General features: G+C 68.8%; 115 protein-coding genes (1 of these 115 running past the window's edge). 75 read left to right on the top strand and 40 right to left on the bottom strand.

Translation table 11 applies throughout. The features are described from left to right. Positions 1 to 241: 241 nt before the first annotated feature. The 5 genes from QPR87_RS09280 to ilvD all read left to right on the top strand — a co-directional run bounded on the left by QPR87_RS09280 (position 242) and on the right by ilvD (position 4,708). Positions 242 to 418, top strand: a complete 177-nt coding sequence (locus QPR87_RS09280; protein ID WP_164901615.1) for a hypothetical protein — start codon at positions 242 to 244, stop codon at positions 416 to 418. Between the two features lie 126 nt (positions 419 to 544). Next, the gene (locus tag QPR87_RS09285) at positions 545 to 1,177 is read left to right on the top strand and encodes a lysophospholipid acyltransferase family protein (protein ID WP_011749210.1); all 633 of its coding nucleotides are present in this window, start codon (positions 545 to 547) and stop codon (positions 1,175 to 1,177) included. A 3-nt stretch (positions 1,178 to 1,180) separates the two neighbouring features. After that, positions 1,181 to 2,119, top strand: a complete 939-nt coding sequence (locus QPR87_RS09290; protein WP_011749209.1) for a phosphatidate cytidylyltransferase — start codon at positions 1,181 to 1,183, stop codon at positions 2,117 to 2,119. Beyond that, entirely contained in the window at positions 2,116 to 2,763 is a 648-nt protein-coding gene (locus tag QPR87_RS09295) for a CDP-alcohol phosphatidyltransferase family protein (protein WP_285049307.1), read from the top strand. The genes QPR87_RS09290 and QPR87_RS09295 overlap by 4 nt, the downstream gene beginning before the upstream one ends. Positions 2,764 to 2,869: 106 nt before the next feature. After that, complete coding sequence (ilvD, locus tag QPR87_RS09300) at positions 2,870 to 4,708, top strand: dihydroxy-acid dehydratase (protein ID WP_011749207.1); 1,839 nt, start codon at positions 2,870 to 2,872, stop codon at positions 4,706 to 4,708. Between the two features lie 158 nt (positions 4,709 to 4,866). Here ilvD and QPR87_RS09305 read toward each other — a convergent pair whose 3' ends face one another. The 4 genes from QPR87_RS09305 to QPR87_RS09320 all read right to left on the bottom strand — a co-directional run bounded on the left by QPR87_RS09305 (position 4,867) and on the right by QPR87_RS09320 (position 7,989). After that, positions 4,867 to 5,391 carry a gluconokinase gene (locus tag QPR87_RS09305; protein ID WP_285049310.1) on the bottom strand — a complete coding sequence of 175 codons (525 nt, stop codon included), beginning with the start codon at positions 5,389 to 5,391 and terminating at the stop codon, positions 4,867 to 4,869. Next, positions 5,379 to 6,755 carry a GntP family permease gene (locus QPR87_RS09310; RefSeq protein ID WP_011749205.1) on the bottom strand — a complete coding sequence of 459 codons (1,377 nt, stop codon included), beginning with the start codon at positions 6,753 to 6,755 and terminating at the stop codon, positions 5,379 to 5,381. The genes QPR87_RS09305 and QPR87_RS09310 overlap by 13 nt, the downstream gene beginning before the upstream one ends. 129 nt (positions 6,756 to 6,884) lie before the next feature. Next, positions 6,885 to 7,151: a hypothetical protein gene (locus tag QPR87_RS09315; RefSeq protein WP_285049313.1), complete on the bottom strand. Its 267-nt coding sequence runs from the start codon at positions 7,149 to 7,151 to the stop codon at positions 6,885 to 6,887. 64 nt (positions 7,152 to 7,215) lie between these two features. Then, a complete protein-coding gene (locus QPR87_RS09320) occupies positions 7,216 to 7,989 on the bottom strand; it encodes an FCD domain-containing protein (protein ID WP_011749203.1) in 774 nt (257 codons plus the stop codon). A 214-nt stretch (positions 7,990 to 8,203) separates the two neighbouring features. Here QPR87_RS09320 and dld point away from each other — a divergent pair, with 214 nt between their 5' ends. The 7 genes from dld to QPR87_RS09355 all read left to right on the top strand — a co-directional run bounded on the left by dld (position 8,204) and on the right by QPR87_RS09355 (position 15,945). Continuing rightward, positions 8,204 to 9,913, top strand: a complete 1,710-nt coding sequence (dld, locus tag QPR87_RS09325) for a D-lactate dehydrogenase (protein ID WP_285049314.1) — start codon at positions 8,204 to 8,206, stop codon at positions 9,911 to 9,913. A 77-nt stretch (positions 9,914 to 9,990) separates the two neighbouring features. Beyond that, positions 9,991 to 11,757, top strand: a complete 1,767-nt coding sequence (locus QPR87_RS09330; protein ID WP_285049316.1) for an L-lactate permease — start codon at positions 9,991 to 9,993, stop codon at positions 11,755 to 11,757. 9 nt (positions 11,758 to 11,766) lie between these two features. Beyond that, positions 11,767 to 12,537 (top strand): (Fe-S)-binding protein, encoded by a 771-nt coding sequence (locus tag QPR87_RS09335; RefSeq protein WP_285049318.1) that lies wholly within the window; start codon positions 11,767 to 11,769, stop codon positions 12,535 to 12,537. Further along, complete coding sequence (locus QPR87_RS09340; RefSeq protein ID WP_011749199.1) at positions 12,534 to 13,949, top strand: lactate utilization protein B; 1,416 nt, start codon at positions 12,534 to 12,536, stop codon at positions 13,947 to 13,949. Before QPR87_RS09335 ends, QPR87_RS09340 begins: the two co-directional genes overlap by 4 nt. After that, entirely contained in the window at positions 13,946 to 14,602 is a 657-nt protein-coding gene (locus tag QPR87_RS09345) for a LutC/YkgG family protein (protein WP_285049320.1), read from the top strand. Before QPR87_RS09340 ends, QPR87_RS09345 begins: the two co-directional genes overlap by 4 nt. Before the next feature lie 49 nt (positions 14,603 to 14,651). Then, on the top strand, positions 14,652 to 15,236 hold the full coding sequence (locus tag QPR87_RS09350) for a 2'-5' RNA ligase family protein (RefSeq protein ID WP_285049321.1): 585 nt from the start codon (positions 14,652 to 14,654) through the stop codon (positions 15,234 to 15,236). A gap of 43 nt (positions 15,237 to 15,279) precedes the next feature. Next, positions 15,280 to 15,945: a GntR family transcriptional regulator gene (locus tag QPR87_RS09355; protein WP_011749196.1), complete on the top strand. Its 666-nt coding sequence runs from the start codon at positions 15,280 to 15,282 to the stop codon at positions 15,943 to 15,945. On the opposite strand, the gene QPR87_RS09360 is transcribed toward QPR87_RS09355, so the two are convergent. From QPR87_RS09360 to QPR87_RS09395, 8 genes are all read right to left on the bottom strand, one after another. Further along, positions 15,942 to 16,685, bottom strand: a complete 744-nt coding sequence (locus tag QPR87_RS09360; RefSeq protein ID WP_285049322.1) for a methyltransferase domain-containing protein — start codon at positions 16,683 to 16,685, stop codon at positions 15,942 to 15,944. The two genes, QPR87_RS09355 and QPR87_RS09360, sit on opposite strands and share 4 nt — an antisense overlap. Next, positions 16,682 to 17,290 (bottom strand): DUF452 family protein, encoded by a 609-nt coding sequence (locus QPR87_RS09365; protein ID WP_285049324.1) that lies wholly within the window; start codon positions 17,288 to 17,290, stop codon positions 16,682 to 16,684. Before QPR87_RS09365 ends, QPR87_RS09360 begins: the two co-directional genes overlap by 4 nt. Further along, positions 17,287 to 18,570, bottom strand: coding sequence for an adenosylmethionine--8-amino-7-oxononanoate transaminase (gene bioA / locus QPR87_RS09370; RefSeq protein WP_285049326.1), 1,284 nt, complete (start codon positions 18,568 to 18,570; stop codon positions 17,287 to 17,289). The genes QPR87_RS09365 and bioA overlap by 4 nt, the downstream gene beginning before the upstream one ends. After that, complete coding sequence (gene bioD, locus QPR87_RS09375) at positions 18,570 to 19,187, bottom strand: dethiobiotin synthase (protein WP_285049328.1); 618 nt, start codon at positions 19,185 to 19,187, stop codon at positions 18,570 to 18,572. The genes bioA and bioD overlap by 1 nt, the downstream gene beginning before the upstream one ends. Next, positions 19,175 to 20,290: an aminotransferase class I/II-fold pyridoxal phosphate-dependent enzyme gene (locus QPR87_RS09380; RefSeq protein WP_285049330.1), complete on the bottom strand. Its 1,116-nt coding sequence runs from the start codon at positions 20,288 to 20,290 to the stop codon at positions 19,175 to 19,177. Before QPR87_RS09380 ends, bioD begins: the two co-directional genes overlap by 13 nt. Continuing rightward, positions 20,287 to 21,249 carry a biotin synthase BioB gene (gene bioB, locus QPR87_RS09385; protein WP_011749190.1) on the bottom strand — a complete coding sequence of 321 codons (963 nt, stop codon included), beginning with the start codon at positions 21,247 to 21,249 and terminating at the stop codon, positions 20,287 to 20,289. Before bioB ends, QPR87_RS09380 begins: the two co-directional genes overlap by 4 nt. Positions 21,250 to 21,384: 135 nt before the next feature. After that, complete coding sequence (locus QPR87_RS09390; RefSeq protein ID WP_158659285.1) at positions 21,385 to 21,642, bottom strand: PepSY domain-containing protein; 258 nt, start codon at positions 21,640 to 21,642, stop codon at positions 21,385 to 21,387. Between the two features lie 92 nt (positions 21,643 to 21,734). After that, the gene (locus tag QPR87_RS09395) at positions 21,735 to 22,409 is read right to left on the bottom strand and encodes a hypothetical protein (RefSeq protein ID WP_011749188.1); all 675 of its coding nucleotides are present in this window, start codon (positions 22,407 to 22,409) and stop codon (positions 21,735 to 21,737) included. 483 nt (positions 22,410 to 22,892) lie between these two features. Between QPR87_RS09395 and QPR87_RS09400 the strand changes: the two genes are divergently transcribed. The 3 genes from QPR87_RS09400 to QPR87_RS09410 all read left to right on the top strand — a co-directional run bounded on the left by QPR87_RS09400 (position 22,893) and on the right by QPR87_RS09410 (position 26,443). Further along, a complete protein-coding gene (locus QPR87_RS09400; protein WP_011749187.1) occupies positions 22,893 to 24,197 on the top strand; it encodes an AAA family ATPase in 1,305 nt (434 codons plus the stop codon). Beyond that, a complete protein-coding gene (locus tag QPR87_RS09405; RefSeq protein WP_011749186.1) occupies positions 24,194 to 25,303 on the top strand; it encodes a ParB/RepB/Spo0J family partition protein in 1,110 nt (369 codons plus the stop codon). The genes QPR87_RS09400 and QPR87_RS09405 overlap by 4 nt, the downstream gene beginning before the upstream one ends. A gap of 156 nt (positions 25,304 to 25,459) precedes the next feature. Then, entirely contained in the window at positions 25,460 to 26,443 is a 984-nt protein-coding gene (locus QPR87_RS09410; RefSeq protein ID WP_285049335.1) for a Fic family protein, read from the top strand. Here the strand turns inward: QPR87_RS09410 and QPR87_RS09415 are convergent. Next, positions 26,400 to 27,422 (bottom strand): AraC family transcriptional regulator, encoded by a 1,023-nt coding sequence (locus tag QPR87_RS09415; protein ID WP_011749184.1) that lies wholly within the window; start codon positions 27,420 to 27,422, stop codon positions 26,400 to 26,402. The genes QPR87_RS09410 and QPR87_RS09415 overlap by 44 nt on opposite strands. A gap of 129 nt (positions 27,423 to 27,551) precedes the next feature. Between QPR87_RS09415 and QPR87_RS09420 the strand changes: the two genes are divergently transcribed. The 26 genes from QPR87_RS09420 (at position 27,552) to cysE (ending at position 51,434) form a co-directional block, all read left to right on the top strand. After that, positions 27,552 to 29,216, top strand: coding sequence for an acyl-CoA synthetase (locus QPR87_RS09420; RefSeq protein WP_041530319.1), 1,665 nt, complete (start codon positions 27,552 to 27,554; stop codon positions 29,214 to 29,216). Between the two features lie 7 nt (positions 29,217 to 29,223). Further along, positions 29,224 to 29,991: an SDR family NAD(P)-dependent oxidoreductase gene (locus QPR87_RS09425; RefSeq protein WP_231000145.1), complete on the top strand. Its 768-nt coding sequence runs from the start codon at positions 29,224 to 29,226 to the stop codon at positions 29,989 to 29,991. A gap of 12 nt (positions 29,992 to 30,003) precedes the next feature. After that, positions 30,004 to 31,185 (top strand): acetyl-CoA C-acyltransferase, encoded by a 1,182-nt coding sequence (locus tag QPR87_RS09430; protein WP_285049339.1) that lies wholly within the window; start codon positions 30,004 to 30,006, stop codon positions 31,183 to 31,185. Further along, on the top strand, positions 31,182 to 32,309 hold the full coding sequence (locus QPR87_RS09435) for an acyl-CoA dehydrogenase family protein (RefSeq protein ID WP_231000144.1): 1,128 nt from the start codon (positions 31,182 to 31,184) through the stop codon (positions 32,307 to 32,309). The genes QPR87_RS09430 and QPR87_RS09435 overlap by 4 nt, the downstream gene beginning before the upstream one ends. Positions 32,310 to 32,318: 9 nt before the next feature. Beyond that, a complete protein-coding gene (locus QPR87_RS09440; RefSeq protein ID WP_011749179.1) occupies positions 32,319 to 33,089 on the top strand; it encodes an enoyl-CoA hydratase-related protein in 771 nt (256 codons plus the stop codon). Between the two features lie 120 nt (positions 33,090 to 33,209). Then, positions 33,210 to 34,472 carry a beta-ketoacyl-ACP synthase II gene (gene fabF / locus QPR87_RS09445; protein WP_285049341.1) on the top strand — a complete coding sequence of 421 codons (1,263 nt, stop codon included), beginning with the start codon at positions 33,210 to 33,212 and terminating at the stop codon, positions 34,470 to 34,472. Then, positions 34,469 to 35,647, top strand: coding sequence for an endolytic transglycosylase MltG (mltG, locus tag QPR87_RS09450; protein ID WP_104492671.1), 1,179 nt, complete (start codon positions 34,469 to 34,471; stop codon positions 35,645 to 35,647). Before fabF ends, mltG begins: the two co-directional genes overlap by 4 nt. 260 nt (positions 35,648 to 35,907) lie before the next feature. After that, positions 35,908 to 36,270, top strand: a complete 363-nt coding sequence (locus QPR87_RS09455; RefSeq protein WP_049792375.1) for a hypothetical protein — start codon at positions 35,908 to 35,910, stop codon at positions 36,268 to 36,270. Continuing rightward, entirely contained in the window at positions 36,170 to 37,561 is a 1,392-nt protein-coding gene (locus tag QPR87_RS09460) for a DNA-packaging protein (RefSeq protein WP_285049527.1), read from the top strand. The genes QPR87_RS09455 and QPR87_RS09460 overlap by 101 nt, the downstream gene beginning before the upstream one ends. 149 nt (positions 37,562 to 37,710) lie before the next feature. Beyond that, positions 37,711 to 38,913, top strand: a complete 1,203-nt coding sequence (locus QPR87_RS09465; protein WP_285049344.1) for a phage portal protein — start codon at positions 37,711 to 37,713, stop codon at positions 38,911 to 38,913. 1 nt (position 38,914) lies between these two features. Further along, positions 38,915 to 39,148 (top strand): GTA head formation protein, RCAP_rcc01685 family, encoded by a 234-nt coding sequence (locus QPR87_RS09470; RefSeq protein WP_011749174.1) that lies wholly within the window; start codon positions 38,915 to 38,917, stop codon positions 39,146 to 39,148. Next, a complete protein-coding gene (locus QPR87_RS09475; RefSeq protein WP_011749173.1) occupies positions 39,129 to 39,686 on the top strand; it encodes an HK97 family phage prohead protease in 558 nt (185 codons plus the stop codon). Before QPR87_RS09470 ends, QPR87_RS09475 begins: the two co-directional genes overlap by 20 nt. Positions 39,687 to 39,709: 23 nt before the next feature. Beyond that, positions 39,710 to 40,876, top strand: a complete 1,167-nt coding sequence (locus QPR87_RS09480) for a phage major capsid protein (RefSeq protein WP_011749172.1) — start codon at positions 39,710 to 39,712, stop codon at positions 40,874 to 40,876. 128 nt (positions 40,877 to 41,004) lie between these two features. Next, positions 41,005 to 41,622: a head-tail connector protein gene (locus QPR87_RS09485; RefSeq protein ID WP_011749171.1), complete on the top strand. Its 618-nt coding sequence runs from the start codon at positions 41,005 to 41,007 to the stop codon at positions 41,620 to 41,622. Next, entirely contained in the window at positions 41,619 to 41,969 is a 351-nt protein-coding gene (locus QPR87_RS09490) for a head-tail adaptor protein (RefSeq protein WP_285049347.1), read from the top strand. Before QPR87_RS09485 ends, QPR87_RS09490 begins: the two co-directional genes overlap by 4 nt. Then, entirely contained in the window at positions 41,966 to 42,385 is a 420-nt protein-coding gene (locus QPR87_RS09495; RefSeq protein ID WP_285049349.1) for a DUF3168 domain-containing protein, read from the top strand. Before QPR87_RS09490 ends, QPR87_RS09495 begins: the two co-directional genes overlap by 4 nt. A gap of 12 nt (positions 42,386 to 42,397) precedes the next feature. Continuing rightward, on the top strand, positions 42,398 to 42,811 hold the full coding sequence (locus tag QPR87_RS09500) for a phage major tail protein, TP901-1 family (protein WP_011749168.1): 414 nt from the start codon (positions 42,398 to 42,400) through the stop codon (positions 42,809 to 42,811). Between the two features lies 1 nt (position 42,812). Next, complete coding sequence (locus QPR87_RS09505) at positions 42,813 to 43,130, top strand: gene transfer agent family protein (protein WP_104492678.1); 318 nt, start codon at positions 42,813 to 42,815, stop codon at positions 43,128 to 43,130. Next, positions 43,127 to 43,339, top strand: a complete 213-nt coding sequence (locus tag QPR87_RS09510) for a phage tail assembly chaperone (RefSeq protein ID WP_011749166.1) — start codon at positions 43,127 to 43,129, stop codon at positions 43,337 to 43,339. Before QPR87_RS09505 ends, QPR87_RS09510 begins: the two co-directional genes overlap by 4 nt. A 24-nt stretch (positions 43,340 to 43,363) precedes the next feature. After that, positions 43,364 to 44,035 (top strand): RcGTA-type gene transfer agent tail tape measure protein, encoded by a 672-nt coding sequence (locus tag QPR87_RS09515; RefSeq protein ID WP_011749165.1) that lies wholly within the window; start codon positions 43,364 to 43,366, stop codon positions 44,033 to 44,035. 1 nt (position 44,036) lies between these two features. Further along, the gene (locus QPR87_RS09520; RefSeq protein ID WP_285049351.1) at positions 44,037 to 44,669 is read left to right on the top strand and encodes a DUF2460 domain-containing protein; all 633 of its coding nucleotides are present in this window, start codon (positions 44,037 to 44,039) and stop codon (positions 44,667 to 44,669) included. Then, positions 44,666 to 45,484, top strand: a complete 819-nt coding sequence (locus QPR87_RS09525; RefSeq protein ID WP_285049353.1) for a phage/gene transfer agent baseplate hub protein — start codon at positions 44,666 to 44,668, stop codon at positions 45,482 to 45,484. The genes QPR87_RS09520 and QPR87_RS09525 overlap by 4 nt, the downstream gene beginning before the upstream one ends. Continuing rightward, positions 45,481 to 45,906, top strand: coding sequence for an NlpC/P60 family protein (locus tag QPR87_RS09530; protein ID WP_285049355.1), 426 nt, complete (start codon positions 45,481 to 45,483; stop codon positions 45,904 to 45,906). Before QPR87_RS09525 ends, QPR87_RS09530 begins: the two co-directional genes overlap by 4 nt. Positions 45,907 to 45,924: 18 nt before the next feature. Further along, the gene (locus QPR87_RS09535; protein ID WP_285049357.1) at positions 45,925 to 49,815 is read left to right on the top strand and encodes a baseplate multidomain protein megatron; all 3,891 of its coding nucleotides are present in this window, start codon (positions 45,925 to 45,927) and stop codon (positions 49,813 to 49,815) included. Further along, a complete protein-coding gene (locus QPR87_RS09540; protein WP_104492683.1) occupies positions 49,808 to 50,530 on the top strand; it encodes a DUF2793 domain-containing protein in 723 nt (240 codons plus the stop codon). Before QPR87_RS09535 ends, QPR87_RS09540 begins: the two co-directional genes overlap by 8 nt. 64 nt (positions 50,531 to 50,594) lie before the next feature. Beyond that, positions 50,595 to 51,434: a serine O-acetyltransferase gene (gene cysE / locus QPR87_RS09545; protein ID WP_011749159.1), complete on the top strand. Its 840-nt coding sequence runs from the start codon at positions 50,595 to 50,597 to the stop codon at positions 51,432 to 51,434. On the opposite strand, the gene QPR87_RS09550 is transcribed toward cysE, so the two are convergent. Together QPR87_RS09550 and QPR87_RS09555 are read right to left on the bottom strand one after the other, a co-directional pair. Beyond that, positions 51,431 to 52,489: a quinone-dependent dihydroorotate dehydrogenase gene (locus tag QPR87_RS09550; RefSeq protein WP_285049358.1), complete on the bottom strand. Its 1,059-nt coding sequence runs from the start codon at positions 52,487 to 52,489 to the stop codon at positions 51,431 to 51,433. The genes cysE and QPR87_RS09550 overlap by 4 nt on opposite strands. Next, complete coding sequence (locus QPR87_RS09555; RefSeq protein WP_041530494.1) at positions 52,486 to 52,818, bottom strand: DUF952 domain-containing protein; 333 nt, start codon at positions 52,816 to 52,818, stop codon at positions 52,486 to 52,488. Before QPR87_RS09555 ends, QPR87_RS09550 begins: the two co-directional genes overlap by 4 nt. A 133-nt stretch (positions 52,819 to 52,951) precedes the next feature. On the opposite strand from QPR87_RS09555, the gene QPR87_RS09560 reads away from it, so the two are divergent. Then, positions 52,952 to 54,553, top strand: a complete 1,602-nt coding sequence (locus QPR87_RS09560; protein WP_011749156.1) for a bifunctional metallophosphatase/5'-nucleotidase — start codon at positions 52,952 to 52,954, stop codon at positions 54,551 to 54,553. Between the two features lie 66 nt (positions 54,554 to 54,619). Here QPR87_RS09560 and QPR87_RS09565 read toward each other — a convergent pair whose 3' ends face one another. After that, entirely contained in the window at positions 54,620 to 54,976 is a 357-nt protein-coding gene (locus tag QPR87_RS09565; RefSeq protein ID WP_011749155.1) for an ArsR/SmtB family transcription factor, read from the bottom strand. Between the two features lie 186 nt (positions 54,977 to 55,162). Here QPR87_RS09565 and QPR87_RS09570 point away from each other — a divergent pair, with 186 nt between their 5' ends. The 5 genes from QPR87_RS09570 to QPR87_RS09590 all read left to right on the top strand — a co-directional run bounded on the left by QPR87_RS09570 (position 55,163) and on the right by QPR87_RS09590 (position 57,824). Then, a complete protein-coding gene (locus QPR87_RS09570; RefSeq protein WP_011749154.1) occupies positions 55,163 to 55,504 on the top strand; it encodes an AtpZ/AtpI family protein in 342 nt (113 codons plus the stop codon). 2 nt (positions 55,505 to 55,506) lie between these two features. Next, entirely contained in the window at positions 55,507 to 56,253 is a 747-nt protein-coding gene (locus QPR87_RS09575) for a F0F1 ATP synthase subunit A (RefSeq protein WP_011749153.1), read from the top strand. A gap of 59 nt (positions 56,254 to 56,312) precedes the next feature. Next, positions 56,313 to 56,546 (top strand): F0F1 ATP synthase subunit C, encoded by a 234-nt coding sequence (locus QPR87_RS09580; RefSeq protein ID WP_010394077.1) that lies wholly within the window; start codon positions 56,313 to 56,315, stop codon positions 56,544 to 56,546. Between the two features lie 79 nt (positions 56,547 to 56,625). Next, a complete protein-coding gene (locus tag QPR87_RS09585; protein WP_285049371.1) occupies positions 56,626 to 57,273 on the top strand; it encodes a F0F1 ATP synthase subunit B' in 648 nt (215 codons plus the stop codon). Next, positions 57,270 to 57,824 (top strand): F0F1 ATP synthase subunit B, encoded by a 555-nt coding sequence (locus QPR87_RS09590; protein WP_011749151.1) that lies wholly within the window; start codon positions 57,270 to 57,272, stop codon positions 57,822 to 57,824. The genes QPR87_RS09585 and QPR87_RS09590 overlap by 4 nt, the downstream gene beginning before the upstream one ends. Before the next feature lie 170 nt (positions 57,825 to 57,994). Here QPR87_RS09590 and QPR87_RS09595 read toward each other — a convergent pair whose 3' ends face one another. Next, entirely contained in the window at positions 57,995 to 58,642 is a 648-nt protein-coding gene (locus QPR87_RS09595; protein ID WP_231000135.1) for a YiaD family glycine zipper/OmpA-like lipoprotein, read from the bottom strand. Between the two features lie 161 nt (positions 58,643 to 58,803). Beyond that, positions 58,804 to 59,400, bottom strand: a complete 597-nt coding sequence (locus QPR87_RS09600; protein ID WP_104492688.1) for a methylated-DNA--[protein]-cysteine S-methyltransferase — start codon at positions 59,398 to 59,400, stop codon at positions 58,804 to 58,806. A gap of 100 nt (positions 59,401 to 59,500) precedes the next feature. On the opposite strand from QPR87_RS09600, the gene nth reads away from it, so the two are divergent. Both nth and QPR87_RS09610 read left to right on the top strand, forming a co-directional pair. Continuing rightward, positions 59,501 to 60,169 carry an endonuclease III gene (nth, locus tag QPR87_RS09605; protein WP_011749148.1) on the top strand — a complete coding sequence of 223 codons (669 nt, stop codon included), beginning with the start codon at positions 59,501 to 59,503 and terminating at the stop codon, positions 60,167 to 60,169. Then, positions 60,166 to 61,173 carry an adenosine kinase gene (locus QPR87_RS09610; RefSeq protein ID WP_231000133.1) on the top strand — a complete coding sequence of 336 codons (1,008 nt, stop codon included), beginning with the start codon at positions 60,166 to 60,168 and terminating at the stop codon, positions 61,171 to 61,173. The genes nth and QPR87_RS09610 overlap by 4 nt, the downstream gene beginning before the upstream one ends. 139 nt (positions 61,174 to 61,312) lie before the next feature. On the opposite strand, the gene QPR87_RS09615 is transcribed toward QPR87_RS09610, so the two are convergent. From QPR87_RS09615 to QPR87_RS09640, 6 genes are all read right to left on the bottom strand, one after another. Next, positions 61,313 to 63,496 (bottom strand): 3-hydroxyacyl-CoA dehydrogenase NAD-binding domain-containing protein, encoded by a 2,184-nt coding sequence (locus QPR87_RS09615; protein ID WP_285049377.1) that lies wholly within the window; start codon positions 63,494 to 63,496, stop codon positions 61,313 to 61,315. Between the two features lie 11 nt (positions 63,497 to 63,507). Further along, positions 63,508 to 64,719 carry an acetyl-CoA C-acetyltransferase gene (locus QPR87_RS09620; RefSeq protein WP_285049379.1) on the bottom strand — a complete coding sequence of 404 codons (1,212 nt, stop codon included), beginning with the start codon at positions 64,717 to 64,719 and terminating at the stop codon, positions 63,508 to 63,510. Continuing rightward, the gene (locus QPR87_RS09625; RefSeq protein WP_285049381.1) at positions 64,716 to 65,357 is read right to left on the bottom strand and encodes a glutathione S-transferase family protein; all 642 of its coding nucleotides are present in this window, start codon (positions 65,355 to 65,357) and stop codon (positions 64,716 to 64,718) included. Before QPR87_RS09625 ends, QPR87_RS09620 begins: the two co-directional genes overlap by 4 nt. Before the next feature lie 276 nt (positions 65,358 to 65,633). Next, entirely contained in the window at positions 65,634 to 67,412 is a 1,779-nt protein-coding gene (locus QPR87_RS09630) for an acyl-CoA dehydrogenase C-terminal domain-containing protein (protein WP_285049383.1), read from the bottom strand. Between the two features lie 24 nt (positions 67,413 to 67,436). Beyond that, a complete protein-coding gene (locus QPR87_RS09635; protein WP_041530317.1) occupies positions 67,437 to 67,826 on the bottom strand; it encodes a MerR family transcriptional regulator in 390 nt (129 codons plus the stop codon). Between the two features lie 91 nt (positions 67,827 to 67,917). Next, positions 67,918 to 68,334 carry a MerR family transcriptional regulator gene (locus QPR87_RS09640; protein WP_104492692.1) on the bottom strand — a complete coding sequence of 139 codons (417 nt, stop codon included), beginning with the start codon at positions 68,332 to 68,334 and terminating at the stop codon, positions 67,918 to 67,920. A gap of 137 nt (positions 68,335 to 68,471) precedes the next feature. On the opposite strand from QPR87_RS09640, the gene QPR87_RS09645 reads away from it, so the two are divergent. The 3 genes from QPR87_RS09645 to QPR87_RS09655 are packed head-to-tail and all read left to right on the top strand — an operon-like array spanning position 68,472 to position 70,750. Then, positions 68,472 to 68,915, top strand: coding sequence for a PaaI family thioesterase (locus tag QPR87_RS09645; RefSeq protein ID WP_049792374.1), 444 nt, complete (start codon positions 68,472 to 68,474; stop codon positions 68,913 to 68,915). A gap of 1 nt (position 68,916) precedes the next feature. Further along, a complete protein-coding gene (locus QPR87_RS09650) occupies positions 68,917 to 69,420 on the top strand; it encodes a PaaI family thioesterase (RefSeq protein ID WP_011749139.1) in 504 nt (167 codons plus the stop codon). Continuing rightward, positions 69,413 to 70,750, top strand: a complete 1,338-nt coding sequence (locus QPR87_RS09655; RefSeq protein WP_104492693.1) for an MATE family efflux transporter — start codon at positions 69,413 to 69,415, stop codon at positions 70,748 to 70,750. Before QPR87_RS09650 ends, QPR87_RS09655 begins: the two co-directional genes overlap by 8 nt. A gap of 46 nt (positions 70,751 to 70,796) precedes the next feature. On the opposite strand, the gene QPR87_RS09660 is transcribed toward QPR87_RS09655, so the two are convergent. Next, positions 70,797 to 71,111 (bottom strand): DUF1476 domain-containing protein, encoded by a 315-nt coding sequence (locus QPR87_RS09660; protein ID WP_285049388.1) that lies wholly within the window; start codon positions 71,109 to 71,111, stop codon positions 70,797 to 70,799. Between the two features lie 147 nt (positions 71,112 to 71,258). On the opposite strand from QPR87_RS09660, the gene purC reads away from it, so the two are divergent. The 9 genes from purC (at position 71,259) to rnr (ending at position 81,567) form a co-directional block, all read left to right on the top strand. Then, positions 71,259 to 72,023 (top strand): phosphoribosylaminoimidazolesuccinocarboxamide synthase, encoded by a 765-nt coding sequence (gene purC / locus QPR87_RS09665; RefSeq protein ID WP_011749136.1) that lies wholly within the window; start codon positions 71,259 to 71,261, stop codon positions 72,021 to 72,023. A gap of 11 nt (positions 72,024 to 72,034) precedes the next feature. After that, positions 72,035 to 72,274, top strand: coding sequence for a phosphoribosylformylglycinamidine synthase subunit PurS (purS, locus tag QPR87_RS09670; protein ID WP_011749135.1), 240 nt, complete (start codon positions 72,035 to 72,037; stop codon positions 72,272 to 72,274). Positions 72,275 to 72,362: 88 nt separating this feature from the next. After that, the gene (locus tag QPR87_RS09675) at positions 72,363 to 73,235 is read left to right on the top strand and encodes a LysR family transcriptional regulator (protein WP_011749134.1); all 873 of its coding nucleotides are present in this window, start codon (positions 72,363 to 72,365) and stop codon (positions 73,233 to 73,235) included. A gap of 75 nt (positions 73,236 to 73,310) precedes the next feature. Next, on the top strand, positions 73,311 to 73,790 hold the full coding sequence (locus QPR87_RS09680) for a formate dehydrogenase subunit gamma (protein WP_011749133.1): 480 nt from the start codon (positions 73,311 to 73,313) through the stop codon (positions 73,788 to 73,790). Continuing rightward, on the top strand, positions 73,787 to 75,328 hold the full coding sequence (locus QPR87_RS09685; RefSeq protein ID WP_285049393.1) for a formate dehydrogenase beta subunit: 1,542 nt from the start codon (positions 73,787 to 73,789) through the stop codon (positions 75,326 to 75,328). The genes QPR87_RS09680 and QPR87_RS09685 overlap by 4 nt, the downstream gene beginning before the upstream one ends. After that, the gene (gene fdhF / locus QPR87_RS09690; RefSeq protein ID WP_285049394.1) at positions 75,325 to 78,204 is read left to right on the top strand and encodes a formate dehydrogenase subunit alpha; all 2,880 of its coding nucleotides are present in this window, start codon (positions 75,325 to 75,327) and stop codon (positions 78,202 to 78,204) included. The genes QPR87_RS09685 and fdhF overlap by 4 nt, the downstream gene beginning before the upstream one ends. A 4-nt stretch (positions 78,205 to 78,208) precedes the next feature. Continuing rightward, positions 78,209 to 79,030 (top strand): formate dehydrogenase accessory sulfurtransferase FdhD, encoded by an 822-nt coding sequence (fdhD, locus tag QPR87_RS09695; protein ID WP_285049396.1) that lies wholly within the window; start codon positions 78,209 to 78,211, stop codon positions 79,028 to 79,030. Positions 79,031 to 79,036: 6 nt separating this feature from the next. After that, positions 79,037 to 79,258: a formate dehydrogenase subunit delta gene (locus QPR87_RS09700; protein ID WP_285049398.1), complete on the top strand. Its 222-nt coding sequence runs from the start codon at positions 79,037 to 79,039 to the stop codon at positions 79,256 to 79,258. A 44-nt stretch (positions 79,259 to 79,302) separates the two neighbouring features. Beyond that, positions 79,303 to 81,567, top strand: a complete 2,265-nt coding sequence (rnr, locus tag QPR87_RS09705) for a ribonuclease R (RefSeq protein ID WP_011749128.1) — start codon at positions 79,303 to 79,305, stop codon at positions 81,565 to 81,567. A gap of 159 nt (positions 81,568 to 81,726) precedes the next feature. Here the strand turns inward: rnr and QPR87_RS09710 are convergent, their stop codons facing one another. Beyond that, complete coding sequence (locus QPR87_RS09710) at positions 81,727 to 83,325, bottom strand: phosphoenolpyruvate carboxykinase (protein ID WP_104492697.1); 1,599 nt, start codon at positions 83,323 to 83,325, stop codon at positions 81,727 to 81,729. Between the two features lie 226 nt (positions 83,326 to 83,551). Between QPR87_RS09710 and QPR87_RS09715 the strand changes: the two genes are divergently transcribed. The 6 genes from QPR87_RS09715 (at position 83,552) to QPR87_RS09740 (ending at position 86,832) form a co-directional block, all read left to right on the top strand. Beyond that, positions 83,552 to 83,980 carry an HPr kinase/phosphorylase gene (locus QPR87_RS09715; protein ID WP_104492698.1) on the top strand — a complete coding sequence of 143 codons (429 nt, stop codon included), beginning with the start codon at positions 83,552 to 83,554 and terminating at the stop codon, positions 83,978 to 83,980. A gap of 8 nt (positions 83,981 to 83,988) precedes the next feature. Further along, positions 83,989 to 84,948: an RNase adapter RapZ gene (gene rapZ / locus QPR87_RS09720; protein WP_285049402.1), complete on the top strand. Its 960-nt coding sequence runs from the start codon at positions 83,989 to 83,991 to the stop codon at positions 84,946 to 84,948. Between the two features lie 24 nt (positions 84,949 to 84,972). After that, entirely contained in the window at positions 84,973 to 85,398 is a 426-nt protein-coding gene (locus QPR87_RS09725; protein WP_011749124.1) for a PTS sugar transporter subunit IIA, read from the top strand. Then, the gene (locus QPR87_RS09730; protein ID WP_011749123.1) at positions 85,395 to 85,685 is read left to right on the top strand and encodes an HPr family phosphocarrier protein; all 291 of its coding nucleotides are present in this window, start codon (positions 85,395 to 85,397) and stop codon (positions 85,683 to 85,685) included. The genes QPR87_RS09725 and QPR87_RS09730 overlap by 4 nt, the downstream gene beginning before the upstream one ends. A 9-nt stretch (positions 85,686 to 85,694) precedes the next feature. Next, entirely contained in the window at positions 85,695 to 86,306 is a 612-nt protein-coding gene (locus QPR87_RS09735; RefSeq protein WP_011749122.1) for a TetR/AcrR family transcriptional regulator, read from the top strand. Between the two features lie 112 nt (positions 86,307 to 86,418). Beyond that, on the top strand, positions 86,419 to 86,832 hold the full coding sequence (locus tag QPR87_RS09740; protein WP_104492699.1) for a DUF2852 domain-containing protein: 414 nt from the start codon (positions 86,419 to 86,421) through the stop codon (positions 86,830 to 86,832). A gap of 52 nt (positions 86,833 to 86,884) precedes the next feature. Here QPR87_RS09740 and QPR87_RS09745 read toward each other — a convergent pair whose 3' ends face one another. From QPR87_RS09745 to QPR87_RS09765, 5 genes are read right to left on the bottom strand one after another with little or no spacing between them, the layout of a single operon-like run. Continuing rightward, the gene (locus tag QPR87_RS09745; protein ID WP_011749120.1) at positions 86,885 to 88,264 is read right to left on the bottom strand and encodes a glutamate--cysteine ligase; all 1,380 of its coding nucleotides are present in this window, start codon (positions 88,262 to 88,264) and stop codon (positions 86,885 to 86,887) included. Between the two features lie 49 nt (positions 88,265 to 88,313). Then, complete coding sequence (locus tag QPR87_RS09750) at positions 88,314 to 88,829, bottom strand: hypothetical protein (RefSeq protein ID WP_011749119.1); 516 nt, start codon at positions 88,827 to 88,829, stop codon at positions 88,314 to 88,316. After that, positions 88,826 to 89,245, bottom strand: coding sequence for a GNAT family N-acetyltransferase (locus tag QPR87_RS09755; RefSeq protein ID WP_285049405.1), 420 nt, complete (start codon positions 89,243 to 89,245; stop codon positions 88,826 to 88,828). The genes QPR87_RS09750 and QPR87_RS09755 overlap by 4 nt, the downstream gene beginning before the upstream one ends. Beyond that, positions 89,242 to 90,390: a succinyl-diaminopimelate desuccinylase gene (gene dapE / locus QPR87_RS09760; protein ID WP_285049406.1), complete on the bottom strand. Its 1,149-nt coding sequence runs from the start codon at positions 90,388 to 90,390 to the stop codon at positions 89,242 to 89,244. The genes QPR87_RS09755 and dapE overlap by 4 nt, the downstream gene beginning before the upstream one ends. A gap of 28 nt (positions 90,391 to 90,418) precedes the next feature. Continuing rightward, on the bottom strand, positions 90,419 to 91,252 hold the full coding sequence (locus QPR87_RS09765; protein WP_241663491.1) for a sulfite exporter TauE/SafE family protein: 834 nt from the start codon (positions 91,250 to 91,252) through the stop codon (positions 90,419 to 90,421). 97 nt (positions 91,253 to 91,349) lie between these two features. Between QPR87_RS09765 and QPR87_RS09770 the strand changes: the two genes are divergently transcribed. From QPR87_RS09770 to QPR87_RS09780, 3 genes are all read left to right on the top strand, one after another. After that, positions 91,350 to 93,005, top strand: a complete 1,656-nt coding sequence (locus QPR87_RS09770) for an acyl-CoA dehydrogenase family protein (RefSeq protein ID WP_104492701.1) — start codon at positions 91,350 to 91,352, stop codon at positions 93,003 to 93,005. Between the two features lie 77 nt (positions 93,006 to 93,082). After that, a complete protein-coding gene (locus QPR87_RS09775; protein WP_285049408.1) occupies positions 93,083 to 93,502 on the top strand; it encodes an META domain-containing protein in 420 nt (139 codons plus the stop codon). Between the two features lie 32 nt (positions 93,503 to 93,534). Continuing rightward, positions 93,535 to 93,918: an META domain-containing protein gene (locus tag QPR87_RS09780; RefSeq protein ID WP_285049409.1), complete on the top strand. Its 384-nt coding sequence runs from the start codon at positions 93,535 to 93,537 to the stop codon at positions 93,916 to 93,918. Here QPR87_RS09780 and recO read toward each other — a convergent pair. Then, positions 93,887 to 94,615, bottom strand: coding sequence for a DNA repair protein RecO (gene recO / locus QPR87_RS09785; protein ID WP_285049410.1), 729 nt, complete (start codon positions 94,613 to 94,615; stop codon positions 93,887 to 93,889). The genes QPR87_RS09780 and recO overlap by 32 nt on opposite strands. A 63-nt stretch (positions 94,616 to 94,678) precedes the next feature. Between recO and QPR87_RS09790 the strand changes: the two genes are divergently transcribed. Further along, positions 94,679 to 96,454 (top strand): adenine deaminase, encoded by a 1,776-nt coding sequence (locus tag QPR87_RS09790; RefSeq protein WP_285049412.1) that lies wholly within the window; start codon positions 94,679 to 94,681, stop codon positions 96,452 to 96,454. Between the two features lie 33 nt (positions 96,455 to 96,487). Here QPR87_RS09790 and recF read toward each other — a convergent pair whose 3' ends face one another. The 6 genes from recF to mutM all read right to left on the bottom strand — a co-directional run bounded on the left by recF (position 96,488) and on the right by mutM (position 102,783). Next, positions 96,488 to 97,564 carry a DNA replication/repair protein RecF gene (gene recF / locus QPR87_RS09795; RefSeq protein ID WP_285049414.1) on the bottom strand — a complete coding sequence of 359 codons (1,077 nt, stop codon included), beginning with the start codon at positions 97,562 to 97,564 and terminating at the stop codon, positions 96,488 to 96,490. Beyond that, positions 97,561 to 98,679 carry a DNA polymerase III subunit beta gene (gene dnaN / locus QPR87_RS09800; RefSeq protein ID WP_285049416.1) on the bottom strand — a complete coding sequence of 373 codons (1,119 nt, stop codon included), beginning with the start codon at positions 98,677 to 98,679 and terminating at the stop codon, positions 97,561 to 97,563. Before dnaN ends, recF begins: the two co-directional genes overlap by 4 nt. 91 nt (positions 98,680 to 98,770) lie before the next feature. Continuing rightward, positions 98,771 to 100,117 carry a chromosomal replication initiator protein DnaA gene (gene dnaA / locus QPR87_RS09805; protein ID WP_231000116.1) on the bottom strand — a complete coding sequence of 449 codons (1,347 nt, stop codon included), beginning with the start codon at positions 100,115 to 100,117 and terminating at the stop codon, positions 98,771 to 98,773. Between the two features lie 513 nt (positions 100,118 to 100,630). Then, positions 100,631 to 100,900, bottom strand: a complete 270-nt coding sequence (gene rpsT, locus QPR87_RS09810) for a 30S ribosomal protein S20 (protein WP_011750739.1) — start codon at positions 100,898 to 100,900, stop codon at positions 100,631 to 100,633. 153 nt (positions 100,901 to 101,053) lie between these two features. Beyond that, complete coding sequence (locus QPR87_RS09815) at positions 101,054 to 101,830, bottom strand: enoyl-CoA hydratase (RefSeq protein WP_011750738.1); 777 nt, start codon at positions 101,828 to 101,830, stop codon at positions 101,054 to 101,056. 107 nt (positions 101,831 to 101,937) lie between these two features. Further along, a complete protein-coding gene (gene mutM, locus QPR87_RS09820) occupies positions 101,938 to 102,783 on the bottom strand; it encodes a bifunctional DNA-formamidopyrimidine glycosylase/DNA-(apurinic or apyrimidinic site) lyase (RefSeq protein WP_285049418.1) in 846 nt (281 codons plus the stop codon). Between the two features lie 100 nt (positions 102,784 to 102,883). On the opposite strand from mutM, the gene ubiE reads away from it, so the two are divergent. The 4 genes from ubiE to QPR87_RS09840 all read left to right on the top strand — a co-directional run bounded on the left by ubiE (position 102,884) and on the right by QPR87_RS09840 (position 107,937). Then, positions 102,884 to 103,636, top strand: a complete 753-nt coding sequence (gene ubiE / locus QPR87_RS09825) for a bifunctional demethylmenaquinone methyltransferase/2-methoxy-6-polyprenyl-1,4-benzoquinol methylase UbiE (RefSeq protein ID WP_011750736.1) — start codon at positions 102,884 to 102,886, stop codon at positions 103,634 to 103,636. 1 nt (position 103,637) lies between these two features. Then, positions 103,638 to 105,173: a 2-polyprenylphenol 6-hydroxylase gene (gene ubiB / locus QPR87_RS09830; RefSeq protein ID WP_285049419.1), complete on the top strand. Its 1,536-nt coding sequence runs from the start codon at positions 103,638 to 103,640 to the stop codon at positions 105,171 to 105,173. A 65-nt stretch (positions 105,174 to 105,238) separates the two neighbouring features. Next, positions 105,239 to 106,057 carry a TIGR00282 family metallophosphoesterase gene (locus tag QPR87_RS09835; protein ID WP_231000112.1) on the top strand — a complete coding sequence of 273 codons (819 nt, stop codon included), beginning with the start codon at positions 105,239 to 105,241 and terminating at the stop codon, positions 106,055 to 106,057. A gap of 101 nt (positions 106,058 to 106,158) precedes the next feature. Further along, positions 106,159 to 107,937, top strand: coding sequence for an SLC13 family permease (locus QPR87_RS09840; RefSeq protein WP_011750733.1), 1,779 nt, complete (start codon positions 106,159 to 106,161; stop codon positions 107,935 to 107,937). A gap of 148 nt (positions 107,938 to 108,085) precedes the next feature. Here the strand turns inward: QPR87_RS09840 and olsA are convergent, their stop codons facing one another. Continuing rightward, on the bottom strand, positions 108,086 to 108,919 hold the full coding sequence (gene olsA, locus QPR87_RS09845) for a lyso-ornithine lipid O-acyltransferase (RefSeq protein ID WP_231000111.1): 834 nt from the start codon (positions 108,917 to 108,919) through the stop codon (positions 108,086 to 108,088). After that, on the bottom strand, positions 108,916 to 109,109 hold the 3' portion of the coding sequence (gene olsB / locus QPR87_RS09850; protein ID WP_285049420.1) for an L-ornithine N(alpha)-acyltransferase. It continues 586 nt past the right edge of the window; only the last 194 of its 780 coding nucleotides appear in the window; the start codon falls outside the window, past its right edge — the gene reads right to left on this strand; it ends in the stop codon at positions 108,916 to 108,918. The genes olsA and olsB overlap by 4 nt, the downstream gene beginning before the upstream one ends.

The raw sequence follows: 109,109 nt of genomic DNA on the forward strand, positions 1-109,109 counted from the left end.
GGTCTATTCCCCCCTCTCCATGCTCGCCGCACTCGCCAGCGCCTGCGCCATCGGCCTCGCATTCGGATACCTCCCGGCCGTCAACGCCGCAAAACTCGACCCCGTCAAAGCACTCCAAAAAGGGTGAATGGGGGGGTGTTGCCCCGGGCACACAGTCGGAAAACCTGTCCAAAAGTCGGACTTCCCAGACTCGGGTCCTGCGCCCAGACTGCTGGTATGGAAGGAGGAAGGAGCAGGGACAATGAAAGGCAAAGTCATCCTTACCGGCCGCAAGGGGGCGCTCGTTTCGGGCGAATACGAGGTCAGCGGCGACACCATCCGCGTATCCTATGCCGGCCACGAGCGCTGCGTGCGCATCGACGGCGGCTCGGTGGACCATCTGGCGCAATCGCTGCTGCGCGATCTCTGGCTGGAATGAGGCGGCCCGCCGCGCGACAGGGGGTGCCGCGGCCCCGCAGGACGGAAAAAAGCGCGCGCCGCGCCCTTCCGTCCGGTTGCGGTTTCGTGTCAGAACCTGCAAGGACAGGTTGAGCGAAGGCACCCGATGACGGCGACGATTCCGGCAAGACTGACCCGCGCGGGACTGGTTGCGACGGCGCGCATCCTCATCAGCCTGCGCGCCATCGACCTGCCGCCGCCGGGCGCCGCACCGCGCATCCTGGTCGCGAACCATGTCAGCCATGCCGATTTCGTCGCGCTGTGGTCGGCGCTGCCCAAGCCGCACCGGCTGCGCACCCGCCCGGTCGCCGGCGCCGATTACTGGGAACGCTCGGCCATACGCCGCTGGATCGCCCATCAGGTGTTTCGCGCCGTGCTGATCGACCGCGACCCGGCCAGCCGCCGCGCCGATCCCGTCGAGACCGTTGCCCAGGTGCTGCGCGGCGGCGAGGACGTGATCTTCTTTCCCGAGGGCACGCGCAACCTGACCGACGCCCGGCTCCTGCCGCTGAAATCCGGCATCTACCACCTGGCCCGCGCCGTCCCCGAGGCCGAGATCGTGCCGGCCTGGATCCTGAACCTCGACCGCATCCTGCCCAAGGGCGCCTTCCTGCCGGTGCCGCTGAACTGCGCCGTCCGCTTCGGCAACCCCATCCGGGTCGAGACCGGCGAGAGCCGCGAGGATTTCCTGCAACGCCTCGCCGCCGCGATGCTGGCGCTCTCCGACACGAAGGCATAGGCCATGGACCGCTTTTACTCTCCCTCGGCCTTCGTGTTCTACGGGCTCTTCGCCTTCCTGGTCCTGGCCTCGCTGGTGGCGCGGTTCCTGATCCGCTCGGGGCGCGTCGGCGGCCCCACGGCGCAGAACCTCGCCGACCGCATCCGCGCCTGGTGGGTGATGATCGGCGTGCTGGCGCTGATCTTCACGCTGGGCGCCGGGGCGATCACGCTGTTCTTCGCGCTGTGTTCCATGGCGGCGCTGCGCGAATTCGCCACCATCACCCATACGCGGCGCGACGACCACGACGGGCTGGCCATCGCCTTCTACCTGATACTGCCGCTGCAATACCTGCTGGTCTATTTCGAGGTGCCGGTCTTTGCCGCGCTGCTGATCCCGGTCTACAGCTTCCTGCTGCTGCCGGTCGTGACCGTGTTCAAGGGCGAGGTGCAGGGCTTCCTGACCCGCGTCTCGGAAACGCAATGGGGGCTGATGGTCTGCGTCTATTGCGTCTCGCATATCCCGGCGATCCTGACGCTGGACATTCCCTTCTATCGCTACAGCGCCTTCACGCTGGTGGCCTGGCTGATCCTGGTGGTGCAGGCATCCGACGTGCTGCAATATGTCTGGGGCAAGAGCATCGGCCGCCACCTGCTGGCGCCGCGCGTCTCGCCCTCCAAGACGGTCGAGGGGCTGGCCGGCGGCATGCTCAGCGCCACGGCGCTGGGGATGGCGCTGACGCCGATCACGCCGTTCCTGTGGTGGGAGGCGGGGCTGATCGCCCTGACCGTCACCGGCTTCGGCACGCTCGGCGGGCTCATCATGTCGGCGATCAAGCGCGACCGCGGCGTCAAGGACTGGGGCACCCTGGTCCAGGGCCATGGCGGCATCCTGGACCGGCTGGACAGCCTGGTCTTCTCGGCGCCGGTATTCCTGCATATCCTGGCATGGGGGTGGATGTGACCGAGGATTTCAGCCGGCGCCCGATCGCCAGCCGCAACACGAAATGGGCGGCCCATGTCACCCGGCGCCTTGTCGCGCGCGGGATCGCGCCGAACCGCATCTCGGCCGGATCGGTCGTGGCTGCCGCGCTTTCGGGCGGGGCCCTGGCGCTGTCCGCGCAGACCGGCGCGCTCTGGGCCTCGGGGGTGCTGCTCGTCCTCGGCGCGCTGTTCTGCCAGCTGCGGCTGCTCTGCAACCTCTTCGACGGGCTCGTCGCGGTCGAGGGCGGCATGGGCAGCCCCGACGGCGCCTTCTGGAACGAGGTGCCGGACCGGCTTTCCGACCTGATGATCCTTGCCGGACTGGGCGTGGCGGCGGGCCTGCCCGGGCTGGGGCTGCTGGCCGGGGCGCTGGCGATCCTGACCGCATACCTGCGCGAATTCGGCCGCGCCTCGGGCCTCGGCTCGGATTTCTCGGGACCGGGGGCCAAGTCGCACCGCATGGCCGCCGTGACGCTGGGCGTGCTGGCACAGGCCGGCGCCTGGATCGCCGGCGCGGGCTGGCCGGTGCTGGTCTGGACGCTGTGGCTGGTGCTGGCGCTGACGGTGGCGACGATCGTCCGCCGCAGCCGGCGCATCCTGCGCGGGCTGGCCGGCGGGGCGTGAAATCGGGGGTAGTCGCCGCTGCCCAGCGTGATATGGGGTAACTTCGCCAATTCCTTCGTGATACTGGCCGCTCAGCACGGACAATCAGACGACAGAGAACCCAGCCATGCCCGCATATCGTTCCCGCACCACCACCCACGGCCGCAACATGGCGGGGGCCCGCGGCCTCTGGCGCGCGACCGGGGTGAAGAACAGCGATTTCGGCAAGCCGATCATCGCCATCGTGAACAGCTTCACGCAGTTCGTGCCGGGCCATGTGCACCTGAAGGACCTGGGCCAGATGGTCGCGCGCGAGGTCGAGGCGGCGGGCGGCATCGCCAAGGAATTCAACACCATCGCGGTCGACGACGGCATCGCCATGGGCCATGACGGCATGCTTTATTCGCTGCCTTCGCGCGAACTGATCGCCGACTCGGTGGAATACATGGTCAATGCGCATTGCGCCGATGCCATGGTCTGCATCTCGAACTGCGACAAGATCACGCCGGGCATGCTGATGGCGGCGATGCGGCTGAACATCCCGGCGATCTTCGTCTCGGGCGGGCCGATGGAGGCGGGCAAGGTCACGCTGGGCGACGGCCGCAAGGTCTCGCTCGACCTGGTGGACGCCATGGTCGCGGCGGCCGACGACAAGATCTCGGACGCCGACCTTGCCGCCATCGAAGAGGCCGCCTGCCCGACCTGCGGCTCGTGCTCGGGCATGTTCACCGCCAATTCCATGAACTGCCTCAGCGAAGCCCTTGGCCTGTCGCTGCCCGGCAACGGCTCGACCCTGGCCACGCATGCCTTCCGCAAGAACCTGTTCCTCGAGGCCGGGCGCCGCATCGTCGAGGTGACGCGCCGCCATTACGAACAGGACGACGCCTCGGTCCTGCCGCGCGCCATCGCCAGCAAGGCGGCGTTCCTGAACGCCATGTCGCTGGACATCGCCATGGGCGGCTCGACCAATACCGTGCTGCACCTCTTGGCCATCGCGCAGGAAGGCGGGGTCGATTTCACCATGGACGACATCGACGCGCTGTCGCGCAAGGTGCCGTGCCTGTGCAAGGTCGCGCCGAATACCGCCAACGTCCATATGGAGGACGTGCATCGCGCCGGCGGCATCATGGCGATCCTCGGGGAACTGGACCGCGCCGGGCTGATCGACCGCGATTGCCCGACCGTCCATGCGCCCACCATCGGCGCCGCCATCGACCAATGGGACATCGCCCGCAGCAACGACCCGCAGGCACGCGAGCTTTTCCTGGCCGCGCCGGGCGGCGTGCCGACGCAGGTGGCGTTCAGCCAGGCGACGCTCTGGCCCGACCTGGACCTGGACCGCGAGCACGGCGTGATCCGCTCGGCCAAGGCGCCGTTCTCCAAGGATGGCGGGCTTGCGGTGCTGAAAGGCAACGTCGCGCTGGACGGCTGCATCGTCAAGACCGCCGGCGTGGACGAATCGATCCTGGTCTTTTCCGGCCGCGCCAAGGTCTATGAAAGCCAGGACGCCGCCGTCTCCGGCATCCTGACCGGCAAGGTCGAGGCCGGCGACGTGGTCGTCATCCGCTACGAAGGCCCCAAGGGCGGGCCGGGCATGCAGGAAATGCTGTATCCGACCAGCTACCTGAAATCGAAGGGGCTGGGCAAGGCCTGCGCGCTGATCACCGACGGGCGTTTCTCGGGCGGCACCTCGGGCCTTTCCATCGGCCATGTCAGCCCCGAGGCGGCGGCCGGCGGCACCATCGGCCTGGTGCGCGACGGCGACCGGATCGAGATCGACATCCCCAACCGCTCGATCCGCCTGGCCGTGCCCGAGGACGAGCTGGCCGCCCGCCGCGCCGAACAGGACGCCAAGGGCTGGAAACCCGCCCAGCCGCGCCAGCGCCAGGTCTCGGCCGCGCTCAAGGTCTATGCGCAGTTCGCCGCATCGGCCGACAAGGGCGCGGTGCGCATCCTGCCGGAATAAGGCCCGCCGAAACGGCCCCGGCGCGACGGTCCATGCCGTCCGTCCGCCACATCGGCCGAAGTCGGCTCACCTGCCCGCGACACGTCCCGCGGCTTTGCCGCGGCCGGCATTTCGGGCAACGCCGCCCCCCGCTTCGCGGGCACGGCGCTCGCTTCGTTTCAGCCCCCAAGCCCCAGCAGGCGCAGGGCCTGGCGCAACTGATCCTCGACCGACAGGGCCATGTCGACCACGACGCCGTCCTCGTCAGGTGCCAGCGGCTCCAGCGTCGCCAGCTGCGAATCCAGCAGCTTGGCCGGGAAGAAATGCCCCGCGCGATGCGACAGCCGGCTTTCCAGCAACGCGCGCGAGCCATGCACATGCACGAAGCGCACCACCGGCGCCCCCTGGCGCAGGATGTCGCGATAGGCCCGCTTCAGCGACGAACAGCCCATGACCGAGGACTGGCCCCGCGCCTCGTTCCGCCCAATCTCGGCGGCCAGCGCCCGCAGCCAGGGCTCGCGGTCGCCGTCGTCCAGCGGAATGCCGTCGCGCATCTTGGCGACATTGGCCTCGGGGTGAAAGCTGTCGCCCTCGACGAAGGGCCAGCCCAGGTGCCGGGCCAGCGCCTCGCCCGTGGTGCTTTTCCCGGCGCCCGAGACGCCCATCACCACGATATGCTGCACCACGCCCTTCACAGCAGCCACCAGCCAAGCAGCGCAAAGCCGAAGGCGATGGTGCCCAGCAGCGTCTCCATCACCGTCCAGGTCTTCAGCGTGGTCTTTTCATCCATCTCCAGGAACCGCCCGACCAGCCAGAAGCCGGAATCGTTGAAATGGCTCAGCACCGTGGCGCCGCCGGCGATGGCCACCACCAGGAAGCAGCGGTCGAATTCGCTCAGGCCCGTGGTCGCCGCCACCGTGGGCGCGATCAGCCCGGCCGTGGTGGTCAGGGCCACCGTGGCCGAGCCCTGCGCCACCCGCAGCGCCATCGAGATGACAAAGGCCGCGACGATCAGCGGCATGCCGATGGCGTCCAGGCTGCCGGCCAGCGCCTCGCCGATGCCGCTGGCGCGCAGCACGCCGCCGAACATGCCGCCCGCGCCGGTGACCAGGATGATGGCACAGATCGGCGCCAGCGCGCCGTCCATGATCTTTTCGATCTCGGCCGCGTTGCGGCCCCGGCCCAGCAGCGCCATGGCGACCAGCACGGTGATGAGCAGCGCGATGGGCGTCTGCCCGATCAGCCGCAGGACCGTGACCCAGCCCGCACCGCCGTCGACCACGCCCATGGTCGCCAGCGTGCCCAGCCCGGTATTCAGGAAGATCAGCGCCAGCGGCAGCAGCAGCACCAGCATCACGGTGCCAAAGCTCGGCGGGTTGCGGTCATGGCTGCCGGCGTCGACCGCGCCCAGGATCTGCGGGATCGGCAGCACGAAGCGCCGCCCGGCCCACAGCCCGAACAGATAGCTGCCGAAGAACCAGGTCGGCAGCGCCACGGCCAGCCCGACCAGCACCAGAAGCCCGATATCCGCGCCCAGCAGATCGCCCGCCGCCACCGGCCCCGGATGCGGCGGCAACAGCGCATGCATGGCCGCAAAGGCCCCCGCCGCCGGCAGCGCGTAAAGCAGCACCGAGCCGCCAAAGCGGTAGGCCACGCTGAAGATGATCGGCAGCATCACCACCAGCCCGGCATCGAAGAAGATCGGAAAGCCGAACAGCAGCGAGGCCACGCCCAGCGCGAAAGGCGCGCGCTCGGCGCCGAACTGGCCGATCAGCCGGTCCGCCAGCACCTGCGCGCCGCCGGTGATCTCCAACAGCCGCCCGATCATGGCGCCAAAGCCCACCAGCAGCGCCACCGTGGCCAGCGTCGAGCCAAAGCCCTGCAACAGCGTCGGGATCACGTCGCCCATGGGAATGCCGGCGACGATCGCGGTCAGCAGGCTGACCAGCACCAGCGAGACAAAGGCATGCAGCCGGAACCGCATGATGAACACCAGCAGCACCAGCACCGCTGCGGCGGCGATAAGCAAAAGCACCGGCGTGCTGTGGACGGGCTCGACAGGATTCATGAAAACTCCTCCGGCGGAATGGACTTGGGTCAGCCTGTGATCTGGTTTCGCCGCCCCTCCTCCCCGGATTCGCGGCGGACTTGGATGTTAGCGTTAACAAATCCTCCGTGAAAGGTTAAGAGGGGTTGGCTAGCGCCCCTTCGCGGCGGCCATGCGGTCGTGCAGCAGGCGCATCTCGTCCGACAGCGCCAGCTCCAGCGCGGCCTCGGGACCCGAGACGACGCCGGGGTCCTCCTGGCCGTCCAGCATCACCTCGCGGTCCTCCAGCCATGCCAGCATCTCGGCCCGCATCTCAGCAGACGAAAGGTCCAGCAGCTTTTCAAGCATGCGGCGATGCGCGATCAGCCGGCCCTCCAGACCGTCGATCCGGGCGGCCAGCCTGTCCATCATGTCCATGCGCCATCTCCCTGCGGTTGCTGGGGAATCATGATGGCACAGATGCCGGAACCCGCAAAGCCGTTCAGTTCCGCGCGGTCAGGCTGCCGCCCTCGATCCGCCGCAACGAGATTTCCAGCCGTGCCTCGGCGGCGATGATCTCGGCGCGCACGCGCTTGGTATAGGTCATGTGGTCCTGGGCGGCGCGGGCCGCCGCCTCGGGGTCGCGGACCATGATCGCGTCATAGATGGCGCGGTGCTGGGCGCGCAGCACGTCGCGCACCTCGGGCCGGGCATACAGCTTTTCGCGGTTGTGGAACACGCCCTTGCGCAGCATGCCCGACAGCGCCCGCATGATCTGCAGCAGCACGACGTTGTGGCTGGCCTCGTAGACCGCGACATGCAGGTCGACATCCGCCTCGGCCTCGTCGCGGAAATCCGCCTCGTCATGGGCCAGGTCGATGCGCTCCATGCAGCGGGTCAGCGTCGCGCGGTCCACGTCGCTCGCCCGCGTCGCGGCCAGGCTCGCCGCCATGCCCTCCAGCGTGCCGCGCAGTTCCAGATAGTCGTCCACCACCTCCCCGCGCGAGGCCATCAGCTCGATCAGCGGATCGGTGATGCTGGTGGCCAGCGGCGCCACCCGCCGCCCGCCGCCCGGATCGGCGACGATCAGCCCCCTCTCCTCCAGCATGCGGATGCCCTGCCGCAAGGTCGGGCGCGAGACGTTCAGCCGCAGCGCCATCTCGCGCTCGGGCAGCAAGGGGTCGCCGGGGCGCAGCGAGCCTTCGAGAATCAGGTCCTCGATGTGCCGGGCGGTGGTTTCCGCGGCAGGGGCTCCCTTGTTCACTTCGCTGGGCATGCTCGACTCCTTGCGGGGCTGCCGGAAATTCAGGGGGTTAGGCGGCGGCACCCGGTCCCAAAGATTACCCGCAGTCCCGGATCGGGCGCAATGGATTTTCCACTTGACCTTAATGGTCAAATTATTTTACCAAGAAAGCGGGGAAGGTAAAGCGTTATGCTCGAACCGTGCCGCATGGCGCGGAGCCTGCCCCGCATGACGGGAGGGGAAAGCCATGACGCGACCCGGCCAGGCCGAGGCAGCCGCAGACCGCACCGCATTGCTGGACCGGCTGCGCCGGATCGTGGGACCGGCGCATGTGCTGACCGCCGACCGCGCCACCCGCCGCTATACCCGCGGCTTCCGCTATGGCGAGGGGCCGGTGGCCGCGGTGGTCCGCCCCGGCTCTCTGGTCCAGATGTGGCGGGTCCTGAACGCCGCCGTCGCCTCGGGGCGCGCGGTGATCCTGCAGGCCGCGAATACCGGGCTGACCGGCGGCTCGACCCCCTGGGGTCAGGATTACGACCGCGAGATCGTGCTGGTCTCGGTCATGCGCCTGCGCGGCATCCACCTCATCGGCGCGGGCGAACAGGTGCTCTGCCTGCCCGGCGCCACGCTCGACGCGCTGGAAAAGCGCCTGCGCCCCCTGGGACGAGAGCCGCATTCGGTCATCGGCTCGTCCTGCATCGGCGCCTCGGTCCTGGGCGGCATCTGCAACAATTCCGGCGGCGCGCTGATCCAGCGCGGCCCGGCCTATACCGAGATGAGCCTTTACGCCAAGGTGCGCGAGGACGGCTCGGTGGCGCTGGTCAACCATCTGGGCCTTGATCTGGGCAACGACCCCGAGGAAATCCTGGCCCGCGTCGAGGCGGGCGAATTGCCCGCCCCCGCGCCCACCGACGCCTGGGCCTCGGACCGCGAATATGCCGACCATGTCCGCGACATCGAGGCCGAGACCCCGGCCCGCTTCAACGCCGATCCGCGCCGGCTGCACGAATCCTCGGGCTGCGCCGGCAAGCTCGCGGTCTTTGCCGTGCGGCTGGACACGTTCCAGGCCGAAAAGGACACGGCGGTCTTCTATGTCGGCAGCAACGACCCGGACGAGTTGACCGAGATCCGCCGCCATATCCTGGCGCATTTCCAGAGCCTGCCCATCGCCGGCGAATACATCCACCGCGAAGCCTATGACATCGCGGCGAAATACGGCAAGGACACCTTCCTGTTCATCCGCCACGCCGGCACCGACCGCATGCCGGCATTCTTCGCCGCCAAGGCGCGCATGGACGCGCTGACCGAGCGGCTGGGGCTGGGCGCCACCCTCTCGGACCGGCTGGCGCAGGGCGTCGCGGCGCTGATGCCCCAGCACCTGCCCAGGCGCATGAACGATTTCCGCGACCGCTACGAACACCACCTGCTGCTGCGCATGGGCGGCGCCGGCATCGCCGAGGCGCGCGACTATCTCGGCGCCATCTTCCCCTCGGCCAGCGGCGCCATGTTCGAATGCACCCCCGACGAGGGCAAGGCCGCATTCCTGCACCGTTTCGCCGTGGCGGGCGCCGCCGTGCGCTATCGCGCCATCCACGCCCGCGAGGTGCAGGACATCGTGGCGCTGGACATCGCGCTGCGCCGCAACGACCGCGACTGGGTCGAGCGCCTGCCGCCGGAACTGGACGCAAAACTCGAGAAAAAGCTCTATTACGGCCATTTCTTCTGCCACGTCTTCCATCAGGACTACGTGGTGAAAAAGGGCCAGGACTGCCTGGCCGTCGAGCATGAGATGTGGCGCCTCTTGGACCGGCGCGGCGCCGAATACCCGGCCGAGCACAATGTCGGCCACCTTTACCACGCCAAGCCGGAACTGGCCGGCTTCTACCGGCAGCTGGACCCGACCAACAGCCTGAACCCCGGCATCGGCCAGACCTCGAAATGCGCGCATTGGCACTAGGCCGCGCCATCCAAGACGACCGCGCAGGACTGCGCACCCGCAACGGCGGAACCGCCCGCCCCATCTGAGGAGGAAAGATGGCTGGACTAATCACATTCATCCTGGCCCTGCTGCCCATCGCCACGGTCTTCGTGCTGCTGGTGGTGCTGGCGAAATCGGCCAAGTTCTCGATGCTGGTGGCCTATCTCGTCACCGCCGCCACCGCGCTGCTGATCTGGGGCACGGAACTGAACAAGGTCCTGGGCGCGACGGTGAACGGCGCCGTGACCGCGATCAGCCTGCTTTACATCGTGTTCGGCGCCATCCTGATGCTCTACACGCTGGAAGAAAGCGGCGGCATCCGCTCGATCCGGGCCGGCTTCACCTCAATCTCGCCCGACCGGCGGGTGCAGGCGATCATCATCGCCTGGCTCTTCGGCTCGCTGATCGAGGGCGCCTCGGGCTTCGGCACGCCGGCGGCCATCGCCGCGCCGCTGCTGGTCGCCATCGGCTTTCCCGCCATGGCCGCCGTCATGGTCACGCTGATCATCCAGAGCACGCCGGTTTCCTTCGGCGCGGTCGGCACGCCGATCCTGGTCGGCGTGCGCACCGGCCTTGCCGACCAGCAGATCGTCGAGGCGACCATCGCGCCGATGGCCTTCGGCGACTACCTGCTGGAGATCGCGGTCAAGGTCGCCACCATCCACGGGCTGATCGGCTTCCTGATCCCGCTGATCCTGGTCGGCATGCTCACCCGCTTCTTCGGCGCCAACCGCTCCTTTGCCGAAGGCTTCCGCATCTGGAAGTTCGCGCTGTTCGCGGGCCTCGCCTTCACCGTGCCCTATTACCTCATCGCCGCGACGCTGGGGCCGGAATTCCCCTCGCTGCTCGGCGGCATCGTCGGGCTGCTGATCGTGGTCCCGGCGGCGAAACGCGGCTTCCTGATCCCCAGGGAGACCTTCGACTTCCCGCCGCGCCGCGACTGGAACGACAACTGGGTCGGCAAGCTCGACAATCTCGAGGACCACAACGCCCACAAGCCGGTGATGCCGCTGGTCAAGGCATGGGCGCCCTATGTCTTCGTCGTGGCCCTGCTGGTCATCACCCGCTCGATCGCGCCGATCAAGGCATGGCTCACCTCGCCCGAGATGACGATCGCCTTCCGCGACCTGTTCGGCTCGGGCATCAACGCCTCGGTGCAGGTGCTGTTCCTGCCCGGCACGATCCTGATCCTGGCATCGCTCTTCACCTTCGTGCTGCACGGCATGTCGGGACGCGACTACGGCCGGGCGCTCAAGGCCTCGGGCGTGACCATGATCGCCGCCGCCCCCGCGCTGCTGCTCGCGGTGCCGATGGTCCAGGTGTTCCTGAACTCGGCCTCGGACAGCTATGCCAGCATGCCCATCGTTCTGGCACAGGGCGTCTCGTCGGTGGTGGGCGATGCCTGGCCGATGTTCGCGCCGCTGATCGGGGCCATGGGCGCCTTCGTCGCCGGCTCGAACACCGTCAGCAACATGATGTTCTCGCTCTTCCAGTTCTCGACCGCCGAACAGATCGGCCTGGGGGCTGCGGGCGCGGGCACCGTGGTGGCGCTGCAAGCCATCGGCGGGGCCGCCGGCAACATGATCTGCGTGCATAACGTCGTCGCCGCCTCGGCCACCGTCGGGCTGACCGACCGCGAGGGCGCGATCATCCGCCAGACCCTGATCCCGATGGCCTATTACGTCGTGCAGGGCGGGCTGATCGGCTTTGCGCTGCTGACCGGCAACCTGATGTGGTGGGTCGCCGCCGCGATCTGGGCGGCCGCGGTGCTGTTCTTCATGTCGCGCAACCGCGGTCCCCGTCCCGTCACCATCGCCAACTAGGGGAAAACCATGCCCGGAGAGCCAAAACCGACGGTCGGTCTGTTCGTGACCTGCCTTGTCGACGCCATCCGCCCGCAGATCGGCTTCGCAGCCCTCCAGCTTCTCGAAGAGGCGGGCTGCACGGTCGAGGTCCCGCAGGCCCAGACCTGCTGCGGCCAGCCGGCGCTGAACAGCGGCGACGACCGCGACGCGGCGCATCTGGCCCGCCAGACCATCGCGGCATTCGAGGGCTACGACCATGTCGTCCTGCCCTCGGGCTCCTGCGCGGCGACCATGGTGCATGGCTACCCGGACCTTCTGGCGGGCGACCCGGAATGGGCCGCCCGCGCCAGGGCCATGGCCGCGAAAACCCATGAGATCACCAGCTTCCTGGCCGATGTCATGGGCTACGCGCCCTCGGGGCGGAGGTGCGACGCCTCCGCCACCTATCACGACAGCTGCTCGGGGCTGCGCGAACTCGGCATCGCCGACCAGCCGCGCGCGCTTCTGGCCCATGTCGAGGGGCTGGAAATGCGCGGCCTGCCCGGCAACGATGCCTGCTGCGGCTTCGGCGGCACCTTCTGCGTGAAATATTCCGAGATCTCGAACGCCATCGTCACCGAAAAGGCCGAGGCAATCGAGGAGACCGGCGCCGACATCCTGCTGGCCGGCGATCTGGGCTGCCTGATGAACATGGCCGGCAAACTGCACCGCCGGGGCGCAAAGACCCGCTGCTTCCACACCGTCGAGGTGCTGGCCGGCCGCGCCACCGGCCCCGCCATCGGCGAGGATGCGCCATGAACGCGCCCTCCAAGGCCCCATTCAAGGCCCGCGCCAAGGCGGCCTTGGCCGATCCGGTGCTGAAAACCGCCATCGACCGCACCACCGGCAATGCCGAGCGCAAGCGCGCCGCCGCCGTCGCCGCTTTCCCGGAGTTCGAGGCCGCCCGCGCCCGCGGCAAGGCGATCAAGGACCACGTCGTCGCCCATCTCGACCATTACCTGGAGATGTTCGAGCGAAACGCCGCCGCCCGGGGCGCGCAGGTCCACTGGGCCGCCGACGACGCCGAGGCGCGCGCCATCGTCACCCGCATCTGCCTGGCCGCCGACGCCAGGCTCGTGACCCGCGCCAAATCCATGCTGGGCGAGGAAATCGGCCTGCCCCACGCCCTTGCCGATGCCGGCATCGAGCGGGTCGAGACCGACCTGGCCGAGCACATCATCCAGCTTGCGGGCGAGGCCCCCTCGCATATCATCTGGCCCGCCATGCACCGCACCCGCGAACAGGTGGCCGAGCTTTTCAAGACCGGCCACCACCCGCCCCCCGCCGCCGAGGATCCGGCGACCATGGTGCAAAGCGCCCGCACCCAGTTGCGGACCAAGTTCCTGTCGGCCGATATCGGCATCTCGGGCGCGAATTTCCTGGTCGCCGACACCGGCGCCACCTGCACCGTCACCAACGAGGGCAATGCCGAACTGACCACCACGCCGCCGCGCATCCACATCGTGACCGCGGGGATCGAAAAGCTGGTGCCCTCGACCGCGCACGCCTTCGCGCTGCTGCGCCTGCTGGTGCGTTCGGCCACCGGCGGCGAGATGACGCAATACACCACCTTCCACGCCGGCCCCAAACGCCCCGGCGATGCCGACGGGCCCGAGGAAATGCATATCGTGCTGGTCGACAACGGCCGCACGAAGATGCTGGCCGACGAGTTCCGCGAGATGCTGCGCTGCATCCGCTGCGGCGCCTGCATGAACCATTGCGTCGTCTATCGCCAGATCGGCGGCCATGCCTATGGCGGGACATATCCCGGCCCGATGGGCTCGGTCCTGACGCCGGTGCTGGACGGGCTGGCAGCGTCCCGCGACCTGCCCAATGCCTGCACCATGAATGGCCGCTGCGCCGAGGTCTGCCCGGTCGGCATCCCGCTGCCCACCCTCTTGCGCGCCTGGCGCCGCCGCAGCTGGCGCGAGGGGTTGGAGCCCGGATCGATCCGCACCGGCATCGGCCTCTGGGCGCAACTGGCCCGCCGCCCTCGGCTCTATCGCCTCGCCACCCGCATCGGCTTGCCGCTTCTGCGGCTGTTCGGCAGGGGCGGCTGGATCTCGCGCCTGCCGCTGGCCGGGGGATGGACCGACCATCGCGACCTGCCGCGCCCGGCGGCGCAAAGCTTCATGGACCAATACCGCGCCCAGCAGAAAGGCCGCAAATGACCGCCCGCGACCGCATCCTCTCGGCGATCCGCACGGCCCTCGGCCCCGGCAAGCCGCCCGCGCAGATCGCGGCCGAGGCCGCAGCCCTGCTCGACCCCGCGGGCATCGCCCGCCCGCACCTTGTCGCCCCGGTGCTGCCCGACGCCTTTGCGCTGAAGGCCACCGCGCTCGGCACCACCATCGACCGCGTGGCCAGCATGGCCGAGGTGCCGCAGGCCATGGCCCGCTATCTCGACGCCCACGGCCTGCCTGCCCGCTTTGCCATGCAGCCGGCGCCGGAGCTGGCGGCGCTCGACTGGCAGGGCCTCGCCCCGCACCAGGGCACCGCCCCGGACGAGCCCACCGCCCTCGGCCTCGCGCTTTTCGGCATCGCCGAAAGCGGCTCGCTGGTCATCCATTCGGGGCCGGACAATCCGATCCTCATGTCCTTCCTGCCGCTGCATCACGTCGCGGTGCTGCGCGAAAGCACGCTCCTGCCCTACCTTGAAGACTATGCCGCCCGCCTTTCCGCCCAGGCCGTGCCGCGCAACGCCATCCTGATCACCGGCCCCAGCGGCACCACCGACATCGAGGGCAGCTATGTCCGCGGCGCCCACGGCCCCGGCTTCCTGCACGTCATCCTGATCGCCGACGCCGGGACCGAGCCGGGCTGACCGCCGCCGCGATTTGCCCTAGCATTGCGGCACCCGATGGGAGGCCGCGATGACCGACGCCCCGCAACCGCAGGATATGCCCCAGGAACTGCCGCGCGAACATTTCCTGCTTTTCGTCGCCATCCCGCCGCCCGGGGTGGCAGCGCGGATCGAGGACGCCTGGCGCCTCGCGAACCGCCGCGACCGCTTTCGCCGCGCCACGCTGCACATGACCATCCTGCCGGTGATCCGCACCCCGCAACTCGCGCCCGGCATGGCCGAGGCGCTTGGCCGCCCGCTGGACGGGCTGGACTTTCCCGCCTTCGACCTGATGCTGGACCACCTGACCACCTTCGGCCCGCCGCGCCGCCGCGACCGGCCGCTGGTGCTGGTCGGCCGACAGGAAAGCCCCGCCCCCGACGCGCTGTGCCAGACGCTCTGGCAGCGCCTTGCCGGTGCGGGGCTGGCCGTCGCCCGCCACCGCGTCACGCCGCATGTGACGCTGGCCTATGGCAAGCCCCTGCCGCCCCAGGGCATCCCGGTTCCGCCCGTGCATTGGCGCGTGGACGAGCTGGTGCTGATCGACAGCCTGCAGGGCCTGGGCCGGCATGTGCCGCTGGCGCGCTGGCCGCTGCCTTCAAGGTCCGGGCCGTGAAGCCTTATCGACAATCCCCGCCGCCCGCCTTATCCATGCCGCCATGAGCGCAGGATCCGAAGAAACCCTGGCGGTCCGCATCAGCCGCGTGCTGGCCGACCGGATCGTATCGGGCGAGATCGGCCCGGGCGAACGCCTGCGCCAGGACCGCATCGCCGAGGAATTCGGCGCCAGCCACGTCCCGGTGCGCGAGGCCTTCCGCCGGCTGGAGGCCCAGGGCCTGGCGATCAGCGAACCGCGCCGCGGCGTGCGCGTCGCCGCCTTCGACCTGCCCGAGGTCAAGGAAGTGGCCGAGATGCGCGCCGCGCTCGAGGAACTCGCGCTGCGCCATGCCGCGCCGCATCTGACCCCGGCGATCCTCAATGCCGCGGAAGAGGCGACCAAGGCCGGCGACGCCTCGCGCGACGTCCGCTCGTGGGAGGCGGCGAACCGCCGTTTCCACAAGCTGATCCTGACCCCCTGCGCCATGCCGCGCCTGCTCGCCGCCATCGACGACCTGCATGCCGCCAGCGCGCGTTTCCTCTTCGCCGCATGGCAATCGAACTGGGAAACGCGGACCGACCACGACCACCGCGCCATCCTGGCCGCATTGCGCAAGGGCGACGTGGACACCGCCTGCGCCACGCTGGCGCGCCATGTGCGCTGGATCGGCCGCCGCCCGGCGCCCTCGACCAGCGGCAAGCCCGACGCCTTCGCCATCCACGGCTAGGCGCGCCGCTCCGCCACCAGCCAGCTTGCGACATAGGTCAGCGCGACGCCCCCCGCCCCGCCATGCCGCGCCTCGTAGCGCGCCATGAAATCGCGCAGCGCGCCCGGCGAACGGAACTGCCCCGCGCAACCGTTGACCCCGGTGGCGCGCAGATGGCGCAGCACCTCCAGCGCGCCGGGGAAATGCAGCCTGACGCGCCATTCCCCCGCGCCACGGACCCGCCAGCCCGCCGGCAGCAGCGCCGCCATCCCTGCCCCGGCCAGATAGGACGGCGCCGCCGCCCGGCTGCCCAGGGCCCGCAATTCGGGAAAATGCCCCGGCGCAAAGCCCGAGATCGCCAGCCAGCCCCCCGGCGCCACCGCCCGGCACAGCCGGCCCAGGACCCGCGCCGGATCGGCAACCCATTGGATCGTCGAGGCCGAGGCCGCCAGGTCCACCGCCTCGGGCAACGCCACCTCGGCCACGTCGCCCGGCAGGTATTCCGCCGCGACCCCCGGCAATTCCGGCGCCGCCAGGTCGTTCAGCCACAGCCGCCGGGGCCGCAACTCCAGCAGGTGCCGGGTCAGGTGGCCCGAGCCATAACCCGCCTCCAGCACCCTTGCCGGGCGATGCCCCGCCACCGCGCCGCGATAGGCTGCGAACAGCCGCGCCGCGATCTGCCGCTGCGCCAGCGCCGCGCCGTCATAGGTTTTCATGCCGCGCGCGAATGACCGCGCCACCCGCCCGGCCAGCGCGTTCATGCCAGCACCTCGTCCCAGTCGCGCCACAGCGCAAAGGGGTTGTGCCCGCAATCCAGCACCCGGGTCTCGACCGGCCATGCCTGCCAGGCGCGGATCAGGTTCTTCAGCGGAAAGATGCGGTCCGAGGCGCCCAGCACGATGCGGTCGAAATCCGGCGCCTGCACGCCGCCCCAGCCCATCACCGCCCGCAGTTCCTCGCCCAGCGCGGCAGGATCGGCGCCCGGCTCCGTGGGGCATTCCGCCCGCCGCGCGAATTGCCGCAGCGAGAGTTCGGACAGGTTCGCCGCCGTGGCCCGCACCGTCTCGCACGGTATCCCCAGTTCGTTGTCGCAGGGCGCCCACGAGCCGCAGACCGCCACCTTGCGGCGAAACCCGTCCAGCGCGGGCAGCCGGCAGGCCGCCGCCACGCCGAAGGACCAGGCGACCAGATCCGTCGCCGCGTAGCCCTGGGGCCAGTCCGGCGCGGACAGGTCGCGGTAATCCGACAGCACCAGCACGTCGGCCGGCCCGGCCAGATGCCGGAACGGCCCCGCCCCGACCGCCCAGCCGGTCAGCACCACGATCAACTCCGGCGCTCCTTCCCGGCGCAGCCATTCCGCCCTCATGGCCAGCCCGCGATCTCGAACATCGCGGCGCAGATGCGCGCGACCTCGTCCGGCGCGGCGACAAAGGGCGGCATGCAGTAAAGCAGCCGCCCGAACGGTCGCAGCCAGACCCCGCTGTCGCGGCAAAAGCCATGCACGCGGCCCATGTCCACCGGCGCCTGCGTCTCGATCACCCCGATGGCGCCCAGCACCCGCACGCCGCGCACGCCGGGCAGGCCGCGCGCCGGGGCAAGGCCCTGCGCCAACCCCGCCTCGATCCCCGCGACCTGCGCCTGCCATGCGCCTTCCGCCAGCAGGTCCAGGCTCGCGCAAGCCACCGCGCAGGCCAGCGGATTGCCCATGAAGGTCGGCCCGTGCATCAGCACCGGCGCCGGCCCGTCCGAGATCGCCTCGGCCACCCGGCTTGATGCGACGGTGGCGGCAAAGCTCATCATGCCCCCGGTCAGCGCCTTGCCCAGGCACAGGATATCCGGCACCACCCCTGCCCGCTCCATGGCGAACAGCGTGCCGGTTCGGCCGAATCCGGTGGCGATCTCGTCGAAAATCAGCAACACGCCATGCCGGTCGCACAGCGTGCGCAGCCCGGCCAGCCAGCGCGGGTGATAGAACCACATGCCCCCTGCGCCCTGCACCACCGGCTCGACGATGAAACCCGCGATTTCATGCGCTTTCCCGGCAAACAGCGCCTCGACCGCGCCCAACCCGTTCCGCGCCGGATCCTCGTCCCATTCCGCGCCGAAAGGAATGGGCGGGCGCGGCACGAAATGCTGGACCTGCAAGGCGGCGCCGAAATGGGCATGCATTCCGGTCTGCGGATCGCACAGGCTCATCGCCTTCCAGGTATCGCCGTAATAGCCGCCGCGGGCCGAGGCGAAAGCCACCCGCCCCGCCTGCCCCAGCCCAAGCTGCGCCTGCACCGCCATCTTCAGCGCCACCTCGACCGCGACCGAGCCGCTGTCGCTGTAAAAGATGCGGTCCAGCCCCGCAGGCAGCATCGCGACCAGCCGCCGCGCCAGCCCCACGGCCGGGGCGTGCGTCAGCCCGCCAAACATCACATGCGGCAGGCGGCCAAGCTGCGCCTGCATCGCCTCGACCAGCCGCGGATGGCGATGCCCATGCGCCGCCGCCCACCACGAGGACATGGCGTCGATCATCCGCACCCCGTCCGCCAGTTCCAGCCAGACCCCCTCGGCCGCCGCGACCTCATGCACCGGCCCCGGCTCGCGCATCGAGCTGTAGGGATGCCACAGATGCCGCCGGTCGAACGCCAGATCCCGCATCACGACACCTCGCGGATCGCCGCCACGTCGATGCCGGCAAAGGCATCGTCCAGCGCCTCGGCCGTCACCCGCTCCAGCACCGGCAGCCGGCCCAGGTCGCGCACCGCGCCGATCTCGCAGATCACCCGCCGGCTGTCCGCCATCTCCTCGCCGATGAAGGCCACGCCCGCCACCCGGCAACCGGCCGCCCGCAGCGCCGTCAGCGACAGCAGCGAATGGTTGATCGTGCCCAGCGCGGTGCGGCAGCACAGCACCACCGGCGCCCCCCAGCCCGCGATCACCTGCAGATAGAGCAGGTGCCGGGTCAGCGGCACCATCAGCCCGCCCGCGCCCTCGACCACCAGCGGGGCCACCGGGGGCAAGGCCAGCCGCGCCGGATCGATCGCCACCCCCTCGCGCTCGGCCGCCAGATGCGGCGAGGCGGGCAGGCCCAGCCGATACGCTTCGGCCAGCACCGGCCGGCCCGAAAGCCGCGCCACGACCTCGCTGTCGGTCTCCTCCTCCAGCCCCGCCTGCACCGGCTTCCAATAGGTCGCGCCAAGCGCGCGGGCCAGCCCGGCGCTGAACACGGTCTTGCCGATGCCCGTATCGGTGCCCACGACGATCACCGCACCCATGCTGCCTCCAGCGCGGCAAACAGCGCCGCGATCTCGCCCGCCCCGACATTGCCGGTGACCGAGACCCGCAGCCGCGCCGTCCCCTTCGGCACCGTCGGCGGCCGGATGGCGCGGATGTCGAAACCCTGCGCCTGCAAGGCTCCGGCCATCTCCAGCGCCCGGAAATCCTCGCCGACGATCACCGGCACGATCTGGCTCTGCGCCACTATGCCGCAACGCCGCGCCGCCTCTGCCGCCTGCGCCATGCGCGCCCGCGCGCCCTCGACCAGCGCCGGCACCTCCTCCAGCGCCCGCAAGGCGCCGCGCAGCACCGCCGCCGACAGGGGCGACGGCGCCGTGGCATAGATGAACGGCCGCGCCTTGTTCACCAGCGTCTCGACCAGCACCCGGTCGGCGCAGACCAGCGCGCCCGAGGCGCCCAGCCCCTTGCCCCCGGTATGCAGGCTCACCAGCGGGCAGGCCAGCCGATGCGCCAGCCCCCTGCCCTGCGGGCCGAAAACGCCGGTCGCATGCGCCTCGTCCACCACCAGAACCCCGTCCTCGCGCGCGGCCAGCGCCGCCAGCGCCTCCAGCGGCGCGCGGTCGCCCTCCATGGAATAGACGCTCTCGACCGCGATCCAGATCCGGCCGCGCCCGCCCGAGTCGCGCCATTCCGCGATCACCCGCGCCGCGTCGCCGGCATCGTTATGGGCAAAGCCGCGGCATTCGGCCCGGCCCAGCCGCATCCCCTCATGCGCGCTGGCATGGACCAGCGCATCGTGGACCACCAGGTCGCCCTGCATCGGCAGCGCCGAAAAGATCGCCTGGTTGGCCTGGAACCCGCCGCCCATGTAAAGCGCCGCCTCGGCGCCGAAGAACGCCGCCGCCTCGGCCTCCAGCGCCTGATGCTCGGGATGGTTGCCGCGCAACAGCCGCGACCCCCCCGCCCCCACCGGCACGCCGCGCGCCAGCGCCTCCCGCGCCGCCCGGGCCAGCAATTCCGACCCCGCCAGCCCCAGATAGTCGTTCGAGGCGAAATCGGCACCCGCCGCCGGCGCCACCCGGCGCAGCCGTCCGCGCCGCGCCAGCGCCTCCAGCGCCGCCCCGTGCCGCGAAAAGCTCATGCCGCGCAGCCCTCCTGCGACGCCTCCGGCACCTCGGCCCGCAGCCCCAGCTTGGCGAACAGCAGCGCGTCCTTGTCCTCGTCCGGGTTCCCGGCGGTCAGCAGCGTGTCGCCGACAAAGATCGAATTGGCCCCGGCAAAAAAGCACATGGCCTGCATCTCGTCGCTCATCTCGGACCGCCCGGCCGACAACCGCACATAGGATGCCGGCATCAGGATGCGCGCCGTGGCGATGGTGCGCACCATCTCGATCGCGTCCAGCCTGGGCACATCGGCCAGCGGCGTGCCCGCCATCGGCATCAGCATGTTGATCGGCACCGATTGCGGCGGCACCTCCAGCCCGGCCAGCGTCTCCAGCATCGAGATGCGGTCCTCGGCCGTCTCGCCCATGCCGACGATGCCGCCGGCGCAGACATTGATGCCCGCCGCCTGCACCCGCTCCAGCGTCTCGATCCGGTCCTGGAAGGTCCGGGTGGTGATGATCTCGGAATAATAGCGCTCCGAGGTGTCGATATTGTGGTTGTAGTAATCCAGCCCCGCGTCCTTCAGCCGCAGCGCCTGGTCCGCGTCCAGCATGCCCAGCGTCATGCAGGTCTCCATCCCCATCGCCTTGACGCCGCGGATCATCGCCAGCACCGCCGGCATGTCGCGCTCCTTGGGCGAGCGCCAGGCGGCGCCCATGCAATAGCGCGTCGCCCCCGCCTCCTTGGCGCGCCTGGCCTCGGCCAGCACGCGCTGCACCTCCATCAGTTTCGAGGCCGACAGTTCCGAGCCGTTGCGCGCCGATTGCGAGCAATAGGCGCAATCCTCGGGGCAGCCGCCGGTCTTGATCGACAAGAGCTTCGAGCATTGCACGACATTCGGGTCGAAATGCGCCCGATGCACGGTCTGGGCCTGGAACAGCAGGTCCATCAGCGGCTGGTGATAGATCTCGGCGGCGCTGCGCGATTGCTGGGGCATGGATACCTCCCTGAGCCTCATGTGGAAGTATCTATAAAACGGCCAGCGCCGCTTTGTTAATCCGTATATATTATCTATTATTTCAGAAACGATCACGGGCTTGCGGCGCGCCTCTGCTGGGGCGCGCCGCCTGGCTCAATCATCCCGGCCGATTTCCTGAAAGCTGGCCGGATCGAACAGGACTTCGACCGACAGGCCGGTCTGGTCCTCTCCGCGAACCTCGTAGCAGCCTTCCTCCAGTTCGATCTTGCCGACGGTCCAGCCCTTGGCCGTCAGTTCGGCGCGCAACTCGTTGGCCGGACGGCGCTGATCCTGCGGCACGGTGCAGCGGTCATGGGCGACGGCCGGGCTCGCCAGGGCCGGAATGGCCAGCATCAAAGTGACAAGACGCATGATTTCATCTCCTGCATTTGCGTTCTGCAAGACCGGCATATCAGGGTCTGGCTTACAGCCCGCTTACAGCGCAAGGCGATCCGCGTCCCGGTTCAGGGACCGATGAGTCGCACCTTGCCGACGCGCCCGTCGCAGCGTTGCACGGCGATGCGCAGCCGTTCCAGCAGGTGCGTCTGCACATAGGCGGCGTGAAAGCGGCTGGGTGCGAACAGGGTCAGGCAAGTCTCATCGCGCTCGGCCTCGATCAGCCCGGCGAACCAGGCGTCGAACAGCGCCGGGTCTTCCTCGGCCAGCCGGGTCCGCGCCTCGGCCCACAGCCCCTCTGCCGGCATCGGCTCGGGACGGTGCAGCGGCACGACATTGCTCGTCGGCTCGGCCCGCTTGCCGCCGACGCGCTCGACGAAGTCCGGGCCGATATTCGGCCATTCCGCCTTTGTATCCAATAGGATACGATCAAGGTTCAGGCCCAGGACCGACACCCGGCCACGCGCGCCCTGCTGCTTGATCTCGATCCAGCCAAGCGCGCGCAGCTTGGCCATCTCGCGCTTGACGGTGCGCTCGTCCACGCACCACAATCGGGCGATCTCGCGCTGGCCGATGGTCAGTTCGTCGCGCTGCCAGTTATAGCGGGTGGTGATCAGCGCCATCAGCCGCAGCACCAGGCGCTGGCGATGCTTGTCGCCTGCCAGCCCATGCGCCATCATGGCCGAGAGCAAATCGTATTTCTTCGCCGCGGCCTCTCGGCCGACGGCACGAATCACCTGCATGTCTGCTCCTGCGCCCGGACTTGTCCGGCTGCCCTCATCTGCCCGATGGGCCCTGCCGATAAGGCAAAGACCCGGATGGCGGCGTCGGTCTCATGCCGTTTGAAACGCTTTTCGCCATCTGTTTCGTATTTGCGTCCTGAATTCCGATTCTGTCAAGCGATTCCCCGCCGGCCCGGATTTCCCGACCAAATCATCAAAGAAAATCGGTATCAAATGGTATAGGGGGACATTCAGGGCGTCACCCATTCGCGCCATTTTGTCCCCCATTCCGGCACGCAACGCGATCCGGCGTCCCCCATTTCCGGCATCTGCGTTCCGGCTGGGGCGCCCGGGGATTCGCTTGCCGATTCGCCGGGCGGTGCCGGGAAATACCTGAATTTCCATATCTTGGCCGTTCCATTAAAACGCCTTTTGCCAAATGTGCAAATCCGGCGTAAAAGCGGAACGGAAGAAAATCTGCGTCCTAAAAAATACAGGCATCCTATGTATACGCACGAAGACCTCGCGAAGTTGCAGGCGCAATCCCTGAAGATGCAGGGCTGGATCCGGCGCCAGACCTTCAGCCCGGCCAACGAGAAGACGCTGCGCCGCTTTTCCAGCTGGGAGGTGTCCGAGCTGATCTTTCGCATCAACCAGTCCACCTTCCGCGGCAAGCTCGCCGCCGAGCCGAACCTTCCCCCCGGGGAAGTCGAGGAGGACGGCCGCCAGCGCTGGTTCTCGCTCGACGAGATCAACGAGCTGCGTCGCCGCATCCGCATCAACCGCAAGACGCTGATGCCCTGGCGGCCGGAGGGCAAGCGCGCCTTCCGCGCCGCCATCGCCAATTTCAAGGGCGGTGCCGGCAAGTCGACCGTGGCACTGCATTTCGCCCATGCCGCGGCGCTGGACGGCTACCGGGTGCTGGTCGTCGACTTCGACCCGCAGGCGACGCTGAGCCATTCCATGGGCCTGACCGATGTCGGCGAGGACCACACCGTCTGGGGCATCATGGCCCGCGACCTGGAGCGCGAGACCGACCGCATGAACGCCGCCGCCCGCGGCGCGGAGAGCGGCACCGCCCTGCCCCAGCGCAAGCTGCCGGCCTCGATCCGCGACATGGGGCTGGGCATGCTGCGCCCGGCGGATTTCATCAAGCCGACCGCCTGGCCGACCATCGACATCATCCCGAGCTGCGCCAACGCCGCCTTCGTCGAGTTCGCCAGCGCCCAATACCGGCACCTGAACCCGGAATGGACCTTCTTCGGCGCGGTGTCGCGCTTTCTCGACAGCCTGGCGGACGATGCCTACGACCTGATCCTGTTCGATTGCCCGCCGGCCATCGGCTACCAGTCGATGAACGCGGTCTTTGCCGCAGACATGCTCTATATTCCCTCGGGCCCCGGTTATTGGGAATACGACTCGACCACCAGCTTCATCGGCCAGCTTTCCGAGGCGCTGGAGGATCTGTCGCATGGCTTCGAAAACTTCCCCACGGGGAAGATCAAGCTGCCCAAGGCCTTCGCCGACATCCGCTTCCTGATGACGCGCTACGAGCCGTCGAACGAGCTGCACCAGGCGATGTATGGCGCCTTCCAGCAGGTCTTCGGCCAGCACATGGCGCAGCATCCGATCGAGCTGACCCGTGCGGTCGAGCAATCGGGCCGCTTCCTCAGCTCGATCTACGAGATCGACTATCGCGAGATGACGCGCGGCACCTGGCGCCGGGCACGGGCGACCTTCGACCAGGCCTATGAGGAGTTCAAATCCCATGTCGTCGCGGCCTGGGACAAGCTGGAGGATGAGGCATGAGCCGCAAACGCCGCATGTTCGAGATCGATATGCCGGACGAGGCCGCCGGGGCTGCGCCGGAAACCTTCCCCGCGGGGAAGGAGGAAAAGGAGCATCGCCGCGGCCCGATGGCGACCGCCATCACCGAGACCGCGGAATCCACCCGCGACCGCGCCCGGCTGGAGGCGCAGATCCGTGCCGAGAACGACGCGCTGGCGCAGGAACATGTGCGGCTGAAGCGCGCCGGCCTGATCACCGACCTGATCCCGCTGGACGCCATCGATGCGCAGAAGCTGATCCGCGACCGCGCGCCGGGGCCGGATTACGAACTGACCGAACTGGTCGAGTCGATCCGCGACATCGGGCTGTCGAACCCGATCCGGGTCGAGCCGGCCGAGGATGGCCGCTATGAGCTGATCCAGGGCTGGCGCCGGCTTTCCGCCTATCGCCAGCTGCTGGAGGAGACGGGCGACGCCGAGAAATGGGGCCGCATCCCGGCCGGCATCGCGGCGCGCGGCGACGAGCTGGAGCGGCTTTACCGGCGCATGGTCGACGAGAACATGGTGCGCAAGGACATCTCTTTCGCCGAGATGGCGCAACTGGCGCTGCATTACGCCATGGACCCGGCGACCGAGGAAAACGACCCCGAAAAGGCGGTGGCGATCCTGTTCAAATCGGCCGGCTACCAGAAGCGCAGCTATATCCGCAGCTTCATCCGGCTGATCGAAGCCCTGGGCGATGCGTTGCTTTATGCGCCCGACATCCCGCGTGCGCTGGGGCTGGCGTTGGCGCAACGGCTGGACGAGGTGCCGGGCGCGGCGGCGGCGATCCGGGCCGAACTGAAGGACTGGGACTCGCGTTCGGTCAAGGACGAGCTGGACGTGCTGCGCCGCTATGCGGGGCAGGGGAGCGACACGGAATCCACCGCTGCCGCGCCGCGCAGCACCACGCCGGCCGTGCCTGCGGGCAAGGCGCGCATCAGCTTCCAGATCCAGCGGCCGCAGGGCAGCGCCAAATGCACCGCCTCGAACGGGCGGCTGGAGATCCGGTTGCCGCGCGACTTCTCGGCGGTGGACCGGCGCAAGCTGGAAGCGGCGGTACGGGTGATGCTGGAGAGCCTCGATTGACCTTCCCCGCGGGGAAGGTCCGGCCCCGGACGGGGGCTGCGGGGCGGGGTTTCGGGCCGGGAAACGGGGCTGTGGATGGGGGCGGGATAGCGCCTCTTCCAGTGATCCGCAAAATGGGGTTATTCTGCGGATAAGGTTGCTTGCAGGTCGGGAAACATGCCATCCGCTTCGGACACAGAATATCACGGAAAATCGGCTGCGCACCAGTTTTTTGATGCCTCGGAGTGGTTTTCCGCGCAGGCCGGCCTGACCGCCGATCTGGCGCGGGCCGCATTCGCGCTGGGGCGGCTGGAGGGCGCGGTGGCGGCGCTGGAGCCCGAGGCGCAGGCCGGCGCCAACCGGCGGCTGGCGCTGATCGAGGTCGAGGCGATGCTGTGGGCGCAGGGCACGCCGCTGCGGCGCGAGGATATCGGCCGCGACCTGATGGAAGCACGGGCCGGGGCCGATCTGGAGGCGATGCGGCTGGCGCGCTGGGGCATCCGGCGGCTGGAGGGGCAGGGCGATCCGCGCGACCTGCGCGGCTTTCTGGGGCTGCACCGGGCCGAGGTCTCGGGGCTGGACGAGTTGCTGGCGACGCGACCGACCGGGCGGGATTTCGACGCTGCGGTGGGCGAGTTCCGGGAACTGGCCGGGCAGGTCGCCGGGCTGGCGCCCCTGGTCCGGGCGGCGGCGCTGCGGGTCCTGTGGCGGCTGTGCGGGCTGTCGGCGCCCGAGGTGCTGGCCGAGCCGGCCACCTGGACGGCGCGGGACATGGCCGAGGGCTGCGAGGCGCTGCGCTTCGTGCCGCTGGGCCGGCACGGCCGCGGGGTCTGGGTCGACGGCGGTTCCCCGGCCGAGCGCATGGCGCGGCATCTTGCCGCAGTCACGGCGGCGATCATGGATGCGCGGCACGAATTGGCGCGGGTGGCCGAGTGGCAGGCCCGGGCGCTGGAGGCCATGGCGGGGGTCAAGGGCGAGAATGCGGGCCGGGTGATCCGGGCGCTGGCCGCGCATCCCCTGCTGAGCGCGGCGATGCTGGAGGACAGCGCCGGCATCAGCCGCGACACCGCCGAGCGGATGCTGTCGCGGATGAAGGCGCTGGGGCTGGCGCGCGAGATCACCGGCGGGCGGCGGTTCCGGCTGTGGATGGCGGCGGGCTGAGCGCCGCGCGGCGAAACGCGGCGGGCGTGGTGCCGGCGATCTTGAGAAAGGCGCGGTGGAAGGCGCTGGGTTCGCCATAGCCGAGGCGGGCGGCGATCTCGGCCACGCTGAGGTCGGTGTCGCGCAGAAGCTGGCGGGCGCGCATCAACCGGATCTCGGCACGGATGGCGGCGAAGCCCTGGCCCTCGGCCCGCAGGCGGCGGCGCAGCGTGGCGGGCGACAGGCGCAGGTCGGCGGCGAGGCGGTCGAAATCGGGCCAGTCCTCGGGCGGGGCGGCACGCAGCCGGGCGCGGATGCGCGCCGACAGCCCCTGGTCGTGGCGATAGCGCAGCAGGATGTTGGCGGGCGCGCCGCGCAGGAAGCCCTGAAGCGCCTTTTCGCTGCGGATGGTCGGCAGGGACAGGTAGCTGGCGGCAAAGGTCAGGCGGCTGGCCGGCTGGTCGAAATGCACCGGGGCGCCGAAGAACTGGTGGTAGTCGCGGCGGTTTTCCGGTGCGGGGCAGGCGAAATCGACCTGCATCAGCGGGATGCGGCGGCCGATCAGCCAGCACATCACCCCCAGCAGGACCAGCCAGTAGGTGCGATAGGCGAAGGCGCGGCGCGGCGGGCCGGCGTCGGCGAGCACGATCTCGGCCTGGCCGTCGCGCAGGCGCAGCTCTCCGGTCGGGTCGTCCAGGGTGACGGACAGGAACAGCAGCGCCCGGCGCAGGGCGCGCTCCAGCGTGCCGGCATGCAGGACCGCATGGCAGAGCAGCTGGAAGCTGCCGGGGCGCATGGGGCGGGCGGCCTCGTCGAAGAACTCGTCGCGGATCAGGTCGGCGATGGCGAGCCAGAGCTTGCCGTATTGCAGGTTCGAGACCGGCTCGCCCAGGGCCGCGATGCCGGCATGGGCCAGGAGCGGCGCCGGGTCGATGCCGCGGCGGTGAAGGCAGTCCAGCGCGTCCTCGACGAAGCCGGGGGAGATGGTGCGGCGTTCCATGGCGCCCGTTATTGCAAAACCGATCAGATATTCTGGCCGCGAATGTCATTGTTTGCAATGCGGTCGGCGCTAAGCTGCCGCCGAACTCATGGAGCCCGCGGGATGCGGGAGAGTTTGAGGAGGAGAGACATGTCTGCGACGACCCTGTCCCGGTCGCGGCCCGGCTATGAGCAGGCCGTGGCGCAATTCCGCATCGAGGACGCCATCGCCGGGCTGCGCGGCGACCTGGAGACCGGGCTGAACGCCTGCGTCGAATGCTGCGACCGCCATTGCGGCGCGGACCGGGTGGCGCTGCGTTGCCTGTCGGCGGACGAGGCGCTGGTGGAATACACATTCGAGGATCTGCGCGCGCTGTCGGCGCGGGCGGCGAACCTGATGCGCGACAAGGGCATCCGGCCGGGCGACGTGGTGGCGGGGCTGTTGCCGCGCACGGTCGAGCTGGTCGCGACGGTGCTGGGCGCCTGGCGGCTGGGCGCGGTCTATCAGCCGCTGTTCACCGCCTTTGGTCCCAAGGCCATCGAGCACCGGCTGAAGACCAGCGGCGCCAAGCTGGTGGTGACGAATGCCGCGCAGCGGCCCAAGCTGGACGAGGTCGAGGACTGCCCGCTGGTCGCCACCCTGCGCGGCGACGGGCCGCTGGCGCCGGGCGATGTCGATTTCCGCGAGGCGCTGGCCATGGCCTCGGACCAGTTCGAGCCGGTGATGCGGCGCGGCGAGGATCTGTTCATGATGATGTCCACCTCGGGCACCACCGGGCTGCCCAAGGGGGTGCCGGTGCCGTTGCGGGCGCTCTTGGCATTCGGCGCCTATATGCGCGACGCCATCGACCTGCGCGAGACGGACGTGTTCTGGAACATCGCCGATCCGGGCTGGGCTTACGGGCTTTACTATGCGCTGACCGGGCCCCTGCTGCTGGGCCAGCCGACGATCCTCTACGAGGGCGGCTTTACCGCCGAGACGACCTATCGCATCATCGAGCGCATGGGGGTGACGAGCCTTGCCGGCTCGCCCACCGCATACCGGCTGCTGATCGCGGCGGGGCCGGAGGCGGCCGGGGCGGTCAAGGGGCGGCTGCGGGTGGTCAGTTCCGCCGGCGAGCCCCTGAACCCCGAGATCATCCGCTGGTTCGGCGAGCATCTGGCGGTGCCGATCCACGACCATTACGGCCAGACCGAGATGGGCATGTGCGTGAACAACCATCACGGGCTGGAGCATCCGGTGCGTCCGGGCTCGGCCGGGCTGGCGATGCCGGGCTATCGCATCGTGGTGCTGGACGATGACGGCAACGAACTGGGACCGAACCAGCCGGGCGTGCTGGCCATCGACATGAAGCGCTCGCCGCTGATGTGGTTTTCCGGCTATCTGAACCAGGCGACGCCGGCGCTGGCGGGGGGCTATTACCGCACCGGCGACAGCGTGGAGTTCGAGCCGGACGGGTCGATCAGCTTTATCGGGCGGTCGGACGATGTGATCACGTCCTCGGGCTATCGCATCGGGCCCTTCGACGTGGAAAGCGCGCTGATCGAGCATCCTGCGGTGGTCGAGGCGGCGGTGGTCGGCGTGCCGGATCCCGAGCGGACCGAGATCGTGAAAGCCTTCGTCGTGCTGGCCAAGGGGGTCGAGGGAACCGAGGCGCTGCGCGAGGAACTGGCGCAGCATGTCAAGAAACGCTTGTCGGCCCATGCCTATCCCCGGATGATCGATTTCGTCGCCGACCTGCCCAAGACGCCGAGCGGCAAGATCCAGCGCTTTGTCCTGCGCAAGGCGGAAGTCGAAAAACTGGCCCGGGAGTAAGGACATCATGCAGATCGAGAACAGGGTTTTTGTGATCACAGGCGCCGGCTCCGGCCTTGGCGCGGCGGTGGCGCGCATGGCGGTCGGCGCGGGCGCGCGGGCGGTGCTGCTGGACGTGAACGCCGAGGCCGGCGCGGCGATGGCTGCGGAACTGGGCGAGGCGGCGCGTTTCGTCAGGACCGACGTGACCAGCGGCCCGGAGGGCGAGGCGGCGGTGGCCGCGGCGCTGGAGGCGTTCGGCCGGATCGACGTGGCGGTGAATTGCGCCGGCGTGGCTCCGGGCGAGAAGATCGTCGGGCGCGAGGGGCCGCACGGGCTGGAGAGTTTCGCCCGCGCCGTCCAGATCAACCTGATCGGCACCTTCAACATGCTGCGGCTGGCCGCCGATGCCATGGCGAAGAACGCGCCGGGCGAGGGCGGCGAGCGCGGGGTGATCGTCAACACCGCCTCGATCGCGGCCTATGACGGGCAGATCGGCCAGGCGGCCTATGCGGCCTCGAAGGGCGGCGTCGCGGCGCTGACCCTGCCGGCGGCGCGGGAACTGGCGCGGCACGGCATCCGGGTGGTGACCATCGCGCCGGGGATCTTTGCCACGCCGATGATGGCCGGGCTGCCGCAGGAGGTGCAGGACAGCCTGGGCGCCAACGTGCCGTTTCCGCCGCGGCTGGGCAATCCGGCGGAATATGCGGCGCTGGTGCGCCATATCGTCGAAAACCAGATGCTGAACGGCGAGGTCGTCCGGCTGGACGGCGCGCTGCGCATGGCACCGAAATAGGGGAGATCCATCATGAGCACCGATCCGATTGTCATCGTGGGCTCGGCCCGCACGCCGATGGGCGGCTTCCAGGGCGATTTCGCCGGGGTCGAGGCCGCCGCGCTGGGCGCGACCGCGATCAAGGCGGCGCTGGGGGGCCTGGACCCGCAGGCGGTGGACGAGATCATCATGGGCTGCGTGCTGCCCGCCGGCCAGGGCCAGGCCCCGGCGCGGCAGGCGGCGCTGGGCGCGGGCCTGCCCCTGGGCGCCGGCGCCACGACCGTCAACAAGATGTGCGGATCGGGCATGAAGGCGGCGATGCTGGGCCATGACCTGATCCTGGCCGGTTCCGCCGATGTGGTGGTGGCGGGCGGCATGGAGAGCATGTCGAACGCGCCCTATCTGCTGCCGAAGGCGCGGTCGGGCTATCGCATGGGGCATGGGCAGGTGATGGACCACATGTTCCTGGACGGGCTGGAGGACGCCTATGACAAGGGCCGGCTGATGGGCACATTCGCCGAGGATTGCGCCGAAGCCTATCAGTTCACGCGCGAGGCGCAGGACGAGTTCGCGATTTCCTCGCTGACCCGGGCGCAGAAGGCCATCGCCGCGGGGCATTTCGTGGGCGAGATCGCGCCGGTGACGGTCAGGGGGCGCGGCGGCGAGACGGTCGTGGACACCGACGAGCAGCCGGGCAAGGCGCGGCCGGACAAGATCCCGACCTTGAGGCCGGCCTTTCGCAAGGATGGCACGGTGACGGCGGCGAACAGCTCCTCGATCTCGGACGGGGCGGCGGCGCTGGTGCTGATGCGGGCCGCCGAGGCCGAGCGGCGCGGGCTGGTGCCGCGGGCGCGGATCCTTGGGCACGCGACCTTTGCCGACAAGCCGGGCCTGTTTCCGACCGCGCCCATCGGCTCGGTCCGGCGGTTGCTGGAGCGGACGGGGACGGCGATCGGCGACTACGACCTGTTCGAGGTCAACGAGGCTTTCGCGGTGGTCGCCATGGCGGCGATGCGCGACCTTGGCCTGTCGCATGATGCGGTGAACGTGCATGGCGGCGCCTGCGCGCTGGGCCATCCCATCGGCGCCTCGGGCGCGCGGGTGCTGGTGACGCTGCTGGCGGCGCTGGAGACGCATGGGGGCCAGCGCGGCATCGCGTCGCTGTGCATCGGCGGGGGCGAGGCGACGGCGGTGGCCATCGAGAGGATGCAATGATGCTGACCGAGGAACAGGAACAGATCCGCGACGCCGCCCGCGACTTTGCGCGGGAACGGCTGGCGCCGGGGGCGGCGCAGCGCGACCGCGAGCACGCCTTTCCGCGCGCCGAGCTGACCGAGATGGGCGAGCTGGGTTTCCTGGGCATGCTGGTGCCCGAGGAGCATGGCGGGTCGGAAACCGGCGCGGTCGCCTATGCGCTGGCGCTGGAAGAGATCGCGGCGGCGGACGGGGCGTGCTCGACCATCATGTCGGTGCACAGCTCGGTCGGCTGCGTGCCGATCCTGCGCTTTGGCACCGACGAGCAGAAGGCGCGCTTCCTGCCGAAGATGGCGAGCGGCGAGTGGATCGGGGGTTTCGCGCTGACCGAGCCGCATGCCGGCTCGGACGCGTCGAACCTGCGCACCAAGGCGCGGCGCGAGGGCGACCATTACGTCATCGACGGGGCCAAGCAGTTCATCACCTCGGGCAAGAACGGCAAGGTGGTGATCGTCTTTGCGGTGACGGATGCGGCGGCGGGCAAGAAGGGGATCTCCGCCTTCATCGTGCCGACGGATACGCCGGGCTACGAGGTGGTCTCGGTCGAGCACAAGCTGGGGCAGCACAGCTCGGACACCTGCGCGCTGGCATTCACCGGCATGCGGGTGCCGGTCGAGAACCGGCTGGGCGCCGAGGGCGAGGGCTACCGGATCGCGCTGTCGAACCTGGAGGGCGGGCGCATCGGCATCGCCGCGCAGGCGGTCGGCATGGCGCGCGGCGCCTATGAGGCGGCGCTGGCCTATGCGCGGGAACGCATCACCTTCGGCCGACCGATCATCGAGCATCAGGCGGTGGCCTTCAGGCTGGCGGACATGGCGACGCAGATCGACGCGGCGCGGCTGATGGTGCTGCGCGCGGCCATGCTGCGCGAGGCGGGCAAGCCCTGCCTGACCGAAGCCAGCATGGCCAAGCTTTTCGCCTCGGAAATGGCGGAAAGGGTCTGTTCGGCGGCGATCCAGCTGCATGGCGGCTATGGCTACCTGGCCGATTACCCGGTCGAGCGCATCTATCGCGACGTGCGCGTCTGCCAGATCTACGAGGGGACGAGCGAGGTGCAGCGCCTCGTCATCGCCCGCAACCTGTGAGGGGGGAGCATGGCTGAACTGATCGAGATCACGCGGGAGGGCCGCGTGGCGCTGATCCGGCTGAACCGGCCCGAGGCGCTGAACGCGCTGAACTCGGCGCTGGCCGAGGAACTGACGGCGGCGGCCGAGGCGCTGGATGCCGACAGGGGCGTGGGCGCCATCGTCGTCACCGGCTCGGATCGGGCTTTTGCGGCGGGGGCGGATATTTCGGAAATGGCCGAGAAGAGCGCCGAGGAGATGGTCGAGGCGGATTTCTTTGCCATCTGGGACCGTTTCGCGGCGACGCGCACGCCCAAGATCGCGGCGGTGAACGGCTATGCGCTGGGCGGCGGCTGCGAGCTGGTGATGATGTGCGATTTCGCCATCGCCGGCGAGGGCGCGAAATTCGGCCAGCCCGAGGTCAAGCTGGGCGTGATCGCCGGCATGGGCGGCACGCAGCGCATGACGAAACTGATCGGGCGGGCGCTGTCGATGGACCTGCACCTGACCGGCCGGATGATGGACGCGGCCGAGGCGTTGCGCGCCGGGCTGGTGGCGCGGGTGGTGCCCGACGATCAGGTCGTGGCCGAGGCGATGGCGGCGGCGCGGCAGATCGCCGGCTATTCGCGGCCGGCGACGCGGCTGGCGCGCGAGGCGGTGATGCGGGCCGAGGAGCTGTCGCTGGCCGAGGGCGTCGCCTGGGAGCGGCGGCTGTTCCACCGGCTGTTCGGCACCGAAGGCCAGCGCGAGGGCATGCGGGCCTTTCTGGAAAAGCGCAAGCCGGAGTTTCACCGCGACTGAGCCGGACCCGCCCGCCCCGGCGGGGGCGGCAGCCCGCCGGCCGGGCGGCGCTTTGCGTTGCGCGGCGGGCGGGCGGCGTGTAGAACCTGCCCGATTGAGCGTTGCGAAGGGAGCCCGTGCATGCGCAGAGTTGTCGTCACCGGACTGGGGATGGTCACGCCGCTGGCCTCGGGGGTCGAGGAGACCTGGTCGAGGCTTCTGGCCGGAGAATCCGGCGCCGGACCGATCACCCGGTTCGACACCAAGGACGTGGCGACGAAATATGCCTGCGAGATCCCCTTGGGCGACGGCTCGGACGGCACGTTCAACCCCGACGACTGGATGGAGCCCAAGGACCGGCGCAAGGTCGACGACTTCATCCTTTACGGCATGGCCGCCGCCGAGCAGGCGGTGAAGGATTCCGGCTGGGAGCCGGCGAACGAGGACGAGCGCGAGCGCACCGGGGTCATGATCGGCTCGGGCATCGGCGGGCTGCGCTCGATCGCCGAGACGGCGGTGCTGATCAAGGAACGCGGGCCTAAGCGGGTCAGCCCGTTCTTCATTCCGGGGGCGCTGATCAACCTGGTCTCGGGCCAGGTCTCGATCCGCTTCGGCTTCAAGGGGCCGAACCATGCGGTGGTCACCGCCTGCTCGACCGGGGCGCATGCCATCGGCGACGCGGCGCGGCTGATCGCGCTGGGCGACGCGGATGTCATGGTCGCCGGCGGCACCGAAAGCCCGATCTGCGAGATCGGCATCGCCGGCTTCAACGCCTGCAAGGCGCTGTCGACCAAGCGCGAGGACGACCCCAAGGCGGCGAGCCGCCCCTGGGACGAGGATCGCGACGGCTTCGTCATGGGCGAGGGCGCGGGCGTCGTGGTGCTGGAGGAATACGAGCACGCCAAGGCGCGCGGCGCCAGGATCTATGCCGAGATCCTGGGCTATGGCCTGTCGGGCGACGCCTATCACATCACCGCGCCCAGCGAGGACGGCGACGGCGGTTTCCGCAGCATGACCAATGCGCTGAAGCGCGCCAACCTGTCGCCGGGCGACCTGGACTATATCAACGCGCACGGCACCTCGACCATGGCCGACGTGATCGAGCTGGGCGCGGTCGAGCGGCTGCTGGGCGATGCGGCGGGCAATGTGGTGATGTCCTCGACCAAATCGAGCATCGGGCATCTGCTGGGCGCGGCGGGCGCGGTCGAGGCGATCTTCTGCATCCTTGCCATCCGCGACCAGATCTGCCCGCCGACCATCAACCTGGACAACCAGGCGCGCGAGACGGCCATCGACCTGGCCGCCAATGCCGCGGTGCGGCGCAAGGTGGATCATGTGCTGTCCAACAGCTTCGGCTTTGGCGGCACCAATGCCAGCCTGGTGATGGGACGGGTCAAGGAATGATCTGGCGCCACATCGCGTCGAATTTCCTGACGCTGCTGATCGTGATCCTGATCGCGGTCGCGGCGGCCATCGCCTGGGGCAAGCACGAATACACCCGGCCCGGCCCCAGCGCCGTGGCCGCCTGCGTGCGCGTCGCCCCCGGCGCCAGCCTGAACGCGGTGAGCCAGCAGCTTGCCGAGCAGGGCGTCGTCTCGAACGCCTATGTGTTCCGGGCCGGGGCGGATTACCAGGGCAAGTCGCGCGATCTGAAATTCGGCTCTTACCTGATGCCGCCGCAATCCAGCATGGAGGACGTGGTCAAGGTCATCACCGCCGGCGGCCCCAGCACCTGCGGCACCGAGGTCCTGTTCCGCATCGGCGTGCGGGAAAACTCGGTGATCCTGCGCGACATGGATGCCGAGACCGGGGTGTTCGCCGAACAGGCGAAATACAATCCCGCCAGCGAGCCCGCGCCCGAGGTGATCACCGCCGCGGAGGCGAAGCCGGATGCGCGGCTGCGCATCCTGGTCGCCGAGGGCGTGACGAGCTGGCAGGTGGCCGAGGGGCTGAAGCAGGCCGGGTTCCTGGACGGCGAGGTCTCGAAGCTGCCGGGGGAGGGGAGCCTGGCGCCCGACACCTATGACGTCGAGAAGGGCGCCGACCGCGCCGCGCTCTTGGCCGAGATGGAGCGGCGGCAGGCGGCGATCCTGGCCGCGGCCTGGGAGGCGCGCGAGCCCGACCTGCCCTATGCGACGCCCGAGGAGGCGCTGGTCATGGCCTCGATCATCGAGAAGGAGACGGGCGTTCCGAACGAGCGCCGGATGGTGGCCAGCGTATTCGTCAACCGGATGCGGCGCGGCATGCGGCTGGAGACCGACCCGACGGTGATCTATGGCGTCACCGAGGGCAAGGGGGTGCTGGACCGCGGCATCCGCGCCTCGGAACTGCGGCGGCGCACGCCCTACAACACCTATCAGATCGACGGGCTGCCGCCGACGCCGATCGCCAATCCGGGCCGGGCCGCCATCGCGGCGGCGATGGACCCGGAGGATACGGATTACGTCTTTTTCGTCGCCGACGGCTCGGGCGGGCACGCCTTTGCCCGCACGCTGGAGGAGCACAACCGCAACGTCGCCCGCTGGCGCGAGATCGAGCGCCAGCGCGGAGAGCCGCTGTCGCCGGTGCAGGGCGACTGACCAAGCCGGGCGCGGGGGCGGAAACCGCCCCCGTTGCGCGCGGCGTGCGGTTGGGTGTTGCGCGGGTTAGGTCGTTGTTCTACAATGGGAATTTCTGGTGCGAGCGCCTCAACCATGAGTTTTGCGTTGACTCGGCGCACGCCCTGAAGTAGAAATCACCCATGCTGGGAGAGATGGGCAAGCGGCCGGGGGCGACCCCGAGGCCGCTTTTTTCATGTCTCGCTCGTGCGGACAGGCACACGAGGGCAGGGCGATCAAGAATGACCAAGAGTTTCGATCCGGGGCCGACGGCGCCGGAAGGGCCTTTCGTGCCCGGCGCCGGCGCGGCGCCGGATACAAACGTGCTGGAGATCGCGGACGGGCTGTTCCGGTCCTATGCGGCGGAACTGAACCGGCTGCGCGAAAGGATCGAGGCCGGCGAGACCGGCGAGTTGAAGGAATCCGGCAAGCTGGTGCGCGAGCTGCGGGCCGCGACCCAGATGGTGCTGGAGGAAAGGAGCAAGGTTGACAAGCTTCGCAAGGATGCTGCCGGGCGGGTCGGTGCAGGCGCACTCGACCTTGACGCGGCACGAGACGAGATCGGGCGCCGCCTGGCTTGCCTGCGCCGCGCAGGAGGAGGTTGACGCGTTCCTGGGGGCCCTGGGCGAGAATGCGCTGGCCAGCCTGCCCTGGCTCTTCGAGTTCTGGGCGCTGCCGCATCAGCTGCCGCCCGAGGGCGACTGGAGGACCTGGGTGATCATGGGCGGGCGCGGTGCGGGCAAGACCCGCGCCGGCGCCGAATGGGTGCGCGCCCAGGTCGAGGGCGCGACCCCCGAGGCGCCGGGCCGGGCGCGGCGGGTGGCGCTGGTCAGCGAGACGCTGGACCAGGCGCGCGACGTGATGGTCTTTGGCGAGTCGGGCATCCTCGCCTCGTCGCCGCCCGACCGGCGGCCGGTCTGGGAGGCGGGGCGGCGGCGGCTGGTCTGGCCGAACGGGGCGGTGGCGCAGCTTTACTCGGCCCATGAGCCCGAGGCGCTGCGCGGGCCGCAATTCGACGCGGCCTGGGTCGACGAGCTGGCCAAGTGGAAGAAGGCCGAGGAATGCTGGGACATGCTGCAATTCGCGCTGCGGCTGGGGGAGCATCCGCAGCAGGTCGTCACCACCACGCCGAAGAACGTGGCGGTGCTGAAGCGGCTGTTGCGCCAGTCCTCGACCGTGACCACCCATGCGCCGACCGATGCCAACCGCGCCTATCTGGCGGAAAGCTTTCTGGCCGAGGTGCAGGCGCGCTATGGCGGCACGCGGCTGGGCCGGCAGGAGCTGGAGGGCTTGCTGCTGGAGGATGTCGAGGGGGCGCTGTGGAGCGCGGGCCTGCTGGAGCGCTGCCGTGTCGAGGCGGCGCCGGCGCTGTCGCGCATCGTCGTCGCGGTCGATCCGGCGGTGACGGGCGGCGCGGCTGCGGACGAATGCGGGATCGTGGTCGCGGGCGTGGTCAGCGAGGGGCCGGTGACGCAGTGGCGGGCCTATGTGCTGGAGGATGCCTCGGTCCGGGGCGGGCCGCTGGACTGGGCGCGGGCGGCGATCGCGGCGATGGGGCGGCACGGCGCCGAGCGGCTGGTGGCCGAGGTCAACCAGGGCGGCGACCTGGTCGAGAGCGTGATCCGGCAGGTCGATCCGCTGGTGCCGTTCCGCGCCCTGCGGGCCGGGCGCGGCAAGGGGCTGCGGGCCGAGCCGGTGGCGGCGCTTTCCGAGCAGGGGCGGGTGCATCACCTGCGCGGGCTGGGGCCGCTGGAGGAGCAGATGTGCCGCATGACGGTGGCGGGCTATGACGGCAAGGGCTCGCCCGACCGGCTGGATGCGCTGGTCTGGGCGATCCACGAGCTGGTGATCGAGCCGGCCGCGCATCACCTGCGCCCGGCGGTGCGGGGGCTTTAGGGGGCTTTGCCCCCCGCGTCTGCCACCCCCCTGGACGGGGGGCGGCAGGCGCTCCCCCCAGGGTATTTTCGAAACGGAAAAAGGGCCTTTCGGGGCTTGGGAAGGGTCGCGCTTGCGGCCCTTTTTCATTGGGATTTCAGGAGGAACCGATGGCATTTCCCTGGTTCGGGCGCCGGGCCGCGCCCGCGAGGCCGCCCGTCGCCGAGGTCGAGCAGAAGGCCAGCGCCGGCGGCAAGCTGGTGGCTCTGGCGGCGGGTTCGGGGCGCGTGGTCTGGTCGCCGCGCGATACGGTCAGCCTGACGCGCCTGGGTTTCGTCGGCAATCCGGTCGGGTTTCGCGCCGTTCGGCTGATCGCCGAGGCCGCCGCCGCCGTGCCGCTGATCTGCCAGGACCGCGAGCGGCGCTATGACGTGCATCCGGTGCTGGACCTGCTGCGCCGGCCCAATCCGGGGCAGGGCCGGGCCGAGCTGTTCGAGGCGCTGTTCGGGCAAATCCTGCTGAGCGGCGACGGCTATCTGGAGGCGGTGGGCGCGGATGCCCGCGGGCTGCCGGCCGAGCTGCATGTCCTGCGCGCCGACCGGATGGCGGTGGTGCCGGGGCCGGACGGCTGGCCCGTCGCCTATGAATACGGCGTGGGCGGGCGCAAGGTCCGCTTCGACATGGCCGGCAGTCCCGATCCGATCTGCCATATCCGCAGTTTCCATCCGCTGGACGACCATCACGGGCTGTCGCCGATGCAGGCGGCGGCGGTGGCGGTGGACGTGCATAACAGCGCGTCGAGCTGGTCCAAGGCGCTTTTGGACAATGCGGCGCGGCCCAGCGGCGCCATCGTCTACAGGGGTGCCGACGGGCAGGGCGGCCTGTCGCCGGACCAGTACGACCGGCTGGTGACCGAGATGGAGATGCATCACCAGGGCGCCCGGAATGCCGGGCGGCCGATGCTGCTGGAAGGCGGGCTAGACTGGAAGCCGATGGGGTTCTCGCCCTCGGACATGGAGTTTCACCAGACCAAGCTGGCGGCGGCGCGCGAGATCGCGCAGGCCTTCGGCGTGCCGCCGATGCTGATCGGCATTCCGGGCGAGGCGACCTATGCCAATTATGCCGAGGCGCATCGGGCCTTTTACCGGCTGACGGTGCTGCCGCTGGTGTCGCGCGTGGCCGGGGCCCTGGCCTGGTGGCTTTCCGAGCATCTGGGGGTCGAGATCGACCTGCGCGCCGATCCCGACCAGGTGCCGGCCCTGGCCGAGGAGCGCGACCAGCAATGGAAGCGCGTGGGCGAGGCAAGCTTTCTGACCGATGCCGAAAAGCGGGCGGTGCTGGGGCTGCCGCCCTTGCCGGAGGGGGAGGGGTGAGATGGAGGGCTCGCGTTTCGTCAAGGAGCCCTTCGACTGGCACGACCAGCGCCTTGAGACGCAGGAGCGGATCATGGCGCTGCAATTCGGCCAGGTGGAGCGCCGGCTGGAGCGCATCGAGGCGCTGATCGAGCGGCTGGAACGGCGGCTGTGGATGACGGTCTATGGCGTCGTCGCCGTGATCCTGACCCAGGCGGTGCAGTCGATCCTGGAATATGCGCCGAAAGGAGGCTGAGGTGAGTTTGAAGGATTACGGGCTGGAGCTGAAATATGCCGCCGGCGGGTCGCTGGTGGCCGAGGGCACGCGGATCGAGGGCTATGCCAGCCTGTTCGGAATGTCCGACCAGGGCGGCGACGTCGTGGTCCGGGGCGCCTATGCCGCCAGCCTGAAGCGGCTGGCGGCGCGGGGCGACCGGGTGCGGATGCTGTGGCAGCACGATCCCGCCCGGCCCATCGGCGTCTGGGAGGAAATCCGCGAGGACGGCAAGGGGCTGTGGGTCAGGGGGCGGCTGCTGCCCGAGATCGCCCAGGCCCGCGAGGCGGCGGCGCTGGTCGCCGCCGGCGCCATCGACGGGCTGTCCATCGGCTATCGCACCATCGCGGCCGAGCGCGACGGCAAGGGCCGGCGGCTCTTGTCCGAGGTCGAGCTGTGGGAGGTGTCGCTGGTGACGTTCCCGATGCTGGCCGAGGCCAGGGTCGGCACGAAATCCGATGCCGGCCACGAGATGGCGGCGGCCTTTCGGGCCGCGACGCTGGCGCTGCGCGCCAAGTGAGTTTCACCGAAACGGAGGGGATCATGACCGAGGTGAAAGCCGCGGCCGGGGCGGACGTGCCCGGCGACCTGGGGGCCGAGATGCTGGGCTTTGTCCAGGAGTTGAAGGCATTCCGCAGCGAGATTCAGAACCGATTGGAAGCACAGGAAGAACGCATGACCATGCTGGACCGCAAGACGATTTCCCGCCCCCGCGCGCCCCTGTCGGTCGAGGCCGACCAGGGCGCGCCGCATCAGAAGGCCTTTGACGCCTATATCCGCCACGGCGACGACGGCGCGCTGCGCGGGCTGCCGCTGGAGGGCAAGGCGATGACCTCGACCTCGGACGGGGGGTTCCTGGCGGCGCCGACGGTGGCGATGCAGGTGCAGGAGGCGCTGAACGTCACCGCCTCGCTGCGGCGCGTCGCCAATGTGGTGGCGGTGGAATCGGCGAGCTACGAGGTGCTGGTCGACATGGGCGACATCGCCCATGGCTGGGCCAGCGAGGCCGCGGCCCAGGCCGAGACCGGCACGCCCAGCGTGCAGCGGGTGGTGATCCCGGTGCACGAGCTTTCGGCCATGCCCAAGGCCAGCCAGCGCCTGCTGGACGACGCGGCCTTCGACGTCGAGACCTGGCTGGCCGGGCGCATCGCCGAGAAATTCGCCCGCGCCGAGGCCACGGCCTTTATCAGCGGCGACGGGGTGAACAAGCCGCGCGGCATCCTGACCCATGCCAAGGCGCCGAACGGCAGCGCGACCAATGTGCAGATCGGCACCATCCCGTCGGGCGGGACCGGCGATTTCGCCGCGACCAATCCGGCCAATGCGCTGATCGACCTGGTCTATGCGCTGGGCGCGCAATACCGCGCCAATGCGAGCTTCGTGATGAATTCCAAGACCGCCGCGGCGGTGCGCAAGATGCGCGATGCGGACGGCCGCTTCCTGTGGGCGGACAGCCTGGCCATGGGGCAGCCGGCGCAGCTGCTGGGCTATCCGGTGCTGGTCTGCGAGGACATGCCGGACATCGCGCAGGGCTCGCATTCCATCGCCTTCGGCGATTTCCGCTCGGCCTATACCATCGTCGAGCGGCCGGATCTGCGGGTGCTGCGCGACCCGTTCTCGGCCAAGCCGCATGTGCTGTTCTATGCCAGCAAGCGCGTCGGCGGCGGCGTCACCGATGCGCGCGCCGTCAAGCTGATGGTCTTTGGCTGATCCAGGGCCGAAGCGGGGGCCGCGCCGCGGGTCAGCGCCCTGCCGGCATGTCCGCGCGCGCCAGGGCAAGGCGGTGCGGCCCCTTTCGTCCAGAGAATGCGGCACCCCTGCGAGTGGGAGAGACGAAGATGATGCTTGTGGAAGTGACGGCGCCCGCGACCGAGGCGCTGCCCGTCGCCGGGTTGCGCGACCATCTGCGGCTGGGAACGGGGTTCGGGATGGCCGAGGACGCGGCCGAGACTGCGGCGCTGGCGGGGTTCCTGCGCGCCGCCATCGCCACCATCGAGGCGCGCACCGGCAAGGTGCTGCTGGCCCGGCAGTTCCGGCTGCGGCTGGCGGCATGGCGCGACCCCGAGGGGCAACCCCTGCCGCTGGCGCCGGTCGAGGCGGTCGAGCGGGTCGAGATCGCGGATGCGGCCGGCGCGGTAACGGTCGTCGATCCGGCGGGTTACCGGCTGGTGCCGGACATGCAGCGGCCGGTGCTGGAGCCGGCGGGCACGTTCCTGCCGGCGGTGCCCCTGGGCGGCTTTGCCGCGATCACCTTTCGCGCCGGATTCGGGGCGGCGTGGCCGCAGGTGCCGGCCGATCTGGCGCAGGCGGTGCTGCTGCTGGCGGCGCGCTATCACGAGGATCGCAGCTTCGAGGGGTCGGCGGGGGCGCTGCCCTTCGGCGTCAGCGCGCTGATCGAGCGCTGGCGGTCGGTCCGGGTGCTGGGAGGGCGCGGCGACCCGCGCGGCCGGGCATGAACGCGCCGCGGCCGACGGTGCCGCTGGTCGTGGAATCCCCGCTTCGCGAGCCCGACGGAATGGGCGGGTTCCGGCTGACCTGGCAGGAGGTCGGGCGGATCTGGGCCGAGATGCGGTCGGGTGCGGGGGCCGAGCGGCTGGCCGAGGTGGGCGCGCAGAGCGTCGTCACCTGGCGGATCACCGTCAGGGCTGCGCCTGCCGGCGACCCGCGCCGCCCGCGCCCCGAGCAGCGGCTGCGGCTGGGCGAGGGCGCGCAAGCCCGCCGCTTTCGCATCGAGGCGGTGGCCGAAAGCGATGCCGGCGGGCGCTGGCTGGTCTGCGTGGCGAAAGAGGAGGCCCCGGCATGAGCTATCGTGGAACGGCCGCGCTGCAGGCGGCGGTCTATCGCGCGCTGCGCGAGGACGGGGCGCTGGGGGCCTTGGTGGGCGACGCGATCCATGACGCCATGCCGGTGACGCCGCCGGCGGGGATCCATGTCTCGCTGGGCCCCGAGGAGGTGCGCGACGCGGGCGACATGACGGCGCCGGGCGCGGTGCACGACTTTGTCGTCTCGGTCCTGTCGGGTGCCGAGGTGGCGGGCGGCTTCGGCGCGGTCAAGGCGGCGGCGGTCGCGGTCAGCGAGGCGCTGGAGAACGCCGAGATGGCGCTGGACCGGGGCCGGCTGGCGGGGCTGTGGTTCCTGCGCGCCCGGGCGCGGCGGGCGGAAAACGGCGCGGGGCGGCGGGTCGACCTGACCTTTCGCGCGCGCATCGACCTGGGTTGAGGAGAGACGGTGATGGCGGTGCAGAACGGACGCGACCTGCTGATCAAGATGGACATGACCGGCGACGGCCATTTCGAGACCGTGGCGGGGCTGCGGGCGACCCGGCTGGGCTTCAACGCCGAGACGGTGGACGTGACGAGCCTGGAAAGCGAGGGGCGCTGGCGCGAATTGCTGGCGGGTGCGGGGGTCAGGTCGGCCAGCATCTCGGGCTCGGGCGTGTTCCGGGACGGGACCACGGACGAACGCGCGCGGCAGGTGTTCTTCGACGGCGAGGTGCCGCGCTTCCAGGTGGTGATCCCGGGTTTCGGCACCGTCGAGGGGCCGTTCCAGATCACCGCGCTGGAATATGCGGGCAGCTATAATGGCGAGGCGACCTATGAGATTTCCATGGCAAGCGCCGGGGCGATCAGCTTCGTCGCGTTCTGAGATGGCCAATCCGCTGGCGGGCGAGGTCGAGATTTTCCTCGATGGCCGGGCGCATGTGGCCAAGCTGACGCTGGGCGCTCTGGCCGGGCTGGAGGCCGAACTGGGCGCTGAAAGCATGATCGCGCTGGTCGAACGGTTCGAGGGCGGGCGGTTTTCCAGCCGCGACGTGATGGCGGTGCTGGTCGCCGGCCTGCGGGCGGGCGGCTGGCCGGGCGGCATGGCGGAACTGGCAGCGGCGGAGCTGCGCGGCGGGCCGGTGGCCGCGGCCCATGCGGCGGCGGCGCTGCTGGCGCGGGCCTTTCGCATCGAGGGGACATGAGCCGCGGGCTGGACTGGCCGGGGCTGATGCGTGCCGGTCTGGGGCCGGTGCGGCTGGGCGGGCTGGGGCTGCGGCCGGCCGAGTTCTGGGCGCTGACCCCGGCCGAACTGGCCTTGATGCTGGGGGTCGAGGCGCGGGGTGCGGCGGCGATGACGCGCGAAAGGCTGGCCGAGCTGGTCGCGCGCTATCCCGACCGGCCCGCCGCATGAACATCTGAAGAAGGAGGCGCCGTCGTGGCGAACAAGGACGGATTCGACCGGCTGGAGGGGGATCAGGACGGGCCGGCCGCGCTGGGCAAGGGGTTGGAGCAGAGCGCGCGGCTGGCGGCCGAGTTCGATGCCGAGCTGGCGCGGCTGCGCGGCTCGATGATCCATACCAACCGCGAGGTCGGCACGCTGACCCAGGGCATCGGCAGCGGGCTGCGCCGGGCGTTCTCGGGGCTGGTCTTCGACGGCATGAAGCTGTCGGACGCGCTGAAGGGCATCGCGCGCAGCATGGCCGACAGCGCATTCGCCGTGGCGATGAAGCCGGTCGAGCAGGCGCTGGCCGGGGCCATCGCGCAGGGGGTGAACGGCATGGTCTCGGCCGTGCTGCCCTTTGGCCAGGGCGCCGGTTTCGCGCAGGGGCGGGTGATGCCCTTTGCCCGGGGCGGCGTGGTGAGCCAGCCCACCTATTTCCCGATGCGCGGCGCGACCGGGCTGATGGGCGAGGCCGGGGCCGAGGCGATCATGCCGCTGCGCCGGGGTGCCGACGGGCGGCTGGGCGTGGCGGCGGCCGGCGGCGGCCGGCCGGTGAACGTGACCTTCAACGTCTCGACCCCGGATGTGGCGGGGTTCCAGCGCAGCCAGAGCCAGATCGCCGCGCAGATGGGCCGGCTGCTGGCGCGCGGGGAAAGGAATGGGTGAGATGGCGTTTCACGAGATCAGGTTCCCGGCGAACCTGTCCTTCGGCTCGGTCGGCGGGCCCGAGCGGCGCACCGAGATCGTCGCGCTGACCAACGGCCACGAGGAGCGGCGCACCCCCTGGGCGCATTCGCGGCGGCGCTACGACGCCGGGCTGGGGCTGCGCTCGCTGGACGACGTGGCGGCGCTGGTCGCCTTTTTCGAGGCGAGGGCCGGGCAGATGCACGGCTTTCGCTGGAAGGACTGGGCGGATTTCAAATCCTGCGCGCCAGGCGCGGCGGTGAGTTTCCAGGACCAGGAGATCGGCATGGGCGACGGGGTGCGGCGGGATTTCGCGCTGCGCAAGGCCTATGCCTCGGGGCCGGCGCGCTATTGGCGGCCGGTGGCGAAGCCGGTCGAGGGCACGGTGCTGGCCGGCGCGGGACATGTCGAATTGCGCGCGGGGGTGGATTTCGCGGTGGACATGGCGGCGGGGGTCTTGCGCTTTGCCGCGCCGCCCGAGGCGGGGGCCGTGGTCACGGCGGGGTTCGAGTTCGACGTGCCGGTGCGCTTCGACACGGACCGGATCGCGGTCTCGGTCGCCTCGTTCCAGGCGGGCGACCTGCCGCAGGTCCCGGTGGTGGAGGTGCGGCTATGAGCGGGACGATCGCGCGGGCCTGGGCGGTCCGGCGGCGCGACGGGCTGGTGCTGGGGTTCACAGACCACGACCGGGCGCTGTCCTTTGACGGCATCGCGTTCCGTCCCGACAGCGGGCTGAGCGCGCGGGCGGTGGTGCAGGGCCTGGGCCTGTCGGTGGACAACAGCGAGGCGGTGGGCGCGCTGTCGGACGCGGCGATTACCGAGCGCGACCTGATGGCCGGGCGCTGGGACGCGGCCGATGTGCGGCTGTGGGAGGTGGACTGGTCCGATACCGCGAACCGGCGGCTGATCTTTCGCGGCCACCTGGGCGAGGTGGTGCGCAGCGGCGCGGCCTTCCGGGCCGAGCTGCGCGGGCTGTCCGAGCCTTTGAACCGGGCGCAGGGGCGGGTCTATCACCCGCGCTGCGCGGCCGTGCTGGGGGACGGGCTGTGCCGGTTCGACCTGACGCGCGCCGGCTATTCGGCCGAGGGGGCGGTCGTCCTGGAAGAGGGGGATCGGCTGGAGCTGTCGGGCGTGGCCGGGCATGACGCAGGGTGGTTCGAGCATGGGCAGCTTGTGGTGCTGTCGGGCGCGGCCGGGGGGCTGTCGGGCATGGTCAAGGCGGATGCCGCCCTGCCCGGCGGCCGGCGCGAGGTCGGGCTTTGGACCGCGCTGGGCATCCGGCCTGCCCCGGGCGACCGGGTGCGGCTGCTGGCCGGATGCGACAAGCGGGCCGAGACCTGCCGGATGAAGTTCCTGAACCACCTGAACTTTCGTGGCTTTCCGCATCTGCCGCCCGAGGACTGGCTGATCGCGCCCAAGGTGAATCGATGAGCGCGGTCGTCGTTCAGGCGGCGCGGGCCTGGATCGGCACGCCCTATGTGCATCAGGGCTCGGTCCGGGGGGCGGGGACGGATTGCCTGGGGTTGGTGCGCGGCATCTGGCGCGAGCTTTGCGGCGCCGAGCCCGAGGGGATGCCGGCCTATACGCCGGACTGGGGCGAGGTCGGCGGGGCCGAACTGCTGCTGGGCGGTGCGGAGCGGCAGCTGCTGCCCGCGCCGGACGAGCGGCCGGGCGATGTGCTGGTCTTTCGCATGCGGGCCGGCGCGATCGCCAAGCATATGGGAATATTGGCGGAAACCGGCGAGCGGGCGAGCTTTGTCCATGCCTATGACCGGCATGGCGTGGTCGAAAGCCCGCTGTCGGCGCCCTGGCGGGCGCGGATCGCGGGGCGGTTCCGGTTTCCGGCGGCTTGAGGGAAAGGTGAGGGCGCAATGGCGACGATTCTGCTGGCGGCGGTGGGCGCATCGCTGGGTGCGGGCTTTGGCGGCACGGTTCTGGGGCTTTCGGGCGCCGTCATCGGCCGGGCCGTGGGCGCGACGCTGGGGCGCGTCATCGACCAGCGCCTGCTGGGCGGCGGCTCGAAGGCGGTCGAGACCGGGCGCGTGGACCGGATGCGCATCCAGACCGCGGGCGAGGGCACGCCGATCCCGCGACTTTGGGGGCAGATGCGGGTGCCGGGCCATGCGATCTGGGCCGGCCCGCTGGTCGAGACCCGGCGCAGCCATGGCGGCGGCAAGGGCTCGGGGCCGCGCGTGACCGAGATCGGCTATCGGCTGAGCTTTGCGCTGGCGCTGTGCGAGGGGCCGATCCTGGGCGTGGGCCGGATCTGGGCGGATGGCGAGGAGATCTTGGCCGACGATCTGGACATGCGGGTCTATCCGGGCGACGAGGCGCAACTGCCCGACCCGGCCATCGCCGCGCAGGAGGGCGATGCGGCCCCGGCCTATCGCGGCATCGCCTATGTCGTGTTCGAGGATCTGGCGCTGGAGAGATGGGGCAACCGGGTGCCGCAGCTGTCCTTCGAGGTGACGCGGGCGGCCAGGGACGGCCGGGGGCTGTCGCGCGAGGTGCAGGCGGTGGCGATGATCCCCGGCACCGGAGAGTATTCGCTGGCGACCACGGCGGTCAGCTATGACCTGCGCCTGGGCGAGATGCAGGTGGCCAATCGCAACACGGCGCTGGCGCCGACCGATTTCCTGGCCTCGATGCGGATCCTGGGGCGGGAATTGCCGAATGTCGGCTCGGTCTCGCTGGTGGTGTCCTGGTTCGGCGACGACCTGCGGGTCGGCGAATGCACGGTGCGGCCCAAGGTCGAGGACCTGTCGCGCGACGGGCAGGGGATGGCCTGGCGCGCGGGCGGCATCGGGCGCGACGGCGCGGCCGAGGTGGCGCGGGTGGACGGGCGGCCGATCTATGGCGGCACGCCGGCGGACGGCTCGGTGATCGAGGCGCTGCGGGCCATCGCCGGGAGCGGGCGCAAGGCGGTGTTCTATCCCTTCATCCTGATGGAGCAACTGGCGGGCAACGGCCGGCCCGATCCCTGGAGCGGGGCGGCGGACCAGCCGGTCATGCCCTGGCGCGGACGGATCACCACCAGCATCGCCCCGGGGCAGGCGGGCAGCCCGTCGGGCACCGCTGCGGCCGAGGCCGAGGTGGCGCGGTTCTTCGGCACCGCCGAGGCGGCGGATTTCTCGCGCGATGGCCTGACGATCCGCTATGACGGGCCGGACGAGTGGTCCTATCGCCGGTTCATCCTGCATTACGCGCATCTTTGCGCCGCGGCGGGCGGGATCGACGCCTTCCTGATCGGGTCCGAGATGGTCGGGCTGACGACGATCATGGCGGCCGGCCATTCCTTCCCGGCGGTCGCGCAGCTGCGGCGGCTGGCGGCGGATGTGCGCGCCATCCTGGGCGAGGGGGTCAGGATCGGCTATGCTGCGGACTGGTCGGAATATTTCGGCCATCACCCCGGCAACGGCGATGTGCATTTCCATCTGGACCCGCTGTGGGCGGATGAGAACATCGACCTGATCGGCATCGACAACTACATGCCGCTGTCGGACTGGCGCGAGGGCGAGGAGCATCTGGACGCCCATTGGGGGCGCATCGACGATCCGGCCTATCTGCGCGCCAATGTCGCGGGGGGCGAGGGCTACGACTGGTATTATGCCAGCGAGGCCGACCGGCAGGCGCAGCGCCGCACCGAGGTCCGCGACGGCGCGCATCACGAGCATTGGGTCTGGCGTTACAAGGACATCCGGGGCTGGTGGCGGAATGCGCATCACGACCGCATCGGCGGGGTGCGGCAGGCGCAGCCCACGGCCTGGGTGCCGCGCTCGAAACCCGTCTGGTTCACCGAGATGGGCTGCGCGGCGCTGGACAAGGGCACGAACCAGCCGAACAAGTTCCTGGACGCGATGAGTTCGGAATCGATGCTGCCCTATTTCTCGGACGGGCGGCGGGACGATGGGATCCAGGCGGCCTATGTGCGGGCGATGACCGGGTTCTGGTCGGACCCGGCGAACAATCCGGCGCGCGCGGCATTCGGCAGGACCGGGGCGGGGCGGATGATCGACATGGGCCGCGCGCATGTCTGGTGCTGGGACGCGCGGCCCTATCCGGCCTTCCCGGCGCGCACCGACCTGTGGTCGGACGGCCCGGCATGGGAGCGCGGGCATTGGCTGAACGGCCGGGCGGGCGCCGTGCCGCTGGCCGATGTGGTGGCCGAGATCTGCCGCGAGGCGGGGGTGCGCGCCTTTGACGCCGAGGGACTGCGCGGGCTGGTGCGCGGCTATGTGCTGTCGGGGGCCGAGACGGGGCGGGCGGCCCTGCAACCGCTGATGCTGGCCCATGGGTTCGACGCGGTCGAGCGCGACGGCGTTCTGCGCTTCGTCATGCGTGGCGCGCGCGTCGATGCGGAACTGGGGCCCGGTGACATGGCGCTGGCCGAGGAGGTCGATGCGGTCGAGGTCTCGCGCGCCGCCGATGCCGAGATGGTCGGGCGCATCCGGCTGACCCATGTCGAGGCGGGCGGCGACTATGCGGCGCGCACGGCCGAGACGGCGATGCCGGGAGCGGAGTTCCTGGCGGTTTCGGACAGCGAGCTGGCGATGGCGCTGACCCGCGGCGAGGGCCGGGCGCTGGCGGAACGCTGGCTGTCGGAAGCGGCGGTGGCGCGGGATGCGGTGCGCTTTGCCCTGCCGCCCTCGTTGGGGCATCTGGGGCCGGGGGACGTGGTGCGGCTGGTCGAGCCGGGTGTCGAGGCAAGGCGCTGGCGCATCGACCGCACCGAGCGGGCAGGCGCGATCACCGTGGATGCGGTGCGGGTCGAGCCGGGGGTCTATCGTCCGGCCCGCGTGGTCGAGGGCGAGGCGGCGTTGCGGCCCTTCGTGCCGCCGATCCCGGTCTGGCCGGTTTTCCTGGACCTGCCGCTTTTGCGCGGCGACGAGGTGGCGCATGCGCCGCATCTGGCGGTGACGGCGACGCCGTGGCCGGGGGCGGCGGCGGTCTGGGCCTCGACCGAGGAGGCGGGGGGATACGCGCTGAACACGACGCTGGCCGAGCCCTCGGCCATGGGGCGCACGGAAGGCCCGCTTGCGGCGGCGCGGCCGGGGGTCTGGGATCGCGGCCCGCCGCTGCGGCTGCGGGTCAAGGGCGGCAACCTGCGCTCGGCCGGGGTCGAGGCGCTGATGGCCGGGGCGAACCTGCTGGCGATCGGCGACGGTTCGGCCGAGGGCTGGGAGCTGCTGCAATTCGCCGAGGCGCGGCTGGTCTCGGCCGGGCTGTGGGAGATCTCGCTGCGGCTGCGCGGGCAGGCGGGGACGGACGCCTTCATGCCGGCGGTCTGGCCGGCGGGCAGCGTGGTGGTGCTGCTGGACGGGGTGGCGCAGCAGGTGGAGCTGGCGCCTTCGGCCCGCAACCAGTTGCGGCATTGGCGCATCGGGCCGGCCACGCGCAGCCCGGACGATGCCAGCCATCGCCATGTCGCCGCGGCGTTCCGCGGTGCCGGGCTGCGGCCGTTGTCGCCCTGTCATATCGCGGTCAGCGGCCGGGTCGTCACATGGATCAGGCGCACGCGGGTGCAGGGCGACGGCTGGGACGGGCCGGACGTGCCGCTGGGCGAGGCGCAGGAGCGTTACGCGGCCCGGCTGGTCCGGGACGGGCAGGTGCTGGCCGAGGCCGTGGTCGCTGAGCCGCGCTGGGCGGTGCCCGAGGGTGTGTGGTCCCAGGCCATCGCCGGGGGCGGGTTTGCCGTCGAGGTCGCCCAGCTTTCCGACACGTTCGGGCCGGGACCGTTTGCAAGGAGGATGATCGATGCCTGAGAACACGACCGCGAATTGCGCCCTGCCGCTGCTGATGCCGGCGCAGGCGCAGAAGCATGTCACGGTGAACGAGGCGCTGATGCGTCTGGACGGGCAGGTCGATCTGGTGTTGCAAAGCCTGACCCGCATCACCCCGCCCGAGACGGTGGTGGACGGGCTGTGCTGGGGCGTGCCGCAGGGCGCGGTCAACGCCTGGGAGGGGCAGGGCGGCAAGATCGCCATCGGGGCGAATGGCGGCTGGATCTTTGTCCAGCCGGGTTTCGGCCGGCGTGCCGTCGTTGCCGACCAGGGGGTGGTGGCGATCCATGGCGGCGCGGGATGGGTGCCGGGTGCGGTGACATTGGGCCAGCACGGATCGGGGTTGCTGGCGCGGCAGCTCTCCGAAGATGTGACGCTGGGCGCGGGCGCCTGGTTCGAGACGGCGATGGCCATTCCGCCCGGCGCGCTGGTCATCGGGGCTGCGGCGCGGGTGCAGGAGGCGATCACCGGCAGCGCCGCGTCGTGGTCGCTGGGCACGGTGGGCGATGCCGGCAGCCTTGCGCGCTTTGGGCAGGGGCTGGGCAAGGCCCAGGGATCCTGGGCGCGGGGCGTGCTGTCGCCGCCCATGGCGTTCTGGGAGCCGACGCCGCTGCGGCTGACGGCAGTGGGCGGGCAGTTCGCCGGCGGCAAGGTGCGGGTGGTGCTGCATTGGTGGGAATTGCGGCTGCCGGATTGAGCGGACTTTTCGCGCCCGCCGGTTTCCGCTAGACTCGGTGGATGAAACTGACGGGCGCGCCTGAATGAACCTGCAGAAAGACATGATCGAGCCGCTTTCCGACGCTCGGGACGCCCCGCGCGATTCGGTCTGGGGGCGCATCCAGCGCGAGGCGCGGGTCGCCGTGCGCGACGAGCCGCTGCTGGGCGCGCTGATCCATGCCGGGCTGCTGCATCATGCCACCTTCGAGGCGGCCTTGGCCTATCGCTTTTCGCTGAAGCTGGCCTCGCGCGAGATGAGCGAGCAGATCCTGCGCGAGATCGCCGACGACGCCTTTGCCCGCGCGCCGGAACTGTCGGCGGCGGCGCAGGCCGACCTGCTGGCGGTCTATGAGCGCGATCCGGCGACGCATCGGCTGATGCAGCCGATCCTGTTCTTCAAGGGCTACCAGGCGCTGCAAGCCTATCGCATCGGGCATTGGCTGTGGCAGCAGGGCCGCCGCGACATGGCCTATTTCGTGCAGATGCGCTGCTCGGAAGTGTTCGGCGTGGACATCCATCCGGCGGCGAAGATCGGCACGGGCGTGATGATCGACCATGCCCATTCCATCGTCATCGGCGAGACGGCGGTGGTGGGCAACGACGTGTCGATGCTGCATTCGGTGACACTGGGCGGCACCGGCAAGGAGGATGGCGACCGCCATCCCAAGATCGGCAACGGCGTGATGATCGGCGCCGGCGCCAAGGTGCTGGGCAATATCCGCGTGGGGCACCATTCGCGCATCGCCGCCGGCTCGGTCGTGCTGGCCGAGGTGCCGCCCTGCAAGACCGTGGCCGGGGTGCCGGCGCGGATCGTGGGCGATGCCGGCTGCTCGGATCCCTCGAACACCATGAACCAGCTTCTGGGTCACGAGGACCTGTTCTAGAGCCAGTCCGCGTTGCCGCTGCCGGTCAGCTCCGCCAGCGTGACGTTTTCGCGCGCGAGCCGTTCGTCGAGGTCGCGGGCGATCTGCGCGGCGAGCGAGAAGCCCTGGTAGACCAGCGCAGAGTAGATCTGGACGGCCGAGGCGCCGGCGCGCAGCTTTTGCCAGGCCTGCTCGGCCGAGCCGATGCCGCCGACGCCGATCAGCGGCACACGCCCCCCCGTCTCGCGGTAGAGACGGGCGAGGATGCGGGTGGCGCGGTCGAAAAGCGGTGCGCCGGAAAGGCCGCCGGCCTCGTTGGCGTGCGGCGAGGCGAGGCCGTCGCGGGACAGCGTGGTGTTGGTGGCGATGATCGCATCGACCGGGGCGGCCAGCGCCACGGCGGCGATGTCGGCGAGTGCGGCGTCGTCGAGGTCGGGGGCGATCTTGATGAACACGGGCGGGCGGTTCGGCAGCGCGTCGCGCGCGGCCAGCACGCCTTGCAGAAGGGCCGACAATGCCTCGGATCCCTGAAGGTCGCGCAGCTTCTCGGTATTCGGCGAGGAGACGTTGACGGTCAGGAAATCGGCATGGGCGCCGGCGATGCGCACGACCTGCGCGAAATCGGCGCTGCGGTCGGCGCTGTCCTTGTTCGCGCCGATGTTCAGCCCGACTGGGATGCCCGCGGGACGCTGCGCGAGGCGGTCGGCGATGGCCTGCGCGCCCTCGTTGTTGAAGCCGAAGCGGTTGATGATGGCGCGGTCCGGGGTCAGGCGGAACAGGCGCGGCCTTGGGTTGCCCGGCTGCGGGCGCGGGGTGGCGGCGCCGACCTCGACGAAGCCGAAGCCGGCGCGCATCAATGCGGGCAGGGCGCGGGCGTTCTTGTCGTAGCCGGCGGCAAGGCCGACAGGGTTCGGCAGGTCGAGCCCCGCGATGCGCATGCGCAGCCGGTCGGAGGTGACGGGCCGGCCGGGCAGGGGCACGAGGCCATGCCGCAGGGCGAGGATCGAGAGATCATGCGCGCGCTCGGGGTCGAGGCGATGCAATGCGGCAAGGCCCAGCCGCTCGATGGGGGTCATGCGATGTCTCCGATGTCGTGGCCGCCGGGGCCGAGGGGCAGGGCGCGGCTCCAAAGCACGTCGTCCATGCGCAATTCGCGGTAGAGATGCGGAAAGAGATCGCCGCCGCGCGAGGGTTCCCAGCGCAGCTCGGGCAGGGCGTCGCCGTCCAGCGCCAACAGGTGCAGCCCGTCCTCGGCCGCGAAATGGCGCGCGAGCGTGCCGGGCAGCTGCGCGGCTGTCGAGAGGTGGACATAGCCGTCCGCCAGGTCCACCGGCGCCCCGGCGCTGCGGCCTTGCCGTTGGAACGCCTGGAACTCGGCGGCGCGGAAGATCTTGTAAACCAGCATGGCGGGTTCATGCGTTGCGGGATGCGGTCCGTCAAGCGGCATCGCGCCATCCTACGGCTTCGTCAATTGACGCCGCGGCCGGCATCCCGCAATCTGCGCCTCATCCAGACATTCGAGGGTGAGGGGGATCGAGATGAAACGCTGGCTCATGGTTTCGGCGGCAATCGTCGCGCTGTCTTCGGGCGCGGCGCAGGCGGATTACACGCTGCATGTGCTGCATATCAACGATTTCCACAGCCGGATCGAGCCGATCAACGCCTTTGACAGCACCTGCGACGCCGAGACCGAGGCGAAGGGCGAATGCTTCGGCGGCGTGGCGCGTCTGGCGACGAAGATCCGCGAGTTGCGCGACGGGCTGAAGGCCGACGGCCAGAACGTTATCGTGCTGGATGCGGGCGACCAATACCAGGGCAGCCTGTTCTATACGACCTACAAGGGCAAGGACACGGTCGAGTTCATGAACGCCATCGGCTTCGACGCCATGGCGGTGGGCAACCACGAGTTCGACGACGGGCCGCAGGGGCTGCAAATCCTGGTCGAGGGCGTCACGTTTCCTGTCGTCTCGGGCAACCTGGACCTGTCGCAATCGCCCGAACTGAAGGACAAGGTCGGCGACGTGCTGGTGCTGGATGTCGGCGGCGAGAAGGTGGGGATCGTCTCGGCCCTGGCGATGGACACGCCCGAGACCGCCGCGCCCGGCGACAAGGTCATCTTCATGGACGACATGGACAGCCTGAAGGCCGATGTCCAGGAACTGACCGACCAGGGTGTGGACAAGATCATCGCCCTGACCCATTCCGGTTTCAAGCGCGACCAGGAATTCGCGGCCGAGGTGGCCGGGATCGACGCGGTCATCGGCGGCCACAGCCACACGCTGCTGGGCCAGGTCGAGGGCGCTGCCGGACCCTATCCGACCATGGTCAAGGGCGCGGATGGCGCCGAAGTGCCGGTGGCGACCGCCTATGCCTATGGCAAATACCTGGGCCATCTGGTGCTGACCTGGGACGACGAGGGCAAGCTGGTCAAGGCCGAGGGGCAGCCGATCCTGCTGGACGGCTCGGTCGTGCCGGACGAGAAGCTGGCCGCGCGGGTCAAGGAGATGGCCGCGCCCATCGAGCAGCTCAAGCAGAAGCGCGTGGCCGAGATCGCGGCGCCCATCGACGGCAGCCGGGAAACGTGCCGGGCACAGGAATGCGAGATGGGCAGCCTGGTGGCCGACGCCATGCTGGCGCGCGTCAAGGACCAGGGCATCACCATCGCGATCCAGAACGGCGGGGGCTTGCGCGCCTCGATCCCGGCGGGAGTGGTGACGATGGGCGACGTGCTGTCGGTGCTGCCCTTCCAGAACACGCTGTCGACGTTCCAGCTGAAGGGCGCGGATGTGGTCGAGGCGCTGGAAAACGGTGCAAGCCAGATCGAGGAGGGCGCCGGGCGCTTTGCCCAGGTCGCCGGGCTGAAATACACGCTGGACCCCTCGGCGCCCGCCGGCAGCCGGATCAGCGACGTGCAGGTGCGCGACGGTTCGGAATGGGTGCCGATCGACCGCGAGGCGGTCTATGGCGTGGTGTCGCAGAACTACATGCGCGCCGGCGGGGACGGCTACAAGGTCTTTGCCGAGCATGCGATGAACGCCTATGATTTCGGCCCGGACCTGGCGGATGTGCTGGCCGAACATCTGGCCAGGCAGGGGCCGGATTTCACGCCGAAGCTGGATGGCCGCATCACCGTGAAATGACAGGAACGCAAGGGGCCGGGCACATGCCCGGCCCTTTTTCGCGTTTCGGCGCCGCGTTGCGCGAATTCACGGCTGGGCGTCGTCGCCATCCGCCAGCGGCAGGGCTTCGCGCAGGAAGCGTTCGAAATCGTCCAGATCCACCGGCTCGAACTGGCCGAAGCCCTGCATCCAGACCGAAGCGTTGCGCAGCCCGTCCGGCTCCAGCTTGCACCAGATGATGCGGCCGCGCCGCTCTTGCCGGATCAGCCCGGCGGCCGCCAGCACGGCGAGGTGCTTGGAGATCGCCGCCAGGCTCATCTCGAACGGCGCCGCCACATCCGTCACCGCCATGTCGTCCTCGAGCAGCATGCCAAGGATCGCTCGCCGCGTCGGATCGGCGAGGGCGGAGAAAATGGCGTCCAGGCTGGGTTGCTGTGCGGGCATCGGCTTTGCTTAACTTGCCGGTTGAATATGGGACGGATGCCCGCCGGACCGCAAGGCCGGGTTTCCAACGGGACGCGGCTTTCAGGGAATCATTGTTTTTCAATGGATTGCAATTTCGTTCCCCTTGCTTGACTCGGGTGGCGCGAGTCCCTATCACCGCGCCAACCGATAACGGGGGTGTGAGCCGTGGCCGAGGACGACCATGACGCTACGCGGGCCCGGGATGCGGAGCGGCTGCGTGCGCTGGAGGCCCGGTTGGGCGAAAAGGCAGGCGAGAAGCCGCCCTCGCGCGGGGAAGAGCATTTCAGTCAGGCCAACATGGCCTGGCGCATGGTGACCGAACTGGTGGCGGGACTGGCCCTCGGTTTCGGGATCGGGTTCGGGCTGGATTATCTGACCGGCCTGCGGCCGGTCTTCATGGTGGTCTTTGTGCTGCTGGGCCTGGCGGCCGGCATCAGGACCATGATGCGGACCGCGAATGAGATAGGCAAGGCACCGGGGCGTCCCGGCGACGACAAGGGTGAATGACGATGGCAGAAGAAGAAGCAGGTGGTCTGGTTTTCCATCCGATGGACCAGTTCGTCATCAAGCCGCTGTTTGGCGAAGGGCCGGTGAACTGGTACACGCCGACCAACGCGACGCTGTGGATGGCACTGGCCGCGCTGGCGATCACCGCGCTTCTGGTCTTTGGCACCCGCGGCCGGGCCATCGTGCCGAACCGGGTCCAGTCCATCGCTGAACTTCTTTACGGCATGGTCCACAAGATGGTCGAGGACGTGACCGGCAAGGACGGGCTGAAATACTTTCCCTACGTGATGACGCTGTTCTGCTTCATCCTGTTCGCGAACTTCCTTGGCCTGCTGCCGAAAAGCTTTTCGCCGACCTCGCATATCGCCGTGACGGCCGTGCTGGCGGTGCTGGTCTTTGCCGGCGTCACCGTGCTGGGCTTCGTCAAGAACGGCGCGCATTTCCTGGGCCTGTTCTGGGTCAGCTCGGCGCCCCTGGCGCTGCGCCCCGTCCTGGCGGTGATCGAGCTGATCTCGTATTTCGTGCGTCCGGTCAGCCACTCCATCCGACTTGCGGGCAACATCATGGCCGGCCACGCGGTGATCAAGGTCTTTGCCGCCTTCGCCGCCGTTGCCGCCATCGCGCCGGTCTCGGTCGTCGCCATCACTGCCATGTATGGGCTGGAGGTGCTGGTGTGCCTCATCCAGGCCTATGTCTTCACCATCCTGACCTGCGTCTATCTGAAGGACGCGCTGCATCCGGCGCACTGAGCCCGGTTCGCAAGGTCTGAAAACGAAAACCCTTTCCAAAAGCCTCAAGGAGCATGAACATGGAAAATCTGGGTCAACTGGGACAGTATCTCGGCGCCGGTCTGGCTTGCGTCGGCATGGCGGGCGCCGCCATGGGTGTGGGCAACGTCGCCGGCAACTACCTGGCGGGCGCCCTGCGCAACCCGTCGGCCGCTGCCTCGCAGACCGCCACGCTGTTCATCGGCATGGCCTTCGCGGAAGCCCTGGGCATCTTCTCGTTCCTGGTCGCGCTGCTGCTGCTGTTCGCAGTCTGATCCTTTTGCCATCCTTGCGGTTGGGTGGGGGCTGTCCGGGCGCCCACCCGATTGTGAAACGACCGGCATGGGGTAGGATATGTTCAGCCTGTTGCAACAGACCGCGCCCGTCGTGGTCGAAGAATCTGAAACGGTGATCATCACCGAATCCGCCGAAGCGGCGGGTCATGGCGCCGATGCGGCCCATGCCGTGGCCGGCGCGGCGGATGCAGCCCATGGGGCAACCGCCCCCGGCATGCCGCAGCTGGATTTCACCACCTTCGGCAACCAGATCTTCTGGCTGCTGGTCATCCTGGCGGTGATCTACTGGGTTCTGTCGCGGATCGCGCTGCCGCGCATCGGCGGCGTCATCTCGGATCGCCAGGGCGCCATCACCGGCGACCTGATGGCTGCCGAGGAATTCAAGCAGAAGGCCAAGGAAGCCGAGGCCGCCTATGACAAGGCGCTGGCCGACGCCCGCGCCGAAGCCGGCAAGATCGTGGCAGCCAACAAGGCCGAGATCCAGAAGGAGCTCGACGCCGCCATCGCCCATGCCGATGCGGAAATCGCCGCCCGTGCGGCCGAATCCGAGACGCGCATCGGCGAGATCCGCGCCTCGGCCGTCGAGGATGCGCGCAGCGTCGCCCGCGATGTGACCGCCGCGCTGGTCGAGAATTTCGGCGGCAAGCTCGACCAATCCCTGGTCGATGCGGCGGTCGATCAGCGACTGAAGGGGGCGCTGCAATGAAACGTCTGAGCGTTCTCTTTGCCCTGGTGGCGAGCCCGGCGCTCGCGGCTTCGGGTCCGTTCTTCTCGCTGCGCAATACCGACTTCATCGTCACGCTGGCCTTCCTGCTGTTCGTCGGCATCCTGGTCTATTTCCGCGTGCCGCAGATCGTCGGCGGCCTGTTGGACAAGCGGGCCGAGGGCATCCGCAACGATCTGGCCGAGGCCCGCCGCCTGCGCGAGGAAGCGCAGGAGATCTATGCGAGCTATGAGCGCCGCCAGCGCGAGGTGAAGTCGCAGGCCGACGACATCGTCGCCAATGCCAAGCGCGAGGCGGTCGCGGAAGCCGAGAAGGCCAAGAAGGCGCTGCAACTGTCGATCGAGCGGCGCCTGAAGGCCGCCGAGGAGCAGATCGCCGGTGCCGAGGCCGAGGCGGTGCGCGCGGTGCGCGACCGCGCCATCCAGACCGCGATCGCCGCCGCGACCGAGATCCTGGGCAAGCAGGCCAGCCCGGCCGAGCGCAGCGCCGGCATCGACAAGGCCATCGACGAAGTGGCCCAGCGGCTGAACTGACGCGGACTTGAATGAGAAGGGTGCCGTCGAGCATCCTCATGGGACAGTGATTGGACCCCCGGGGCGGAGACGCTTCGGGGGTTTTCCTTATTCGCCCGACCAAGGCGGAAACGGAAAGGGCCGGCAACCTTGCGGCTGCCGGCCCCTGCGTCCTGCATGTCCTGCCGCGATCAGCGGGTCGGGGTGATCAGGATCTCCACCCGGCGGTTCTGCGCGCGGCCCGCGGCCGTGTCGTTCGAGGCGACCGGCTGGGTGGCGCCGCGGCCCAGGGTGGTGACGCGCGATTGCGCCACGCCGCCGGCGGTCAGGATGCCGGCGACCGAGCGCGCGCGGCGTTCGGACAGGTCCTGGTTATAGGCGGCCGAGCCGGTGCTGTCGGTATGGCCGACGATCTGGATGCGGCTGTTGGGATATTGGGTGAGGTTGCGCGCGATGGTGTAGAGGTCGTTTTGCCCCTGAGCGCCCACGGCGGCCGAATCGGTGGCGAACAGCGTGGATTCCGGCATGACGACCGACAGATGGGTGCCGTGGTTCACGATCTGGATGTTGGGGTTGTTCAGCGATTGCTGCAACGAACGCTGCTGCTGGTCGAGGATCGAGCCGCCGACGGCGCCCGCCGTTGCGCCGATGATCGCGCCTTTGACGGCGTTCGAGCGGCTTTCGCCTGCGCCGATCAGGCCGCCGACGACCGCGCCGGCGATGGCGCCCTGCTGGGTGCGGCTGGTCTGCTGGGGCTGGCCGTAGGGATCGGCCGGCGTGCAGGCGCTGATGGCGATCACGCCGGCAGAGGCGAGAAGCAGCGAAATACGGGTCTTCATTCTTTTACCTTTCTTTTCAGGGCGATCCTACGCCGCCTGTCCTTGCGACGCGGCCGGCCTGCTTGCTTCCGGGGCCGGCGGCTGATGCCCAAACGCGGTCACATTGGCATGGGTTCCGGGCCAACTCCACAGGAATAGACGGGAAATCGCCCCGGGGCGGCTCACAAAGCGGCGATGGTGCGGGGTGCGATGCTGGCGCCTTCGCGCACCAGCAAGGCGCGCTTCACGGCCTCGCCCCAATGATAGCCGCCGATGCGTCCGCCGGTGCGGGTCACGCGATGGCAGGGGATCGCCCACGAGACCGGGTTCTGCCCGACCGCGGTGCCCACCGCGCGCAGGGCGTTCGGGCGCCCGATGCGTTCGGCCAGCGTGGCATAGCTGATGACCTGGCCCGGCGGCACCGTGACCAGGGCACGCCAGACCTGCAACTGGAACTCGGTGCCGGTCAGGTGAACCGTGATGTCGCCCTCACCGGCCAGCAATGCCTGGATGGAGGGGGCCAGCGCCTCGGGCGCCTCGACCAGGCGGGCGCGGGGCCAGCGCGCGGCCAGATCGGCCTCGACCTGGTCCTCGGACATCGCGCCGGCGAAGCCCAGGCCCCAGAGCGCCCCGCCCGCACCCATGGCGACCACCGTGCCGAGCGGCGTGGCAAACCTGCCGCGACAAAGCACCGCGCCCAGATCCTGCGCCGGCTGCGTGGTGATCGAGACCCGCAGCCCGGGTTGGGGCTGGGCAAAGGTGAAGAACGTCTGTGTCATCCCGGCCTCGCGACTGTTGCCGTGGCAGAGTAGCGCAGCGGCCGGCCAAATCCATGTACGAAAGCTTGCGCATGGCAGCGGGGCAGGGCATCTGGAGCCCATGGCACGCAGCACCTTTTCCCGTCTTCCGCCCGCCTTGCCCTATGCGACCCAGGTCGCGATCTTTTCGCGTTTCCGCGAAGCCAATCCGCATCCGGTGACCGAGCTGGAATACACCAACGCCTTTACCCTGCTGGTGGCGGTGGCGCTGTCGGCGCAGGCGACCGATGTCGGCGTGAACAAGGCGACGAAATCGCTGTTCCAGCGCGTGAGCACGCCGCAAGAGATGCTGGAGCTGGGCGTCGAGGCGCTGACCGAGCAGATCAAGACCATCGGGCTGTACCGCCAGAAGGCAAAGAACGTCATCGCGCTGTCGCGCCGGCTGGTCGAGGAGTATGGCGGCGAGGTGCCGCAATCGCGCGCGGCGCTGATGACCCTGCCCGGTGTCGGGCGCAAGACCGCGAATGTGGTGCTGAACAGCGTGTTCGACTTTCCGGCGCAGGCGGTGGACACGCATATCTTTCGCGTCGGCAACCGCACCCGCATCGCTCCGGGCCGCGACGTCGAGGAGGTCGAGCGCGCCATCGAGGACAACGTCCCGGTGCCGTTCCAGCAGAACGCCCATCACTGGCTTATCCTGCACGGCCGCTATATCTGCCAGGCCCGGCGCCCGCGCTGCCGGATCTGCCCCATCGAAGATCTCTGCCCCTATGAGGAGAAGACCGAATGACCACCCCCTATGTGATCGGGATCGGCAATGCCGTCATGGACGTGATCGCGCCGACCTCGGATGCGAGCCTGGACCGGCTGGGCATCGAAAAGGGGATCATGCAGCTGATCGACCGCGAACGCTCGGAATTCCTGATGGCGGCGCAATCGGCCGATGCGGATGCGGCCAAGGCGCGGCTGGTGCCGGGCGGTTCGGTGGCAAACACGTTGGCGGGGCTGGGGATGCTGGGGCTGCGCACCGCCTTCATCGGCCGCGTGGCGGGCGATCCGCTGGGGCTGAGCTATGCCGAGCAGACCGAGCAGCAGGGAACGGTCTTCGTCAATCCGCCGGTGGCGGGCGAGGTGCTGCCGACCTCGCGCTCGATCATCTTCGTGACCCCGGATGGCGAGCGGTCGATGAACACCTATCTGGGCATTTCGGCCGAGCTGGGGGCCGAGGACGTGAACCCCGCGACCTTCAGCGGTGCGGACTGGCTGTTCCTGGAGGGTTATCTGTTCGACAAGGATGCCGGCAAGGCGGCGTTCCTCAAGGCGGCCGATGCCTGTCACAAGGCGGGCGGCCAGGCGGGGATCGCGCTGTCCGACCCGTTCTGCGTCGACCGCCACCGGGCGGATTTCCGGCGGCTGGTGGCCGGGCCGATGGATTACGTCATCGGCAATATCCATGAATGGCAGTCGCTTTATCAGGTCGAGGATCTGGAAGAGGCCCTGCGGCTGGCCAGCGCCGATTGCGGTACGGTGATCTGCACCCGCTCGGGCGAGGATGCGATCCTGATCCGCGGGGACGAGCGGGTGACGGCGCCGGTGCATCGCGTGGTGCCGGTGGACGCGACCGGGGCGGGCGACCAGTTCGCTGCCGGGCTGATCTATGGGCTGGCCATCGGCGCCGATCTGGCGGCGGCGGGGCGCATGGGCTGCATCGCGGCAGCCGAGGTGATCAGCCATGTCGGCGCCCGGCCCGAGAGCGACCTGCGCGCGGCCTTTCGGGCCGAGGGGCTGGTCTGATCGCGCCCTGGCGCGCGGTCCCTTGAGTATTTGGGGAACAGAGAAGCGCCGAAGGGACGGTCCCTCGGCGCTTCGTCTTTCTTGAGTATTTGGGAAACGGTGAGGGGCAGGGCGGAGTGGCCTTGCCCCCTGGTCGTTTTCAGGCGGCCTGTTTGCCGGCGCCGAAGCGGCCGTAGAAGCTTTCGCCTTTCGCAGCCATGTCCTTGAGCAGTTGCGGCGCGGCGAAGCGGGGGCCGAATTTTTCCGCCAGGCTGTCGGCGATTCCGGCGGCGCGGGGGGCGCCCAGCATGTCGAGCCAGCCGAAGGGGCCGCCGGACCAGGGCGCGAAGCCCCAGCCGAGGATGGCGCCGACATCGCCTTCGCGGATGTCCTCGAGCACGCCTTCTTCCAGCGCCCGGACCGCTTCCAGCGATTGCGCGAACATCAGCCGGTGCTGGATCTCGGTCAGGTCGGGCTGGGTGTCGGCCTCGGGCCATTCGGATGCGAGGCCGGACCAGAAGCCCTGGCGCTTGCCGGCATCGTCATAGTCGTAGAAGCCGGCCTTGGTCTTGCGGCCGAGCCGGCCCTGGTCGGCGAGCTTGAAGATCACCGCATCCACCGCGCCGTCCGGGTAGGCGTCGCCCATCGCCGCCTTGGTGGCCTTGGCGATCTTGACGCCGAGGTCGATCGAGGTCTCGTCCACCAGTTGCAGCGGTCCCAGCGGCATGCCCATCATCTTGGCGGCGTTTTCGATCAGCGTGGGGCTGACCCCTTCGGCCACCATACGGATGCCTTCGTTGATATAGGGGATGATGCAGCGGTTGGCGTAGAAGAAGCGTGCGTCGTTGACCACGATGGGCGTCTTGCGGATCTGGCGCACGAAGTCGAGCGCCTTGGCCACCGCGCGCGCGCCGGTCTCGCGGCCCTTGATGATCTCGACCAGCAGCATCTTGTCCACGGGGCTGAAGAAGTGGATGCCGATGAACTGGTCGGGGCGGGCGCTGGCCTTGGCCAGTTCGCTGATCGGCAGGGTCGAGGTGTTCGTGGCGAAGATCGCGTCCTGCGGGATCACCGCCTCAGCCCGTTTCGTGACCTCGGCCTTGACCTTCGGATCCTCGAACACCGCCTCGACGACCAGGTCGCAGCCGGCCAGTGCGGCGTAATCAGTCGTCGCGGTGATGCGGGAAAGCACCTCGGCCTTCTTCTCCTCGGTGGATTTGCGGCGGCTGATCGCCTTGTCCAGCAGGCCGGTCGAATAGGACTTGCCGCGCTCGGCCGCTTCTTGCGTCGAATCGATCAGCACCACCTCGATCCCGGCCATGGCCGAGACATAGGCGATGCCGGCGCCCATCATGCCGGCGCCGAGGATGCCGACCTTCCTCACGCTCTGGTCGGGAGCCTCGGGACGGTTCGCGCCCTTCTCCAGCGCCTCCTTGTTGATGAAGAGGCTGCGGATCATCGCGGTCGAGGAGGGGTTCATCAGCACATGGGTGAACCAGCGCGCTTCGATCTTCAGCGCCGTGTCGAAGGGCACCATGGCACCTTCATAGACGGCGCTCAGCAGCGCCTTCGCTGCCGGATAGACGCCCAGCGTCTTGCCATGCACCATGGCGCTGGCGCCGACGAAGGTCATGAAGCCGGCCGGGTGATAGGGCTCGCCGCCCGGCATCTTGTAGCCCTTGGCGTCCCAGGGCTTGACCAGGTCGGCATCGGCGGCCTTCAACACCCATTCGCGGGCCGCGGCAAGCGGATCGGCCACCACCTCGTCGATCAGGCCGGCGCTCTTGGCCTTGGCCGGGTCGCTGAGCTTGCCCTCCAGCAGGAAGGGGGCGGCGCCCATGGCGCCCAGCTTGCGCACCAGGCGGGTGGTGCCGCCGGCGCCGGGAAAGATGCCGACCATGATCTCGGGCAGGCCGACCTTGGCCTTGGGGTTCTCGGCGGCAAAGATGCGATGCGTGGCCAGCGGCAGCTCCAGCCCGATTCCCAGCGCGGTGCCGGGAAGGGCGGCCGCGATGGGCTTGCCGCCCTTCTTGGTCTTGGGGTCCATCCCGGCCAGCTCGATCTTGCGCAGCAGATGATGCAGCGTCATCACGCCGTCGAAGACCGCCTGCGCGCCGCCCTGCTTCATGCCGGCGATGACGTTCAGGTCCATGCCGGCGGCGAAATCCTTCTTGCCGCTGGTGATGACGATGCCCTTCACGGCCTCGTCGGCCAGGGCGTCGTCGATCAGCGCGTTCAACTCGGCGGCGCCGTCCAGCGACAGCACGTTCATCGACTTGCCCGGCACGTCCCAGGTGACGATCGCGACGCCGTCGGCGTCTTTCTGCATGGTGAAATCGGTCATGTTCCCCTCCCTCAGACGCGCTCGATGATGGTGGCCGCGCCCATGCCGGACGCGATGCAGAGCGTGGCGAGGCCCACGGTCTTGTCCTGGCGCTCCAGCTCGTCGAGCAGCGTGCCGATGATGATGGCGCCGGTCGCGCCCAGCGGGTGACCCAGCGCGATGGCGCCGCCATTGACGTTGACCACGCTGGGGTCGACCTGGAAGGCCTGCATGAAGCGCAACACGACCGAGGCGAAGGCCTCGTTCACCTCGAAGAGGTCGATGTCGGAGATCGCCATGCCGCTGTCCTTCAGGATCTTTTCGGTCACCGGCACCGGACCGGTCAGCATGATGGTCGGATCGGTGCCGATCTTGGCGGTGGCGCGGATGCGGGCGCGGGGTTTCAGCCCGTAAGCCTTGCCGAATTCCGCATTGCCGATCAGCACGGCGGCGGCGCCGTCCACGATGCCCGAGCTGTTGCCGGCATGATGGATGTGCTCGATGCGGCCGAGATGCGGGTATTTCAGCATCGCCACCTTGTCGAAGCCGGGCATGGTCTCGCCCATCTCCTTGAAGCTGGCCTTCAGCTTGGCCAGATCCTCCAGCGTGGTGCCGGGGCGCATGTATTCGTCGCGGTCGAGGATGGTCAGGCCGTTCTGGTCCCTGACCGGTACGATGGACCTGGCGAAGCGGTCCTCATCCCAGGCGATGGCGGCGCGGCGCTGGCTCTCGACGGCCAGGCTGTCGGCATCCTCGCGCGAAAAGCCGTATTCGGTGGCGATGATGTCGGCGCTGATGCCCTGCGGCACGAAATAGGTCTTGAAGGTCAGGCTGGGGTCCACGGCGATGGCGGCGCCGTCGCTGCCCATGGCGACGCGGCCCATCATCTCGACGCCGCCGGCGATATAGGCCTGGCCGGCGCCGCCCCTGACCTGGTTCGCGGCCAGGTTCACCGCCTCCATGCCGCTGGCGCAGAAGCGGTTGATGGCGAGGCCGGGGATGCTTTCGTCCAGGTCGGATTTCAGCACTGCCGAGCGGGCGAGGCAGCCGCCCTGTTCCTTGACCTGGGTGACATTGCCCCAGATCACGTCCTCGACGGCATGGCCTGTGAGCCCGTTGCGCTCCTTGACGGCGTTCAGCAGCCGGGCCGAAAGCGCAACCGAGGTGACTTCGTGCAGGCTGCCGTCGGGGCGGCCCTTGCCGCGCGGGGTGCGGGCGGCGTCATAGATATAGGCTTCGGTCATGCGTCCTCCTTCGCGGCCCGGTCCGCGGGATTGCCGGGCATCAGGTCATAGGGGTGTTTCCAGCCGGGCAGCGCCTGAATGCGGCTCAGCCAGGCATCGATATGGGGCCATTCGGCGCGGTCGAAGCCGAAGGGCTCGGGGTAATAGAGATAGCTGCAGCAGGACAGGTCGGCGATGGTCGCCTGGTCGCCCGCCAGCCAGTGGCGGGCCGCCAGGTGCCCCTCCAGCGTCTTCAGCGCCGCCTTGCACCGCCCCTGCAGCCAGGCGATGACCTCGACGGGGCGTTTCTCGGGCGGCAGGAAGTTCATCAGGAAGCGCAACGCGCCGAGTTGCGACGAGCCCTTGTGGTTGTCCCAGAACAGCCAGCGCAGGATCTCGCCCTGGTCGCCATCCATGAAGCGCCCGGTCTTTTCGGCCAGATGCAGCAGGATCACGCCGGACTGGGTCAGGGTCAGGCCGTCCTCTACCAAGACCGGCGCCTCGCCCATCTCGTTGAGCTGGCGATACTCGGCGCCGCGGGTGGCGCCGCCGAAGAAATCCACGAAGACCGGCTGCCAGAGATGGCCGGTCAGCTGCATCATCAGCGCCACCTTGTAGGAATGGCCGGATTCTCCGAAGCAATGAAGCTGGGCTGTCATGTGGCTTTCCCTTTCTGCGCCGGCAGCGCCGGTCGTCGGCGTTGCATTTGGGTATTTTTAAACGGAAAGATCGTTAGGGAGTTCTTAACCTTCGTCCTTTATCCCTGATCGCGCGGTACAGGCTGGGGAGCCGATGACCGCAAACGGAAAGAGCGCCCCGGTCATCCGGTCTTGCCGAACCTCGGCCGGACCCGGTGTTCCGGGGCGCCGCATTCCAGTCTTTTCCGTTTTCCAAATACCCATGCGACCTTGCCGCCAGACCCTCCCTTTCCCGTTTCAGAACCGATCCGCCGCCAGCGCCATCACCGGCTCGGCGCCCGAGCGGATGCGCGCCAGATGCGCCGCGGTCATCGGCAGCTGCCGCGCCATGTAATAGCGGCCGGTCGCCAGCTTGGCCTCGTGGAAGGCGGGGTCCTCGGTGCCGGCCGCCAGAGCGGCCCTGGCCGCGACCGCCATGCGCGTCCACATCAGCCCCAGCGCCGCATGGCCGAACAGGTGCATGAAGTCGTAGGAGCCGGCCAGCGCTGCGTTCGGGTCCTTCATGCCCTGCTCCATGAAGAACATCGCCGCCGATTGCAGGTCCTTCGAGGCCGCCTTCAGCGGATCGAGGAAATCGGCCTTCAGCGCCTCGTCGCCCTCGTGCGCCTTGATCTCGGACTTGATCAGCTCGAAGAAGGCCATGATCGGCTTGCCGCCCTCGGCCGCCAGCTTGCGGCCCACGAGGTCCAGCGCCTGCACGCCGTTCGCGCCTTCGTAGATCATGGTGATGCGGGCGTCGCGGACGAATTGCGACATGCCCTGTTCCTCGATATAGCCGTGGCCGCCGAAGACCTGCTGGGCCTGCACCGCCGTCTCGAAACCCTTGTCGGTCAGGAAGCCCTTGATCACCGGCGTCAGCAGCGAGACGAGGTCGTGGGCCTCCTTGTCATCGGCCAGCACGGCGCGGTCGATCAGGTGCGCGCCCCAGAAGGCCAGCGCGCGCGCGCCTTCCAGAAAGCTTTTCTGGTCCATCAGGTTGCGGCGGATGTCGGGATGCACGATCAGCGGATCGGCCGGGCCCGAGGGGTTGGCATCGCCCGTCACCGCGCGGCCCTGCAGCCGGTCGCGGGCATAGGCCACCGCGTTCTGATAGGCGGCCTCGGCCACGGAATAGCCTTGCAGGCCGACGCCGATCCGCGCTTCGTTCATCATGGTGAACATGGCGCGCATGCCCTTGTGCAGCTCGCCCAAGAGCCAGCCTTTCGCGCCGTCATAGTTCATCACGCAGGTGGCATTGCCGTGAATGCCCATCTTTTCCTCGAGGTTGCCGACCGAGAGTGCGTTGCGTTCGCCCGGGGAGCCGTCCTCGTTCACCAGGAACTTCGGCACGATGAAAAGCGAGATGCCCCTGGTGCCCTCGCCGCCGCCCGGCGCCTTGGCCAGCACCAGGTGGATCACGTTCTGCGCCATGTCGTGGTCGCCGGCCGAGATGAAGATCTTCTGCCCGGTGATCAGGTAGCTGCCATCCTCCTGCGGCTCGGCCTTGGTGCGCAGCAGGCCCAGGTCGGTGCCGGCATGCGGCTCGGTCAGGTTCATGGTGCCGGTCCATTCGCAGCTGACCATCCTGGGCAGGTAGGTGGCCTTCTGCTGGTCCGTGCCGTGGGCGTGGATGGCGGAATAGGCGCCATGGGTCAGGCCCTGATACATGGTGAAGGCCATGTTCGAGGCCGAGAACATCTCGCCCGCCGCAAGCCCGATCACATAGGGCATGCCTTGGCCGCCGTATTCCGGGTCGCAGTCGAGCGCGGTCCAGCCGCCCTCGCGCATCTGCTCGAAGGCTTCGAGAAAGCCCTTGGGCGTATGCACCACGCCGTTTTCCAGCCTGCAACCCTCGCGGTCGCCGACGGCATTCAGCGGCGCCAGCACTTCGGAGGCGAGCTTGCCGGACGCCTCCAGCACGGCCTGCGTGAAGTCGCGGTCAAGATCGCCATAGCCCGGAAGATCCTGGTTCGAGATGTCGAGCACGTCATGCAGCACGAATTGCATGTCGCGGATGGGGGCGGAATAAATGGTCATCGGTCCTCCCAGGACAGTTCGCCCTCAGGCGTCGGATTTCAGGTTTTGCAGCGAAGCTTCGCCCTCGGCGATCTGCTGGCGCAGTTCGGCGATGGCCTCGCCCAGTTCACGGTGCTGCCGCTCCATGTCGGCAAGCCGGTCGCGGGCGGTGGCGAGCGTGGCTTCGGTCTGGGTAATGTTGCGTTCGGCCGGATCGTAAAGCTCCAGCAACTGGCGGATCTGCTCCAGCGAAAAGCCGAAACGCTTGCCGCGCAGGATAAGGGTCAGCCGGGCGCGGTCCGAGCGCCCGTAAAGCCGATGCTGGCCGCGCCGCTGCGGAAACAGCAATTCGCGCGCCTCGTAGAAACGCAGCGTGCGCGGCGTGACCTCGAAGGCGTCGCACATCTGGCGGATGGTCAACAGATCGTCGCTCATGGCCGATCCCCTCCCGTCTGGCTCATTCACCAGCCGGAATATAGGGCGAGTTGACGTTCGCGTAAGGGGGAACGTGGCGTCAGCGCCGGGCTCAGCCCGCTTTCCCGGCCTCGCCGACATCCTCGGTCGGCCCCATGCCGTCGAGCAGCGAGACCGTTTCGTTGCGCAGCGCCAGCAATTCGGTCATCGAGGCTTCGAGTTCGTCGCGCTGCTGGCGCAGCACCTCGAGCTGGCGGTCGGCCAGTTCGATCCAGACCCGATACTGTTCGCGCGTGCCCTTTTCGCCATAGATCAGCAGCCATTGCCGGATGTCCTCCAGCGAGAAGCCGAAGCGGCGGCCGCGCAGGATCAGCTTCATCCGGGCGATCTCTCGCGGGCCGTAGAAGCGCGAGCGGCCTTCCTTGCGGGGGCTGAGCAGCTCGATGTATTCGTAATAGCGCAGCGTTCGCGGAGTCACGTCGAACCGTGCGCACATTTCCTTGAAACCAATGTATTCGCTATCGGACATCGGATGAACTCTATGCTGCAGATGCGGCGCAGCCTAGCGCGGGGCCGCATCAAACTCAACCATCGGCCGGGGCGGGCTTGCCTGCCGGTTTCGGACTGCTACCATTCCGCCTGCACGCCAAGCAGGAGGCCAGGGGCATGAGCGAACCGTTGCCGGAGGACGAGCTGGAACAACGCCGGCGCATCGCGCGCCAGTTCATCGAGGTGATCCCCCATGCCCGGGCGCTTGGCATGCGGCTGGACCAGCTGTCGCCCGAGGGGGCCGAGATCTCGTTGCCCTGGCGCGAGGACCTGGTCGGCGATCCGCGCAGCGGGGTGATCCATGGCGGGGTGATCTCGGCCTTGATGGACACATGCAGCGGCGCGGCGGTGATGGCGCATCCGGCCGGGGCGCGCTCGACCGCGACCATCGACCTGCGCATCGACTACATGCGCGCGGCGACGCCCGGCCAGACCATCCGCGCCCGGGCGAATTGCTATCACATCACCCGCTCGGTCGCCTTCGTGCGCGCCTGGGCGATGGATGACGACGAATCCCGCCCCGTGGCCTCGGCCACCGGGGCCTTTACGGTCGAGCGCTGACATGGCCAGACGCAACGAATCCCTGGACGCCATCAAGACGCGGCGCAACAACACGCTGAACGCGCTGGTTTCCAGCGTGCCCTATATCCGCTGGCTGGGCATCGGCTTCGACCGCCGCGGCGACGAGCTGACCGCGGTGCTGCCCTTCGACGAGAAGCTGATCGGCAATCCGATGCTGCCGGCGATCCATGGCGGGGTGACGGCGGCTTTCCTGGAGGTGACCGCCATCGTCGAGCTGACCTGGACCGCGATCTGGGAGGACATGGAGCAGGGCCGCATCGCCCCCGACGCCGCCGTGCCCGAAAGCCTGCCGCGCCTGCCCAAGACCATCGACTTCACCGTGGATTACCTGCGCTCGGGCCTGCCGCGCGACGCCTATGCCCGCGCGCGGGTGGTCCGGTCCGGGCGGCGCTATGCCAGCGTGCATGTCGAGGCATGGCAGGACCAGCGCCAGAAGCTTTTCGCCCAGGCGACCGGGCATTTCCTGATGCCGCAGGATGGTTGAGGCGCTGCCCGGCCAGTCCGGGAGACGCGCGAAGGCCGAAATCTCGAACCGGCGCGTGCTGGCCATCGCGCTGCCGGTGGTGCTGTCGAACGCGACGATCCCGATCCTGGGCGCGGTCGATACCGGCGTCATCGGCCAGTTGGGCGAGGCCGCGCCGATCGGCGCGGTGGGGCTGGGCGCGGTGATCCTGGCCTCGATCTACTGGATCTTCGGCTTCCTGCGCATGGGCACTTCGGGGCTGGTGGCGCAGGCCCATGGCGCCGGGGACGAGGGCGAATCCGGTGCGCATCTGCTGCGGGCGCTGGGGATCGGGCTGGCGGCGGGGCTTGTCTTCATCCTGCTGCAGGGGCCGCTTTTCGCCGCGGCCTTCCGGCTGGCCCCGGCCTCGGCCGAGGTCGAGGCGCTGGCCCGGCAATATCTGGCGCTGCGCATCTGGGGGGCGCCCGCGGCCATCTCGCTATACGCCATCACCGGCTGGCTGATCGCCATCGAGCGGACGCGCCGGGTGCTGGTGCTGCAACTGCTGATGAACGGGCTGAACATCCTCCTGGACCTGTGGTTCGTGCTGGGGTTGGGCTGGGGCGTGCGCGGCGTCGCCGGGGCGACGCTGATCGCGGAATGGTCCGGCCTGGCTCTGGGGTTGTGGTTCGCGCGCCATGCCCTGCATGCGGCGATTCAGCGCGCCGGGCTGCTGGCCCGCGAGCGGATCCAGGAGCTGGCGCGGGTCAACGGCGACATCATGATCCGTTCCGTGCTGCTGCAAGGCTCGTTCACCACCTTCATGTTCATGGCTGCGGGGCAGGGCGACGTGACGCTGGCCGCCAATCAGGTGCTGCTGCAATTCCTGTCCATCGTCGCCTATGGGCTGGACGGCTTTGCCTTTGCCGCCGAATCGCTGGTCGGGCAGGCGGTGGGCGCGCGCCGGCCCGACCGGCTGCGGCGTGCGGCCGCGCTCAGCTCGGCCTGGGGCGTCGCGGGGGCCGCGCTGCTATCGGCCGCCTTCCTGCTGGGCGGGCCGGCGATCATCGACCTGCTGACCACCGCGCCCGAGGTGCGGGCCGAGGCGCGGGAGTTCCTGCCCTGGCTGGTCGCCGCGCCGCTGGTCGGCATCGCCTCGTGGATGCTGGACGGCATCTTCATCGGCGCCACCCGCACGCGCGAGATGCGCAATGCCATGCTGGTCACGGTCGGGATCTATGCCGTTCTGGTGGTGGTGCTGCCGCCGGTCTTCGGCAATCACGGGCTTTGGGCCGCGCTGATGGGGCTGAACGCGCTGCGCGGCCTGACCATGTGGCGGCTGTATCACCGGGTCGAGGCTGCGGCGGCCTGAGATGCGAAACGCCCCGGATTCCGGGGCGTCGCCGTCTTGCGAAAGCTCAGATCTCGCTGATGATCTGTTCGCGCGCGGTGGCGCGCAGCTCGACCATCTTGGCGCGGATGGTTTCCTCGTCGGCCTTGCCTTCCAGGTCGCCCGCCAGCTTGCGGAACACGTCCTCGTCGCCCGGCTCGTCGAAATCCGAGGTGACCACGGTCAGCGCATAGGCGCGGGCATCGTCGCCCGTCTTGCCCAGCAGGCCGGCCGCCCATTCGCCCAGCAGGCGATTGCGCCGCGCCTCGGCCTTGAAGTTCAGTTCCGCATCATGGGCGAATTTCGCCTCATGCGCGCGCTCGCGGTCGTCAAATGTGGTCATGGCGGCCTCCGGCTTGGGATTATCCCGTGGATATTGCGCAGGATATGCCCATGCGGGCGCGCCATCGCAAGCCCGTATTGCCCATGACCCCGTTTCTGGCCTATAGCCGCATAAAGATTGTCACCTTGCGGACGGGAGACGCGCAGCATGGCACCAAGGCGCAAGAAAATCTACGAAGGCAAGGCGAAGATCCTTTACGAAGGCACCGAGCCCGGCACGCTCATCCAGTATTTCAAGGATGACGCCACCGCCTTCAACGCGCAGAAGAAGGCCACGATCGAGGGCAAGGGCGTCCTGAACAACCGCCTGTCCGAGTTCTTCATGACCGGGCTGACCAATATCGGCGTGCCGAACCACTTCATTCGCCGCATCAACATGCGCGAGCAACTGGTGCGCCAGGTCGAGATCATTCCGCTGGAAGTGATCGTGCGTAATTTCGCCGCGGGCTCGATCTCGAAGCGCCTGGGCATGGAGGAGGGCACGCCGCTGCCCCGCCCCATCGTCGAATACAGCTTCAAGAACGACGAGCTGGGCGACCCCTTCGTTTCCGAGGAATACATCATCGCCTTCGGCTGGGCCGCGCAGCAGGACCTGGACGACATCGTGTCGCTGGCGCTGCGGGTGAACGACTTCCTGTCGGGCGTGTTCTTCGGCGTCGGCATCAAGCTGATCGACTTCAAGATCGAGGTCGGCCGCATCTGGGACGGCGATTTCATGCGGCTGGTGGTCGCGGACGAGATCAGCCCGGACAGCTGCCGGCTCTGGGACGTGAAGACCGGGCAGAAGCTTGACAAGGACGTGTTCCGCCGCGACCTGGGCAACCTGACCGACGCCTATACCGAGGTGGCGCGCCGGCTGGGCCTGATGCCCGCCAACACCACCTCGCTGACCAAACCGACGCTCATCAACTGAAAGGCTCGCCGATGAAAGCCCGTGTCACCATCATGCTGAAGGACGGCGTTCTGGATCCCCAGGGCGAGGCGATCCGGCACGCGCTTGGCGGGCTTGGCTTTGCCGGCGTCTCGGGCGTGCGCCAGGGCAAGGTGATCGAGCTGGACCTGGCGGCAACCGATGCCGATGCGGCGAAGGCCGAGGTCGCGCGCATGTGCGAGGGCCTGCTGGCCAATACCGTGATCGAGAAATACGCGGTCGAGATCGTCTGATCCGTTCGGACCGGGGGCTTCGCGCCCCCGGACCCCCGCGGAGTATTTAGAAAACGGAGAAAGCCGGCCGGGCGGGGAGGGCGGTTCGGTGATCGACAAGCTCTCCATGTTCATGGCCTTGGCGCGCGAGAAGCATTTCGGCCGCGCTGCCGAATCGCTGGGCATCACCCAGCCGACGCTTTCCTCGGCCATCCGGGCGCTGGAAGAGCAGCTGGGCGTGCAGTTGGTCCGGCGCGGTTCGCGTTTCCAGGGGCTGACGCCCGAGGGCGAGCGCGTGCTGGGCTGGGCGCGGCGCATCGTCGCCGATGCCCGCGCCATGCAGGCCGAGATGCAGGCGAGCCGCAAGGGCGTCTCGGGCCTGTTGCGCATCGGCGTGATCCCGACCGCCATGCCGCGCATCGCCGAGCTGACCGGGCCTTTCCTGCGCCGCCATCCCAATGCCGGGGTTTCGATCCTGTCGCGCAGTTCGGACGAGATTCGCGACCAGATCGAGGCGCTGGAGCTGGATGCCGGGGTGACCTATCTGGACAGCGAGCCGCTGGGCCGGGTGCAGAGCCTGCCGCTTTACCGCGAGACCTATTGCCTGATCGACCGCAGCGAGATGGACGGGCCGGCGGACTGGGCCGAGACCGCTACGCGGCCGCTATGCCTGCTGACCCCCGACATGCAGAACCGCCGCATCGTCACCCGCCATCTGGTCGAGGCCGGGGCGGATGCGGCGCCGCGGGTCGAATCGACCTCGATGCTGGCGATCCTGTCGCATGTCGCGACCGGCGACTGGGCCGCGATCCTGCCGCGGGCGCTGGCGCGCGGCCTGCCCCTGCCCGAAGGGGTTCGGGCGCGCGACCTGACCGGGAACGGGCATATGGTCGGGCTGGTCGTCGCCCGGCGCGAGCCGCATCCGCCGCTGGTCGAGGCGCTGCTCCGCATCGTGTCTTCGATTGATACTTTCAATCAATAGACGGTATATCACGATTGTTTTGTCTATCGCTGGGCTCTAGTCTGGATAAAACAGCAGAGCCCGGACCACCTAGCCATGACTTCACCAGCGACCGACGCTGATTTCCTTTTGCGCCTTGACGAAATCATCGCCGCCCACAAGGGCCGCGAGGGGCCGCTTTTGCCCATCCTGCACGATCTCCAGGCCGAATGGGGCTATGTCCCCGAGGAGGCGCAGCCGGTGCTGGCCGAGGCGCTGGGCATGACGCGTGCCGAGGTGCATGGCGTCGTGAGCTTCTATCACGATTTCCGCGACCATCCCCACGGCCGGCATGTGCTGCGGCTGTGCCGCGCCGAGGCTTGCCAGTCCATGGGGGCCGAGGCGCTGGCCGACGAGGTGCGCGCCGCGCTGGGAATCGACTGGCACGAGACCACGCCGGACGGGCGGCTGACGCTGGAGCCGGTGTTCTGCCTGGGGCTGTGCGCCTGTGCGCCCTCGGCGCAGATGGGCGAAAGGCTGATCGGCCGGGCGAGCCTTGCCAAGGTGCAGAAGCTGGTGGCGGAGGCGGGCGCATGAGGGTCTGGGTTCCCCTGGATGCCGCCGCAAGGGCCTTGGGTGCCGACGAGGTGGCCGAGGCGCTGGGGCGCGAGTTCACCGTCACCCGCAACGGCACGCGCGGCATGATCTGGCTGGAGCCGTTGGTCGAGGTCGAGCGCGACGGCGTGCGCTACGGCTATGGGCCGGTGGCGCCCGAGGCCGCGGCCTCGGTCGCCGAGGCGATCCGTTCGGGCGGCGAGCATCCGCTGGCGCTGGGGCCGGTCGAGGAACTGCCGTGGATGAAAGCGCAGACCCGGCTGACATTCGCCCGCGTGGGCGTGATCGACCCGCTGTCGGTGTCCGAATACGAGGCGCATGGCGGGCTGGTCGGGCTGAGCCGCGCCATCGAGATCGGGCCGGATCGGATCGTCGAGGAGGTCACCGAATCCGGTCTGCGCGGACGGGGCGGCGCCGGTTTCCCGACGGGGATCAAGTGGAAGACCGTGGCCGGTGCCAAGGCCGCGCGGAAATACATCGTCTGCAATGCCGACGAGGGCGATTCGGGCAGCTTCGCAGACCGGATGCTGATGGAGGGCGATCCGCTGGTCCTGATCGAGGGCATGGCCATCGCCGGCATCGCCACGGGCGCGGTGCAGGGCTATGTCTATATCCGCAGCGAATATCCCGACGCGATCCGGCTGATGGAGGCCGCCATCGGCAAGGCGCGGCAGGCGGGCATCCTGGGCCAGTCGGTGCTGGGCTCGGCCCATGCCTATGACATGGAGGTGCGGGTCGGCGCCGGCGCCTATGTCTGCGGCGAGGAAACGAGCCTGCTCAACAGCCTGGAAGGCAAGCGCGGCGTGGTCCGCGCCAAGCCGCCGATCCCGGCGCTGGAGGGTTTCCTGGGCCGGCCGACGGTGGTCAACAACGTGATCTCGCTGGCTTCGGTGCCCTGGATCCTGAGCCATGGCGGGGCGGAATACGCCAAACTGGGCATCGGGCGCTCCAAGGGCACGATCCCGATCCAGATCGCCGGCAACGTGAAATACGGCGGGCTGTTCGAGGCCGCATTCGGCATGTCGCTGGGCCAGATCATCAACGAGGTCGGCGGCGGGACCGCCTCGGGGCGGCCGGTCAAGGCGGCGCAGGTGGGGGGCCCCCTGGGCTCCTACATCCCGCATTGGAATTTCGACGTGCCCTTCGGCTATGAGGAACTGGCCGGGAAAGAGGGGCTGCTGGGCCATGCCGGCATCACCGTCTTCGACGACACGGCCGACATGCTGAAGCTCGCGCGCTTTGCCATGGAGTTCTGCGCCGTGGAAAGCTGCGGCAAATGCACGCCCTGCCGCATCGGCTCGATCCGGGGTGTCGAGACCATCGACCGCATCGCCGAGGGCGACGAAACGGGGATCGCGATCCTCACCGACCTTTGCAACACGATGAAATGGGGCTCGCTTTGCGCGCTGGGGGGCTTTGCGCCCTTCCCGGTCATGTCGGCGCTGACCCATTTCCCCGACGATTTCAGCGGGCGGCGGGAGCCGCGCGCCATAATCAGGAGCCGGGAGGCCGCAGAATGAAGGATTTCATCATTCCCGACCGCGACATGGGCACCCCGGCGGTCAAGTCCGACGTCACCGTGAACCTGCTGGTGGACGGGATTCCGGTCTCGGTCCCTGCAGGCACCAGCGTCATGCGCGCCGCCGCCGTGGCCGGGATCTCGGTGCCCAAGCTCTGCGCCACCGACCATGTCAGCGCCTTCGGCTCCTGCCGGCTTTGCGTGGTGCAGATCGACGGCATGCGGGGCCTGCCGGCATCCTGCACGACGCCGGTGGCCGAGGGCATGGTGGTCCACACCCAGACCGACGAGGTCGCCCAGGTCCGCAAGGGGGTGATGGAGCTTTACATCTCGGATCACCCGCTGGATTGCCTGACCTGCGCCGCCAACGGCGATTGCGAATTGCAGGACATGGCCGGCGCCGTCGGGCTGCGCGAGGTGCGCTATGAGCCGGGCAAGAACCATTTCGCCCACCGCGACGCCGAGGGGCCGAACCCGGAATACCGGCCCAAGGACCAGTCGAACCCCTATTTCACCTTCGATCCGGCGAAATGCATCGTCTGCTCGCGCTGCGTGCGGGCCTGCGAGGAGGTGCAGGGCACCTTTGCGCTGACCATCGAGGGGCGGGGCTTCGACAGCCGCGTCTCGGCGGGGCTGGCGTCGGACGATTTCCTGTCGTCGGACTGCGTCAGCTGCGGCGCCTGCGTGCAGGTCTGCCCGACCGCCACGCTGATCGAGAACAGTGTGATCCAGATCGGCACACCCGAGCATATCGTCAAGACGACCTGCGCCTATTGCGGCGTCGGCTGCTCCTTCGATGCGCATATGCGCGGCGAGGAGGTGGTGCGCATGGTGCCCAGCAAGGACGGCAAGGCGAACCACGGCCACAGCTGCGTCAAGGGCCGCTTCGCCTGGGGCTATGCCACGCATCGCGAGCGGCAGACCCAGCCGATGGTGCGCGAGCGGATCACCGATCCCTGGCGCGTGGTCAGCTGGGACGAGGCACTGGATTTCGCTGCCACCCGGCTGCGGCAGGCGCAGGCGGATTTCGGGCGCGATTCCATCGGCGTCATAACCTCGTCGCGCTGCACCAACGAGGAAACCTACCTGGTGCAGAAGCTCGCCCGCGCGGTCTTTCACAACAACAACACCGACACCTGCGCCCGGGTCTGCCATTCGCCCACCGGCTACGGGTTGAAGACCACCTTCGGCACCTCGGCCGGCACGCATGACTTCGATTCGGTCGATGATACCGACCTGGCGCTGGTCATCGGCGCCAACCCGACCGACGGCCACCCGGTCTTTGCCTCGCGCCTGCGCAAGCGGCTGCGCGAGGGCGCCGGGCTGATCGTTCTCGACCCGCGCGAGATCGACCTGCTCAAGTCCCCGCATATGGGCGAAGGGCTGCACCTGCCCCTGCGTCCCGGCACCAACGTCGCCATGCTGACGGCCATGGCGCAGGTGATCGTGGCCGAGAAGCTCTATGACGAGGCCTTCATCCGCGAGCGCTGCGACTGGGACGAGTTCCTGGCCTATGCCGAGTTCCTGATGGACCCTCGCCATGCGCCCGAGGAGGTCGAGAAACTGGCCCGCGTACCGGCGGATCTGATCCGCAAGGCCGCCCGCGCCTATGCGGCCGCGCCGCGTGCCAGCATCTATTACGGGCTGGGCGTGACCGAGCATTCGCAGGGCTCGACCACGGTGATGGCGATCGCCAACCTGGCGATGATGACCGGCAATATCGGCAGGCCCGGCACCGGCGTGAACCCGCTACGCGGCCAGAACAACGTGCAGGGCTCCTGCGACATGGGCAGCTTCCCGCATGAATATCCGGGCTATCGCCATGTCTCGGACCCCGAGACGCGCGCGATCTACGAACGGATCTGGGGCGTCGAGCTGTCGCCCGAGCCGGGCCTGCGCATCCCCAACATGTTCGACGAGGCGCTGGCCGGACGCTTCCGTGGGCTTTACTGCCAGGGCGAGGACATCGTGCAATCCGACCCCGACACGCGGCATGTGACCTCGGCGCTGTCGGCGATGGACATCGTCATCGTGCAGGACCTGTTCCTGAACGAGACCGCGAACTATGCGCATGTCTTCCTGCCGGGATCGAGTTTCCTGGAAAAGAACGGCACCTTCACCAATGCCGAGCGGCGCATCAACATGGTCCGCCGCGCCATGACGCCCAAGAACGGCTACGAGGACTGGGAAGTCACCCAGTTGCTGGCGAACCGCATGGGGGCCGCCTGGACCTATGCCCACCCGCGCGAGATCATGGCCGAGATCGCGCTGACCACGCCCAGTTTCTCGGGCGTCAGCTACGATCTTCTGGAGCGCGAGGGCTCGGTGCAGTGGCCCTGCAACGACAAGGCGCCGCTGGGCACGCCGCTCATGCATATCGACGGCTTCGTGCGCGGCAGGGGCAAGTTCGTCCATACCGAATATGTCGCGACCGAAGAACGCACCGGGGCACGCTTCCCGCTGTTGCTGACCACCGGGCGGATCCTGTCGCAATACAATGTCGGCGCGCAGACCCGGCGGACGGAAAACGTGGTCTGGCACCCCGAGGACATCCTGGAGATCCACCCCTCGGATGCCGAGAATCGCGGCGTGCGCGAGGGCGACTGGGTGCGGCTGGCCTCGCGTTCGGGCGATACGTCGCTGAGGGCGCATATCACCGAGCGGGTGGCGCCGGGCGTGGTCTATACCACCTTCCATCACCCGACGACTCAGGCCAATGTGGTGACGACGGACAATTCCGACTGGGCCACCAACTGCCCCGAGTTCAAGGTGACGGCCGTGCAGGTCAGTCCCTCGAACGGCCCGTCGGATTGGCAAGAGGAGTATCGCCATCATTCCGACCTCGCCCGCCGCATCCTGCCCACCGCTGCCGAGTGACGGCATGCGCGACGTGAAGGCCGGCGTGCTGCGCTGGGACGGCGGCGGGGATGGACGACCGGGCGGCTGGCACCCGGTCGAGCCGCCCCCTGCGCCGCAGGAATGCCCGGTGGCCATCGTCATCGACGGCATGAGTCAGGCGGTGCTGATGGCGACGCCGCATGATTTGCGCGACTTTGCGCTGGGATTCGCGCTGACCGAGGGGCTGATCGCCTCGCCCGGCGATGTCGAGGGCTTCGAGGAAGCCGAGGTTTCCGCCGGCGGCTTCCCCGCGCGCGAGGCGCGGCTATGGTTGCGCCCCGGCCTTGCCGCCCGGCTGGCCGAGCGGCGGCGCAGCATGATCGGCCCTGTGGGCTGCGGGCTTTGCGGGGTGGACAGCATCGAGGCGGCGCTGCCGCAGATCGTGCCGGTCGCCTCGGGCTGGTCCATGCCGCCCGGGGACGTGGCCCGCGCCATGGCCGCGCTGACCCAGGGCCAGGTCCTGCGGCGCGAGACCCCGGCGATCCACGGCGCCGCATTCTGGGACGGCGACCATGCCATCACGCGCGAGGATGTCGGCCGCCACAACGCGCTGGACAAGCTGGCCGGAGCCGTTGCCCAGACCGGGCTGGCGGCGGGGCAGGGCGCCATCGTCATGTCCTCGCGCCTGTCGGTCGATCTGGTGCAGAAGGCCGCGCGCATCGGCGCCCCGATCCTGATCGGCGCAAGCGCGCCCACGGCGCTGGCGCTGGAATGGGCCGAGCGTGCCGGCATCACCGTGATCGCCCGTGCCCGGGGCGATGGCTTCGATCTTTACACCCACCCCCGGCGCATTGCCGGAAGCTGAGGCGACATGTCCCACGACCATTCGAAACTGATCCGCATGGCCACCCAGATGGCGCAGTTCTTCACCAGCCAGCCCGACCGGCCGGCGCCCGAGGCGGTCGCCGCGCATATCAACGAATCCTGGTCGCCGCGAATGCGGCAGGACTTCGTGGACCAGATCCGGGCCGGGGCCGAGGCCGATCCCGTGGTGCGCGAGGCTGCGGCGTTCGTCCGCCTGCCCGCCGCCTGATTTTGCCCCTGCCGCCCCGTCGGGCGGCGTGCTAGCGTGGCGGCATGGCACAGCTACCCTCCCGGCAAGAGATTCTCGACTGGGTGTCCGCCCACCCGGACGCCACCGCGAAACGCGACATCGCGAAAGCCTTCGGCATCAAGGGTGCCGAACGCATCGAGTTGAAGCGGCTTCTGAAGGAGCTGGAGGCCGAGGGGCTGCTGGAGCGCCGCCGCCGCCATTACCACGACGCAGAGCGCCTGCCGCCGGTCACGGTGCTGCAATTGCTGCCGCCCGACCGAGACGGCGACATCTTTGCCAAGCCCTTGGAATGGCAGGGCGAGGGGCCGATGCCGCGCATCCTTTACGCGGCGCTGAAATCCGACCCGGCCGTCGCGCCGGGCGAGCGCATCCTGGCCCGGCTGATCGAGACCCGGGGCGAGGATCACGACTATCAGGCCCGGCTGATCCGCCGCATCGGCACGGTGCAGCACCGCATCGTCGGCATCTTTCGCGCCGCGACCGGCGGGGCCGAGGCGGGGGGCCGCATCCTGCCCATCGACAAGGGCCAGGACAAGGAATGGCAGGTGCGCCCCGGCGATGTCCATGGCGCGAAAAGCGGCGAGCTGGTCGAGGCCGAACAGGTCGGCCCGCGCGGTCGCCTGGGCCTGCCCCTGGCGCGGATCGTCGAGCGGCTGGGCGATCCCTCGGCACCCAGGGCCGTCAGCCTGATCGCCATCCACCAGCACGGCATTCCCGACGATTTCCCCGACGAGGTGATCGCCGAGGCCGATGCCGCCCGCCCCGCCACGATGAAGGGGCGCGAGGACCTGCGCCACCTGCCCTTCGTCACCATCGATCCCTCGGATGCGCGCGACCGCGACGATGCCGTCGCCGCAGAGATGCACGAGGACGGCGGCGCCACGATCTGGGTCGCCATCGCCGATGTGGCGCATTATGTCCGCCCCGGCTCGGCGCTGGATCGCGAGGCGCGCAATCGCGGCAATTCCACCTATTTCCCCGACCGGGTGGTGCCGATGCTGCCCGATATCCTGTCGAGCGACCTGTGCTCACTGCACCAGGGCGTGGACCGGCCGGTGATCGCCGTGCGCATGCGGCTGGACGCGCAGGGCGACAAGACCGGCCACAGCTTTCATCGCGGGATGATCCGCTCGGCCGCGAGCCTGGCCTATGAACAGGCGCAGGCGGCGGCGGACGGCAATCCCGACGAACAGACCGAACCGCTGGTCGAGCCGGCGATCCGGCCGCTCTGGCACGCCTACGGCCTGCTGAGGGCCGCGCGCCAGCGCCGCCAGCCGCTGGAACTGGACCTGCCCGAGCGCAGGATCGTGCTGACCGCCGACGGAAGGGTGAAATCGGTCAATTTCCGCGAACGCTACGACGCGCACCGGCTGATCGAGGAATTCATGGTGCTGGCCAATGTCGCCGCCGCCGAGGAACTGGAGCGACTGCGCCGGCCGCTGCTCTATCGCGTGCACGAGGAACCGACGGTCGAAAAGCTGGACGCGCTGCGCGAGGTGGCCGAGGCTTCGGGCTTCACGCTGGCCAAGGGGCAGGTGTTGCAGACGCGGCACCTGAACCGGCTCCTGGAACAGGCCGAGGGTTCGGAATTCGACGAGCTGATCAACATGACCGCGCTGCGTTCGATGCAGCAGGCCTATTACAACCCCGAGAATTTCGGCCATTTCGGGCTGGCGTTGCGGTCATATGCGCATTTCACCTCGCCGATCCGGCGCTATTCCGACCTGATCGTGCACCGCGCGCTGGTCATGGGGCATAAATGGGGCAATGACGGGCTGTCGGCGCAGGACATCGAGATGCTCTCGGAAACCGCGCAGCATATCTCGGAAACCGAGCGACGCTCGATGGCGGCGGAGCGCGACACGACCGACCGCTATCTTGCCGCCTATCTGGCCGACCGGGTGGGGGCCGAGTTCACCGGGCGCATCAGCGGCGTGCAGAAATTCGGCGCCTTCGTGCGGCTGGACGAAACCGGGGCGGACGGGCTTTTGCCGATTCGCGAGATCGGGCGGGAATATTTCCACTACGATCCCGAGGCGCAGGTGCTGATGGGGTCCGAGACGGGGCTTGAGATCGGCATCGGCCAGCGTGTGACCGTGCGGTTGACCGAGGCGGTGCCGCTGACCGGCGGGCTGATGCTGGAACTGCTGGAACTCGAGGGCCGGCCGCTGCCGCGGGGTTCAGCCGGCGGGCGCGGCAAGGGGCCGATGCGCAAGCGCGCCACCCAGGCCCGGCTGGCCGAGATCAAGCGCGCGCAGAAGCGCCGGCGGGTTCGGCGGCAACGCTGAAAGGGGGGCTTTGCCCCCGCGCGTTCCGCGCTCCCCCAGAGTATTTGGAAAACGGAGAAAGCCTGGGCGGCGGGACCGTTCCGCGTGGGCTGGGCTTTGGTGCGAAGCAGAAGGGCGGCCCTTGGGACCGCCCTTTGCGTTTGAGATTTTCGGTTCGGTTCAGCCGATGGCGGCGGCGCGGACGTCGTCGTCGATCTTGTCGGCATATTGCGCGAAGTTGTCGCTGAACATGCCGACCAGCTTGCGGGCCTGGGCGTCGTAGGCGGCGCCGTCCGTCCAAGTCTGGCGCGGGTCGAGCAGCTTGTCCTCGACGCCGGGGACCGAGACCGGAACCTCGAAGCCGAAATTCGGGTCCTTGCGGAACTGGGCGTCGTTCAGCGAGCCGTCCAGCGCCGCGGTCAGCAGGGCGCGGGTGGCCTTGATCGGCATGCGTTTGCCGGTGCCGAAGGCGCCGCCGGTCCAGCCGGTGTTGACCAGCCAGCAGGCCGCGCCGGTCTTGGCGATCTTTTCCTGCAGGAGCTTGCCATAGACCTCGGGGCGGCGCGGCATGAAGGGGGCGCCGAAGCAGGTCGAGAAGGTCGGCGTCGGCTCGGTCACGCCCACCTCGGTGCCCGGCGTCTTGGAGGTGAAGCCCGACAGGAAGTGATACATCGCCTGCGCCGGGGTCAGCCGCGCGATCGGCGGCAGCACGCCATAGGCGTCGCAGGTCAGCATGATCACGTTCCGGGGCTGGCCGCCCAGCGAGGTTTCCGACGCGTTCGAGATCTGCTCCAGCGGATAGGCGCAGCGCATGTTGTCGGTCAGCGAGTTGTCCTCGAAGTCCAGTTCCAGCGTGTCGGGGTCGTAGACCATGTTCTCGATCACGGTGCCGAACTTGAAGCAGGTGGCATAGATCTCGGGTTCGGCCTCGGCCGAGAGATTGATGGTCTTGGCGTAGCAGCCGCCCTCGAAGTTGAAGATGCCGTTGTCGGACCAGCCGTGCTCGTCATCGCCGATCAGCGTGCGCGAGGGATCGGCCGAGAGCGTGGTCTTGCCGGTGCCGGACAGGCCGAAGAAGATGGCGCTGTCGTCCGGGTTGCCGAGCGCGTGGTTGGCCGAGCAATGCATCGGCATCACGCCCTTTTCCGGCAGGATGTAGTTCAGGAGCGTGAAGACCGACTTCTTGTTCTCGCCCGCATAGGCGGTATTGCCGATCAGGATCAGCTTCTTGTCGAAGTTGAGCGCGATCACCGTCTCCGAGCGGCAGCCGTGGCGTGCCGGGTCGGCCTTGAACGAGGGGCAGTTGATGATGGTGAATTCCGGCAGGAAACCGGCCAGTTCGGACGCTTCGGGACGGCGCAGCAGGTTGCGGATGAAGAGCCCGTGCCAGGCCAGTTCGGTCACGACTCGCACGTCGAGGCGCAGGGCAGGATCCGCGCCGCCGTAGAGGTCCTGGACGAAATAGTCCTTGCCTTTCATGTGCTCCAGCATGTCGGCATGCAGGCGGTCGAAGGCCTCGGGCTCCATCGGGCGGTTGTTTTCCCACCAGATGCTGTCTTCCACCGCGGGCGTGCGCACCACATGCTTGTCCTTGGGCGAGCGGCCGGTATGGGCGCCGGTCGAGACCAGGAAGGTGCCGCCCAAGCCCAGCTTGCCTTCGCCGCGCTGGATGGCAGCGTCGATCAGCGCCGGTTCTAGCAGGTTGTAGTGGACATTGCCGAGGCCCGTGATTCCCTGGTCTTCGAGACGGCAATTCGGATTGACGCGCGGTTCGGTCATGGCACCTGTGCTCCTGCTAGAAATTCCGGGCCGGCAACCGGCCGTTGCGCGTCCTATAACACGGCATTTCCCGGGCGAAAGCGCACTTATCGTCAGGGTTAGCGCAATCAGAGACGGTTAGCGCAATCATTTGCCGAATCGTGGCCTTGGCTTGGGGAGTCCGTCACAAAGGCCATCGGTCCGATGACGGCGGCCGGGTGATTCGGCCAGGGGGCAAGGGGGCGCCATGATCCTGCATGCAAGCTGCATCGCGTATCGGGACAAGGGGTTGCTGATCCTGGGTCCGTCGGGTGCGGGAAAGTCCACGCTGGCCCTTGAAATGATGGCTTTCGGCGCGGCGCTGGTGGCCGACGACCGCACCGTTCTGCGCAGCGAGGGCGCGCGCATCGTCGCGGACGCGCCCGATTCGATCCGGGGCCGGATCGAGGCGCGCGGCGTCGGCATCCTGCATGCCGCGCCCCACGGCCCGGTGGAGGTGGTGCTGGCCGCCGATCTGGGCCGCCCCGAGCCCGACCGCCTGCCGCCCGACCGCAGACTTGACCTTCTGGGCAGGTCCATGCCCCTTGTCCTTGGTGCCGGTCGCGTTCATCTTGCATCAATACTGTTGCAATATCTTGCCGCCGGCCGGGCGGACACGGATCTGCGCGAGAGGTAGAGCGAGCCATGCCAGAGGCGATGACCGCCATGGACAGCCAGGACGAACGGGCGCAGCGGCTGGTGCTGGTCACCGGGCCTTCGGGTGCCGGGCGCTCGACGGCGATCAACGTGCTGGAGGATCTGGGCTACGAGGCCATCGACAACCTGCCCCTGTCGCTGATCCCGCGGCTTCTGGACGGGCCGGCGCGGCCGATGCCGCTGGCCCTGGGGGTGGACGTGCGCAACCGCGATTTCTCGGTCGCCAACCTGATCGAGTTGATCGACCGCTTGACCCGGTTGCCGGAATACGCGCCGGAGGTGCTGTTCCTCGACTGCACGACCGAGCAGCTTTTGCGACGGTTCAACGAAACCCGCAGGCGCCATCCGCTGCGGGGCGAGGGCTCGCCGCTCGACGCGATCCGGGCCGAGCGCGACATGCTGGGCCCGATCCGCGCCCGCGCCGACGTGCTGGTCGATACGTCGGAGCTGTCGCCGCACGACCTCAAGGCGGAACTGGCCCGCTGGTTCGAGACCGAGCCGAGGCGGCGGCTGACCGTCTCGGTGCAGTCCTTTTCCTACAAGCGCGGCGTGCCGCGCGGGGTGGACATGATGTTCGATTGCCGGTTCCTGGCCAACCCGCATTGGCGGACGGAATTGCGGCCGCTGGATGGCCGCGATTCGCCGGTTCAGCAATATGTGATGGCCGATTCGCGCTTTGACGAGTTCTTCCGCAGGGTGCGCGATCTTGTGCTTTTCGCCCTGCCTGCCCATCTGGAAGAGGGCAAGGCCCACCTGGCGATCGGCTTCGGTTGCACCGGGGGGCGACACCGTTCTGTCACAATGGCGGAAAAAATGGCAGACGCGCTTGCGAAAGCAGGCTGGCAAGTGTCAATTAGACATCGGGAACTTGAACGCCGTGAAAAGGCGCCGGCACCTGGGGACGAGGGCCATATGCGGGCCGCTCGCACAGCATGGGCGCAAGGGTGAACGGCTGCTGCGTGGTAGGGTGAATTGATCGGGATTGTCATCGTGGCGCATGGGGGCCTTGCCCGGGAATATCTCTCGGCGGTCGAGCATGTGGTGGGGCCGCAAACCGGGATCAAGGCCGTGGCGATCGAAGAAAACCATGACCGGGGCGAAAAGCAGGCCGAAATCTGCGCCGCCGCGGACGCGGTCGATTCGGGCGATGGCGTGGTGGTGGTCACGGATCTGTTCGGGGGCTCGCCCTCGAACCTGTCGCTGATGGCCTGTGCGATGCGAAACCGCTCGATTCTCTATGGGGCGAACCTGCCGATGCTGGTCAAGCTGGCCAAATCGCGCAAATTGCCGGTGGCCGATGCGGTGACGCTGGCCAAGGATGCGGGACGCAAGTACATCAACAGCTATGACGTCTTGCCTGCCGATGTGCTTCCCATTCCCAAACGTGCCGCTTCATGAATGACATGACCAACGGGGCCGTCACCCGCGAACTGGCGATCATCAACGAAAAGGGCCTGCATGCGCGGGCCAGCGCGAAATTCGTCGAGACCGTCGAGCGGTTCGATGCGCAGGCGACCGTCGAAAAGGACGGCATCAGCGTCTCGGGCGATTCGATCATGGGCCTGCTGATGCTGGCCGCGCCGCGCGGCAGCGCCATTCGCGTCACCGTCAGGGGCGCGCAGGCGCGGGAACTGGCCGATGCGCTGACCGCGCTTGTCGAGGATTACTTCGGCGAAGGCATGTAAGGGCCGGACATGGCCCGATCCTCCTATCACCATGGCAACCTGCGCCAGGCCCTTGTCGAGGCCACGGTGCAACTGATCGAGGAAAGGGGCCCGCAGGCATTCACCCTGGCCGAGGCCGCGCGCCTGGCCGGAGTCAGCGCTGCCGCGCCCTATCGCCATTTCGCCGGGCGCGAGGATCTGCTGGAAGAGGTGGCCCGGCAGGGCTTCGAGGAATTCGCCGACCGGCTGGAAGCCGCCTTTGACGAGGGACGGCCGCGACCACTGACCGCATTCCTGCGCATGGGGCAGGAATACCTGACCTTTGCCGCCGAACGGCGCGGCTTCTATATGGCCATGTTCGAAGCCGGCCTGTCGATCGCCGGCAATGCCGGGCTGTCGCAAGCCTCGGAACGGGCACGCGGCATCCTGGTGCGCGGAGCCGAGGCGCTGTTCGCCCAATTGCCCGCCGGCCGCCGGCCGCCGCCGGGCATGGTGGCCGACCACATCTGGGCGCTGAGCCATGGCGTGGTCGAACTGTTCGGTCGCGGCAAGCCCGGCTCGCGCTCGCCCATCTCGCCCGCCGACATGCTGGAAAGCGGCGCGCTGATCTATCTGCGCGGGCTGGGCGTGATCCGCGACTGAACGATCCCCGGCCGGAAATCTTGACGGAAAATCTGGCCGTCTCCCTTGAATGCGGGCTGCTTCGCTCCATCTATGTAAATGTGATTAACATTTACATCGGAAAGGGACCGCAATGAACACCGACATCGCCCCGCGCCCCTCTGTCCTGGACCGGATCGGCGCCACGCTGGCCGGCATCCGCGACTGGCTGGACGAACGCGGGAAAGGCGCCTGGATCGCCGCCATGATCCTGGCCTTCATCGCCTGCTGGCCCCTGGGCCTTGCCATCCTGGGTTACATGATCTGGAGCAAACGCATGTTTTCCTGCCGCCACCGCCATCACCACGGCCGCCACCATCGTCACGGTTTCAACGCGCCGACCGGCAACACTGCCTTCGACGCCTATCGCGAGGAAACGCTGAAGCGGCTGGAGGACGAGCATCGCGAATTCCTCGACTTCCTGCAAAAGCTGCGCGAAGCCAAGGACAAGGCCGAGTTCGACCAGTTCATGCAAAACCGCAACGAACCGTCGGCGCCGCAAGCCTGAATTTGCGACGCAGGCCGGATGCGAAAGGGGCCGGGGATCACCCGGCCCTTGGTTAATAGGAATATTCGGCGTAGATGCGGCTGAGATCGCCTGCCCATTCGCCGTGGTATTTCCCCAGCAACTCGTCTGCGGGAACCTTGCCGGTCTCGACGCTTTCCTTCAGCGTGTTCAGGAAATGCGTCTCGTCCGGCACCAGCCCACCCGATCCGGTGCGGGCACGCGCCTTGAGCCCGGCTTCCGAAATCGCCAGCACCTCGCGCGCCAGGTCGCGCATCTTCGTGCCGTTCACCTCGGCATCCAGCGCCTTGAGCCCGGCGCCGCGCCGCCAGGACTCGCGCGTCTCGGCATCCCAGCCCTTGACCAGATCCCAGGCCGCATCCTGTGCCGCCTGGTCGTAAAGCAGCCCGACCCATAGCGCCGGCAGGGCGCAGAGCCGCCGCCAGGGACCGCCGTCCGCACCGCGCATCTCGATGAATTTCTTGACCCGCGCCTCGGGGAAAACCGTGGTCAGGTGGTCGGCCCAATCCGACAGGGTCGGGATTTCGCCCGGCAGCGCCGGCAAGCGGCCGTTCAGGAAATCGCGGAAGCTTTGTCCCAACGCGTCGATATACTTGCCGTCGCGATAGACGAAATACATCGGCACATCGAGGACGTAATCGACCCAACGCTCGTAGCCGAAGCCGTCCTCGAAGGCAAAGGGCAGCATGCCGGTGCGGGCCGCGTCGAGGTTCTGCCAGATATGCGCCCGCCAGCTTTTCCAGCCGTTCGGCTTGCCGTCGAGGAAGGGCGAATTGGCGAACAGCGCATTCGCCACCGGCTGCAGGGCCAGCGCCACGCGCAGCTTCTGCACCATGTCGGCTTCGCTGGCGAAGTCCAGGTTCACCTGCACCGTGCAGGTGCGATACATCATCTGCGTGCCCAGCGTGCCGACCCGACCCATGTAGTCGGTCATCAGCCGATAGCGGCCTTTCGGCATCATCGGCATCTGGTCCTGCGTCCAGATCGGCGCCGCGCCAAGGCCGATGAAGCCCGCACCCAGATCGTCGGCCACGGCCTTCACCTCGGCCAGATGGCTGTTCACCTCGTCGCAGGTCTGGTGGATGGTCTCCAGCGGTGCGCCGGAGAGTTCTAGCTGTCCGCCGGGCTCCAGGCTGACATTGGCGCCGTCGCGTTCCAGCCCGATGATATGGCCGGCCTCCAGCACCGGGGTCCAGCCGAAACGGGCCTGCAACCCCTCCAGCATGGCCTTGACCGAGGGCTGGCCGGCGGGCGCCTCATAGGGCAGGGGCATCAGGTCGGCATGGCGATAGCCGAATTTCTCGTGCTCGGTGCCGATCCGCCAGCTCTCGCGCGGTTTTTCACCCGAGGCGAGATATTCGGCCAGTTGTTCGGGACGTTCGATCGGGCCGCCGCCCTGTTGGGGAATGGACATCGGTGGCCTTTCATTTGCCTTGCCCGTCACAGGTGGCAAGGCGCGCGGCTCAAGTCAAGCGGGCGCGCGCCGGCCTCGTCCAAACGGTCTGGATCGTCGGCGCATCCGGCGCCAGCGCCGAGGCGAGGCGCCCCATCTCGATTCCCGGCAGCGTGGCGAAGGCGCCGGCCAAGTGCTCGGCCCCCGCCGCGTCGACCGGGATCAGCAGCGCCTGGCCATCGCCGCTTTTCAGCCGCCAGTGGCGGCGGCCGTTCAGTCGCATCAGCCGGATCTCGGCCAGTTCGCGCAGCGCGATCTCGCCGCCCAGCAGCCGGTTGGGGGAAAGATAGCGGATCGCGCCCTCGTCCAGCTCGACCATGCCGGGACCGAGCGTATCGTGGCGGAACCGCATCCGGCGCCGGGCGTCCAGCGCCCAAAGCGCCGAGGCCCCGGCGATGGTGGCGCCGATGGGCCACAGGATCCAGCCGCCCAGCGAAAATACCCACAGGCCGAAAGCGGTGGCGGCCAGCGCGATGCCGGTTTCGGCCCAGGGACGCAACTTTTCGGCCAGCTCCGGGCGGATCATCCCAGGTCCTGCGCCATGTCCCGATGCGGAATGCCGGCATCGTCGTATTCCGGGCCATAGGCGGCAAAGCCCAGCTTTTCGTAAAAGCCGATGGCATGGGTCTGGGCGCCCAGCTTGGCCCGCGTGACGCCGGGCAGGGCGCGCAGCTCGTCCAGCGCCGCACGGATCAGGGCGGCGCCCGCCCCGGTGCCGCGCGCGGATTTCAGCACCGCGACACGGCCGATCTTGCCGGTCGCGCCCTCGATCAGGATGCGGGCGGTGCCCACCGCCGCGCCGGTTGCGTCGCGGGCCAGCAGGTGGATGGCATCGCCGTCGCGGCCGTCCCATTCCTCGGCCTCGGGTACGGCTTGCTCGATGACGAAGACCTCGTGCCGGATGGCGCGGCAGGCCACAAGGTCGGCGGTTTTCTCGATCATGCGAAGTAACGCTCCAGGATGCGGCGATAGATGCGGGCAAGCTGGCGGACCTGGTCGGCCGGCACGCGTTCGTCGACCTGATGCATGAAATGCCCGACCAGCCCGAATTCAAGCACCGGGCAATGATCCTTGACGAAACGCGCATCCGAGGTGCCGCCCGAGGTCGAGAGCACAGGGTCCAGCCCCGTCTCCTCGCGCACTACGCCGGCGACCAGATCGACGAAGGGGCCGGGCGCGGTCAGGAAGCTTTCGCCCGACACATCGGTCGAGATGGCGAAGTCCACCCTGGTCTCGGCCGAGATCGCCGCCGCGCGGGCACGGATCATGCGGTCGAGGCTTTCGGACGTATGCGCGTCGTTGAAGCGGATGTTGATCACCGCACGCGCCCGTTCCGGGATCACGTTCGAGGCCGGGTTGCCGCAATCGACCGTCGTCACCTGCAATCCCGAGGGATCGAAATGCTCGGTCCCCTCGTCCAGCGGCGCGTCGGTCAGCTCGTGCAGCAGCCGCAGCAGCGCGTGGATCGGGTTGCGGGCCCGATGCGGATAGGCGGCGTGGCCCTGGATGCCGTGCGCCTCGATTTGCAAGGTCATCGATCCGCGGCGGCCGATCTTGATCATCTCGCCCATGCGGTCGGGGTTCGAGGGCTCGCCGACGATGCAGACATCCATCCGCTCGCCCCGCGCCGCCATCCAGTCGAGCAGCGCGCGGGTGCCGTGCTTGCCGGGCCCCTCCTCGTCGCCGGTGATGGCCAGGATCACCGCGCCGTCCGGCGGCGGGGTCTGGGTCACGAAGCCGATGGCGGCGGCGGCAAAGGCGGCGACGCCGGATTTCATGTCGGTGGCGCCGCGGCCCCAGATCCAGCCCTCGGCCTCGTGCCCGGAAAAGGGCGGGTGCGTCCAGCTGGCCGGATCGCCCGGCGGCACCACGTCGGTATGGCCGTTGAAGCCGAAGGTCCTGGCCCCCTGTGCCCCCCAGCGCGCGAACAGGTTCGGCACGCCCTCGCGGTCGACGCGGTGGCATTCGAAGCCCGCAGCGCCCAGCACATCGGCCAGCAAGACCAGCGCGCCGCCCTCGTCGGGCGTGACCGAGGCGCAGCGGATCAGCCTGGCGGTCAGTTGGGCGGGATCGGGGATCGGGGTCATGGCGGGCCTTTCGCTTTTGGTCCCCTGGTTACACCGCCGGACCCGCAAGCTCCAGCGCGCGGCGCAGCAGGTTGGCGCCGGTCAGCACCAGCAGGACCAGCGTCCAGCGCCGGAATTGCGCCACGTCCAGCCGGTCATGCGCCAGATAGCCCAGCCCCATGCCGATCAGCGCCGGGATCACCAGGATCGCGGAAAACGGCAGGGTCTGCGCGTTCAGCAGCCCCGATTGCAGGTGCGAGACGGTCAGCACCGCCGCACCCAGGAAGAACACCACGCCCTGGACCCGCATCTGCTCGGCCTTGGGGGCGTGCAGCGACAGCAGCAGCACCAGCAGCGGCGGCCCCCAGATGCCCGAGACGCCGCCGATCAGCCCGCCGACCACGCCGGTCGCGATCTCCATGCGCCGGCGGTGATGCACCGGCAGGACTAGGCTGCGGCCCAGGATCTGCCATAGCGCGAAGGCCGTGATCGGCAGGCCGATGATGGCATACATCAGCCATTGCGGCACCCGCGTGGCGAAGAAGGCGCTGACCGGGATGAACAGCATCACCATGCCGATATGCCAGCGATAGGCCCAGCTTGCCTGCCAGGCCGGACGCCAGCCGCCGCGCAGGGCCTGGCGGATGTTGGTCACCAGCACCGGCAGGATCACCGCCGCCACCGCCTGCTGCGCGGTCAGGAAGGACCCCAGCGCCGCCAGCATGATCATCGGCATGGCGAATCCGATGGCGCCCTTCACGAAGCCGGAGAACAGGGTGATCGCGATGGCGGTCCAGAAATGAAAGGGGTCGAGGCCAAACATGGGCGCAGGGTGATGCGCCGCGCCGCCCGCGGCAAGGGGGCGGTTGCTGAAAATTTTCAAGACATTTTAGTTCGCAATGGCGCCGTCCTGCGCATGATAGTTGCGCTGCGATTGCAATGACGCTAGTCATGCTGCAACGCCGCATAAGGATTCTGCCATGAAGGACATGCCCGCGATGCCAGCCGATACGCCTTCCGCCCTGCTTGCGCTTGCCGGCGAGGCCCTGCCGGAGCTCGAATCCCTGCAATCCCGCGCGACCGAGGCGTTGCGCGCGCTGGTGGCCCCCGCCGGCAAGCCGCAGCCCGCGCTGCTGGAACAGCACCAGCACGCCGCCCATGCCCTGTCCTGGCTGACCACCTATGTCGAATCGATCCGGCAGCTGAGCGGATGGGCCGGGCGGCTGGCCGAGGCGGGCAACCTGGGCCGGATCGAGGCGCTGATCCTGCAGATCGGCCTGGGCGAATACCTGGGCCAGATCGCCGGCGGCATCCCGATGAGCCAGACGGAATTCGCCCGCCTCTCGGACCTGGAGCTGGACTGGCAGCCGGGCGAGGCGGCGGCCAAGCTGATGCGCGGCAATACCGCGCCGGCGCGGGCCGAGCTTGCGCGGCTGATGCAGGACAATCACGGCCGGGCCACCTTCGGCGCCACCGGGCTGGACGAGGATCTGGAGATGATCCGCGACCAGTTCCGCCGCTATGCCGAAGAGCGGGTGATCCCCAACGCCCATGAATGGCACCTCAAGGACCAGCTGATCCCGATGGAGATCATCGAGGAACTGGCGGAACTGGGCGTTTTCGGCCTGACCATTCCCGAGGAGTTCGGGGGGCTGGGCCTCTCGAAAGCCTCGATGGTGGTCGTCACCGAGGAACTGTCGCGCGGCTATATCGGCGTGGGCTCGCTGGGCACCCGCAGCGAGATCGCGGCCGAGCTTATCCTCTGCGGCGGCACCGAGGCGCAGAAGGCGAAATGGCTGCCGGGCCTCGCCTCGGGCGAGATCCTCTCGACGGCGGTCTTTACCGAGCCGAATACCGGCAGCGACCTGGGCAGCCTGCGCACCCGCGCGGTGCGCGACGGCGAGGATTGGGTCGTCACCGGCAACAAGACCTGGATCACCCATGCGCAGCGCACCCATGTGATGACGCTGCTTGCGCGCACCGATCCCGAGACCACCGACTGGCGCGGCCTGTCGATGTTCCTGGCGGAAAAAGAGCCTGGCACCGACGACGATCCCTTCCCGACCCCCGGCATGACCGGCGGCGAGATCGAGGTGCTGGGCTATCGCGGCATGAAGGAATACGAGCTGGGCTTCGACGGTTTCCGTATCAAGGGCGAGAACCTGTTGGGCGGCGAGCCCGGCCGCGGCTTCAAGCAGTTGATGGAGACCTTCGAATCGGCGCGCATCCAGACCGCCGCCCGCGCCGTCGGCGTAGCGCAATCGGCGGCCGAGATCGGCATGCGCTATGCCATCGACCGCAAGCAGTTCGGCAAATCGCTGATCGAATTCCCGCGCGTCGCCGACAAGCTGGCGATGATGGCGGTCGAGATCATGATCGCCCGGCAGCTGACCTATTTCAGCGCCTGGGAAAAGGACCACGGCCGGCGCTGCGACCTGGAAGCGGGGATGGCCAAGCTGCTGGGCGCCCGCGTCGCCTGGGCGGCGGCGGACAATGCGCTTCAAATCCACGGCGGCAACGGCTTTGCGCTGGAATACGCCATCAGCCGCGTGCTTTGCGACGCGCGCATCCTCAACATCTTCGAGGGCGCGGCCGAGATCCAGGCCCAGGTTATTGCACGCAGGCTACTGGACTAGGATGAAATGCCGGCCCCTGCTGGACAGCGGGGGCCGTTAGGGCATTATGGCGGCAACATGACATAACGGAGCTGCCCATGACCCGCATCCCGATGATTTCCGCGGCTATTGCCGCCACGCTTGGCCTTGCCGCCTGCGAGCCGGCTTCGCCTCCCGTGCCCGGCTCGACCATTCCGACCGGCCCCTATGTGCTGGTGGGCATCGGTTCCGACACCGTGCCGCAGCGCAATGTCGGCATGACCATCGGGGCGGACGGCTCGATCTCGGGCCGGGCGCCCTGCAACACCTACTCGGCAAGCCAGAGCGCCGAGCCGCCGGCCTTTGCGCTGGGGTCGCTGACCCGGACGGAAATGGCCTGCAGCGGCCTGGCCGGACGGCTGGAATCGCGTTATTTCCAGGCGCTTTCGGCCGCCAACGGCATCACCTTCGAGGGTGGCGTCCTGACCATCAAGGGACCGACCTACCTGACCTATGAGCCGGGCTACCGCAAGGAATGACCGTGCGGCGGCTTGCCGGAAGGAGATGAGCGATGCGGAAACTGATTCTCGCCCTGACCCTGGGGCTTGCCGCCTGCGGCGCCGAATCGGATGAGACGGCGCAGATTGCCGGCGAATACACGCTGATCGCGGTGGAGGGGGGCGAGGTCGCGGGCCAGCCCACCCTGCGCATCGCCGAGGATGGCGCGGTTTCGGGGCAGGGGCCATGCAACCTGTTCACCGGCCAGAATCGTGCCGCATTGCCGGCGCTGGATCTGGGCGCGCTGGCCACGACCCGCCGCGCCTGCCTGCAAGAGGGCGGCGAGCACGCCTTTTTCCAGGCGCTCGGCGCGGTGCGCGAGGCAAGGCGCGAAGGTGACGAGCTGGTGATGACCGGCCCCGATGTCACCATCCGCTGGCGTGCCGCGACGCAGTAAGCCGGGCGACCAGCCGTGCGCGGGCCGGGGGCAGGGGTTTGCCCGCATGCGCCTCGGCCAGCCGCACCTGCAGGAAATGGCCGGTCAGGGCCAGCGCGTCCTCGATGCCGCCATTGCCGCGCCCGCCCAGCATGGCGGGCAGCGGCAAGAGCCTTGGCGCCCATTCCCCCGCCGCCTGGGCCGAAACCGCCCGGCCCGAGCGTGGGCTGACATAGGCCAGCCCCTCGCGCGCCCCCGTCACCGCGCAACTCGTCAGATCAAGGCCGAAGCCCAACTCGTCGAGCAGCCGCATCTCCCAATGCAGATAGGCCTCGGCCCAACCCTCGCCCGCGTCCATCAGGTCCAGCAGCGCCTCGGTCGCGTCGGCCAGGCGGGGATGCGGGTCGCGTTCGGGCAGGGCAAAGGTCAAAAGCGCGGTGACCGCATTCACCCCGGCCAGCGCATCGCCGCTGCCTAGAAGCCCCGGCCGCGCCCGCGCCGGCTCGGCCGCGAAGGTGCCCAGTTGCTCCTCCAGCCGCGCCCGCCAGCGCAGGCTGACCCGGTTGCCGGGTTGCAGCACCGCGGCGCGCTTGGCGCTGGCGCCGCCTGGCACCAGGCCGCGGATCAGCCCCGTCTCGCGCGACAGCACGGTCAGGATCACGGCGCTTTCCCCGTGCCTTTGCAATGCCATCACGCTGGCCTCGCCGCTCCATTCCATCGCGCCGCCTTTCCTTTCGCGCCACCCTGCCGCAATCTGGGGGCAATGAACAAGGAGACAGGCATGTTGAAACCGTGGATCGAGGCCCAGGCCCGGCTGGTCGAGGTGGCGGCGGGGGGCGCGCCGGCCGATCTGGTGATCCGGGGCGGGCAATGGGTCAATGTCCACACGCGCGAGGTGATCCCCGGCATGGATGTCGCCGTGGCCGATGGCCGCGTGGCCTATGTCGGCCCCGATGCCGGACCCTCGGTCGGCCCCGGGACGCAGGTGATCAAGGCCGATGGCCGCTTCATGGTGCCCGGCCTGATCGACGCGCATATGCATGTCGAATCGGGGATGCTGACGCCGGCCGGCTTTGCCGCCGCGGTGATCCCGCACGGCACCACGACGATCTTCCACGACCCGCACGAGATCGCCAATGTGCTGGGGCTTGAGGGCGTGCGGCTGATGCGGGACGAATCGCTGCTGCAACCGATCAGCATGTTCACCCAGATGCCCAGCTGCGCGCCCTCGGCCCCCGGCCTGGAAACCACCGGCCAGCCGATCACCGAGGGCGAGGTGGCGCAGGCCATGGGTTGGGACGGCATCGTGGGCCTGGGCGAGATGATGAATTTCCCCGGCGTCGCCTCGGGCGACCGGCAGATGCTGGCCGAGATCGCCGCCACCCGTGCTGCCGGCAAGACGGTGGGCGGCCATTACGCCAGTCCCGATCTGGGACGGCCCTTCCACGCCTATGTGGCGGGCGGCGCCAATGACGACCACGAAACCACGACCGAGGCGCAGGGCATCGCCCGCGTGCGGCAGGGCATGGGTTGCATGATGCGGCTGGGCTCGGCCTGGTACGATGTCGAAAGCCAGATCACCGCGATCACCGAAAAGGGGCTCGACCCGCGCTTTTTCATCCTGTGTACCGACGACAGCCATTCCGGCACCCTGGTCAATGACGGGCACATGAACCGGGTGGTGCGCCATGCCATCGATTGCGGCTGCGATCCGCTGGTGGTGATCCAGATGGCAACGATCAACGCCGCCAGCCATTTCAGGCTGGAGCGCGAGCTGGGCAGCATCACCCCGGGACGGCGGGCGGACGTGATCCTGACCTCGGACCTGTGCAGCCTGCCCATCGAGACGGTGGTCGCCCAAGGCGCGGTGGTCGCCGAAACCGGCAAGCTGCTGGTCGACTGCCCGCGCATCGCCTGGCCCGAGGCGGCGCGCGATTCGGTGCATCTGGGGCGCAGCCTGACCGGCGCGGATTTCGCCGTGCGGGCCACGGGTGACAGCGCGCGCGTCCGCGTCATCGGCGTGGTCGAGAACCAGGCGCCGACCCGCGCGCTCACGGCCCAGCTGCCGATCCGCGACGGCGTGATCGAGCCGCAGGGCGAGACCTGCCATATCGCGCTGGTCGAACGGCATCGCGGCACGGGCGGCGTGGTGAACGGCTTTGTCTCGGGCTTTGGCTACCAGGGCCGGATGGCGGTGGCCTCGACCGTGGCGCATGACAGCCACCACATGATCGTCGTCGGCACCGACCGCGACAGCATGGCGGCGGCGGCGAACCACCTGGGCCGGATCGGCGGCGGCGTCACCGTGTTCCGCGACAGCGAGGAACTGGCGACGGTGGCGCTGCCCATCGCCGGGCTGATGTCCGACCGTCCCGCCGCCGAGGTGGCCGAGGCCGCGCAAGGCATCGTCAAGGCCATGCAGGATTGCGGCTGCACGCTCAACAACGCCTATATGCAGCATTCGCTGCTGGCGCTGGTGGTGATCCCCGAGCTGCGGATCTCGGACCTCGGCATCGTCGACGTGACCCGCTTCGAACTGGTGGACCTGATGGTCTAGCCTTCGCGCGACCGGCAGGCGTCTTTCCGTTTCTCAAATACCCATGATGTGCGAGGCCTCGGCCTCGCGCACCACCGCCAGAAATTGCGCCCGGCCGCGCAGCGCCTCGAACAGTTCCGGCCCGGTACCGGTCAGCCAGGCCTGGGCGCGAAGCGCACAGATCTCGTCGTAAAGCGCTGCGCGGCGGTCGGCATCCAGATGCGCCGCCACCTCGTCGAGCAGCAGCACCGGGCTTTCCTCGGCCAGCGCCCGGGCATTGGCGAGGATCAGCGACAAGAGCAGCGCCTTTTGCTCGCCGGTTGAGGAAAGCGCGGCGGGCATCGCCTGCGGCCCCCAATGCGCGCCCAGATCGGCGCGATGCGGGCCGGTCAGGGTGCGGCCGGCCGCCATGTCGCGGCCGCGGCCTTCGGCCAGCCGGGCGGCGATGCTCTCGGCGTCGGGATCGTCGGCCGAACCTTCGCCCGGCAACAGCGTCAGGCTGGCCGAGGGGAAGGCGGTCCCGGCCCCTTCCTGCGCCGCCATGATCCGGGCGATGGCGTCCAGGCGGTTGCGCGTCAGCGCCGCGCCCGTCTCGGCCATCTGTGCCTCCAGCGCGCGATACCAGCCGGCGTCGCGGACCTCGTCGCGCAGCAGCCGGTTGCGTTCGCGCATGGCCTTTTCGTAACCCAGCGCGTCCTCGGCATGGCCCGGCGTGAAGCTCAGCGTCACCCGGTCCAGGAATCGCCGCCGCTGTTCCGGGGCATCGGTCCACAGCCGGTCCATGGCGGGCGTCAGCCAGATCACCCGCATCAGCCGGCCAAGCGCGATCTGGGTCGAGGGCTTTTCGTCGATCACCACCTCGCGCGGCTGGCCGGGCAGCGCGCGGGTCAGCACCTGATGGGTGCCGATCTGGGCCCGGATCTGCCAGCCGACCTCCGGCCCCTTGCGGGCCTGGTCGCCGGGTGCGGCGCCGCGCATGCCCCGGCCGGGCGACAGCATCGAGACGGCTTCCAGGATATTGGTCTTGCCCGCCCCGTTCGGGCCATGGATGGCGACGGGGCGGTGGTCGGCCTCGATCTCCAGCCTGGCCCAGCTGCGGAACTGGGTCAGGTGCAACAGGCTCAGCGTCACACGCGCATCGGCATGACGACATAGACCGCGCTGGTGTCGCCGCCCTCGCGGATCAGCGCCGCGTCGCCCGAGCCGTTGAACAGGAAGACCGCGTTCTCGCGCTCGATCTGGCTGGCGATCTCGTGCAGGTATTTGGCGTTGAAGCCGATCTCCAGCGGCTCGTCGGCATAGGCGACCGGCAGTTCCTCATCCGCCGCGCCGGCATCGGGGGCATTGACCGACAGGACCAGCCGATCCTCGTCCAGCGACAGCTTGACGGCGCGCGAGCGTTCGCTGCTGACGGTGGCCACCCGGTCGACCGCCTTGGCGAAATCGCCGGCATCGACCTCCAGCTTGCGGGCATTGCCCGAGGGGATGACCCGGCTGTAATCGGGGAAGGTGCCGTCGATCACCTTCGAGGTCAGCGTGATCGTCGGCGTGGCGAAGCGCACCTTGGTCTCGCTGACCGAGACCGCGATCTCGGCCTCGTCATCGTCCAGCAGCTTGCGCAGCTCGGCCACGGTCTTGCGCGGCACGATCACCCCCGGCATGTCCTCGGCGCCCGCCGGCAGCGGGGCGTCGATTCGGGCCAGCCGGTGGCCGTCGGTCGCCACGCAGCGCAGGCTGGGGCCGTCCTCGGTCTGCGCGACATGCATATAGACGCCGTTGAGATAATAGCGGGTCTCTTCGTTCGAGATGGCGAATTTCGACTTGTCGAACAGCCGCCGCAGCACCGCGGCGGGGGCCGAGAAATTCGCGCCGTATTCCGACGAGGACATGACCGGGAAATCCTCGCGCGGCAGCGTGGCGAGGCTGAAGTTCGAGCGCCCGGCCTGCACGGAAAGCCGCCCCGAGGCGGCATCCAGGCTAAGCTGCACCAGCGCGCCGTCCGGCAGCTTGCGGGCGATGTCGTTCAGCATCCCGGCCGAGACGGTGGTGGCGCCGGGCCGCTCGACCTGCGCCGGCGCGCGGTCCACGATCTCGGTATCCAGGTCGGTGGCGCGGAAGCTGACGCCCTCGGGCGCGGCCTCGATCAGCACGTTGGCAAGGATCGGGATGGTGTTGCGGCGTTCGACCACGGACTGGGCCTGGGATACGGCTTTCACCAGATCGGCACGTTCGATCGAGAATTTCATGGTCAACCCTTATGTCGTTCCGGCCTCGTCTCGCACCCGCCTCGCGGGGCGCCAATGTGGCATAATCCCGCGCAAGGTCAAGCGGATGCGTTCAGGCCTCCAGCAGGCGGCGCAGCAGGTCGATATCCTCGGAGAGGCTGCGATCCGAGCCGCGCAGTTCTTCGATCTTCTTCACGCCATGCATGATGGTGGTGTGATCGCGGCCGCCGAAGCGGCGCCCGATCTCGGGCAGGCTGCGCGAGGTCATCTGCTTGGCCAGGTACATGGCGATCTGTCGCGGCCGGGCGACGGTGCGCACGCGCTTGGGTCCGATCATGTCGGCCAGGCGGATATTGTAATGCTCGGCCACCTTCCGCTGGATCTCCTCGATCGAGACCTTGCGGTCGTTGGCGCGCAGGATGTCGGCCAGGCATTCCTGGGTCATGTCCAGCGTGATCTCGCGCCCCATCAGGCTGGCAAAGGCGAAGAGCCGCTGCAGCGCGCCTTCCAGCACCCGGACATTCGAGGTGATGCGATGGGCCAGGAATTCCAGCACCCCGGGCGCGATCAGCAGGCCCGGATATTGCGCGCGGAAACTGTCGGTCTTGCTTTGCAGGATGCCCAGGCGCAGTTCGTAATCGGTCGGATGCAGGTCCACGACCAGGCCGCATTGCAGGCGCGACTTGATACGCTCTTCCATGTCCTTGATTTCGCCCGGCGCGCGGTCGGCCGAGATGACGATCTGCTTGCCCTGATCGACCAGCGTGTTGAAAGTGTGGAAGAATTCCTCCTGCGTGGAATCCTTGCCGGCGATGAACTGCACGTCATCGACCATCAGCACAGAGACGGTGCGGAACAGTTCCTTGAAATCCATCACGGTGCGGTCGCGCAGCGCCTGGACGAAGCGATACATGAACTGCTCGGCCGAAAGATACAGCACGCGCGCCTCGGGCTGGCGGATCTGGATCTCGCGGGCGATGGCGTGCATCAGGTGGGTCTTGCCCAGCCCGACCCCGCCGTAAAGGAACAGCGGGTTGAAGGTCACCGGCCCGCCCTCGGCCACGCGGCGGGCGGCGGCGTGGGCCAGCTCGTTCGGCTTGCCGACCACGAAATTCTCGAAGGTGAAGCGGCTGTCCAGCGGTGCCGCCAGCTCTTCCTCGCCAGAGGCGCGCGAGAGCGCGGGGCGCTTGACGACGGGTGCCGCAGCCTGGCGGGCGGTCTGGCTGCGGGTCTCGAAGCTCAGGCGCTGCACGGGGCCGCCCATGCGGTCCAGCACCTTGAGGATGTCGTCGCTGTAATGGCGCGAGACCCAGTCGGACAAGAAGCGGGTCGGGCAGGCGATGGTGGCGGTGCCGTCCGCAACGCCGGTCAGGCGAAGGGGCTCGATCCAGGTCGAGAAACTGTCGGTTCCGACGATCTTCTGAAGTTCTTCACGCGCCTGCCCCCAAAGTCTGTCCATCTCGCCCAATTCCGTCTCTTTTCCCCACATGCCGCCGGGATTTTCCGGCGTGAGGCGATTCGGATGCCGCAGCCTGAACGACAGCAGTTTCGGCAACAGAAGACCCCCGCCGCCCAAGGCGACGTGTGGGCCGTCTTGCGGCCGAAACTTGCAGACACGCGGCGCAGGCCGGTGGCAGCCGGCTTGCGCTTCATCGGTAGCGGACCCCTGTTCTGATCCAGCTGCCACCCCGCCTGTCGGCGGCAGAGCCGACGGTTCAGAGCATGTCCCCCAGGCGCGACGGTGAATCGCAGGGAACAAGCTAGCAAGAACCGCAGCCGGCCAGCAACCGATCTTCGTGCTTGACAGTCACTTTGCCGGATCGAATCTGGCAACTTCGCGACGGCTGCGTGACAATGCCGGAAAGGCGGGAAAACCAAGGAAAAACCGGCACTTCCCCATGCGAAAGGGCGCGCCTGGATAGAGCGCGCCCCTGATAAGTTCTACCGGCAGTTGCTAAAATGCCGCAGCAGCTCAGGCGGTGGCCAGCGCCTTAACCCGGGCCGAAAGGCGCGACATCTTGCGCGCGGCGGTGTTCTTGTGGATGACGCCCTTGGTCACGCCGCGCATCAGTTCGGGCTGGGCGCTGTTCAGGGCTTCGCGGGCGATCTCGGCATTGCCGCTGGCGATGGCTTCCTCGACCTTGCGCAGGAAGGTGCGGATGCGCGAGCGGCGGGCCTTGTTGACGGCGGTGCGGCGCTCGAGCTGGCGGGCGCGTTTTTTCGACTGGGGCGTATTGGCCATGGGTGCGGTCCTATCTGTTCTTCATATCTCGGTTGCGCAAAAGCCCATGGCGCCGTCTGGGAACGGACGGTCATGATTCTTGCCTTTAAGCGGGCCCACACGCATGTAAGCCCGGGCCTATACAGCGATCCGGGCCGGATGCCAAGCGCGAAATCAGCGGTCGCGGAATTGCGGCTCGCGCTTTTCCAGAAAGGCGGCCATGCCCTCTTTCTGGTCCTCGGTCCCGAACAGCGCCTGGAAGCTGCGGCGCTCGAACAGGATGCCCTCGCGCAGCGTGGTCTCATAGGCGCGGTTCACCGCCTCCTTGGCGGCCATGACGGCGATCTGGCCCTTTTCGGCGATCTTCTTCGCCGCCGCCAGCGCTTCGGGGATCAGCTTGGCGGCCGGCACGACCCGGCTGACCAGGCCCGAGCGCTCGGCCTCGGCCGCATCCATGAAGCGGCCGGTCAGGTGCATCTCCATCGACTTGGACTTGCCGACAAAGCGGGTCAGGCGCTGGGTGCCGCCGATGCCGGCGATGACGCCCAGATTGATCTCGGGCTGGCCGAACTTGGCGTTGTCGGCGCAAAGGATGAAGTCGCAGGCCATGGCCAGCTCGCATCCCCCGCCAAGCGCATAGCCCGCGACCGCGGCGATGATCGGCTTGCGCGTCGCGGTGATGCGGTCGATCTCGGCGCCGAACAGGTCGTCGGTATAGACGTCGACGAAGCTCTTGGCCGACATCTCCTTGATGTCGGCGCCGGCGGCAAAGGCTTTTTCGCTGCCGGTCAGCACGATGCAGCGGACCTTTTCGTTCCGGTCGGCATCGGCCAGCGCATCGCCCAGCTCGCTCAGCAGCTGCGAGTTCAGTGCATTCAGCGCCTCGGGCCGGTTCAGCCGGATCAGCGCGATATAGTCGTCGATCTCGACGGTGAGGGTCTGGTAGGCCATCGACTCCTGCCTTTCGCAAACAAGCTGACCGCGACTCGTAACAAATGCGCGAGGCCAAGGCCAGCGCCTGCCGATATCACCGGCTCAGGCGTGGGGAAGGAGCCCCTTCACTGCTGGCAGAGCGGGCAGAAAAAGCTCGACCGCCCGGACTGCACGATGCGCTGGACCGTGCCCGTGCAGCCCGGCGTCGGGCAAGGCGCGCCCTCGCGGCCATAGACGCGGAAGGAGTGCTGGAAATAGCCCAGCTCTCCGGTCGCCTGCCGGTGGTCGCGCAGGCTGGAGCCCCCGGCCGCGATCGCCTCTTCCAGAACGGCGCGGACATGGCCGACCAGCGCCGCCACCTCGGGGGCGGTGACCGCGCCGGCCAGGCGGCGCGGGTCGATGCCGGCGCGATAGAGCGCCTCGGAGACGTAGATATTGCCCAGCCCCGCCACGATTCGCTGGTCGAGCAGCGCTGCCTTGACCGGCATGCGCCGCCCGGCGAAGGCGGCTGCCAGAGCCTTGGCAGTGAAGGCGTCCGACAGCGGCTCGGGCCCCAGATGCGCCAGCAGCGGATGCTCGGCCCCCGGCGGCACCAGATCGACCATGCCGAATCGCCGCGCGTCGTTGAAGGTGATGCGCGTGCCCTGGTCGTTCCACAGCACCACATGGTCGTGGCGCGGCAGGATCGCCGGGTCGCGGTGGAAATCGCCCTGGCTTTCCCCCTCGATCAGCATCCGCCCCGACATGCCCAGATGCAGAAGCAGGCTGCCGCGATCCTCCAGCTCGGCCAGGATGTATTTCGAGCGCCGCCGCAGGGCGACGACCCGCGCGCCGGTCAGCACCTGCACCAGATCGGGCGGCAGGGGCCAGCGCAGGTCGGGGCGGCGGGCTTCGGCGCGGGCGATCACCCGGCCTTCGAGATGCGGCTGAAGGCCGCGTCGGACGGTTTCGACCTCTGGCAGTTCTGGCATTTTCTTCCCGTTCGTCGCATGGTGCGGCCCGCGTCCCCAGCTATGGCGCGCGGCGCGCTTTCGGACTATCTGGGCGCGAAACGACGGATGGACAAGCGACATGACCCCAGACGAGCCAAAGGAAACCCATTTCGGCTTTCGCACCGTGGCCGAGAAGGACAAGGCCGGGCTGGTCCATGGCGTCTTCTCGCGCGTGGCCTCGCGCTATGACGTGATGAACGACCTGATGAGCGGGGGCGTCCATCGCATCTGGAAAACCGCGATGATGGACTGGCTGGCGCCGCGGGACGGCCAGCATCTGCTGGATGTGGCCGGCGGCACCGGCGACATCGCCTTTCGCTTCCTGGACCGCGCGCCGGGCGCCCGCGTCACCGTCTGCGACATGACCGAGTCGATGCTGGTCGAGGGCCGCAAGCGCGCCGAGGCCGGCAAGCAGGCCGACCGCCTTGCCTGGGTCACCGGCGATGCGATGGCCCTGCCCTTCGCCGACGACAGCTTCGACCGCTACACGATCAGCTTCGGCATCCGCAACGTCACCCGCATCCCCGATGCGCTGGCCGAGGCGCGGCGCGTGCTGCGTCCCGGCGGCCGGCTGATGGTGCTGGAGTTCAGCCAGATGCCGGTGCCGATGCTGCAATGGCTTTACGACCGCTACAGCTTCAACGTGATCCCGGTCATGGGCCAGATCGTCGCGAACGACCGTGACAGCTATCAATATCTGGTCGAATCGATCCGCAAGTTCCCCGACCAGGAAACCTTTGCCACCATGATCCGCGAGGCGGGCTTCGGCCGCGTGCAATGGCGCAACCTGTCCATGGGCATTGCCGCGCTGCATTCGGGCTGGAAGCTGTAGGATGCGCGGTCCCCACAACATCTGGCGCCTGATCCGCACCGGCGCCACATTCGAGCGCACGGGCGCGATGAAAGCGGCGCTGGACGCGGTGAACGCGCCCGCCCGCATCCGCATCGCGGCGCGCATCCTGGGCTGGCCCTTCGCCTGGCTGGGCTACAAGGGCGACCCGGCCCTGCCGCCCGTCACCCGCGCCATCACCGCGCTGGGCCCGGCCTATGTGAAATTCGGCCAGATCCTCTCGACCCGGCCCGATGTGGTGGGGGTGGAACTGGCCAACCAGCTTTCCATGCTGCAGGACCGGCTGCCGCCCTTTTCGCAGGAACAGGCCCGCCGCACCGTTGCCGCCGAGCTGGGACGCCCGGTCGAGACGCTGTTCAGCGAATTTTCCGAACCCGTGGCCGCGGCCTCGATCGCGCAGGTTCATCGTGCGCGGCGCATCGACAACGGCCGCGAGGTCGCGGTCAAGGTGCTGCGCCCGGGCATCGAATCCGCCTTTCGCCGCGACATCGACGCCTTCCATTTCGCCGCCGGCATGATCGAGCGGCTGTCGCCCTCGACCCGGCGCCTGCGGCCCCGCGACGTGGTCAGCCATTTCGAATCGGTGGTCACGGGAGAGCTGGACCTGCGGCTGGAGGCTGCCTCGGCCTCGGAATTCGCCGAGAACACGGGGGGCGACGAGGGCATGGCGGTGCCCGCACCCTATTGGCACCTCAGCGCCCGGCGCGTGCTGACCACCGACTGGGCCGAGGGCGTGCCCATGGGCGATGTCGCGGCGCTGCGGGCTGCGGGGCACGACCTGCCCGAGATCGGCGCGCGGGTGTTGCAGCTTTTCCTGCGCCATGCGTTGCGCGACGGCTATTTCCACGCGGACATGCACCAGGGCAACCTGAAGGTGGCCCGCAACGGCGATATCGTCATCTACGATTTCGGCATCATGGGCGAGATCGACGAATATACCCGCCGCGTCTATGCCGAGATCCTGATGGGCTTCATCCGCCGCGATTACGAACGCGTCGCCCGGGTGCATTTCGAGGCGGGCTACGTCCCCCGCGACCGCGACATCCAGGAATTCGCCCGTGCCCTGCGCGCGGTGGGCGAGCCGATCTTCGGCGCCGATGCCAGCCGCATCTCGATGGCCAATCTGCTGGCCTATCTGTTCGAGGTGACGGAACGCTTCGGCATGGCCACGCGGACCGAGCTGATCCTGCTGCAGCGCACCATGGTGGTGGTCGAGGGCGTGGCGCGCTCGCTGGACCCGCAGATCAACATGTGGCAGGTCGCCCGGCCCGTCGTCGAAAGCTATATTCGCGACAACCTGGGTCCCCATGCCGCGGCGCGCGACCTGATCCGCGCGGCGCAGGTTCTGGGCCGCTTCGCGCCGCTGCTGCCGGAGTTCCTGGAGCGCCGCATGCCCGAGCTGCTGCGCGAACCCCCGCCCCCGCCCGAGCCGCGCCCAAACCGCGGCCTTGCCGCCGGCATGGCGCTGGGCGCCGTCGTCGCGCTGGCGGGCGCGGCGCTGGGCGCATGGCTGGGATAGGGCCGCCCGCGCCATCCTGCCTGTCGGGGCTTGAGCGCGCCCCGGCTTTCGCCTAACGCTGGCCCATGCGGATTCTGTATCTTGGCGATGTGATGGGGCGCGCGGGCCGGCGCGCGATTGCGGAAGGGCTCGGCCCGCTCAAGGAACGGCTGGGCGTCGACTTCACCATCGTGAACGGCGAAAACGCCTCGGGTGGCATGGGGCTGACCGGCGGCCATGCCAAGCTGCTCCTCGATGCGGGGGCCGATTGCCTCACGCTGGGCGACCATGCCTTCGACCAGAAGGAGATGCTGTCCTTCATCGAGGCCGAGCCGCGCATCATCCGGCCGCTGAACTATTCCAAGGTGGCGCCCGGCCGCGGCGCGCGTGTCTTCGAGGCGACGCGCGGCCGCAAGGTGCTGGTCGCGCAGGTCCTGGGCCAGGTCTTCATGAAGCGGCCCTTCGACGATCCGTTCTCGGCCATCGACGCGGTGCTCAAGACGCACCCGCTGGGCGGGCTGGTGCAGGCCAGCGTGGTGGACATCCATGCCGAGGCGACCAGCGAAAAGATGGCCATGGGCCATTGGTGCGACGGCCGCGCCAGTCTGGTCGTGGGCACCCATACCCATGTGCCGACCGCCGATGCGATGATCCTGAACCGCGGCACCGCCTATCAGACCGATGCGGGCATGTGCGGCGACTACGACAGCGTGATCGGCATGGAAAAGGCCGAGCCGCTGCGCCGCTTCCTGACCGGCATGGCCTCGGAGCGCTTTACCCCGGCCGAGGGCGAGGCGACGCTGTCGGGCGTGCTGGTCACCACCGACGACCGCAGCGGCAAGGCGGTTTCGGTCGAGCCGCTGCGCCAGGGCGGCAGGCTGGCCGGAACGCAGCTTCCCGCCTGAGCCGGCATGGTTCTTGTGCTTTTTGTTTGCGGCTGCGGGGAAAATAATTCTATTACCCACCGAAAGGGCCGTGATTTATCGGCGCTACGGGACGGGACTTGATGCTGGGCTTTGAACTGACCGGAACCAATGCGGCGATCGCGATGCTGCTCATCGTGGTCGTCATGTTCATCGAGTTCATTCGCGAAAAGCGCCCGCCCGAGGTGGTGGCCATCGGCACCGCCGCCGTGATGATGGTGCTGGGCCTCTTGCCGATCAAGGACGCCGCCGGCGTGCTGTCGAACTCGGCGCCCTGGACCATCGCCTTCATGTTCCTGATCATGGGCGGGCTGATGCGCACCGGCGCGCTGGAAATCATGTCGCGGCTCGTCACCATGCGGGCGGCGAGCCATCCGCGTTTCACCATCGGCGCGCTGTTCCTGTTCGTGATCGTGGCCTCGGCGATCATGAACAATACGCCGGTGGTGGCGGTGATGATCCCGATCTTCATCCAGCTGGCGCTGCGGCTGGGGCTCTCGCCGTCGAAGCTGCTGATGCCGCTGAGCTATTTCACCATCCTGGGCGGGATGATGACGTTGATCGGCACCTCGACCAACCTGCTGGTGGACGGCGTGGCGCGCGAGCAGGGCATGGCGCCCTTCACCATCTTCGAGATCGCCCCGGTCGGTGTCGCCATCACGCTTGCCGGCGTCCTCTATTTCGCGCTCCTGGGCAAGCGATTGCTGCCCGATCGCACCTCGCTGGCGGGCTTTCTCGGCACCCGGCGCGAGATGAAATATTTCACCGAGGTCGCCATCCCCGAGGATTCCAGCCTGGTCGGCCAGCCGGTCCTGACGGCGCCGATCTTCAAGCGCGATGCAGTGCGGGTGATCGACGTGCTGCGCGGCGATGCCTCGCTGCGGCGCAACCTGGCCGAGGTGGTGCTGGAGCCGGGCGACCGGGTCGTGCTGCGCTCGGAAATGGCCGACCTGCTGGAAATGCAGTCCAACAAGAACTTCCAGATGGTGGACAAGCTGAGCTCGGTCGCCACCGAGACGGTCGAGGTGCTTATTTCGCCGGGTGCGCGGCTGGTCGGGCGGCGGCTTGGCGACATGCGCCTGCGCCGGCGCTATGGCGTCTACGTTCTGGCCGCGCATCGCCGCAGCCAGAACATCGGCCGCCAACTCGACGATCTGGTGGTGCAGGTCGGCGACACGCTGCTGCTGGAAGGCGCGCCCGAGGATATCGGGCGGCTCGCCGCCGACATGGAGCTGGTCGATGTCTCGCGCCCCTCGGCCCGGCCGTTCCGGCGCGAGCGCGCGCCGATTGCGATCCTGTCTCTTTTGGCGGTGGTGTCGCTGGCGGCTCTGGACGTCGCGCCGATCATGGCGCTGTCCTTTCTCGCGGCGGCGATGGTCCTGATCACCCGCTGCGTCGATGCAGAGGAGGCCTTCGCGTTTGTCGACGCCCGGCTGATGGCGATGATCTTCGCCATGCTGGCGGTGGGCGAGGCGCTGGAGCATACCGGAACGGTCACTCTGGTGGTGGATGCGGTGGCCCCGCATCTTGCCGGCCTGCCGCCCTTTGCGACGCTAATCGCGGTCTATTTCCTTGGCCTGGTCATGACCGAGGTGTTGTCGAACAATGCCGTCGCGGTGCTTTTGACGCCGGTGGCCATCGCACTGGCGAAATCGCTGGGCCACGATCCCCGCGCCTATGTCGTGGCGGTGATGTTCTCGGCCACGGTCGCCTTCGCCACGCCCATCGGCTATCAGACCCACCTGATGGTCTATGGCCCCGGCGGCTACAGGTTCAGCGACTTCGTCAAGGTCGGCGTGCCCCTGGACATCATCTGCGGCATCGTCGCCTGCCTGACCATCCCGCTGTTCTGGCCGCTGTGAAATATCCGGGTCCGGCTGGACCTGCGTCGCCGCTGCATGGGTATTTGCAAAACGGAAAGAAGTGGGCGGGGCGTCTCGTGCTTTCCGTTTCCCAAATACCCTGCCGACCTCGTGACAGGCGGCGTGCGCGCCGGCTATGCGGCAGAGTTCAACTTGCCGCGAACCCTTCGCGGACGGCCGCCTCGGCCTTGGCGGCGAGCGTCTTGCGCGTCTCGCCCACGACCGGGATCTCCGGCATCAGCCGCACGATGACGAATCCCTGGCGGGGCTGGGCCAGAACCGCCAGCAAATGCGGCCCCAGGTCCATGTCGCCCCACCAGCCGTAGAAGCGCGGATCGCGGCCCTTCGGCGCGTGGTAATGTGCGCTCATCGGCTGGATCGCCAGCCCTTCGGGCAGGGCGGGGTCGAGGAAGCCCTGGAACAGCGTCGGCTTGAAGGGCAGCACGCGGCGTCCGTCGCTGCTGGTGCCTTCGGGGAAGAACAGCAGGCGATGGCCCGCCCGGGTGCGGGCGGCGAATTCCTCGGCCTGGGCGCGGGCGAGCCGGGGGTCGCGGGCGACGAAATGCGTGTCGGTGACGCGGGTCAGGATGTTGATGCCCGGCCAGCCCGCGACTTCGGATTTCGAGACGAAGAACACTGGCATCGCCGCGTTCAGCACGAAGATGTCGAGCCAGCTGGAATGGTTGGCCACCACCGCGCCGGGGCCGCGCATCGGCTGGCCGATGCAGCGCCATCGCAGCCCCATGATCCACAGGCAGAGGCGGCAGACGCCCTGCACCCAGGGTCCGGTGACGGGCCGGCGCGAGCCGGAGAACAGCCGTTCGGCCAGACGCAGCGGCAGGATCAGCAGGACGCCGAGCGCCAGCACCAGGACGATCCCGCCGCCGCGCAGCAGGACCAGCAGCCAGCCGAGCGCGCCGGGACGCGGAATGGCCGGCGGCGCGACCGCGTCCCGCCAGGTGGCGCGGTTACCCTCGCTCATTGCCCCTGCCGGGTTTCGTAGAACTTGCGGTGCTTTTCCGACATGGCCTTGGTGTCGACCATCAGGAAGACGTCGGTGGTGTTGAAAGCGCGGTCCAGCCAGGCGCCTTCGCCGACCATGCCGCCCAGCCGCAGGTAGGCCTTGATCAGCGCCGGCATTCCGGTCATCGCGGCGCGGCGGTCCAGTTGCT

Origin of the sequence: Paracoccus sp. SSJ (assembly GCF_030234105.1) — a bacterium.
Taxonomy (GTDB): domain Bacteria; phylum Pseudomonadota; class Alphaproteobacteria; order Rhodobacterales; family Rhodobacteraceae; genus Paracoccus; species Paracoccus denitrificans.

Excerpts from the sequence above, each read along its gene's own strand:
- QPR87_RS09280 (WP_164901615.1), top strand. The coding sequence starts at position 242 with ATGAAAGGCAAAGTCATCCTTACCGGCCGCAAGGGGGCGCTCGTTTCG.
- QPR87_RS09285 (WP_011749210.1), top strand. The coding sequence starts at position 545 with ATGACGGCGACGATTCCGGCAAGACTGACCCGCGCGGGACTGGTTGCG.
- QPR87_RS09290 (WP_011749209.1), top strand. The coding sequence starts at position 1,181 with ATGGACCGCTTTTACTCTCCCTCGGCCTTCGTGTTCTACGGGCTCTTC.
- ilvD (WP_011749207.1), top strand. The coding sequence starts at position 2,870 with ATGCCCGCATATCGTTCCCGCACCACCACCCACGGCCGCAACATGGCG.
- QPR87_RS09310 (WP_011749205.1), bottom strand. The coding sequence starts at position 6,755 with ATGAATCCTGTCGAGCCCGTCCACAGCACGCCGGTGCTTTTGCTTATC.
- QPR87_RS09315 (WP_285049313.1), bottom strand. The coding sequence starts at position 7,151 with ATGGACATGATGGACAGGCTGGCCGCCCGGATCGACGGTCTGGAGGGC.
- QPR87_RS09320 (WP_011749203.1), bottom strand. The coding sequence starts at position 7,989 with ATGCCCAGCGAAGTGAACAAGGGAGCCCCTGCCGCGGAAACCACCGCC.
- dld (WP_285049314.1), top strand. The coding sequence starts at position 8,204 with ATGACGCGACCCGGCCAGGCCGAGGCAGCCGCAGACCGCACCGCATTG.
- QPR87_RS09330 (WP_285049316.1), top strand. The coding sequence starts at position 9,991 with ATGGCTGGACTAATCACATTCATCCTGGCCCTGCTGCCCATCGCCACG.
- QPR87_RS09335 (WP_285049318.1), top strand. The coding sequence starts at position 11,767 with ATGCCCGGAGAGCCAAAACCGACGGTCGGTCTGTTCGTGACCTGCCTT.
- QPR87_RS09340 (WP_011749199.1), top strand. The coding sequence starts at position 12,534 with ATGAACGCGCCCTCCAAGGCCCCATTCAAGGCCCGCGCCAAGGCGGCC.
- QPR87_RS09345 (WP_285049320.1), top strand. The coding sequence starts at position 13,946 with ATGACCGCCCGCGACCGCATCCTCTCGGCGATCCGCACGGCCCTCGGC.
- QPR87_RS09350 (WP_285049321.1), top strand. The coding sequence starts at position 14,652 with ATGACCGACGCCCCGCAACCGCAGGATATGCCCCAGGAACTGCCGCGC.
- QPR87_RS09355 (WP_011749196.1), top strand. The coding sequence starts at position 15,280 with ATGAGCGCAGGATCCGAAGAAACCCTGGCGGTCCGCATCAGCCGCGTG.
- QPR87_RS09360 (WP_285049322.1), bottom strand. The coding sequence starts at position 16,685 with ATGAACGCGCTGGCCGGGCGGGTGGCGCGGTCATTCGCGCGCGGCATG.
- QPR87_RS09365 (WP_285049324.1), bottom strand. The coding sequence starts at position 17,290 with ATGAGGGCGGAATGGCTGCGCCGGGAAGGAGCGCCGGAGTTGATCGTG.
- bioA (WP_285049326.1), bottom strand. The coding sequence starts at position 18,570 with ATGCGGGATCTGGCGTTCGACCGGCGGCATCTGTGGCATCCCTACAGC.
- bioD (WP_285049328.1), bottom strand. The coding sequence starts at position 19,187 with ATGGGTGCGGTGATCGTCGTGGGCACCGATACGGGCATCGGCAAGACC.
- QPR87_RS09380 (WP_285049330.1), bottom strand. The coding sequence starts at position 20,290 with ATGAGCTTTTCGCGGCACGGGGCGGCGCTGGAGGCGCTGGCGCGGCGC.
- bioB (WP_011749190.1), bottom strand. The coding sequence starts at position 21,249 with ATGCCCCAGCAATCGCGCAGCGCCGCCGAGATCTATCACCAGCCGCTG.
- QPR87_RS09390 (WP_158659285.1), bottom strand. The coding sequence starts at position 21,642 with ATGCGTCTTGTCACTTTGATGCTGGCCATTCCGGCCCTGGCGAGCCCG.
- QPR87_RS09395 (WP_011749188.1), bottom strand. The coding sequence starts at position 22,409 with ATGCAGGTGATTCGTGCCGTCGGCCGAGAGGCCGCGGCGAAGAAATAC.
- QPR87_RS09400 (WP_011749187.1), top strand. The coding sequence starts at position 22,893 with ATGTATACGCACGAAGACCTCGCGAAGTTGCAGGCGCAATCCCTGAAG.
- QPR87_RS09405 (WP_011749186.1), top strand. The coding sequence starts at position 24,194 with ATGAGCCGCAAACGCCGCATGTTCGAGATCGATATGCCGGACGAGGCC.
- QPR87_RS09410 (WP_285049335.1), top strand. The coding sequence starts at position 25,460 with ATGCCATCCGCTTCGGACACAGAATATCACGGAAAATCGGCTGCGCAC.
- QPR87_RS09415 (WP_011749184.1), bottom strand. The coding sequence starts at position 27,422 with ATGGAACGCCGCACCATCTCCCCCGGCTTCGTCGAGGACGCGCTGGAC.
- QPR87_RS09420 (WP_041530319.1), top strand. The coding sequence starts at position 27,552 with ATGTCTGCGACGACCCTGTCCCGGTCGCGGCCCGGCTATGAGCAGGCC.
- QPR87_RS09425 (WP_231000145.1), top strand. The coding sequence starts at position 29,224 with ATGCAGATCGAGAACAGGGTTTTTGTGATCACAGGCGCCGGCTCCGGC.
- QPR87_RS09430 (WP_285049339.1), top strand. The coding sequence starts at position 30,004 with ATGAGCACCGATCCGATTGTCATCGTGGGCTCGGCCCGCACGCCGATG.
- QPR87_RS09435 (WP_231000144.1), top strand. The coding sequence starts at position 31,182 with ATGATGCTGACCGAGGAACAGGAACAGATCCGCGACGCCGCCCGCGAC.
- QPR87_RS09440 (WP_011749179.1), top strand. The coding sequence starts at position 32,319 with ATGGCTGAACTGATCGAGATCACGCGGGAGGGCCGCGTGGCGCTGATC.
- fabF (WP_285049341.1), top strand. The coding sequence starts at position 33,210 with ATGCGCAGAGTTGTCGTCACCGGACTGGGGATGGTCACGCCGCTGGCC.
- mltG (WP_104492671.1), top strand. The coding sequence starts at position 34,469 with ATGATCTGGCGCCACATCGCGTCGAATTTCCTGACGCTGCTGATCGTG.
- QPR87_RS09455 (WP_049792375.1), top strand. The coding sequence starts at position 35,908 with ATGACCAAGAGTTTCGATCCGGGGCCGACGGCGCCGGAAGGGCCTTTC.
- QPR87_RS09460 (WP_285049527.1), top strand. The coding sequence starts at position 36,170 with ATGCTGCCGGGCGGGTCGGTGCAGGCGCACTCGACCTTGACGCGGCAC.
- QPR87_RS09465 (WP_285049344.1), top strand. The coding sequence starts at position 37,711 with ATGGCATTTCCCTGGTTCGGGCGCCGGGCCGCGCCCGCGAGGCCGCCC.
- QPR87_RS09470 (WP_011749174.1), top strand. The coding sequence starts at position 38,915 with ATGGAGGGCTCGCGTTTCGTCAAGGAGCCCTTCGACTGGCACGACCAG.
- QPR87_RS09475 (WP_011749173.1), top strand. The coding sequence starts at position 39,129 with ATGCGCCGAAAGGAGGCTGAGGTGAGTTTGAAGGATTACGGGCTGGAG.
- QPR87_RS09480 (WP_011749172.1), top strand. The coding sequence starts at position 39,710 with ATGACCGAGGTGAAAGCCGCGGCCGGGGCGGACGTGCCCGGCGACCTG.
- QPR87_RS09485 (WP_011749171.1), top strand. The coding sequence starts at position 41,005 with ATGATGCTTGTGGAAGTGACGGCGCCCGCGACCGAGGCGCTGCCCGTC.
- QPR87_RS09490 (WP_285049347.1), top strand. The coding sequence starts at position 41,619 with ATGAACGCGCCGCGGCCGACGGTGCCGCTGGTCGTGGAATCCCCGCTT.
- QPR87_RS09495 (WP_285049349.1), top strand. The coding sequence starts at position 41,966 with ATGAGCTATCGTGGAACGGCCGCGCTGCAGGCGGCGGTCTATCGCGCG.
- QPR87_RS09500 (WP_011749168.1), top strand. The coding sequence starts at position 42,398 with ATGGCGGTGCAGAACGGACGCGACCTGCTGATCAAGATGGACATGACC.
- QPR87_RS09505 (WP_104492678.1), top strand. The coding sequence starts at position 42,813 with ATGGCCAATCCGCTGGCGGGCGAGGTCGAGATTTTCCTCGATGGCCGG.
- QPR87_RS09510 (WP_011749166.1), top strand. The coding sequence starts at position 43,127 with ATGAGCCGCGGGCTGGACTGGCCGGGGCTGATGCGTGCCGGTCTGGGG.
- QPR87_RS09520 (WP_285049351.1), top strand. The coding sequence starts at position 44,037 with ATGGCGTTTCACGAGATCAGGTTCCCGGCGAACCTGTCCTTCGGCTCG.
- QPR87_RS09525 (WP_285049353.1), top strand. The coding sequence starts at position 44,666 with ATGAGCGGGACGATCGCGCGGGCCTGGGCGGTCCGGCGGCGCGACGGG.
- QPR87_RS09530 (WP_285049355.1), top strand. The coding sequence starts at position 45,481 with ATGAGCGCGGTCGTCGTTCAGGCGGCGCGGGCCTGGATCGGCACGCCC.
- QPR87_RS09535 (WP_285049357.1), top strand. The coding sequence starts at position 45,925 with ATGGCGACGATTCTGCTGGCGGCGGTGGGCGCATCGCTGGGTGCGGGC.
- QPR87_RS09540 (WP_104492683.1), top strand. The coding sequence starts at position 49,808 with ATGCCTGAGAACACGACCGCGAATTGCGCCCTGCCGCTGCTGATGCCG.
- cysE (WP_011749159.1), top strand. The coding sequence starts at position 50,595 with ATGAACCTGCAGAAAGACATGATCGAGCCGCTTTCCGACGCTCGGGAC.
- QPR87_RS09550 (WP_285049358.1), bottom strand. The coding sequence starts at position 52,489 with ATGACCCCCATCGAGCGGCTGGGCCTTGCCGCATTGCATCGCCTCGAC.
- QPR87_RS09555 (WP_041530494.1), bottom strand. The coding sequence starts at position 52,818 with ATGCTGGTTTACAAGATCTTCCGCGCCGCCGAGTTCCAGGCGTTCCAA.
- QPR87_RS09560 (WP_011749156.1), top strand. The coding sequence starts at position 52,952 with ATGAAACGCTGGCTCATGGTTTCGGCGGCAATCGTCGCGCTGTCTTCG.
- QPR87_RS09565 (WP_011749155.1), bottom strand. The coding sequence starts at position 54,976 with ATGCCCGCACAGCAACCCAGCCTGGACGCCATTTTCTCCGCCCTCGCC.
- QPR87_RS09575 (WP_011749153.1), top strand. The coding sequence starts at position 55,507 with ATGGCAGAAGAAGAAGCAGGTGGTCTGGTTTTCCATCCGATGGACCAG.
- QPR87_RS09580 (WP_010394077.1), top strand. The coding sequence starts at position 56,313 with ATGGAAAATCTGGGTCAACTGGGACAGTATCTCGGCGCCGGTCTGGCT.
- QPR87_RS09585 (WP_285049371.1), top strand. The coding sequence starts at position 56,626 with ATGTTCAGCCTGTTGCAACAGACCGCGCCCGTCGTGGTCGAAGAATCT.
- QPR87_RS09590 (WP_011749151.1), top strand. The coding sequence starts at position 57,270 with ATGAAACGTCTGAGCGTTCTCTTTGCCCTGGTGGCGAGCCCGGCGCTC.
- QPR87_RS09595 (WP_231000135.1), bottom strand. The coding sequence starts at position 58,642 with ATGAAGACCCGTATTTCGCTGCTTCTCGCCTCTGCCGGCGTGATCGCC.
- QPR87_RS09600 (WP_104492688.1), bottom strand. The coding sequence starts at position 59,400 with ATGACACAGACGTTCTTCACCTTTGCCCAGCCCCAACCCGGGCTGCGG.
- nth (WP_011749148.1), top strand. The coding sequence starts at position 59,501 with ATGGCACGCAGCACCTTTTCCCGTCTTCCGCCCGCCTTGCCCTATGCG.
- QPR87_RS09610 (WP_231000133.1), top strand. The coding sequence starts at position 60,166 with ATGACCACCCCCTATGTGATCGGGATCGGCAATGCCGTCATGGACGTG.
- QPR87_RS09615 (WP_285049377.1), bottom strand. The coding sequence starts at position 63,496 with ATGACCGATTTCACCATGCAGAAAGACGCCGACGGCGTCGCGATCGTC.
- QPR87_RS09620 (WP_285049379.1), bottom strand. The coding sequence starts at position 64,719 with ATGACCGAAGCCTATATCTATGACGCCGCCCGCACCCCGCGCGGCAAG.
- QPR87_RS09625 (WP_285049381.1), bottom strand. The coding sequence starts at position 65,357 with ATGACAGCCCAGCTTCATTGCTTCGGAGAATCCGGCCATTCCTACAAG.
- QPR87_RS09630 (WP_285049383.1), bottom strand. The coding sequence starts at position 67,412 with ATGACCATTTATTCCGCCCCCATCCGCGACATGCAATTCGTGCTGCAT.
- QPR87_RS09635 (WP_041530317.1), bottom strand. The coding sequence starts at position 67,826 with ATGAGCGACGATCTGTTGACCATCCGCCAGATGTGCGACGCCTTCGAG.
- QPR87_RS09640 (WP_104492692.1), bottom strand. The coding sequence starts at position 68,334 with ATGTCCGATAGCGAATACATTGGTTTCAAGGAAATGTGCGCACGGTTC.
- QPR87_RS09645 (WP_049792374.1), top strand. The coding sequence starts at position 68,472 with ATGAGCGAACCGTTGCCGGAGGACGAGCTGGAACAACGCCGGCGCATC.
- QPR87_RS09650 (WP_011749139.1), top strand. The coding sequence starts at position 68,917 with ATGGCCAGACGCAACGAATCCCTGGACGCCATCAAGACGCGGCGCAAC.
- QPR87_RS09655 (WP_104492693.1), top strand. The coding sequence starts at position 69,413 with ATGGTTGAGGCGCTGCCCGGCCAGTCCGGGAGACGCGCGAAGGCCGAA.
- QPR87_RS09660 (WP_285049388.1), bottom strand. The coding sequence starts at position 71,111 with ATGACCACATTTGACGACCGCGAGCGCGCGCATGAGGCGAAATTCGCC.
- purC (WP_011749136.1), top strand. The coding sequence starts at position 71,259 with ATGGCACCAAGGCGCAAGAAAATCTACGAAGGCAAGGCGAAGATCCTT.
- purS (WP_011749135.1), top strand. The coding sequence starts at position 72,035 with ATGAAAGCCCGTGTCACCATCATGCTGAAGGACGGCGTTCTGGATCCC.
- QPR87_RS09680 (WP_011749133.1), top strand. The coding sequence starts at position 73,311 with ATGACTTCACCAGCGACCGACGCTGATTTCCTTTTGCGCCTTGACGAA.
- QPR87_RS09685 (WP_285049393.1), top strand. The coding sequence starts at position 73,787 with ATGAGGGTCTGGGTTCCCCTGGATGCCGCCGCAAGGGCCTTGGGTGCC.
- fdhF (WP_285049394.1), top strand. The coding sequence starts at position 75,325 with ATGAAGGATTTCATCATTCCCGACCGCGACATGGGCACCCCGGCGGTC.
- fdhD (WP_285049396.1), top strand. The coding sequence starts at position 78,209 with ATGCGCGACGTGAAGGCCGGCGTGCTGCGCTGGGACGGCGGCGGGGAT.
- QPR87_RS09700 (WP_285049398.1), top strand. The coding sequence starts at position 79,037 with ATGTCCCACGACCATTCGAAACTGATCCGCATGGCCACCCAGATGGCG.
- rnr (WP_011749128.1), top strand. The coding sequence starts at position 79,303 with ATGGCACAGCTACCCTCCCGGCAAGAGATTCTCGACTGGGTGTCCGCC.
- QPR87_RS09710 (WP_104492697.1), bottom strand. The coding sequence starts at position 83,325 with ATGACCGAACCGCGCGTCAATCCGAATTGCCGTCTCGAAGACCAGGGA.
- QPR87_RS09715 (WP_104492698.1), top strand. The coding sequence starts at position 83,552 with ATGATCCTGCATGCAAGCTGCATCGCGTATCGGGACAAGGGGTTGCTG.
- rapZ (WP_285049402.1), top strand. The coding sequence starts at position 83,989 with ATGCCAGAGGCGATGACCGCCATGGACAGCCAGGACGAACGGGCGCAG.
- QPR87_RS09730 (WP_011749123.1), top strand. The coding sequence starts at position 85,395 with ATGAATGACATGACCAACGGGGCCGTCACCCGCGAACTGGCGATCATC.
- QPR87_RS09735 (WP_011749122.1), top strand. The coding sequence starts at position 85,695 with ATGGCCCGATCCTCCTATCACCATGGCAACCTGCGCCAGGCCCTTGTC.
- QPR87_RS09740 (WP_104492699.1), top strand. The coding sequence starts at position 86,419 with ATGAACACCGACATCGCCCCGCGCCCCTCTGTCCTGGACCGGATCGGC.
- QPR87_RS09745 (WP_011749120.1), bottom strand. The coding sequence starts at position 88,264 with ATGTCCATTCCCCAACAGGGCGGCGGCCCGATCGAACGTCCCGAACAA.
- QPR87_RS09750 (WP_011749119.1), bottom strand. The coding sequence starts at position 88,829 with ATGATCCGCCCGGAGCTGGCCGAAAAGTTGCGTCCCTGGGCCGAAACC.
- QPR87_RS09755 (WP_285049405.1), bottom strand. The coding sequence starts at position 89,245 with ATGATCGAGAAAACCGCCGACCTTGTGGCCTGCCGCGCCATCCGGCAC.
- dapE (WP_285049406.1), bottom strand. The coding sequence starts at position 90,390 with ATGACCCCGATCCCCGATCCCGCCCAACTGACCGCCAGGCTGATCCGC.
- QPR87_RS09770 (WP_104492701.1), top strand. The coding sequence starts at position 91,350 with ATGAAGGACATGCCCGCGATGCCAGCCGATACGCCTTCCGCCCTGCTT.
- QPR87_RS09775 (WP_285049408.1), top strand. The coding sequence starts at position 93,083 with ATGACCCGCATCCCGATGATTTCCGCGGCTATTGCCGCCACGCTTGGC.
- QPR87_RS09780 (WP_285049409.1), top strand. The coding sequence starts at position 93,535 with ATGCGGAAACTGATTCTCGCCCTGACCCTGGGGCTTGCCGCCTGCGGC.
- recO (WP_285049410.1), bottom strand. The coding sequence starts at position 94,615 with ATGGAATGGAGCGGCGAGGCCAGCGTGATGGCATTGCAAAGGCACGGG.
- QPR87_RS09790 (WP_285049412.1), top strand. The coding sequence starts at position 94,679 with ATGTTGAAACCGTGGATCGAGGCCCAGGCCCGGCTGGTCGAGGTGGCG.
- dnaN (WP_285049416.1), bottom strand. The coding sequence starts at position 98,679 with ATGAAATTCTCGATCGAACGTGCCGATCTGGTGAAAGCCGTATCCCAG.
- dnaA (WP_231000116.1), bottom strand. The coding sequence starts at position 100,117 with ATGGACAGACTTTGGGGGCAGGCGCGTGAAGAACTTCAGAAGATCGTC.
- rpsT (WP_011750739.1), bottom strand. The coding sequence starts at position 100,900 with ATGGCCAATACGCCCCAGTCGAAAAAACGCGCCCGCCAGCTCGAGCGC.
- QPR87_RS09815 (WP_011750738.1), bottom strand. The coding sequence starts at position 101,830 with ATGGCCTACCAGACCCTCACCGTCGAGATCGACGACTATATCGCGCTG.
- mutM (WP_285049418.1), bottom strand. The coding sequence starts at position 102,783 with ATGCCAGAACTGCCAGAGGTCGAAACCGTCCGACGCGGCCTTCAGCCG.
- ubiE (WP_011750736.1), top strand. The coding sequence starts at position 102,884 with ATGACCCCAGACGAGCCAAAGGAAACCCATTTCGGCTTTCGCACCGTG.
- ubiB (WP_285049419.1), top strand. The coding sequence starts at position 103,638 with ATGCGCGGTCCCCACAACATCTGGCGCCTGATCCGCACCGGCGCCACA.
- QPR87_RS09835 (WP_231000112.1), top strand. The coding sequence starts at position 105,239 with ATGCGGATTCTGTATCTTGGCGATGTGATGGGGCGCGCGGGCCGGCGC.
- QPR87_RS09840 (WP_011750733.1), top strand. The coding sequence starts at position 106,159 with ATGCTGGGCTTTGAACTGACCGGAACCAATGCGGCGATCGCGATGCTG.
- olsA (WP_231000111.1), bottom strand. The coding sequence starts at position 108,919 with ATGAGCGAGGGTAACCGCGCCACCTGGCGGGACGCGGTCGCGCCGCCG.